Here is a 115,343-nt window from a genome sequence, read left to right on the forward strand (position 1 = left end):
AAACAGGTGTTGGCGGCTTCTACAATCTTCTGCTGCGTTCTGATTTTCTGTTCCTGACGGCTTGTCATTTTTTCCATAGCTGTGCCTCATTCTCTATCTTATTATAATGAAACGCAGAAGAGGTGTCAAACAACAAGACATCCTCAGCCTTCTGCTTGAAAGCTTGGGCCAGCGGATACGTCTAGTTTCAACGGCCTTTCCCGAATAGAAGAAAACCTCCCGCAGTTTTCTTAAGAAGCTGCGAGAGGCTTGTACGTCCTCTATTCTATGTCGTGATGATTGCTGGATTTATTTCTGAGCTGCTGCGTTGGCGCCTGCGATTTTACCGAAAACCAAGGCATCCGGTACAGCGTTGCCGCCGACACGGTTGGTTCCGTGAATTCCGCCGGTTACCTCACCCGCTGCATAGAAGCCAGGAATCGCTTCTCCAGCCGCATTCAGAACCTGAGCTTCCGTATTGATTTTTAAACCGCCCATCGTATGATGCACAGCCGGGGTATAGGAAGCGGCATAATACGGCGGATTATCCAGCCGTGCGCCCCAGGTAGAACGTCCGAATTCATCCTTCTGAGCATCAACGGCTTTCCCGTAATCTTCGATCGTCTTCTTCAGATTTTCGGCCGGAACGCCCATATTTTCAGCGAGTTCTTCGACGGTTTCACCCTTGAACAACATGCCCTGTTCAACCATGTAATCCAGTTTGTCCTGCGGAATCTGAACGCTGTCAATTTCAGTCTGATCGTTGATCACAAAGAACAGTTTATCCGTCTGATTCAAAGCACCCTGAGCCAGAACGTCACGGCGGTTATCCTCGTTGACATACCGCTGACCTTCTTTGTTGACATAGATCGCATTGTTAACATAGCCGGAGATTCCGCCTCCGCTGACCGGGAACAGCGGCATCAGCTGAATCCACTGCATATCGACTAAGTCTGCCCCTACGGCTTTACCCATTACAATGCCGTCGCCAGTTGCACCTGGATGATTGTTGGTAGCGATGGATTCGCCAAGATCTGCCCATTCCGTATTGTATTCAACCCGCATGTCGACATTGGCCGCAAAGCCGCCGGTCGCCATGACGACGGATTTCGCATTGACCGTTACGGTTTCGCCGTCCGCGTTGGTGATCGTCGCACCCGTAACTTTTCCGCTATCCTGCAATAAGCTTTCAGCTTTGGTATCCAGATAAATCTGAGCGCCGTTTTTCTCAGCCTGCGTGCTTAATGCCTGAATGAAGTCCGCTCCGGATCCATTAGTTGTCTGTGCTGAACGATTCCACAGTGCGCCGATGACGGTGCGGATCGTCGGATCCCAGACTGTCCCGTTGGTTGTCAGCCACTGTTTTGTGTCCAAGGTATTGCGGGTCAGCGTCAGAATCAGATCAATGTTGCCGATATAATCGCCGGCATCCAAGGTCTGCAGAGCATGCCATTCCGGAGAATCGAATAATGAATCCGAACCGGAAGCTAAATATTCATCATACTGCTTCTGAACATCTTCGATCAGCTGCTTATGCGCATCATTGATCGGTTCAACGGCGAGCAGCTTCTCAACTGTCGCTTTTAATGAATCATCCATTTTGGTACTGGCCTGACCCTCCGGATCATAGCTGTTGAAAGCTCCGCCGCTGCGCAGCGTATTGCCGCCCATGATCGACATTTTTTCAACAACGATAACGCTGGCACCGTTTTCCGAAGCCGATACCGCGGCGCTTAAGCCCGCTCCTCCTGCGCCGATGACCAAAACGTCAACATCGCTGTCCTGCAGGGCCGTGGATGTAGTCTGCGGATCCCCCGAAGGTTCTGCAGAAGGTGTCGGTGTGTTCTGAGTGCTGCAGCCGGTCATTCCCATCAGAACCAGACTGAGCGTCAGACAGAGTAATTTCTTTGTTCCTTTCATTTCTTTCTCTTCCTTTCTGAAATTTCATCGAGTTCATTTCATTGAATTATATTCGATGAATATTCTTCGATAGAATGATAACAAATTATTCATGCCTTGACAACAGACATTCTTGCTTTTTTGTAAATATTTTAACAAAATCACTTTCTGAGTTCCTGGAAGCCGTCTGAACCGAATATCTCCCGTCATACCGAAAGCTTTATTCGGCTGCAATTCGCCGCTGCTTTTCCAAAAAAAAGACGCCCGCAAGCGTCCGAAATCCCTTTATATCCTGTTCTGAGAGGTATATTTTGTTTAAATTGTTATAAGCCGAATCGTTTGGCCAGCTGCGCTTTATCCAGCGCCTTGACTAACGGCAGCCCCAAAACGAAGCAGGCGGCCAGTTCACCGAAGCCGACTTCCAGCGCATTGATCACAAAACCGGTGAGCAGCGCAGTCGGATAAAGCACATAAGCCAGTTCCGCGCCGATGATCATAGCATTAAACAGCACCGGCATCAGCGCTGATACCAACGGCACGCCTTTCACGCAGAGCTTACGGCACCGCCATGTCAGCATCGCCGCCAAGAAAGTTGCCAGCGTACCGGCAAACACATCAAAAAAGCCAAGTATATTCACGCCCAGTATCGCGCCGATCAGATTGGTCAGAAAGCAGCCCAGCGTTACGCCGGCAATCGCTTCCGGAAACAAAATCGGCAGCAGCGTCATCGCTTCGGCAATCCGAATTTGAATTGGACCGAAAGAGAGCGGCGCCAGCGCCAGGGAAACCGCGGCATACAACGCCGCAATCACCGCGCTGATGCAGAAACGGACTAAAGTCTTATTTTTCATTATGAATCAATTCCTTTCGTGTTTTGTTTATTGTCAGGGGATTGCGACTGACAGTTCTTCTCTCAAAACAGAAACTATTATACCGCAAACTCGCTGAAATAGAAGCATTTCTTGTCTAATTCCTGTTCTTTGAGTTCCTGTCGGTTTTATTCCGTTGACAACATACAATGTGTATGTTATATTCCCATTATACAAACACTATGTATGTATAGAAAGGAGAAAATCCATGCCGCGTAATAAATATCCGGAAGAAACCGTCCAGAAAATCCTTGATGTTTCCTTAAAGCTCTTTATGGAAAAAGGATATGAGGAAACCACAATCCTGGATATCGTGGATCATCTCGGCGGTCTTTCCCGCGGAGCTTTTTATCATCATTTTAAATCCAAAGATGAAGTTCTGAATGCTTTGAGTGATAAACTGTTTTTTGACAATAATCCCTTTGAACAGGTGCGTCAGGAAAAGGGTTTAACAGGTTTGGAAAAACTGCGGAAGGTTATCAAAACACCATTTCTCAATGAAGAATTACAGGAAATCAACGCGATGTCTGTTCCCCTGGCCAAAAATCCCCGAATTCTGGCTGAGTATATCGCAAGCAATCAAAGAGTTCTTGCGCCGCTGCTGGAAGAGCTGGTTGAGGAAGCGATTCAAGATGGTTCAATTCCGGATCTGAAATATCCCAAAGCCTTTTCCAGCTTATTCGCGATGATTGTTGACATCTGGTTTATGCCGACGATCTTTCCTTGCACGAAAGAGGAACTGCTTGAAAGACTTGAGCTGATTAAGGACCTGCTGGACAAAGCCGGAATTCCCATTATGGATGAAGAAATTCTGCAGCTGGCGAAGCAAAAAATTACTCAGTTCATGGAAAGCATGGATCAAAAATAAGATTGCCTGGCAATTTTATTTTTTAAACATTTATATACATTCTGTATGTATATATAGAAAGCGAGAAAACTTTAATGACTACTCAACGCATTGCCATTCAGGCTGATCACTTAAGTAAAAGTTATCAGAAAGCCTCAGTCCTAAACGACATCCATTTCAGCGTGGAATCGGGTACGATCTTTTCCCTGCTGGGGTCCAATGGAGCCGGAAAAACAACGACCGTTAAAATCCTGACAACTTTGATTCAGCCTGAAGGCGGTCAGTTTTATATCCACGGTTATGACGGAATCCAGCAGCCTGGTAAAATTCATGAAATGATCAGTCTGACAGGTCAATTTTCAGCGGTGGATGAAGCATTAACCGGTTTTGAAAATCTTGTACTCATAGGAAAGCTGCATCATCTGCCCAACCCTGCGGAAAAAGCAAACGAGCTTTTGGCATATTTCAATTTGACGCCCGCTTCCAACCGTTGTGTTTCAACTTATTCCGGCGGAATGAGAAGAAAGCTGGATATCGCGATGAGCCTGATCAACAAACCCGCCGTTTTATTTTTGGACGAACCGACAACCGGACTGGATCCGCAAAGCCGGCATGCCATGTGGGAAATTATCCGTAATTTGAAGAAAGCTGGAACAACGATCTTCCTAACCACGCAGTATTTGGAAGAAGCCGAGCAGCTTGCGGACAACCTTGCCATTTTAGATAAAGGCAAGATCATCGTTGAGGGAACCCTGGACGACCTGAAGAAATTACTGCCGCAGGAAAAAGTCGAATTGACGTTTGCGGACGAAGCTGAGTATGAAAAAGCCCGGACGTTCCTCTCTGCCGATCATGTCGTTTCTGATCGTGAAAACCTTCGTATAACTATCTATACCCAAGATGCCCCCGGCATACTGACACAGCTCTTTCAGCAGATTGCTTCACACCATCTTGAAATCAAAGACTTTTCACGAAAATCCCCCTCACTGGAAGATGTGTTTTTAACTCTCGTTGGAGAAAAGGAGACTGCCGCACATGAATAGAACATCCAAAATGAACCATGACACTTTAACGATGACCGGAAGGTGCCTGAAATTGTCAGCGCGAAATATCGACACGTTCTTAACCTGTCTTATCCTGCCTGTGCTGATGATGATTTTATTTGTCTATGTGTTGGGCGGAGCGATGAATGTCGGAAATGCATCGTATGTGAATTACATTGTTCCCGGCATTATCCTGCAATGCATTGGACAGTGTGCTTCGACGACCGCGATCACGGTCAACCATGATCTTCGCAGCGGGATCATCGACCGTTTCTGTACGCTGCCGATCCGGCACGCCTCGGTTTTAAGCGGACATGTCTGCAGCGCTGTGCTGCGTAATTTATTAACCACAGGCATTGTCATCCTCGCTGCGCTGGCCGTAGGCTTTCGTCCGTCAGCTCAGATATGGGACTGGCTGATCGTCTTTATGATTGTCCTGCTTTACATTTTGGCCATCTCCTGGATTTCAGTTTATCTGGGACTGCGTGCCAGCAGCGCTGAAGGGGCAGGCGCTTATGCTGTATTCGCGGTTGTCCTTCCGTATTTAAGCTCCGGATTTGCCCCAACAGAAACGATGCCGAAGTTAATGAGAATGTTTGCGGAACATCAGCCCATGACGCCGATGATTGAGTCCATGCGGGCTTTACTGTTAGGCGAAACTGTGAACACTGCGACCTTGTTCCTGGCCTTCGCCTGGTGCTTAGGACTGAGTCTGTTTTTCTACGTTTTATCCCGGCGTGCGTTCAGAAAAAGGATCAAATAAACACAGCTTTTTCCTTTGTTCAGCAGATCAGACCACATTGAAAAAGCGCAAAAAAATCTGGTGTTCTTCCAGATTTTTTATTGTCTATATAGTCATTTTATTCGTCATAAGATGACACTAATCACCCTTAAAACATGTCATTTATTGTTCATATTTTTCAAAGTATCCCTTATCTTTGAACGCATATGCCTTGCTTTTAATTTGAATTGAAACGGCAAACGGCAATAAAATCAAAAAGACGGCAATCCCCGCAAAAATGCCAATACCGCCAACTACCTGCAATACGTCAGCAGAGTGTTCTATCAGCCATTTAGTTCCTAAAGCACTCAGTGGAATCATGATACACCATGATGTGATTAGTCCGGGCCCATAAATTGTCTTTTTTCCATTCCCTCTGTATTTAAAATACATTTTAATTCCGCTTCTTGTATGATTAACTGTTTCGCCGATTCCAAAAAACACAACTAAAGCCACTGCGCTTACTGCAAGTTTAGATACGTTTAGAGTCAATAAAATCAAAATAATTTCTGCTCCTAAATTAGTAATCATATTCGTACAACGATTCTGCGGATACACCATAGGTTCTTTGGAACCAAATCCGATATTGTTCATGAAGTAAAACCCGGCTGGAAATGTATTTTCTTCAAATATATGCAACGGTACGGCAATTGCCAATATGCAGACCAATTTCTGCTCCATTTCCCATAAATTCCAATTCCACAGCAGTACACAAGCCATCACTACTGCCATACGGTACACCAAATATAACCATGCCTGGTCGCACCATTGATTAAAAAGTGATTCTTTCATTAAATAACCTCCGCAAATTTTTCTGTACGTCTTCTCCGCCAAATCCGGCTCAACCTAACTTAACTTTTTCCATTCTGTTCTTGATGTGCGGAAATGCCAGACAACTTATTTTAGATTATAACTTCGTGTTGCTGTCCATGGCTCTTATTGTTTGTTTTGATATCATTCTGGTACTATTTTGCCATTTTATAGATTGATTCATTTAATAAAAAGTCAGTAATTCTATTCTTTTCAGCTTATCGCAGACGCTGCAATCCGTTGGAGAAACAACTATTTTTTTATTCTTCTATCGGAAGCAGCGAATCACTTTCCGAGTACAGCATGACGCAGGCCATTAACATACCATAAACAAACCGAATAATCAGCTGAACAATCTGGGACGCCCAGGCAGCGCCGATAAACCAGCAGGCTGCTTCAGCGACCGCGCAGCAGGTAAACGCAAGCATGTAGATTTTCATCCGAAGATCTGTTTCCTTGGCCTTTTCCCGCAGCCGCCTGCGCCGGAATTGACGCCAGCATCCTTCAAACATCTTAGCGAAACCAAACAGCTCAAAGATCCGGCAGACCAGCATCAGGATTCCGCTGTATCGTAACGGCAGACTGGCAGCCAGAGAAAGCAGGCAGCAGATCATCGCCCCTAACAGACCGAGGCCGGAAATCAGAAAAGCCCGGATCTCACTGCTGCGAAAGTTCATCATCATGCCAATCGCACACAAACCGTAGCCGATCATATTGAAAACCCAGATCAGCCCGTCCCAAGGCAGTTTCACAATCGTCAGAGTCAGAAACATCAAACCCCAGAAAATCAAAAGCATTCCTTTTTTCATTTGCTGTCCCCCTTTCGTGTGGTTGACAACAGATTAAAGACGTTGAAGCCTTCCTGCCGTTTGCGCTGAGTGGAGAACTGCAGATCAAAGGGGTTACCTTTTTCATCCTCCAGCGTCATCGTCGGACTCAGGCGCATTGACTGCAGCGGATCGACCGTTTTTTCCTTAAAGCTGCCCTGAATGACAATTTCACCCTGCGGCACCAGCAAGCCTTTCCATTCCTCTACCGGCTTGTCGTTGATAATCAGCTCCAATACATCCAGTACATTTTCTGCCGTTGTGCTGGAAATACTGGCAAAGTGCAGCATCTTTGTTGCATTGAGGCGAATCGTAAAGCTGCCGTCATCCTTGGATGTCATTTCGGTAATTTCAAACGGACCTTCGTTCTTTTCTTTCGGCACCAGCTTCAGCTTTCCTAACCGAATCTGTTCTTCACTGCCGTCCGTAAACGTTAAAATGGCATCGGACAAATCCAGTCCGCCGCTTTCCGGCCATTCGGTTTCCATCGGAGCAATGACTGCCTGCACGGTCGTCACTTCAAACGGGCCGAAGCTCTGGGTTGTCCGCCCGATCACATATACGGGAAAATCCTTGGCGACAAAACGCATGGAATCCACGGTTTTCGGTTCATCCTGAGCGCTCAGATAACTAAATTCAAAGCCCATCATTTCTGAGGAACGGCTTTGATAGATCAATTCTGTATTCTGCTCGATCAGGGTCAGGCTTTCAACCCGGAATACACTGACTAAAAGCAGCAGCACGGCGGCACACAGCCCCAGCAAGCACATCATGATCAGTAATAAACGATTTCCTTTTCGCATTGTCGGCTCCTTTCCGTTGTTGATATAAAATGCTTTTCAGTTTCATCAGCAAGTAATGATCGATCAGAAATCACGGCCTTTCCATTTAGACAGGAACCGTCAATTTCCGATTGGTTTTATTATCTCATTGAATGGCTGCAGATTCAATGAAGGAGACGTGAACAGTTTGGGACTTTTTGTCTAAATTCAGGAATTTCCATTCAATCCACGTTGCCAGAGCTGTCAAAGCACTGATTCATTCTTTATTCAGACCTATTTTATAAAGGAATAATCAAAATCAATAAGCTGTTTCATTCCTGTTTTCCTCATCATAGTCAATCAATCCGGTCAATTCCAACCTTAGTCTTTTGCCGCCTGTTTGGTGACACAGTCCTATTTCTTTCGGAAGTTCTTTTCAGCAAAGAAGATCAGGGTATACCTTCACACTCTCTCTAGCTCTATCTCAGGTGAATGATGACGGATAAATACTCCATACAGCGATCTCCTTCAATGAATTTGATATTAAATATTCGTGCATTGCATTGCTTTCTTCGTGCATATAGCATATACTAAAAGTACAGCAGAAAGGGGTTGATGATATGGCAAAAAATACCACAAACATCAGTATCCGCATGGACTCGGATTTGAAGGCACAGGCCGACTCCCTGTTTGCGGAACTTGGCATGAATTTATCCACAGCGTTCAACATCTTCGTGCGCCAGTCGCTTCGGGAAGGGGGTATTCCCTTTGAAGTGAAGCTGGAACAGCCTAACAAGGAAACGATTGCTGCCCTGCTGGAAGCGGAAGGGATTGCAAAAGACCCTGCTATAAAGGGCTACAATGATCTTGATGAGTTGTTCACAGACCTGAAAAAATGAGGAAAACAAAGTATACCGTCAAGTACACGACCACTTTCAAAAAGGATTACAAGCGGGCTATCAAGCGCGGTCTGAAAATTGAATTGTTGGAACAGGTTGTGGAGCTTCTGTCGCTGGGTGATCCGCTTCCAGAAAAGAACCGCGATCACGATCTGTCCAGCGATTGGGTAGGTTATCGGGAATGCCACATCCTCCCAGACTGGCTGCTCATTTACCGTATTGAGAATGATATACTGGTGCTGACGCTGGCCCGCACTGGGTCGCACAGCGACTTGTTCAGCAAATAAACCATCTGCCGCCGTATGGGGAAACCTGTCGGCGGTTTTTCTGTGTACAAAAAAGAGGGGGGGATAAACGTGCCCCCTGACAGGGGCATTCAAACGTCGTTCCTTTACCGTTGCGGCTCCTAGTCATAGATCTTATCTTTTTCCTGGCGAGTTAGTGGGTCGGCTGCCTTGCGAAATCGTTCAACAGCCCTAAGTTCCTCAAACATGGCCTTTGTCGATGCTGTCCACCTGCTTTTTAGACAGGAACCGTCAATTTCCGATTGGTTTTATTATCTCATTGAATGGCTGCAGATTCAATGAAGGAGACGTGAACAGTTTGGGACTTTTTGTCTATTCAGGAATTTCCATTTTAATCCACGTTGCCAGAGCTGTCAAAGCACTGATTCATTATTTATTCAGACCTACTTTATAAAGGAATAGTCAAAATCAATAAGCTGTTTCAGAACATTCCTGTTTTCCTCACAATAGTCAATCAGTCCAGTCAATTCCAATATTAATAGACGGTTGTTCTTTTGTATAAACAATGTGTTTTCTCTGGTTTCCTCAACCAGATTATATTGTGAATAAGCAAGATCTGAATTCCATTCCTTTGGATCTAATTGAACGAAATATAAATCAACAGTTTCCCAGCTAATTTTTCCCGATTTATGATTCTTTGCATAAGCAGCATTCAATTCTTCTAAAAGGCTGTCCAACGCGGAGGACTCATCAGAAAACTCATAAAACATGATTTCCAGATGAAGGCTCTGTAACGTTTTCGGTTCAACGCCTGTTAAGTTTAACCTATAAATATTGGTTCCTAACGAATTTTTGTAGCTAATTCGCTCAATCACTTCTTCATTTTCATACCCAAGCTCATCCATCTTTAAAGCTTGAGGAACTTTGCTCTCTATGCGATTATAATATAGATATCCTGCAAGTAAAAGAATGATAAAAAATATCCCTCTTCGATTTAAAAATCTCAGATAAGAATCCCAACGATGATCAAAAGGAAACATTTCTTTAAGCGGTTCCGTTACTGACCTTATGATATAAGATATTTTTTTCGCTATAAAGGTTATAAATTTTTTCATTTCTTCCCCCTGAGATGTCGCCGCAGTTACATCAGTTCATGTTCTTGCTTACAAAAACCTAGTCGTTCCCTATTAAAATTATATCTTGTTTTTCATGAAAGCCCAGTAATTCACGTCTTCTAAATTGAATCCTTAAACGTATAAAAGGACTTTTAAAATAAATTTTTATGAGTATTTAATTAATTCTCTTTTATAATCTTATGCTTTTTCATGGTAAAATAAGAAAAACCTCAGGAGGGATTACCATGAAATGTCAGGAAGCCGCCGCTTTATTGAAGAAAAATATTGAACAGATTCTGGTCAGCAGTGAACAGAGCTGCGATTTGATGATGATGAGCTTGTTAGCAGGGGGCCACATTCTGTTGGAAGATGTGCCCGGCACAGGCAAAACAACCTTAGCCAAGGCTGTTGCGCAGTCACTGAACCTCTCGTTTAAGCGGGTTCAGTTTACTCCGGATCTGATGCCTTCGGATCTGATCGGCATTCAGTTTTACAATCAGGCCAAAGGGGAATTTGAGTTCCGCCCCGGGCCTTTATTCACACAGCTGGTGCTGGCGGATGAGATCAACCGTGCAGCTCCGCGGACTCAATCCAGCTTGTTAGAGGCGATGGAAGAACATCAGATCAGCGTGGAAGGAACAACCTACGCGCTGCCAGAGCCGTTTTTCGTCATCGCTACGCAGAATCCGATTGAAAATCAAGGAACTTTCCCACTTCCGGAAGCACAGATTGACCGCTTCATGATTCGAATTCATCCGGGTTATCCTTCGCCGCAGGAAGAAGTGCGGATGCTGAAAAACCTCAGTGCGCAGGCTTCCATGCCAAAACTGGACGCGGTTCTGGATGGAACACAGTTATTAGCGATGCGCAGAGAAGTTGATGCCGTCCGCATCCATGACGTCTTATTGGACTATGCTTTACAAGTTATCAGCAAGACCCGTGCCCATGAGCGAATTCAGCTGGGCGTCAGTCCCCGCGGCGCTTTAGCCTGGATCCGCTGTGCCAAGGCCAAAGCGGCTATGAATGGACGAGATTATGTGCTGCCGGATGATTTAAAGGCCTGTGCTCAACCCGTGCTGGCTCACCGATTGATTTTAGGGGGATTGAGCCTAGGCTCAGACCGGCAGGCAGAAGCGGTCTTAGCCCAGATTCTTGAAGAAATTCCGGTGCCGGTTGAAAAGTTTCAGGGTTGATTCCCTATGACGCTGTTGTTAATCTTTATTCTCGGGCTGGTTGTAGTTCAGTTGGGTCGACTTTACTTTGAACGCTGGGGAGCCCGAGAGCTGAACATCACGCTGCTCAGTGATGTCAGCCGGCTGGAGCCGGGGCAGACCCTGACGCTGACGGTGATTCTGGAAAATAAGAAACGCATGAGTGTTCCGCATGTTTCTGCCCGAATTTCGTTCCCTGCCATTCTGGACTGCTTAGAACCGGATCTTATTCCGAGCGGTGAAAGCGCAACTTCGGCGCTTGTCCTGCATACCACACTGGCTGGACGGCAAAAGAAAACCCGGACGCTGAAATTTGCTGCCCGGCAGCGGGGTGCCGGAGAGTTCCAGGTAACCACGGTCCTTGCCGATTATTTAAATCTGACTCAGTTGGATGGACCGCAGGCGCAGCCACGGTTGTGCGTCGTTCATCCGCTGCGGCAATTTCCTTCCGCCCTTGCTGCTCATCCCTGCGGACTGCAGGGTCAGCGCTCAGTTCGGCGCTGGCTCTATCCCGATCCGATTTTTTATACCGGCGTCCGACCCTATCAGCCGCAGGACAGCTTCCGTGATATCGACTGGCGGGCAACGGCACGTTATCAGTCTTTCTATGTCAAAGAATATGATCACACCTCGGATCCTGCTTTTTCAATTTTTTTAATTCTGCAGTCGATTCAGAATCTGTTTGCGGATGATGCGGAATTTATGGAAAGTGCTGTGCAGTTCGCCGCTGCCATTCTGGATCAAAGTCAGCGCCAACAGCTGCCAACAGCATTGGTAACCAACGCCGTTGTCCGGTTTACCGTCGCGGACACCTCCGTCTGTGATCACAGCTTAAATCACACGGTCAGCTGTCTGGATCTGTTAGCCTGTGCCGCGCCTTATCCGCTGAGTGAGCCTGCCCGGCTGTTTCAGCGCTATCCGCAGCTGCTGGATGCCACGCATCATTGCCTGTTGATTCTGAATACACTGACTGAGCCTTTGCGGGAATGGGTCATGAAGATCTGTGCCCAGGGTACGGCAGTGACGCTGGTATGCTGGACGCTGCCGGATCTTAAACGCTTGCCGGAGGGCTGCGACGTTCTGCCTTTAAGAAAGGAGGAAACCAAATGAAACGTTTCTTTCCTTATTTAATCTCCCTGCAGCAATGCCTTTGCGGCTTATGGATCATGATTGTTCTCGTTCAGGCCTTTGTCCCACAAACCCTTTCGCTGCTTGGATGCGGACTGTTTTTCTTTGTTCAGTGGGGACTGTCGCATTTGTCCAGTGAGAAAAGGCCGGCACTGCGAACCAGTTTGTACTTCATCTGCATTCTTCTCTTTGCGGTGCTGATTCCTAAGCATCGGGATGTTCTGACAATCGGGCTGACCGCTGTCGGCTTGATGTTGGAAACGGGATTGATTTTTTCGTTGAAAGAGCTGCGCGACTGTTCGTGGGGTCGGTTGGGGATCGGCGGACTGGTTCTGGTTCTGTTGAATCTGGTGAGTCCTTCCCCAGCCTTGATCCGCAGTTCACTGCTGTTAGCCTTAGCCGCCTTATGCCTGCGGGTTCAGTCGCAATTTATCAATCCAGTCAATCCAGCTTCGTTGATGAATTTAGATCAGGATCAGGAAAAGCTGTTGTTAAAATTGGCGGGCCTGCAGTTGTTTGTGACGGTGCTCATTGGGCCGATAAGCTCGGTGATTCTCTTTCTGGCGCAGCTGCTCAGCCAGGGGCTGACGTGGATTTTAAGTCTTTTGATCGAGGCGTTTGCCTTTGTCTTTTCGGCGATCATCTTGTCGCTGCAAAGCTTGATCCGCTGGATCCTTGCCCATCAGAAAGGGGCGGAATCGACTCCGTCACTCACACCGCAGCCGGAGGCTACGATGACGCCCACTCCCGAATCAGCAACGTCAGCTTCTTCCTTCTTCAATGGGTTTCTGGCGTTAATTCTGCTGATTATCGCGATCTTTCTGCTTGTTTCTCTGCTTCGTTGGCTGATCCGGCTGATCCGCAAATCCCGTCCGGTTTCATTGGAAGGGGGTTTTGCGAGTGAAAAAATCAACAGCTCAGAGATTTCTGCCCGGCCAACTTTGCGCCAGCGCCTGCATGCCTGGCTGCATCCGGAAACGCTTTCTCCATTGCGGAAGCAATACAAGGAAGCTGTCGATCTGCGGATCCAACAAGGTCATCCATTTGCGCCCCATGCGACGCCTTGGGAATACTGGAATGAAGTGAAAGCGGAAGAAGCCGATGATACGTTTAGGAAGCTGACCGAGGCTTATAATGAAGAACGGTATCGGCCAGCCGCAAACGCCGAAATGAAGACGGGAACTGAAAGATAAAGCTTCCTGTCTGTCGAACAACGATCATCGCAGGAAATGATCCTACTGTAATTCGTCACTCAAAAACCGCAAAAAAACTGGATCGCCGGATCCAGTTTTTTAGTCTTTACTTTTCGTTGTCTTGGGACGCCGAGGTTTGGGCTTGGGCAGTGCTTCACAGGTCATCCTGACAATCTCCGCCAGTTGTTTCCGATTATCCAGATCTTCGATCAAAAAGCTTTCCTTCGCTCCCGCATAAGGCGGTGCTTTCGGACAATCCGGCATCCTTTCTGCGACCGGCGGTGTGATTTTGATAAACAGCTGATCATCGCAGATCACGCCGAAAAACACCTGATCGCAATACAGACCATATTCTCCGAACATGCGTTTCCACGTAATGGTACCGGCTAAAGCCAGCTGATCCGTCACATATGTGACAAATTCCAGTGTCGATGCCATCGTTAATAACAGGCGATGTTGCTGTCGGTCCGGGATTCCGTTCCGCCAATCAACGTGCCGTTCTCCATTCTGAGAATCATTTGTCCGCGGCCGAAAACACCCGGATCTAAGCAGACTTCAATCCGATGTCCGCGCTGCTGCAGGGCCTTTGCCAGGGCTGTCGGGAAATGCGGTTCCACAAAAATACGATTGTCCCGCTCCCACAGCCAGCGTGGTGCATCCAGCGCCATCTGCGGGTTGAGATGAAAATCAATCAGATTCATCGCCACCTGAACATGGCCCTGCGGCTGCATATATCCACCCATCACGCCGAAAGGACCAACAGCCTTGCCCTGGTGCATGATAAAGCCCGGGATGATGGTATGGTAGGTTCGCTTGCGTGGTTCCAGGCAATTCGCATGTTGTTCATCCAATGAGAAATCATGACCGCGGTTCTGCAGGGAAATGCCTGTGCCTTCCACAACGATCCCGCTGCCAAAGCCCATATAATTACTTTGAATGTATGACACCATGTTGCCTTCTTCATCCGCGGTGCATAAATAGACGGTTCCGCTCTGCGGCAGTTCGCTGACCTGCGGATCCTGCGCCTGCTCACTGATCTGAGCAGCCCGCAGCCGTCCCAGCTGAGGATCCAACAGCTGCTCTGTTTTCACCTTCATCGCTTTCGGATCTGTAATATAGAACAAGCCGTCCTTAAAAGCCATTTTCATCGCTTCCAGCTGACGGTGCACCGTTTCAACATGCAGCTTCTCCGCAAACTGGAACTCTTTTAAAATATTCAGGGCCATCAGCGCGACAATCCCCTGACCATTCGGCGGAATTTCACAGATTTCATAGCCGCGGTAATTCAAACGGATTGGATTCACCCATTCGTTTTCAAAAGCTTCCAGATCCGCTTTGCGCAGATATCCGCCGAATTTGCGGCTGCAGGCGTCAATCTGATCGGCAAGCGGTCCCTTGTAAAAACTGTCAGCCTGCGTCCTGCCAATTTCCTTTAATGTTTCCGCGTGATTTTTTAATGTGATGACTTCACCCGGCTGCGGAGCCTTTCCGTGAGGGGCAAACGTTTTGAACCATTCGTCGAATTCTGGCTTGCCCGCAAATTCTTTTTGATATTTCCGAAAAGCGGCCTGCCAGTAATGCGCCAGCGTCGGTGGGCAGGGATAGCCTTCCTCAGCATAGCGAATAGCCGGCGCTAAGCATTGAGCTAAAGTCAGCCTTCCGAAACGCTCGTTCAGACTTTTCCATGCTTTCACCGCGCCGGGAACGGTAACCGGCGTCCAGCCGAATGTCGGCATATTCGTCATTCCCTGAGCTTTGAGTTTTTCCGCGGAAATCGCCTGCGGGGCAAAGCCGGAAGAATTCAGGCCTACTAATTCATTTTTATGCCAGACAATCGCAAAGGCATCGCTGCCTAAACCATTGGCCGTGGGTTCCACCACCGTCAGCGCCGCCGCTGTGGCCACCGCGGCATCGATCGCATTCCCACCTTGTCTTAATATTTCCAGACCGGCTGCACTGGCTAGAGATGATCCTGTGCAGACCATGCCTTTGCGGGCCATGACCGGATAACGATTCGATGGAAACGGTTGGTGATAACAGTCAAAATTCATCATTGATTTTCCTCCAGTAAAGCTTTGATTTTCAAAGTCATAGCGATTGTCTTGCCATCGATGATTTCGCCCCGCATGACCTGCTCGACTACCTCATCCAGAGGGACCTTGACGCAGTTGAGAAATTCATCTTCATCTAAATGCGTGCCGACAAAGGTTAGTCCTTTGGCCCAATACATTTGGATGGTTTCTTCCAGGTAGGCCCCGGTAGGAACCATCTCCCCAATAAACTGGAAAGTTTCAGCGGTGTAGCCGGTTTCCTCCTGCAGTTCCCGTTTGGCCGTAATTAACGGTTCCTCGCCTGCTTCCCGCTTCCCAGCCGGAACCTCGCGCATGATTCGCTGTTGAGCATAACGAAACTGATCGACAAGCAGCAGTTCATTCTGATCCGTCAGTGCCGCGATCGCCACTCCGCCGGGATGCTCAACCACCTCACGGATTGTTTCTGTTCCGTCCGGCAGTCTGACTTCATCATGCCGGACATGGATTAAGCGGCCCGTAAACACACGCTTCTGTGATTTTGTTTGTTCTATGAGTTCCATCTTCTCCCCCTCGTTTCTTTTTAATTCTGTTGATTCTATTTCATTTTCAGACTCTGATTTAGTTATAGAGAGATTTCGAAGAAAAATCAAGTTCAAAATCAGCTTCCTTTATTTTAATCAAAATCCTAGACTTCTTAAATCCTAATGAAACATTTAGCATAGGAAGTTCCAAGAAAGTCGATTATTCTTCTTCTCATTTGATCAGCTGAACCTAGGGCCAAGGTAACCCTGCGGTGACAAAGTCTCTCAATTCGGGAGTGAATTCGGTTTTTTATGAGCTTAAATCTTTTTCTGTGTTCTTTCTCATTGATGAGCTTGCGCTTGCGGACTTTCTTTCTAGCTGTTGTTCAGCTTGTGAAAGGGAATAAAGCACTGAGCTTCTCCTAGTCTTCTCTTTCTCCGCATTATTTTGCAAGAAGCAATAACGGAAGTCAAAATGATGTGCTGGCTGATCCGTCTTCTCACCGAGTCTTTTTTTGTTTTGTGGTTTCGCTTTTCTGCTTGTCTGGTATAATTAAAACGATCGTAATTTCAATTGAATCTGAAATCATACTGAGGTGAATCCAATGAAAAAAGGAGTAAGAATAGGGTTAATCATCATCGCTGTACTGTCCGCCATTGCCGGCTGTACTTATGCGGCGGCCAACTGGGCAATGGATTCCATGCTGAACCAAATCGAGCATGGTGAAAAAATCGCAAGCGAGGACGCGGCCATCGCACCGGAAGTCAGCGAAGCGGTAAAGGAACAGAACATTGTCAACATTGCGTTGTTTGGAGCAGACAACAGCCAGGGACCGACGGGAACCGATGAAGACCGCAGCGACGCGATGAAAATCATTTCTCTGGATTTTGACAACAAGAAGATCAAAATTACCTCGGTGGAGCGCGACGTGGTTGTGTGGATTCCTGGAGATCATCAGAAATACGGACATTTCAACTGGGCGTATTGGTTCGGCGGTCCTACCCTGGCGGTGCAAACACTGAACTACAATCTGGATCTGGATATTACGCAGTATGTAACCTTCAGCTTCAGCGCTGTGGAAAAGCTTGTCGACCTGATCGGCGGGGTCGATATTGAGCTGACCGCAAAGGAAGTCGGAGCGCTGCGGGGAAACACTAAAAACAGCGTGCATACCGGAAGCAACACCTTGAATGGCTATGATGCTATGTTATACTGCCGGCAGCGTTACATTGACAGCGACTTTGTCCGGATGGACCGGCAGAACAACGTCATCAACGCGATCATCGCCAAACTGAAGCATAAAAATATTCTGGAGCTGATGGAAATTGTCAATACGATGCTGCCTTCAGTGACTACGAACTGCACCAATACGGAAATCAAAGATTATCTGATTTCCCTGCTGAGTTTTGATCTCAGCCACATTGAAACTTATAAGGAACCCAGCGGTGAATATGACGACATCATGCGATGTCCGGGATTGGGCGGTTATCTGGTGCGCAGCTACAGCGATATGGTTCGTCACCTGCACGCCAACATCTATGGCAATGACGAGTATGAGCCAAGTCAGACCGTGATCGACAATGAGAAAAAAACCTATAAAACCTATGGAGAATTTAAGAAATAGGCTGACTGCTGGAAATCATATTCACTGATATTTATAAGGATCTATAAATTGCTTTTTTGATTCTGCTTATTGGAAAAAACTGAAAAAGAAACAGAGAGAAGGAATTTTCATGCCGGGTATCGGAACTTTGATTAATGCGGCAGCGGTGATCGGCGGCGGAGTTTTAGGGCTGATCTTTCGAAAAGGGTTGCCGCAGCGTTTTCAAGATACGCTGATGCAGGCGTTGGGTTTATCCACAATCTTCATCGGCATTGCCGGGACGCTGGAGAAAATGCTGATCCTTCATGGCGAAACGGTCAGCGCTGAAGGGACGATGCTGGCGGTGCTGTCTCTGGCTGCCGGCGCGCTGTTGGGCGAAGGAATCAACCTGGAAAAGCGCTTTGAACAGCTGGGACAGTGGCTGAAAAAGAAGACCGGAAGTGTACAGGATACATGCTTTTTAGAAGGTTTTATAACAGCGTCCTTAACGATCTGTATTGGGGCGATGGCGATTGTCGGAGCGCTGCAGGATGGATTATCCGCAGATCCTTCTTTGTTAATCACCAAGGCGGTGCTGGACTTTTTAATCATTATGATTTTTACATCCGCTTTGGGCAAAGGGGCGATCTTTTCTGTCATTCCGTTGGTTTTGTTTCAGGGATCCATTACGCTGCTGGCTCAGTTCATTGCCCCGCTGCTGAGCGAGCCCATGATCGCCAATATTGCCATGATCGGTTCAATGCTGATCTTTTGTGTCGGTGTCAATCTGATGTTCAACACCAAAATCAACGTCGCCAATTTGCTTCCCGCTTTGATCATCGCGGCAATTCTGACGCCGTGGTTTTAAGTTTTCTGACAAATTTCAGGAAGAAAGGAGCAGTTGTTTATGCTTTTCCCCATTTGCCAATCCGTTCAGGTATCGGACTTCGAATTGGATCTGAGCGGTATGCCTTCTTTGCGAAGTGCTAAACTGATCAGCGTCACCGGCAGCGGCAAACTGACAAAATAAATTATGCCAATAAAGGATACGGTCTATGCTTATCATTCTCTGGTTCAAGTAACGTTCAATCAAGTTCCGATCATTCAGATGATCATGTCTGGCTGTCCAATCTGTATTCAGAAAGCACTTTATTAACCCTATAAGAATTTCCTAACGATCCCAAGTAAAACAACTTTTTATTTATTGGCTTCTCAACTATTCAGTCTTCATGATGATATTTTATAGAAAATCCTTTGCCTATCATTATAAATCACGATAATATTTCTTTTTATGACGATTATCGCGATATTATCGCGATTGTTTTTTTTATACAATTGCGATAAAATACAGTTGATTACAACGGAGGGATCGTTATGGATTTTATTGAAAGTAGTAAATTAGAACTTAAAGAGTTGATCAACAGTGATTTTAAAAAAGAGATTATTGCATTTGCCAACACGGATGGAGGAGAAATTTATGTTGGTGTTAATAAACTAGGAAAGATCGTGGGCGTTGAAAACGCAGAGAAAGAAATGGAACGAATCAGCTGTATGATCCACGATGGTATCCATCCAGATCTGATTCCTTATACAACTATTGATACGCTTCGAATTGACGGAAAAGACTTGATTCATGTCCAAATTTCTCGTGGTGGAAAACCACCCTATCATTTGACAGAAAAAGGATTAAAACCTAGCGGCGTTTATGTCCGCCATGGTGTAACTTCTATTCCAGCCAGTGAAGAAATGATTCGTGACTTAATCCGTCAAAGTGATGGATTAACCTTTGACAAAATGAGATCTTTAAATCAAGATTTAACCTTTCATTATGCCGAAGCTTATTTTATCAAGCGAAGTGTTGCCTTTAAATCAGAGAATCAAAGATCATTAGGTCTTATTGATGCAGACGGTTATTACACAAATACCGCCTTGCTCCTATCCGACCAGTGCGAGCATACAGTTAAATGTGCAGTATTTGAAGGAACGGGAAAAACATTATTTAAAACTCGGAAAGAGTTTAATGGATCACTATTAAAGCAACTGGAAGAAGCTTATGAGTATATTACTGTCTTTAATAATGTTCATGCTGACTTTGTTGGATTAGAGAGAATAGAATCATTTGATTATCCTGAGTATGCTTTGCGTGAAGCTTTACTGAATACATTGATCCATCGTGATTATAATTATTCAGGCAGTACCATCATCAATATTTTTACAGATCGTATTGAATTTGTTTCCTTGGGCGGTTTAGTTAAGGGGCTTTCAACTACTGATATTCTGCGCGGTGTCTCACAGTCCCGGAATATGCTTTTGGCTCAAGTATTTTATCGTTTGAGATTAGTTGAGAGCTTCGGCACAGGAATTCAAAGAATTTTGGAAAGCTATCAGGAGACATCACTTCATCCAGAATTTATACCCGGACCTTCCTCATTTATCACAGTCCTTCCTAATATGAATTACGCCGATATACTCCCAGATACTGATTTATCTGCTTCAGAAAGCAAAGTATTAAATTTATTAGCACAGAAAAGAGAAATCTCTCGCTCTGATGTAGAAAAACTATTAAATTGCTCAGCTTTCCCTGCTCGAAAACTTTTAAATTCATTAATTGCTAAAAATAAAATTCGTGTGCTAGGAAATGCCAGATCGACTAAATATGTTTTAGAAAACAATTCAAAAAAGTGATCTATTTATCGAATGCTGGCATGCAATAACAAGGATAAAAACAACTCCCATCAGAAAATATCGGCTCTTTCTAAGTTTTGGGTAGCCGATAATTTTAGCACTCCATAACAGAGGTGCTTTCAGTCTGTATTTTCGCAGATTTAAAGTACCTATTTTTCAAATAAAAAATTACAAAAAAAGTACCCTTTTGAATTGATTCTTGATGGAGGCTGCAGTAAAACACGAATTCTAGAATACAGCCGGCTAAAGATAAACAGTTACGTTTTAGGCACTTCCGCCTTATTTGGCCAAGAAAAAAACTACGCACAATTGTTGCAGCAGCTGAACATTTAAGTCTCTAACTACTAACTACTAAAAAAGCTACAACACATTCTCAGGAACAAAAGTGTTATAGCTTTTTTTTCGGTGATAAAGCTTTCTTACCGCAAGGGCTTCTGGTAATAACTTTCCGTCTTATAGGCAATCTTTTGCTTAAAGCGGGCAAAAAGCGGATGTTTGTTCCACCGCTGTAAATCTTCGGCAACTTGCCAGGCAATCCATTGAAATAAAGGCAGGAAGACCAACGGTGTTAAAGCTTCCTCAAGCTGCCGGTTTAATGAAAAAGTAGTTGGCAGTGAATCGGAAGCCGTCACAGTTACAAGAACTGTCCGTTCTGTAACCTGGCGCGTCGCTTCGGCAATGGCGTTAATCCGATCTGCAGTTTCATCGCCGGGATTGAGGACAAACACAGTGTATTCCGGGGTTAACTGCAGGTTAGGGCCATGCAGATATTCCTCACTTTCGTAGGCGCAGGTTGGAATGCCGACGGTTTCCCCAATCTTCAGCGCGCCTTCCAGCGCCGCACCATAACAAGCTCCGGCGCCTATCACATAAACCTGACGCATCGACGTGATCATCGCATAATTACGTTTTACCCAGACTTCGCTCTGTTTTACTGCTTCTCCATGGATCTGAATCGCTTCCTCTAACGCCTTCTCCGCTTCCTTCAATTGCTGCATTGAAATGCGCTGCTTTTCCTGGGCAATCCGCAAAGCAAACAACCATAAAAATAAAATCAACGTCACAACGCCTTGAGTAACATAGCCCACTTTTTCTTCGCCAACGCCCCAGTCGATCACGACATCGGCTTCCTGTTTAAAATCACTGTTGAGATTGCCCGTGATTCCAATAGCAAGCCGGCCTGCGGCTTTGATCGTTCGTAACGATTCAATCGCATTGGTGCTGCATCCGCTCTGCGACAAAACAGCGCAGAACCCAATACCGTCGAGCGAGTTTTCATAATGAACAAAGGTAAAGGGCGTGATCACACGGACGCTTTGCCCTGATATCTTTTCCATCCAGCGCCGGGCACAGACGCAGCCGTTATAGGAAGATCCGGAGGCAATCAATAAGATCTCCCCCTGCGGCGCTTTGTTGTATGCCTGAATTATGACTTCGGTCAGAGTTCTTCGATTTCTAAAATTCTGAACCAGAACGGCATTGCTGGAAAGAATATAAGTCTGCATTGTGGGTTTCATCAGATTCTCCTCCTGAATAGAATTGAACTTTGTTTTTTGTTTGCGATTCAGGGCTGAATATAGAAAGTGAAACAGCGAAAGAAATCAAATATGGATTTCCTTCGCTTTCATCACATCCAATATTTCGCACAATCGCTGGATTGACTGCTGGGCCTGACTCTGATCAAATCCGAATCGGCGATCCTGTTTTGCCAGAACGTACATGCCGGCTGCAGCGGCAGCGGCAATGCCCACCGTGGAATCTTCAACAGCCAGACATCGGCTGCAGGGAAGTCCTAACTGAATTGCCGTATAGCGATAAATTTCCGGATCAGGTTTGCTTTTAACGAATTGTTCTCCGGAAACAATGACATCGAAATAAGCCGTGAGGCCGCACTGACTCAGCATCTGATCTATCGCAGAACGCGGGGAAGAAGAAGCCAGCGCTGTCCTGACCCCTTCCCTTCTCAACTGGTTCAGCACGGGGAGGGCGTCCTGATCCAGCACTTCATCATAGCGAACCGGCCGCTCTTTCCAATATGCCCGGTAAAGCTCCTGCAGCTGGGTCATCGAGATGGCTTCCGGCCAGTAAGAAAGCGCCCACTGCCAGGTCATGCGGGATGACCATCCGACCGTCTTTCGATAACTTTCATCCTCCAGCGCAATTTGATGCGCCTGCATAAACTGCAGGAAACGCCTCATATAGACCGGTTCACTGTCAACCAGCACACCGTCCATATCAAAGATCACAGCTGACATTTGCTTAATAATCAAACTGCCTGTAGTAACGGCGGAAAGCCAAGGAATGACCTGTATGATGTTCCCAATGGGCAGCTAAACGGCCGGTTGTGATCGTTTCAAAAACCATTGGGCTGCAAATATCCGCAAACTTTTCATCAACACCCGGAATCAGATAGTCCGCTAAATCAATGACAACCTTCTTTTCCGCATATTGATTCAAGAACTTTTCAACCCGATCATCCAGTGGGCGGCAGGCGTCAACGCCTTTGACTAAGATTACTAACGTATCTTCATCCACTAATTCCAGGGAACCATGGAAGAATTCCGGTGAGGAAACGGCTTTGGTCCGTTTCCACTGCATCTCTTCCAGGATGCACATCGTAAACATGTAGACATCACCCCAAATTGTTCCTGAACCAACCCACATCTGATAGTCCTCTTTGTGGTACTGCTTGGCAATTTTGGCAGCCTCCGGTTCAAATTTTTCCTTAACCTGAATTAAGCCCTCATGGACATGTTCCATTTCCTGAACGAATTGTGGATAATCCGGAAACTCTCCGCGCAGCTCCGCCAACTTTAACAAAATATAATAGAAGCTCAGATACGTGTTTTCAACTCCGCTGGAATCAATCAGACAGACATGATCAGCACATTCTGCCAGCGGTGTTTCCGCCTTAGTGATCGCTACGGTTTCAATTCCGCGTTCTTTGCACCACTTGACTACAGCGACAGTTTCCTTCGTATCTCCTGATTTACTTCCGGTAATAACAATCGAATTGCTCGTCAGCTGCTTATGACCTTCCAGCATCAGCTCTGCGGCATTCACGCAATATACTGGAATTGAAGAATGATTTTCAACAACTTTCTTCATCGAAGTGAATTCCGCAGTCGTGCCCCCGACACCTGTCAAAAATAAATTTGTATAGCCCCGCTGGTGCAGCTCAGCGGCGATCGCTTCCAGTTCTTCACGCTTGGAAACGACCATCGCCCCCATCTTGAGATATTCATCCTTTTCAAATTTTAACATGTTCATCTTTTTGCTTTCTCCTTCCATGTTTTTTCACGATCTTGATCATCATCGGTCTTTCCCGTCTTTTAGGCCTTTCCGATTTTTTATTGAAGTTGGATCTGCTTTCCCGTCTTTCTGCTTACGCCAAGAATCCAAAGAAGGCGCCGACAATTCCCACACCCATTAAAAGGAACGTCATCGGCAGCGGCTTCACGCCCTTTTTCAATAGCCAGTAAACGATGCCAAACAAGCACATCGGTACTAAGCCCGGTACGATTCCGTCTAAGATACCCTGCAATGCGGTTGCGGTTTCCCCCACGCCGACTGTGATGTTCAGGGTTACATACACCATTTCTGCCGTCATAGCTCCGGCAACGATCAAACCGACAATCGAAGCTCCGTAAGTCAGAAGCTGCATCGCTCCGGATTTTTCTACTTTCTGCAGGAAATCAGTTCCCAGGTTATAACCCCAGAACGTGCAGAGATAACGCAGAACAAAGTGCGGAACATTGAAGATCAGTAAATACAGGATCGGACCGAGAATATTCCCCTGCAAAGCAAGTGAAGTTCCCACGCCGGTTGCCAGAATCCGCAGCGTTCCCCAGAAGAAGCTGTCGCCGATTCCAGCCAGCGGTCCCATTAATGCGGTCTTCACGGTAGAAACCGAAGTTTTGTCGAACGTTTCCGGATTCTTTGCGTTCAGTTCTTCCATCGCCGCGCTGATCCCTAACGGAAGCGTGATGATGAACGGAGTTGTATTGTAGAATTCCATGTGCCGAACCATGGCGTCGGACAGGTCTTCTTCTTTGTATAATTTTTTCAATACCGGAAGCAGGGCATAACAGTAGCCTAAATGCATCTGACGTTCATAGTTCCAGGTGAATTCCATCGGAATTGAACGCCAGAAGACCTTCATCAAGTCTTTCTTCGTTATTTTGGTTTCCTGAGTTACCAACGGTTTAGAAGTCATCGAGTTCCACCTCCTGCTGAACCTGTTTTTTTTCAGTTTTCGCTTCAATTTGAACAAGAACGATTGCTAAGATCACGGCGAAGATTGCACAGCCTGTCGTTGAAATTCCAAAATACTGGACAACGAAGAATCCCATGAAGAAGAAGACGGCAACGCGCTGATTCATAATCATCTGAGCCAGCATCGCAAAGCCTAACGCTGGAATCAGGCCGCCGGAAATATTGATGCCGGTCTGAACAAATTCCGGAATGTGATTGAGCGCCGCGGTTACGGCATCGGAGCCGAAGTAGAAGGCCAGCGGTACAATGGGAAGGAATAAAATCTTCGATGCAAAACCGGTAATCCAATACATTCTTTCAAACTTCTTGGAATCGCCTTTCTCTGCATATTTATCACATTTATGCATCAGATACAGGCCGATTGGCGTTCCTAATGAATTGATAGCCAGCATCAGCGTCGCTATCGGATAACCTAAGGCCAAAGCGGTTTCCGCGCCAGCCCCGGCTTTAATCGCAAAAGCGGTGCCCAAAATTGTTCCGGAAATCATATCCGGCGGAATATACGCGCCGATGGAAACTGCACCGACAAACGCTAGTTCCAAAGCGCCGCCGATGATGATTCCTTGTGTCAGATCGCCCATGATCCAGCCTGTCAGCATTCCCAAGACAATCGGACGGTTGATCAGGCTGGTGCCAAACATAGTGTGGCAGCGGGCCAGCAGAGTGATCAGTGTGATCAGTAAAGTCTGTGTTATCAGCATACATTCTCCCTTCTTACAGAATGGTCTGTGCGTTTATTTTCTTTTCAGATGGAATCATCTGAATCCGCAGTTCAATATTTTTCTGAAGACACTGGCGCAGCAGCGCTTCTTCCTGTTCCGTGACATAAATTGCTTTTGATAGTTTTTTCTTCTCCGGCGCTGATTTCGTTCCGCCCAGATTGATCAGCTTAAGATCTGCAGCTTCCGCAATTTTAACCGCGTCCGCAATCGTATCCGTGACGATGAACAGTTTATATTTGTCTGTCACCCCGGATTGGATTGCCCGAATGGAATCAGCAATATTCTTCACCACCAGCTTGACTCCCGGAGGACGGGCAATTTTGACCGAAGTCAGCCGCAGTTCATCCTGGAGCAAGGAATCGCTGGCTAATAAAATACAGTCCGCGGACAAATGCGACGTCCAGGAAAACGCAACCTGACCATGAAGCAAACGGTGATCAACACGCAGTAACTTGATCATTTCATCCTCTCCTTCTTAAAATTCATCGGTATCCTGAGCTTCGGGTAATGGATCGTTGCAGTAAAGAATTCCCTGACGAGCTTCCTCAACGCACCGCCGTATCAAATCTTCTGTCGATTCTTCGGCTGAGCCCAAAATCAGACTGAGCGCCAAGAGTAAATTCATGCCGGTCACCAGATGGGTACGCGGCCGTTTCGTCAGTTCCAGCAATTCATTGTTTACGCTTCCGCCAAACAAATCCGTTACAAGAATGACCTCATCCTCCGGGTCCATCTTGTTTAAGTCCTGCAGCATCTGATCTTTAAAATGAACATCCGCAGCCTCAGTATAAGCGCTGTACACTTTGAGGTTCTGCTGAGTTCCTGCGATCAGCTCGACCGCACTCAGTATCCCCTTTGCCAGTTCGGCATGAGAAGCTAATAAAATCTGTCTCACAATCACCCTCCTTTTTTTGATTTCATCCGCGCGTTTAAGTGGTTCTTTTTATAATCCACTTTATGAATTTATTATACCAATTAGAATGTTCTTTGCAAGCGTTTTCTTTAGTATTTTTTATGTGATCTGTTTCTTGGTTGTTATTAAACGGCAAAAAAACCGCCTTCTATAAAGCGGTTTTTGAATATTTCACGATTCAATAAACTTGTTTATTCTGAACGATACGAACTAAATCGGAAGTTGGTCTTATCCGTTCGGATATAGGTTCTGGTAAATTCAACGATCCTTCCGCTGCGGTCACGGCCGGTGTATTCAAAACAGAAAACAGCCGTTCCTGGGTCAATTTCCAGCTGTCCTGCCTCCCGCTGCGGACACCCCACCACCATCAGTTTCTGACCGAATTCGACCGGCAAATGGTTTTTATTGTTCATGTAGTCATACAGCGAAACCTGCGCATAATCATTGAGATCAGCATCCTCAAAGAGCGCTCCCGGAATATAGGTATATTCAATAGCCAACGGCTGCTCATCCCCATACCGCACGCGGTGCAGGGCAAAGATCTGATCGGCAACATCCAGCCGCAGACGCTGACTCATCGTGGGATAGCCCTGGACGAAGCCATGAAAAATAACTTTGCTGGAAGCCTTCATTCCGACTTTTTTTGCACGGGCGCTGATCCCATAATTCGCCTCGCTGCCGGCGGTTCCTAACAACAGTTTATTCTTCTCGCCACGGACGAACGTCCCTTTGCCCTGGATTCGATAAAGATAGCCGTCTCTGACCAGCACCTCAATGGCATTTTTCACCGTCATTCGATTGATGTCGTACAGCTGGGCCATTTCCCGCTCAGAAGGAATCATTTCATTCGGCAGATATTCACCGTCTTCAATTTTTTTAATAATGCTGTCGCGCAGCTGCATGTAGATCGGCGGTCTGTAATTCATCGTCCTTCCCCCCTACTTAATGAAAACAAAGCGATTCATCAGCATCATATTCTCGCTGTATTCCAGTTTGCGATTCTGCGTATCATAAACGATTCCATGCTCTTTGATCAAGGAAGCTCCTAGATCAACTTTCAGCAGCTCGCTTTCCATTTCGTTCGCATGAATAACGCTGATTTCCTGTTCAGCCCGATCCATGACAATGTGATACTCTTTCTCCAAAATGGCATACAGCGAACGGGAAGTGAAATCGAATTTTTCCAATCCCGGAACATATTCGGCAAAGGTATAGCTGATTTCGATTGAAATCGGTTCTTCTTCCAGTTTGCGCAGCCGGCTCAGCTTATACAGCGGAGTGGCGATTGGGATGTCCAGCCGTGCCGCCAATTTCTTATCCGCCTCAATCTTATCGAACTGCAGCAGCGTGATGCTGGAAGGCTTGCCCATCAATTCCAAAATATGCGTTGTCGAACGGAATTCCTTGAGATTTTTAGTAATCCGCCGTTTGGCCACATAATAACCGCTGCGGTTCTTAGAATAAATATACCCTTCATATTTTAAAATCTGCAGACTTGAACGTACCGTCAACCGCTGGACTGAAAACTCGTCGCAAAGTTCTCTTTCCGAGGGGAGCCGGCTGTCTTCCGGATATTGTCCGTTTTCAATCTGGGATCGGATCTCATCCGCAATCAAAACATCTAAGGTTATGCCTTTCATACACTTCACCCGCGCTTTCAATGCTCACTACCATTTTTTAAGTTTATTATACCAGACTTTGATCAAATTTCTACAAATGCGTGATCAGTCCCAAAAATATTCCTGCTTTGCCGATCTTCTGCCTCTCGTTTCTTTCTATTGTACGGCTTCTGCTTTGCCTTCTGTCAGGTTTTTCAGCCAGTTTCCTTTTCTTAAAAACCAGGTAGCCAGACAAACCTTGATCAGACCCGCACCTTCGACCAGACAATACGCCGGGAATAAGGAAACCCTGAACACCCGCGCTACCAGAAAGCTCAGCAGCACCGGGCCAAACCAGGTAAATAGGCCGTCGATAATCAAAACGGACTTGGTATCGCCTCCCGCCCGCAGAATATAATACACCGTATTGGCATATCCCTGCGTCCAGGCCAGAAAGGCCTTAGCTAAAATCAAAGCCGCAGCCATCGAAACATTCGACGGACTCAACGAGAACCAGACCGGCGCCCAGCGATGAATCGCTACCAGAATCACACCGCCGGCCAGATAAACCGTCAGCGCAAACCCGATCATTTTTTTAGCGTCCTGCTTCGCCTGTTCCAGCTTTCCGGATCCCAGCGCCTGACCGATAATCACACCGACCGCGACCGAACAGCCGCTGAAGGCAACATAAACAAGATTGCTGATATTATCGACAACGGTGATCGCCGGAATGTATTGTTCGGCAATAAAGCTGTAATTGATAAAGATCATATTCAATCCCAGCGACCAGATCAACTCGTTGCCCATTAACGGCAGCGCCTTGCGGATGACTGTCCAGCGCATCGAACCGCTCAGTTTATTTTTCAGTCTGAGCTTTAACGCCGGCAGGTAACGGCGGGAAGCATAGAACAGATAAGCGGCTTCCAAAAGCCGGGCGATCATCGTTGCCACGGCCGCGCCGATCACTCCCCATTTAGGAAATCCGAACAGGCCGTAGATCAGGACGGCATTCAGCACGATATTGACACAGCAGGAAATCACACCGGACACCATCGGGATCGCCGGCCTTCCCATTACCCGGCAGGCAACGCTGATCATTGAGGTGCAGGCAAAAGGCAGCAACGTCCAAAGCAATACCCCCAGATAAGCCTCCGCATCCGCCAGTACAACCGGATTTTGAACGAACAAGCCGAGGATCGGCTGCGGGAAAACGACGAGGATGACCGTGACAAGAATTCCCATCAAACAGCACAGGATCAAACCAAAATTATACAAGTCTGTGATCTGATCCTCCTGCTGCGCTCCCATGTATTGAGAAATAAAGATCCCAATTCCATTGCTTAAGCCAAACAAAATCAACTGATAAACAAAAAAGACCTTGTTAACGATGGCGACCGCACTGATCGCATTTTCACCAATCCCGCCGATCATCATCGTATCGCATAGGTTCAGCATATTGGTCAGCAGCTGCTGGATCATTACCGGCAGCGAAAGCAAAATCACCCGTTTTAGAAATGCCCAGTTTTCCCGTTTCATCCTGAATTCCCCCTTATCCAAGCTGGTTATGAGAGTTATTGTAAGGCGAAACGGCGGCGAATGCAAGCTGCCGGTCATGCCCAATGGTTCGATAAAATGAAAGTGGATGCGATAATCCTGATGCACTATCCGCTTATGTCCCTTCAGTCTTGAAAGACGGCCTACGCACTGCCCCATTCATTTCCGCAATAAAATTTCTGAATTTCAACCCTTATTTTTCACAAATCAATTCGTGTTAAAATTCTCGAAAATATAAAATAAACACAACTTTCGGACTCGCTTTTTCAGGCTGATCGAAAACTCCAAAACTTGGGTTCAATTTTGAAAAAGCAGGCTCAAGTTCCCTCTTTTCTGAGCAGGAGGGATGCTGCAACGGATCTTAAAATGTGGGAATTTTTAGTGAAATAGTCCTGTATTCTTGATCTTTTGCTTTAACTCGTTTAAAATAAGCCAATATGTTCAAATTGTGAAAATACATAAGGAAGGGGTTGATGACCTTGAAACAATCCTTGGACTTTATAAAAAAGCATAGGGCTCTGATCCTGCGGCTGTTCTTGATGGTGGCTTCGCCATTTTCAGCTGTTTTTCTGATGCAGTATGTATACTGCGGCGATCCCTGGCTGATTTCCGGTTCGGCTTTTGTTGCCAATGCCCTCTGTGTGGGGGCGGTCTATTATCTGCTTTGCGCGCTGATCCGCAAACCAGCGGCCTGCAGTCTGATTGTTCATACTTGCTGCGCACTTTTCGGCGCGCTTAATTATTTTGTGTCCGTGTTCCGCGGCACGCCTGTTTTGCCATGGGATCTGACCGCCCTGAATACGGCGCTGGCAGTTTCTTCCACCTATGATTTTACGCCGACTTTACCCATGATCCTAGCTGTCCTGCTGTTGGTGGGGATGCTGATCGTGGTCATTTTTCGGCACCGCCGCGATACACTGCCGTTTGCGCTCACGCCGCGGTTTCTGCTGCCTGTTCGGCTGGCCTGCCTTGCCCTGGCTTTGCTTTGTGCCGGACTGATCTCACCGCACAATTTGTCCCGCTTCAACGTCCGCACTGATGTTTGGGATCAGCGCGGTGCTTACCAGAAAAGTGGGATTCTCGCAACCTTTTTAAGAAATACTGAATTTATGAATGTTGATGTCCCTGCCGATACTTCTGTGGAAAAGCTTGATCAGATCCTGAGCGAAGTCACGGTTGAAACACCCGTCCTATCGCTGCCGCAAAATCCCCATGTTATCGCAATTATGAACGAGTCGTGGGCTGACTTTGAAGAATTCGGCAATCTGAAACTCACGCAAAGCGTCATCAGCCGTTTTTCCGACCTCGACAACGCCCTTTTCTCCCATGCCTATGCCTCGGTTTTCGGTGCCGGAACCAGTGCCAGTGAGTTTGAATTCTTAACCGGCAATTCGATGGCATTTCTTCCTTCCGGCAGCATTCCTTATCAACAATACATTCTGAAAGATTCGTTTTCCCTGGCAGCCCATCTCAAACAGCTCGGCTATCAAACAGCCGCGTTTCACCCAGGTGAGCGAAGCTCCTGGCAGCGGGATCAGGCTTATCCGCGGTTAGGCTTTGATACCTTCAAAAGTGCGGAGGAACTGGATGTTCCGATGACTCTGGAACATGGCTATATCAGCGATGAAACCGATTTTGATCAGATTATCTGGGAATATGAGCATCGCGATCCGGAGAAACCGTTGTTTTTGTTTAATGTCACGATACAGAATCACGGCGCTTACACGGTGAAGGACTATCCGGCGGCGGTCGATCTGCTGGACGAACCGGAAAAATACCCGATGGCGCAGCAATATCTGACGTTGATCAACAAAACAGAAGAACAATTTTTGCGGCTGACCGATTACTTCAGCCAACAAGAAGAACCTGTCCTGATCCTGATGTTCGGCGATCATCAGCCATCAGTGGAGCCGGAGTTTCTGGAGAAAGCCTATGGCGTTGGAACCGAGGCCATGAGCATGGAAGAGTATATGAATAAATATCGCGTTCCGTTTGTCCTCTGGGCCAATTATCCGCTCCCGGAATTAGATAAAACGGAAACCAGCTTGAATTTCCTGTCTCAGCTGCTGCTCAATTGTGCCGGTCTGCCAGCGGATTCATATGGCCAATATCTGCAATCTTTGCAGCAGGACCTTCCAGTCCTGACCTTTGCGGGATATATGGACACGCAGGGGAAGGCGTACAGCCATTGGGAATCGACGGATTTTACCGCTATGATTCAGGATTATCAGACACTGCAGTATGAGCGTTTGTTCGGCACCTATTTTAACGATCAAGCCGAAATGGATCCGGAAGCAGCAGCTCAGCCTTGATCCTAAGCCTGAAAAGCTCCTCACCCTGAGGAGTTTTCTTTTTATAACCGTTAAGGGTAAAATGATCCGATGATTCTTTGGATAAGAACGAAAGGAGCGAATTCTGTCCGCTCCTTTTTGTGTTTTCTTATTTTTTCTTCTCTGTTTGAAGCGCTTCACGAAAGCAGAATCTTTGCGGACACTGCCTTCTAATGCGCAGAGCCTAGGAAGATAAAGCTTATTTTACCGCAGCCAATCGTTCATTCAGCGCGGTTTTCGCGGCTTCATCCGTCAGCTTTTCAACTAAGCGTTCAGCCTGGCTCTTCACCGCAGTCGAACCGGTCTTTTCCGCACGGCTGACTAACAGATCCATCAAGGCCTGCAGCGATTGTTCATCCGCTGCGTTCTGATAGCCTTCATCCGTTTCCATCAGCGTCAGCTTGTTCGCAACCATCTGAGCCAACAGAGAATCTGTACTCTCCATGGATGTCGCATTCAGCGCATCGTAGGCTAAAGTTGCCACACCGCCTAAAGTACCGCCGATAAAGTGGTTGCCATAGAAATAATTCGGATTGACTTCTGGATCAACAACCGGACTGTTAATCTTATTCGACAGCCAGATCACGATCAGATCATTTTCCGGGTCGATCAAGCTCAGCGTTCCCGTCCAACCGGTATGACCATAGGTTGAAGCTCCGGCCTGCGGACCAAAGTACCAGCTGTAACCATGATCGCCCATGCGCCGCCAGCCTAAGCCATATGTTTGGCTTGTGAACTTCGGTTTCGTGAACTGATCAATCGTCTGCTTCGAGAACAGCTTGACATCGCCATATCCGCCCTGGTTCAGCATCACCTGAGCCAGCCGGGCCAGATCCTGGGCATCCGCAAACAATCCGGCATGACCGGATACGCCGTTCATGGAATAGAATGCCTTTTCATCGTGAACTTCACCCTGAATGGTTTCGGTCCGATTCACTGTGAAGGTAATCGCACCGTCACGGGAATTGCCGTTCAGCTCGGTCGCAGCACACTGGTCTTTGTCAAAACCCTTCTGCAGCGGATTGAAGACAATGTGATCAAGACCCAGCGGTTTGTAGATATTTTCCTCAACATAGACGTCAAGATCCATTCCGCTGACCTGCTCGACAATCAGTCCCAAAAGCATGTAGTCGACATCGGAATACACCGTTTTGCTTCCTGGCTCATACTGCAGCGGTGTTTTCAGAATCATGTCTTGGGTCGTCTGTTTTTCTACAGAATACAGATCATTGACACCATTTTCAATCCCGTCATCTTTATCATAAGTATCATTGTGATACTGCGGATCGGCAGGGAAACCGGCCTGATGTTCCAGAATATTCTGAATCGTCATCGTATTTTTTCCCTGAATCGCTGCCCCTGGCTGATCTTTGAATTCCGGGAAATAGCTCTGGATCGTATCGGTGATATTGACTTTGCCTTCGCTGACCAACATCTGCAGCGCATAATTGGTGGCATACATCTTCGTATTGGAAGCTAAGTCATACAGCGTTTCTGTTGTCGACGGCACCGGATTGTCCATCCGCGTTCCATCCTGATTGTAGGAATTGGCAAAGCCATACGCTGTATTCTTAATCATTTTCCCGTCTTTAATGATGACCAACTGGCCGCCGGGGAACCCATATTCGACTTCTTTGTTTAACAGATCATCGATAAAGCCCAATTTTTCACTGCTGAAACCGACTTCTTCCGGTGTTCCTTCCAGCACGGTCGGATAGTCAACCTTGATATTCACGCTGGCAGTTTCCGGTAGAATGTTGGTGACCTGAATCGTGTTGATTTCATTGCTTGCCAACGCGGCAAAATCGACCGTGAAGGCCTTCCCGGCAAATTCACTGTGATCAATGGCCGTCCCATTGATAAACAGGTCGAAGCTCTCCGCACCTTCCGGCGTAACGGAAACCTTTCCCTGTCCCGCATAGGTTTTTACGGTTGTCAGGTTGTTCATCGCTAGGGTGTCATCCAAACCTTCCAGCGGATAGGTAACATCTGCCTGAACTCCCTTAACACTAACACCCTCGCTCAGTGTCACGCTGCGCGAATCCGTTGTCGGCGCCGATGGCTGGTCGGCAGTCTGCGGATTGTTTGCGCTGCAGCCCGCCGCAGTGGTGGCTAACACCGCGGCCAAGGCTAACAAAATCAGTTTTTTCATCCTTTTTCCTCTCCTTCGTCGAACTCTTTTTCCATTGTCTTCCTTTCGACTTCACCATCATAACAAAATCTGGTCTGACCAGTCAAGAAGAAAATTGAAGCGCTTTCAAAAATGTTTCTTCACAAAATAAAAATCTGTTCCGCTTCCGCTTATCAGAACAGATCCTTTCTTCTGTTTTGGATTTCATTTTACGAATGAATTCTTCCTTCATTGCGATCTTTACAGAAATCCGGCATCATTCACTTATGCCAGCTGCGCTACAATAGCCGGAACTTCCGTTAATTGTTTTACAAAATAATGGGCGCGGGACTGATCCATCGGGAATCGTTCATCCTTTCGGGCAATCACGGTCATGCCTGCCGAAACACCAGCCTGAATTCCATACGGGGAGTCCTCCACAACCACGCATTGATGCGGGTCCAGCTTCAGCTTCTCGGCAGTAAACAAATAAATTTCCGGATTCGGCTTGGATTCCTTGAACATGCCGCCGGAAGTCACCAATTCAAAATAGGCATAAAGACCGGTATCCGACAACATTTTTTCAATCGAGGCAAACGAACTGGAGGAAGCCAGTGCCAGCTTTTTACCGCTGGCTTTGAGCGTTTTCAGCGTATCTTCCACGCCGGGAAACAACAAGGGCCGATAATCCGCAATGCCTTGGGCATGACGATATTCCCGCAGACCGATCATGAATTCATCATACGGCTGCGGCAGCTCAATTCCTTCCAGAATCTTAGGCCACAAATTCATCTTCCCATTGGCTCCGACTAATAAATTCAATCGCTGAGGCGGAAGATCCACCTTCATCGCTCTGAAGTATTTCATTAACATATCCTGATAATACTGTTCTGAATCGATCAGAACCCCATCCATATCAAACACCACAGCCTGTATCTGCGTCACATCATCACCCTCTCAATCGCTTCTAGTTTAGCGGATTTCGCAGCGGTAGTAAAGCCTTATTCCCCCTCATCGGCAGACTTGTTATGAATTTCATCGATCAATTCAAAATAATCAGCCCAGCGTTCCTCCCGAATCGGCATCGGCGGCTCGTTGTCAAAATACAGAACCAGTGCCGGAGCAATCTGGTTCCATCGCTCAACGAGTTCAAAATGCGTGCAGTGACCTTCGCGAATCAGCCGCCTCGCTTTGGCATGATAGTTAAAATACATCCCTCAAGCCTCCCTTCCCTGCTAGCTTACCCGCTTAATTACCGCTTATCCGGCAGACTGCAGCGCCTTGTGGGTCCACACGCCTTGTCCGAATTCATTTTCTGTGATAAAATTCCCGATGAACCTCTGCCCTGCAAACAAAGCCGGCAGAGAAGAAAGGAAAAGGTAACGGCTGACATAATCAAAAGCAGCAGTTATCAGTCTTCATCATGTTAGAAAATCGCTATTTTACAGCTGGCAAAGCGCTGAAACTCATCTTCATCGGTCAGGTCATCGCCCTGTTTGTTTCCATTCCGAATCTCGGCAATCTGATCAGTATGGTTGCTGGCATCACCATTCTAGTTGGCATCGTTAAAGCCCGGAAAGCTGACGTTTTGTATAACCGAGCCTTCATCATGGTCCTCTGCAGTCTGGGCTGCAGCTTGATTTTGTCCATGGCTTCGGTTTATTTCGCCAATCAGTATGCGGCGGGCGACGCGAATGCCGCAAATATCTTTATGATCGTTGCGTTAGCACTGTCCACGATAGCCTCCGTTTTCGGTTTCCTCCAGAACTTCTTCATTATCAAGGGAACGACCAACCTATTAACGGATCTGCAGGAAACGGCCTTGATCAAGCATGGAGATTTAACCTGGAAATTGATGATTCTCAGCTATGGCGTGAATATCTTATTCTCATTTTTAGTGCTTTCCCTGTCCAACATGGTCAATGTGTTCTCTATGATCAGCAGCGTGCTTAACCTGGTGATCACTGCCGTCTTCATCCTGTTCTTATATCGAAGCGAAATCCGGCTGCTTGCGGAAAACGCCGCTTAATTCTTCAGGAAAATAAATGAAAAACGCGCTGGCTCTTCTCGGATGTAACTTGAGAAGTCAACGCGTTTTTTTATTTATACAGATCTTCCAGCTTCACTCAAGCTTCGAGGGGAAATCGTCTTTCATTCTTCTGAAGCTGTTTCAACATTTTCAGATTTCAGCTGCTTCCACAAAACTGGAAGCTGAGCTTGGTTCTTCCAGTACCAGACGCCGATCATCAACAGGATAACCGCTGTAACAATCAATCCGCCCTCCGGGCCAAAAGCTCCGCCGTTAAGCAGGGAATTCCCTTTAATATACGTGCTCAGCAGGCCGCTTTCCATTCCGCCGCTGACTGAGAAGCCATAGACTGGACCCTGAAAGAAATTCCAGAAGATGTGATAGCCAATTGCCGGATACAGTGAACCGCTGCTCAGCGTGATCAGCGAGAGATACAGACCGATCAAGAACAGATTCAAGTACGGAATCAGACCCATCCCGGAATTGGCTGAGTGCATCAGCGAGAACAGGATGGATGGAACCAGTAAGATCAGGATCGGATTGTGAGTTTGCTTCATGACGCCCTGAATATAGCCGCGGCAGACGATTTCTTCAGAATATCCGACAAGAATATACAACGCCAGCATCACCAGAAAGGAAGAGCTCCACTGCGGCGTCCAGGTTAAAACCTGCGCGCTGTCCGTAAACAGAAGCAGCAGGAAAACCAACGTCATGGAACCAGCGCCGATCGCCAATCCCAGCCCCATGGAACGCCAGTGCTTCGTCAAAGCCGGCAGTCCCAATGAACGCAGATCTTTTTTCAGTCCCTTCCGCCAGAGCAGGATGGGAATTCCAATCATCACTAGAGTTTGGATAAACATCATGGATGCATTGATGACTGCGGCAATCTGATACGCCAACGGCGTTCCGATCCCGGTTGATGCATTCAGATTCCCCGTCGCAATCATAATAAAAGAAAAACCAAATTGTATCGCAAAAATCAAAAGAAACAAGCTGCCGAAAACTGCTCCCAGCATCCCTGCAATTTTCCAGCCAGCCCGGAGTTCTCCATTTTTATTTCTAAACATAATACCCCTTCTTTCCCAGGTTTATGATAGGAGTATATCATGAAAGAACTCGTTCAACTCTTAAATCTTATTAAACTTTCTATGAAAAGTTAAATCTGCAGCTGGCTTACAATGATACGACGATCAGCGTGGTCATGCCAAACAAGGAAATTCAAAAGCATCTGGAAATGAGCGAAAAACGGGATGTGGTCCTAAGCACGCATATTTCTTATCTTACGGACAACACACCGTTTGAATATACTGAAACTTATTACCATGCGGATCAGTATTCTTTCCGTTATCAATGTTACCGTCAGGGAAAATAAAAATCGGATTTTCGTCCGATTTTTATTTTACTCTTTTATAAATGCGGAATATCATTATCATCCCCGCCAAATTTCTCAAAGTAGAGGGAACGGATCCATTCTTTTACAGGAAGTTTCCACATCTGTGCGGGGGTTGGAATATTCTTTATCAGACTTTTGGGTGTCATCCCCAGCTGTTTTGCCATTTGAATCTCTCTTTCGCTGAGCCTGCATTGACGTTTAGCCTGCGCCCAGGCTTCTGCCTTCTTTTTTTCTTTCGTCCCCATTAGTTCTTATAAACCTGTTTTGCATCATAGAGCTGTTGATTAAACAAATAGTAAATATGCCATGTTCCTTCCAATCCCTCAGCACTGATTGTCTGAATCAGTGTGGAAACATCTGGTGACTTCGGCTGATTGAAGACCGCAACGCACATTCCCGGCTGGGTATCCGTCTGGACTGGATAAATCCGCAGTTCTTCTTCATTGACCAGAATAAGATCGAGATTATCATGCTTGTTTAAGGTTGCCGTAACCATCAGCCGATCTTGTTCCTGGGTTAAGATCAGTTTCTGTGCCAGTTCCTCACCAATTGTCTGAGCCTCACTGAACTTCAATTTCGATGATAAATCCGCTTCCGTTTTAAATGTCGTCATGCCCAGCGTTCCCAACAAGCTGCCGGACGTTAACGGTGTCATCGTCGTCTTTGAAACATCGATCATTTCTGCCCGATAAATATTCGCTGGAATCTTCAGCTCAAATATTTCCTGATCCCTCTCGATCAGCGTCACATAGGCTTCCATCTTATCATAGGTGGTCAGGGAACCCGGCATGTTGTTAATCTTGCCGTCAAGCCAGGAAATACCGCCGGATGTGATCAGCCACTGGTCATTTCCCAGGAAATCAACATCACTGATATACGGTGAATAATAAGCATAACCCCGTTCTTTGCCATATTCCTTGACCTGCTTGATCGTTTTGTTTTCCAGATCCACTTCATAAACGACCAGCCGCGAATAATTATCTTCTGCCGCAACCGCCTTGTCTTCTGTTTTTGAACGATACATTCCGTTATCAAATAACATCAGGTGCTTATCGTCAAGCCAGGTTGCCGCATGCTGCGCCCACTGCCATTCAAAGTCATCCCCCTGCGGTGTCAGGAAATAAGACTGCATTGATTCAGACCAACCTTCTGGAGAACCGATAATCGCGATCAGTTCCTGTGTATCATAATCAATCACCGCGACGGCATCCTGATGCCTTCCCGAAACGGTCAGCGTGTTCTGGATCGGATTGTAATCAACGCTGTTGTTATGGAACCAATCCTTGGCCGTCCAGTTTAGACTCTTGCCCTCATCCTGCGGCAGGATCTTTTTCAGATCAAACGACTTGACAATCGCTCCGGTTTCCCGATCGACTTCTACAATCACATCTTCTACTGTACCGCCGCTGAAATCATCCGAAGCAATTAAATAATTTCCGTTAGGCAGCTGATCCAGATCATGATGATAACCTCCTGGCACACTGTATTCCGTGTCAATATGTCCCAGCAGATCCATCGTTAAAAAACCGGTGGTGTAATACGGACTGTCCAGCAGCCGATTGGTACTCAGCGTGATCCGTCCATTGTCCAGCAAATTCAAATCCCACAACATCATGACGTTCAATATCCAGCGGATATCACCTTCGCAGTCATAACCTGTCGCATAGCCTGTACTGGAAGGCGTCGTGAAAATCAGCTGATTGGGCTGCGGATTTTGATAAGCTGTCGTTACTTCCGCAGTGAATGCCCCTTCCGGTAACGGTTGTCCCTGAATCTTGAGTTCTTTGACGATATCACCGACAATCAACTGCACCGTTGTGTCTTCCTCAGGATACAAGCCGATAATCGGCACCCGATGCTCTGTTGCCGGAGCATAAGTCCAGCTTAGATCAGCCTGCGCCTTTCGGCCCTTTACCGTAACGGTCAGCGCTTCTTCCGTTTCCGTGTCCAGGGCAATCAGGGCGCTGAGCGGGCTGAGTCCATACGGATTGACCAGTACAATCGGATTATCCAGCGTTCCGCCCTGCAGCTGAGCTGTGATCTCCGCAGTCTGACGATTCTGGGTTTCCAACAAAGTTTCCTGGACTGCGACTTCCGTTTTTCCTTCCTCCGTGAAGGTCCGTTTTTCATTTGCTGACGAACAGCCAGCGCTGAGCAGCAGGCCAAAAGCCAAGATGGTTAAAAGTCCTTTTCGCATAATTCTCCTCCTTTAAGATCAATGTTGCAGGAAATGGGAATTCGATTTCTTTTTATGAATTGAAAAGAAAACCTCTGAGCTTATGATACCACAACTCAGAGGCAATATTTGTTTTTGTCTGAACTTTTATTTCTTGGCCAGCATGCTTTCGTTCCAGCCTTCCGGAACTTCCAGCCCCATCAGTTCAACAGCCGTAGCTGCCACATTGCTTAAACCAAAATCGCCGTCCTTTAATTCTACATCCGCACCGCGAATGATGAACGGTACCGGATTAAGCGTATGGGAAGTTTTCGGTTTCGCCTTATCTTCCGGATTCTTTTTCTTTTCTTCCATTTCATCGGCATTGCCGTGGTCGGCAGTCACAATCATGATCGCACCGGCTTTGTCACAGGCATCCATTAACCGCTTCAGGCACAGATCCACCGTTTCCATGCCGATGATCGTCGCCTCATAGTTGCCGGTATGACCGACCATATCGCCGTTTGGATAGTTAACACGATAGAAATCGTAATCACCGGATTCAATTGCCTTGATCAGTTCATCACTGATCTCCGCGCCTTTCATCCAAGGACGCTGTTCAAATGGAACAACATCCGATGGAATCTCAACCCAGGTTTCCAGCTTTTCATCAAACTTCTCTGAACGGTTGCCGTTCCAGAAGTAAGTAACATGACCGAACTTCTGCGTTTCTGAAATCGCATAGGAACGAATGCCTTTTTTCACCAGATATTCCGACATCGTGTTGGTGATGTGCGGCGGCGTGACTAAGAACTTTTCCGGAATGTGCAGATCGCCGTCATACTGCAGCATGCCCGCATAGATGACCTTCGGGAACCGCACGCGGTCAAAGGCATCAAAGTTCACCATTTCAAAGGCTTTGGAAATTTCAATAGCGCGGTCGCCGCGGAAGTTGAACAGAATAACGCTGTCGCCGTCTTCAATCGTTCCGACTGGCTGGCTGTTTTCCGCAATGACAAAGCCCGGCAGATCCTGATCTGAGCAATGCAGCTCCTCGCGGTACGTTTCCACTGCTTCTTTGGCTGAAGCAAACTGACGGCCTTCGCCTAAAACATGAATGTGCCAGCCCTTTTCAACCATATTCCAGTTAGCTTCGTAACGGTCCATCGTGATGACCATTCGTCCGCCGCCGCTGGCAATCTTCGCATCAAAGGTGCTGTCGTTCAGCTCGGTCATCAGGTTTTCAATTTCTTCCACATAGATCAGCGCTGAGGTTTCCGGAACATCGCGGCCATCCAGCAGAACGTGCAGACGTACACGCTCAACGCCTTCCTTCTTTGCTTCGCGAATCATCGCTTCCAGATGATGAATATGCGAATGGACGTTGCCGTCTGACAACAGACCTAAAAAGTGCAGCGTATGACCTTTCGCATTCGCAATCAGTTCTTTCCAGGTATCCGATGTATAAATCGCACCGGTTTCAATGGATTCGTTGACCAGCTTTGCGCCCTGGCTGTAAATCTGACCGCAGCCTAACGCATTATGGCCGACCTCGGAATTTCCCATATCGGCATCACTCGGCAAACCCACCGCGGTGCCGTGGGCTTTGATTTTTGTATTCGGGCAGGTTGCCATCAGCGCGTCCAGATTCGGAGTGTAGGCATGCTTGACCGCATTGCCGTTATCCTTCTCGGTTAATCCGACGCCATCCATGACAACAAGAACTAAAGGTTTTTTATTCATGTGTTATCCTCCTGTTTTCACACCAATAATATACCACGAAGCGGCCGCAAAAGCATTAAAATGTCTTGTGATTTTCTGGATTATTTCACAGGTTTCAGGTGAGCTTCTGGATATGAAAAGACATCCAAGTCTGTTTCACACCTTTCTTCGTCGGTTTCTTTCCCCTTCTTTTTTCCGTCTGCTTCATTGTTTTCCGCCTTGCTTTTTATGGCAGTTCTTTAATCATTTCGTTTGAATCGTTTCAGCACGAAACAGAAAAAAAGGGCAGATCAAATCTCTGTCCCTCAAGATTGAAGATTCAGCGCAGCAGCGGCAGATCGCCAGTCAGCTTATTTACCCGTTTCTTCGGACCGTATAACCCGATCCCAAAGTATGTAATCTGTGCTTCTGATGCCTGAGCTGCCTTCTCAATATATTCCGGGTAGTTCTTGCAGCTCTGGGCAATATCCGAGAAATCAACGACAATCAGATCGGAAAACTCCGGCTGATACAGCTGTTCGCGAATCTTTTTCAGCTTTTCTGTAGATACGCTCAAGATCGGCACGGGAATGGCAACGACGCCTAAATGGGTATTTCCACTTTGATCAACGACGTCCTCACCGACGATCTGCGGGGCAAGCTTACCTAGAGTTACACCTAAGATTCCTGCCGTGTTGGCGATCAGTCCCAGCGGCAATTCTGAATTGATCACCATGACACATTTTTCATTCAAGTATTCCATTTTGTTCTTTCTGCTCCTTTTCCTGATTTATTTTCTGGGACAGCAGCAAGCCGCCCAGGGTTAAGCCCAATCCCAAAATCACCCGGGGTGTCAGCGGCTCATGCAGAACCCAGGCTGAAGCCACTGCGGTAATCACCGGTACGATATAAATGGTCACGCTCGTTTTCACCGAGCCTAAAATTCCAACTGCATAATTCCAGGTCACAAAGCACAGCGCGGATGCGCCTAACCCCAAAAACACCAAATTTAACAGAACGGAGGGTTCAGACAGGATCTGAAAATCTGCGGAAAACTGCGTCATAACCAGCGGCAGCATCAGCAGCAGACCGTAGAAAAAAGTCCTTCGTGTCGTTAAAAGAACATTGTAGCCCAGCTCGGAAATCTTCCGGCTTATCAGACAATACATCGCCCAGATCATCGCGGCAATCACTGCCAAGCCATCACCCAGCGGATGAATTTCAACAGCCTGTTGGTTAAAACTGATCAGCATAATGCCCGCCATCGCCATCAAAAAGCCGAGAAAAAATCGCAGCCCCGGACGTTTTTGTTTCAGGAAAACCGCACTGAACAAAACTGTAAAGAACGGAGCTATGGAAATGATCACACCAACATTGGACGCCTGCGTCATACTTAATGCCAGGTTCTCAAATCCATAATACAGGGCCACACCGCACAGTCCGGCTGCCGCAAACCAGCCTTCCTGCTTACGATCAGTCAGAACCAGCCGCCGCGGCGCTGCCAGCCACAAGGCCAGATAGCCGATCACAAAACGCAGAAACAGAATCTCAATTGGTGAGAGTGCCGTCAGCAATACCTTAGTTGAGATAAAGGTCGTTCCCCAGATCAGGATCGTGATCAAAGCTGCCGCCTGACCTAACCGAAGTTTACTGTGCATCTTCAATCTCCGTTTTTTTTATCGGTCTGGGTAAAGATCCGCTGATACTGCTTCGGCGTCAGTCCGATAAATTCCTTGAAATAATTGGTGAAATGACTCTGATCCGCAAAACCGGTCATCGCCGCCGCTTCCATCGGCGGAACCCCCTGTTCCAGCAGCTTTTTAGCCCGATCAATCCGAATCGTCTGCAGGTAGCGGTACGGCGATACGCCGACCTGTTGAGTAAAACAGCGCAGCAAATAAGACTGACCAAAGCCGGCCATCGCCGCTAAATTTTCCAATGTGATATTTTCTTCGCAGTGAGTTTCAATGTATTCACACAGCGACTGAATCTGCGGATTGGGCTGCGGCACTGGACTTTGATCCACGTCTACGGCATAGTCCTGCAGCACCTGTTCGATCAAAAAATAAAATGCCTCGGCCTTTTTCAGCTTGGGGGCTCCGCTTAGAATCGCATCATAGACATCCCCGATTAGCACGGCAATTTCACTTTGCGGCACTACGTTCTGCGTAAACCTTGGCAGCGAATCGCGGCCGGTTATTTCTTTAACGGCTTTCCGCATAATATCCGGATTGATATTCACTGCCCGATAATCCAGAATTTCACCGTTAATCGGCGCGCAGTAATGATTATCCCGCGGATTGAACAGAATCAAATCGCCCGCGCTAACGTCATATTCCTTTCCCCGGCACCACAGATGCCGTTTTCCGCCTTCAATAAAACCCAGGACATAAAATTCATGAAAATGATTGGGAAACTTCTGAACAATCCCACCCAGATTGTACGCTTCAATTTCCAAATCGCGGTCATAATAAACATGCCGCTGTTCCTGTGTTGATGGCATTCCCTTCCCCCCTTTTTCATTTAAATCTATTGTACGCTGTTTCCGGATTTTTTTCTTGAAGGATCTGACACTGAAAAACAGGAAAGGTTTTACTTTTGGCGCTGACTTTTTCAGCACAGCTAAAAAAGTCACCTCTATCCTTAGACGAGATGACTAACTTCTTTTTTAGTTTTTCCGCTTTTCCCTGCAGTCCTTTTAAAAGCTTGTTACTTGGTTTCTGCCGTGACTGTCGGTGCGCTTGTAGCATCCGGCGAAGTTGCGCCGGTCGTTGAATCCGCAGTCGGTGAAATGACTGCTTTCTCTCCAGGATGACCGTCATAAAATGAATAATTGGATGGCCGCATATGTTTGGAAGCCGCTGTCATTGCATCTTCACCTTCCGCAACTTTTCCGATAACGACAGCCGCAACCAGTTTCATATTGCCATCTACCGGAATATCTTTAATATCTTCCCCATAGCTGTGGACAAATCCCCAACCTCGTTTTAAACCTTTGCCATCGATATACCGCGTTGGATCCGTTTTCGCGGCTTCTCCATACAGACCGCCGAAAATATGGGTATTATAGCCTAATGCATGAGCGGCAAATTGCAGCCATCCCATCGCAATCCCTGTATCCAAATAGGCGTTAGTAACACTTTGACTGTAGAAATTACCGACTTCGCTTTCAAGTCCGGTGGTACTGTCAACGTAACTGCCGTAAGGCGTCGCATGTTCTTCCTGAGGCAGAATCTTATCCGCATAGAACAGAATTGTTGCCGTTCCCTCCGTAACACTTCTTCCTTTTGCGTTAAACAGCTGATCCCAATAATCCCCGATTACATCAAACTGATCCTGAACATCCTGCAGAACGACACAGAAAACCTCACTGAATTGAACCGCAAGCTGTGCCATCATTGCGACGTCGCACATCGTTGTCAATTCCTCGGTTGTGGGCTTATCTTCCGGTTTCTCTGACCAATATCCATTATCTACCGGCATCCAGCTTGTCGGATTGTCTTTCATATACTGGATCAAACCTTTCGGATCATAGGCTTGTTCCGTGGTGGTTTTAGGCTGTGGATCAGAACTGCATCCGCTCAGCATTTCAAGGATGGCAGTGGAAAAAGCGGCAGCGGATCCTGCTTTTAAAAATTGTCTGCGTGAAATCTGATTCATTTTGTTTCCTCCTCTATCTGTTGTTTTAATCATACACAACCCTCGATTCCTTTGTGTTTTAAAAATTAAAACAAACTTTTAAATATTCACATCTAGTCTTATTGCTTGTTTGTGATTTTACTGATAAGATGGAAATTAACGTTCTTCTTCCACTTCTTATCAGAAAGGAGAGTCTTATGAACACACGGCAAATTCTATGCTTTTTACAATTAGCAGAAACAAAAAGTTTTTCGGCTGTCGCTGAAAAAATGTTTCTTTCAATTTCCACTGTTTCTTATCAGCTTCGGCATTTTGAAGAAGAATTAGGCTTTCCCTTATTCTTTCGGGATCAACATTCCGTTACGCTGACGCCTGCCGGTGCGGCCTATGCTGAAGAACTGCGAAAAATCTATGATATGCACCAGGACGCCATTGAGCGGGCAGCTCAAATTTATCGTGAAAGCCAGACATTGACTGTCGGCTTTACACCCGAAGTGATATTAAACTGTTATCCTGCCTTGCTTCTGAATTTTCAAAAATGCTGCCCGCAGATACACTTGGATTCCGTTCCCGTCAACATCAGCAGCGGCTGCGATCCATTGCGTTTTAAAACCGTAGATATGATGTTTACCTATGACTGCTGGGTCAAAAATAATCCTGATTATGAGTTTATTTCGCTGAAACAATCCCAATTTTACTGTGTCGTCAACCATGAAGATCCGCTTGCGGTTAAGCCTGAAATTGAACCCCAAGATCTCTCTGGAAAAACGATTATTATTACTACACATAATGATCAATGGATACGGGATATCGTTCAGGAAATTGATCAATGCACAGAAAATGTCAATTATTTAGAAATTGAATACTGCAACTTCGCGATTGGCTTTGTCAAGGCTAATGCCGGAGTTTCTATTTTCCCGTATAAGACCATTCCCGGTGAAAAGAATGACGTATTGTTTATCCCATTTAACCGTAAACGAAAAATCACCTTGGTTTTAGCTTGGCGAAAAGGGGAATTAAATGAAGTAGGCAAAGCTTTCATTCAGCTATGTCAAACAAAAATGAAGACAATTCAATTTTAAGCTGAGTCTTTCTTCTTCGATAAATTTATTCCGCCAACAAATTATTTTATAGAATTCAGATATTCATTCTTTAAATAAAGATCCCCACCTTGAAAGTCATTGAAATATGCAAATGATCATGAGTTCATTGAACGCTGTTTCCTGACTCTTTTCATGTAGGATCTAACACTGAAAAACAGGAAAGGTTTTACTTTAATCTTATTTAAATTAAAAATACTCTTGGCTTTTTGAATAGTAAATGTCTATGATAGATTTGGAAAGGATGAATTTATTATGGAAGAAAGATTGAGTTATTACTTTGGCGGAGAATTAAGAAAACTTAGAGAAAAAGCTGGGTTTTCACTAAAACAATTATCAAAAATATCTTCTGTTGATAAAGGCTACCTTAGCCGAATCGAAAATCAATTACGGAGTCCTTCTGATTCTCTTCTAGCCCATCTTTATCAATCCTTAAATTATAATTTGATTATTGAGGACTTTGTTTTATCTGATTTAGAAAAAAAATTAAATTATTTATATCGGGATCTTGTCTATGATAATCCAATAGAAGAAAAAGCTACTGACGATCTTTTTGAATATCATTTTGATTCCTATATCTATTCACCCTTAATTATAAAATTTTATTTAATTTACTATGTTTGGCTGGTTACGAAGAAGCATGATATTCCGCTTATTTTAAAAATAGAAGATCGACTCAATGAGTTAAATCAAAAAATTAAATTCTATCCGCAAGAGTTGCAAATATTTCTAGACTATCAAGGAGTACGCTACAAAAATGAAAACAACTTCAAGAAAGCCATAACTTTTTTTGAAAGAGCAAAAGATTTAGGTAAATATCCCTATTCATTTGGAATGGTATGTTATCACTTGGGTATCGCTTATGATCGATCCAGCAGGATTGTTGAAGCTATTGATATCCAAAAAACAGCTTTAGCTTGTTTCATTGAAGAAGGTAATCATAAACGACAGCTATATACCAAAACACATATTGCAAATACTTATTCCCAATATGGCAATTACGAACAAGCAGATCTATGGTATAAGCAACTATTAAATAATTGTAATAACAATGAGATCTATGAAAGAATCAAAAGAAACTTAATATGGAACAATATTAAAAGAAAAGTTTACAGCGAAGCCTTAGAATTACTGCTTAATACACAGGAATCCAATTTTACCTCTTTATCCTATTATTTACTTATACTCTGTTTCTACAAACTTCATGACTATAAAAGCGCGATGTCATGGATACATAAAGGGAAAGAAGAAAGCATCCATGATCTTATTACATACAGTAAGATAGATACGATTGAGAAATTAATTATTTATGATGATAATCCAAACTTAATCATTCAGCATTTAGAAGAAACATATCGACAACTAAATCCATGTTTGGATATCGAAGGCAAACAATTTTATCTACAATTACTTATAGATATTTATGAAAAACAAAATCGTTTAGATAAAGCTTTTTATTATCAAAAACAGCTTTAATAGCGTTGCCTAGATTATCCCAAAACAGGCGTTTTTCGCTAGAAACAAGGCAACCCCCTCCCTCTTGTAAAAGAATTTTTCACCCTCTATAATTTTTATATAAAGAGGTGGTCAAGTTGTCATCCCTGGAATTAAATCACGTTTCTTTTACATATAAGAAAACAGAAGTACTCCATGATTTTTCTTATCGTTTTGAAAGAGGAAAAATATATGCTCTCCTTGGTCACAATGGCGCTGGTAAAACAACACTGCTTCGATTGATATTAAATGTTCTGAAATTAAAGCAAGGAACAATCTCATTTGAAGGAGATCCACTCTTATCCTACGCACCTGATTCCGGAGGGTTGTTTGATTTCCTAACCGTAGAAGAAAATATAAAAATTTTTCTATTACTAAATTCTAGCAAGAAAAGCAACAACCTTGAATTTATCTCTTATGAAATACGAAAGTGGAGATTGTTTGAGAAACAGAAAACACAGGTGCGCTACCTTTCTCAAGGTCAAAAGCAACGATTAAGCTTAATGATTTCTGTTTTGAATAATCCTGATTTTCTCTTGATGGATGAGCCAACCAATGGAATTGATATTGTTTCTCAAGAGTTATTAAGCAACTCTTTGACTTATTATAAGAGCTTAGGGAAATGTATAATCCTGGCTTCTCATGATATCAATATGATCGAAAAGATCAGTGATGAGATAATTATCTTAAAAGATGGCAGGCTCGTTTATTCAAAAGCAACTGATAGCATTGATAATATTATGTCAATTTACAAGCAATACACTGGAGGACCAATCTCAGATGATGGTTATTAAAGCGCTGATTTTAAAAGACTTTTACGAATATCGTAATAACCCTGTTAAAGTAGGAAGTACCTTTTTACTGATGACGATTATCCCAATCTTGTTATTTAATTTTTTTGGTCTCTCTGAATTCTACTTAAAGGACATGAGAAAATTTGAAGAATTGATCATTATCATCTATATAGCATTAATTTATACGGAAACCACTCTGTTTCAAACCAGAAGAGCAATTAACTGCGGTATTTTTGAAAAATTCTTTATTCATTCCCAAATTAAAAGAATTGACATTTTAATAAGCAAATATTTAACTAATCTAATAATTTCGATCCTAGCATTGATTTTCATCCTATTTTCCAATGCAATTATAAGTATTTTTATAGAGGAAGCAATTTATTTCTCTATCCGTGTCAGCTTCATCTTCCAATTAATTCTAGGATGTGGCATTGGCACATGCTTAGCCTTTATCTGTTCCATAGTTATTCATGATGAGAAAAACATCGCAATATATCTATTTGTGCTCGTATCCTTTTATTTTGGATATTACAAACTCTTAGAGTTTTTGAAAATTCCTAATGGCATCATTGAATATATCGGTTTAGGTTGTATCACTTGTTTATTATGTTTTTGTGTACTGGTTTTGTTTCGGCAAAATCAATTCATACGAAAATAAGATGCTAAACTAGCAACTGTATGCTAAGCCTTTTTCACCGATCTATTTATTTCGTCAACAAATTATTCTCTACAAACTCAGATAATAAATCTTTAAATAACGCTTCTTTTCCTTGAAAATCACTAATACAAAATTCCAGCAAATCATCGTCCAGATAATCAATAAAATTTTAGATAAAACATATACAGTTTTTCCTGTAATTCATCCCATCGCCTATAGAGATGGGGGATGAATTACTCACGATGTATTAAACACTGATTTTATAAAACAAAAACCGATCTGCTGACCGGTTTCTGTTTTATTCTATTTTTTGACGAACTTCATTGCCATTGGGTTTTCAGCCGGACAGTGCGGGATCTGTATCGAAAGGGAGGATCGCTGCAAATCCCTTAACTGGCCGCTTACGGGTTCATTAAGAACCGGAGGTTAATAATTTTCGGGTTTTCCACTTTCCGCTGAAATAATATGCCATGCAGATCAAACAAGGAATGATTCGGGAACAAGCAACACCCCACCACAGACCTTGATAACCCATCTGAAAGAGATTGACGAAGATCAGGCTTAGACCGATTTTACAAACGACACCGTCCAGGATGCCGATCGCAAAGCCGAGTTCAACAAAACCGCATCCGGTAACCATCGCCTGAAAAGCTCCGATAACCGCAGAAACGATGAAGTGAAGAATGAAGATTCGTAAGAAGGTAACGCCCAGATCCAAAACCTGCGGATCGTTGGTAAAGATACCGAAGATTAGTTTCGGGCAGAACAGACAAAGCAAGCTCGTCACCGCTGCGCAGACCAACGTACAGCCTAACGTATAGATTGTTGTTTTCCCGGCACGTTCCACTTTTCGGGCGCCCAGATTCTGTCCCACCATGGAGGCGGAAGCGGTATCGACTCCCTGAACAAAGACTTCCAGGAATTTCTGCAGCTTGTTGCCGATACTGTTTGTGCTGGAAACAACCACGCCGTAAGAATTGGCCGTCGAATTGACCCACAGCATCGAGAACCGTACCAATAAACTGCGGACTACCTGCGGAATGCCCAACTTAATAATCACGCGCATGACCTCGCCATCCAGCTTAAAATAAGATAGCTTCGGTTCAAAATCAAATTTTTCCCGATTCCGGATCATGAAGATCAGCGCTGCACCGAAGGAGCCTACCTGCGCCAATACTGTCGCAATCGCGGTCCCGGCCGCTTCCATATGGAATCCAGCAACCAGCACCACATCCAGGAAGATATTAATCACGGCCGCGACAAGAATAAAGATCAATGGCCGCTTGGATTCCCCCATTCCCCGCAGAATACCGCAAACGGCATAATATCCGAAAATAAAAGGAAAACCGATCGCCGTTATGACCATGTAGGCGCTTGCCTGATCCATGGCTTCCTGAGGACAGTTGATCATATTTAAAATAGACGTGTGGAAGAAAATCGCGACGACAGCCAATACGACTGAAATCAAAATCATAAAACTCAGCAGCGTGCCGACGGTTTTCTTGATCTTCCCCTCATCGCCTGCGCCAAACAGCTGTGAAATATAAATCTGGCCGGCTGTGGAAAATCCCATCGCAACCGGTGCCACCAGATCGGCAATTTCGCCGCCGGTGTTGACACCGATTGTACCTAAAGTCCCGACATATTGCCCAATGACGGCCAGATCCACCATGGAATATAATTGCTGAACAAGATTGGTCAAAACAATTGGAATCGCAAAAATTAACAGACATCGCAGAATGGATCCTTCCGTCAGATTCATTCCGACTTTCGCTTTTTTTACTGCCTGTGTCACAAATGAAACACCTCCCATAAACATGCCTATTTTATCAAGATTCCACTTTCTTAAAATTTCAATAAGTAATCAATCATTACCACGAAATTAGAAATTTTCAAAATCGACAGGAATGCGGGATTGTTCTGATCTGGACTTGTTTTCCTCATTGTGGTCATTGTCTTGCGATATTTTCCCGCTTTTTTCTTCCGTGTTTGTTCGCCGGAAAAGTCCCTGAAAACTTCAAGATCATCACTCCAGGTCCATAAGCTTCCGGAAGTATTGTGTATTTCATCCTCTTTGGAAAGTGATTATAATGAAAATAACAAACAGAACACCGTCTCGGAAAATGCCGCTGATTGATCTTCAATCCATGGGATGAAACGAGGATTATCGGAAGGATCGGCATGCTGTTTCCGTGCTCTTCCAAATCAGGAAACGGATGAAACAGGTTCCTATTTTTCAGTTTGGATCTTGACGCATCCCCCGTTGGATTCAGGATTAAACGGCTCGACCGTTATTATAGAAGGAGGATTCTTACCATGCTTGAAGTCGCAAAAAGTTCCCGTATTATCACCCCCGCCGGTTCCGTGCCTATCGCAGGTCATGCGATGCGGACAGAAAGTTCAACTGGCGTCCATGACGAACTGGAAGTTCATGTTCTGCTTTTAAATTTAGAGGGGACACGCTGCTGTTTTATCAATGCCGACGTCATCGGCGCTGATTTCAATTTTGTCAGTCGTGTTAAAAACACCGTCCATGAGCTTCTGGATATTGATCCGATGCTGACAGTGTTCAGTGTTACGCACACGCACACCGGACCTTATTTTGGTATGTCGGCCTTCACCGGATCTAAATCCGAAACAGATACGCAGTATGAAAACGAAGTGCTGGACAAAACGATGGAAGCCGTTCTGGAAGCTTCAAAGCAGTTTGTTCCATTTACCGACGTCATCGTTCGGCAGGGTGAAGTCAAAGGCTTCTATGGCAACCGAAATGGACTGGATAAGCCCGGCGATGAAGTCATCACCGATCTGGAATTCCGCGATGAAACTGGAAAAACTGTCGCAGCCTTCGTCAATATGTCCTGTCATTCTACGATTATGAATCCTCTGGAAACTCAACTCAGCGCGGATATGCTGGGCAATGTCCGGCGTGAGCTGACACCGTATTTAGGCATTGTTCCGCTTATGAGCAACGGCAATGCCGGGGACATGTCCAACCGCCTGTACCGTCACGGCAATGATTTTAATGAGCTCAAGCGCGTCACCTCCGGCATCGCGGCTCACATCGCCGGCTTCAAAGACGGTCAGAACCTCTGTTTAACTCCGGTTCAGGCCCGGTCGGTTGCTTTTGAAGTGGATTATGACAATGATAAAGCGGCCTTGAGCGAAGCGTTAGCAAAACTGGAAGAACAGCTCAATACCGTTACCGAATTTGATGCCCGCAAATGGCTGCTTTCTGAAATTTCCGGCTATCACCGCAAACTGGCTCAGGATCATGTTCATGTTTGCCTCAACAGTACAGTGCTGCGCTTAGGTGATCTGGAACTGGTCATCATCCCCTGTGAATTAGCCAGTGCCTTCGGCAAACAGATCAAGCGCAGTTCTAATGCCAAGGTCTGTCTGGTCTGGGGTTATGCGAACGGCTGCAGCACCTATGTTGTTGAAGCCAGCGAGTTCAACGGCGGACATGACGGAATCTCAACTCAGCTCAAGCGCGGACAGGCTGAGGAATATGTCGCCAAACTGATTCAGAATCTGTTTTAAATCCAAGAACACACATCGTTCGGAAGGGTAATCCTTTCCGAACTTTTTTATATGCTTGCCTTAAAACCGTCGAATTCCATCCTTGAGTACCTGATCTATAGGGAACCAACGGGTCTTTTCGGATCACGAAAGGAAAAGAAAATCCAGACAGAAAAGCCTTTTTTATAATACAGTCCGTTCAAAGACGCTAACGGTGTGGAAACTTTTTGACCTTCTGAGGATAATTTCCATTATTTGGCGCTATTCTCTGTCAAAAAAGAATAGAAAAGGCAAAATTCTAGTGGAAATAGATATCCTATAATAACAAAATGTAAGCGTTTATAATTAACCTATCAGATAAATATGCATATTTGATTGATACGAAAGGAGATTATTTTATGAACGAATATCTACAGAGCAGTGGTCTGGTTGACGTTCGGGTTGATGACCGAATGGTTCACGGCATCGTTGCTACCATGTGGATTCCAGAGAATCACTGCACCCGGGTTATGGTTGTCAATGAAGACGCTTCTAACAATCAGGTGATTCGCAGCACGTTGAAAATGTCCGTCCCGGCAGGGGTCAGCTTATCTGTGCTGGCGCCGGAAAAAGCTGCGGCCAACATCAAAAATGGGAATTATACCGACCAGCGGGTCTTTATTGTAGGTCGTGAAATTCAGGATGTTTATGCTTTATACAAAGCCGGCGTTCAGTTTGCCCGCGTCAATCTCGGCAATGTAACACAGAATACCGGCGAAACGCTGATCCTGGACAAAACCGTCCGGGTGAACAATGAGGAAAAAGCCATGCTTCGCGAAATGCGGGATGCTGGGATTCAGATCACCTGCCAGTTCAGAACTGATGATCCGGTGAAAGTCTGCCGGGATATTCTGGATTGATCCGCTCCTTCAATCAATAAGAAAAGGAAGAAAGGAAGAGAAAAATGTTTACTCCAATTCAAATCATTCTGGTTTGCGCGTGGATGTGGGGATTCACCGTCATCGGAATGAGCGTTCAGCTTTTCAGCTATGGTGTAGCGGTACTGCATGGTTTTGTTACCGGCTTAATCATGGGCGATGTTGCTACAGGTTTGACCGTCGGAGGCACGCTGTGCCTGATGGGTTTGGGCGTCGGCGGCTACGGCGGATCCTCCGTTCCTGATTATGCCATGGGTACGGTTGTCGGCACCGTCTTCGCGATTGCGACCGGCGGCGGTGTGGAAGCCGGACTGGCGACGGGGATTCCGGTTGCCACACTGGGCACCCAGTTTGATATTCTTGCGAAAATGTGCGGTTCCTTCTTCATCCATAAACAGATGGACTGCGTTGAAAAGCATCAGTTCGATAAAATGGGCATCTGGGCTCACGGCTGGAATATTTTCCGGGCTACTTTGTATACCCTGCCGATTCTGTTAGTTATGACGGTCGGTTCCGGGATCATCACGACGCTGCTTGCGAACATGCCGGTCTGGCTGACCAAAGGCCTCAATACCGCGGCCGGAATGCTGCCGGCGGTCGGCTTTGCGATCTTAATGAAATACCTGCCAATCCGGGAATACGGCGTCTTCATGATCTTCGGCTTCGCGGCGGCTTCCTATCTGGGCCTGTCGATGGTGGCCATCTCAATGTTTGCCTTTGTCGCTGCCTATATGGTTTATAAGGGCTTAGAGAAGGGTAATACCTCTGCGGCCGCGGCGAATGGAGGGAACTACGATGAGTAATGTACTGACTAAAAAAGATCTGCGGCGCTGCCTGAACCGTTATATTTTCACCCGTCAGTCACCGTTTAACTATGAAACGATGCAGTCCGGCGGCTGGGTTTACTCCATTCATCCGGCGATGGAAAAAATCTATGACGGTGATGCGGATCTGTTGGCTGAAAAATACAAAGATCATTTCAAGTTCTACAATACACACCCGTGGATGGGCAACATCATCCTCGGTGCCTGCATCGCCATCGAATCCACCAAAGATTCGGATGCGACCAAGCAGGCTGTTGAAATGCGGACAGCGCTGATGGGCCCGCTGGCGGGGATCGGGGATGCGATCATCTGGATCATGTTCATGACGATCCTCGGCGCAATTGCTGCTTACATGGCTTTGGAAGGCAGCATTGTCGGCTGGGTAATCGCCGAAGTCATTCAGCTGGTCATCTGGTTTGCTTTCTACAAATTATTCTTTGTCGCTTATGAACAAGGCGTCACTTTCGTAACCACCCGCAGCGCTCAGCTGCAGCACATCACTGAAGCCGCTTCTGTTCTGGGTTTGTCGGTTGTCGGCGCACTGGTGGCTTCGACTGTCAACGTTAAGTTCGGAATCACGATGAGCTATGGCGAAGTCGTTCAGCCGGTCAACGATCTGCTGGATTCCATCATTCCGCATTTCGGCAACGTCGTGACCGTCGCTCTGATCTATTGGGGATTAGGCCGGAAGAACATGACTTCCGGTAAGATGATTGTGCTCGTCTTAGTCGCAGCGATCCTGCTCTCCGCGATCGGCGTTCTGGCTTAAACTGAAAATTGAGGATGCCTACGAAGCACGCATGTTTCTTGCGTGCTTCCTTTCACATAGGAGGCCGATATGATTCAATTTCATAACAATGTTGAAAACTTCATGGCCGAATTCAGCCAACAGCACTCCAAGCTGGAAAAACTGATTGAACAAAATCAATTCGAACAGGCCAGTCAGATCCTGTTAAAACTGATGGATCCCGTCCTTCCCAGTTTTGCGTTTCGGCTGGTTCGCTTACCTGAAAAGCCCCAGTACATGCTGGAGCTGACGACCACGCTGGATCCACTGCGACGTATTCTGGCATTTTACTTCTGTTCTCAGCTGCCGGAACCTTTGAAAAAGACATGGCGCTTTGAATACAGCCATCCCGCCTTAAACGGCAGCTTTACCCATGAAGGCGTGACCTGGAATTCGGCGGAGATCCAGGTTCTGCCTTTCTTTGATAACAAGCGGCACCGCCTGAATCTCAAGGTGGAAAAGAATCCCAAATTTAAAGGACTCCGTGAGGAAGATTGCTTCATGATATTATATATCATGCTTTCGGATGCGATCGGCGAAACAGCCGTGGAAGCCTATCTGGGATCACTGCAGTTTTTGGACGGCATCGAACGCTGGAAAACACGCGGCAAGGTTCGGGTCAGTCTGGATCAGCTGGCAGCCCTGCTTCATCAGGAATGTCATAATCGCGGCTGGATCGATCCGGATGATATTGTTTTCATCGCCAAAAATTATACCTACCGTACCCGCAAGCTTACGCTGCGGCAGGATATCACCGAGGGCGTCAGCTTCTGTCTTCCGCTGCTCAACGAAGAAGGCCGATCCGCCTCCCACAAACCTTCGGCAGCCCTTGTCAACGCAGTTCAGGCAGCGTATTGCAGCGTTGTCGTCAGTTATCCGCCGGCGTTATCCAAAGCGGAAAAAACGGTACAGCGCGAAAAGGCAGAGAAGGAAGTGAACCGCATTCTCAGTCAGCGGAAAAGCGGCATCCTGATCAACGCTGCCCTGGGCAACGCTCATGGATACGTCGATTTTCTGGTCTTTGATGAATCCACTTTGGAAGCGATCCGAACTTGGGTAAAAACGGATCCGCATCTGGAGGTTCTTGAACTGCAGTAACAGACAACAGGAGGTGATCGGTTATGGAAAAACTGCTTCCCATTCAAATCCAGCTGCTCGATCGGCTGAGCCGTATCAAAGAACCGGTCAGCTCTCAATTCCTTGCGAACAGTTTGGGCGTTTCCAGCAAAACAATCCGGAAGAATCTCAATCAGCTGAATGAGGTTTTAAGCGAAAACGGCGCGGTGATCGAGTCGAAAACCGGAAGCGGGTACTGGCTGACTGTCTGCGACCGCCAGCAGTTTGAACGCTTTTCTCAGGGAACAGCCACGCGCAGCAGCCAGCAGATTCTTAATCCGGTTCAAGTTGACCGAACTCACCTGGTCATCCGCACGCTGCTTTGCCGGGACAGCTATACCCGCATTGAAGAACTGGAAGATCTGCTTTTTATGAACTTGACCAGCGTCAAACAGATTCTGAACCGGGCGCGGGAAATTCTCAGACAGTTTGATTTAAAAATTGTATCCAAAAGCCGGCACGGCATGAAAATTGTCGGAAGGGAACATGATATCCGGCTGTGCCTGAATTATGAATACAGCAATTATGCAACGACCTCTGTGCGCACGGCACAGCCTGAGGAATATGGCCGGCTTTATCCGTTCGATCCGCAGATTCAGCAGCAGATTGAGCTGATCATTCGATCCCTGCAGGAAATGTTTATCAGTTACAATTTATCCAGCTCCTCACTGGCCTCCCTCAGCCGCCTGATCATCCTCTCCGCCTTTCGCAGCAAGCAGGGACATCCGCTTGAATATCCCGAATCCACAATCATCCGCTTCACCAACCGCAATTCCTACTACGTCGCTAAACTGGTGCTGAATCAATGCACCGATTTGCTCCAATGCCGCTTTATCCGCGAAGATATCATTCTTCTGGCGATTGGCTTTGTCGGCTTTCGGATTGCGCTAAGTCCGGATGAAATGTTCCGCGACGGCTTTCTGGAAAGCAAAGACATCGCTTTCGATCTGGTTCAGCATCTGGCCCAGACTAATCTGTTCAGCTCCATCAACAAAGACATTAAGCTGGTCGATGATATCGCGCTGCATCTTGACGGCCTGTTCACTCGTTCCCGCTATCATCTGCGGACTACGCAGTTTGCCAGTGAGGTTCAGGTACAGTGCTCCCTGATGTCCAAAAAGATGGCGATGCAGGCGATGGTTTATCTGCATGAGAAATATGAGATTGAAATCAGTGAAGAAGAAATCACTCGGCTGGCACTGGTGATTCATCCGGTTTTCGGCCGGTTTCCCTGGAAATTCAGAAAAATCCGGGCCTGCTGCGTATCCAACATTGATAAAAGCGTTGGGCGGGGTATGGCTGAGCGGCTGATGCGCAATTTCGGCCGGTTTCTGGAACAGATCGATGTGCTGGAGCTTTATGAATTAAAGGAAACGGATTTGAGTGTTTATGAGATCCTCTTTACTTCTTATCCTGCGGAAACATTGAATTTTGTTCCAAAGACCTTAACTGTCTTCCATCTTGATTTATTTTTTGATGAAAACACCAAGCGGACGATCCGCAGTTTATTTGTCAACGGTACGCATCACAGCAATTTCAAGATTCGCTCTGATCTGCGTCCGCAGCAGATTTTCACGGGGATTGAGGCAAGCAATGAAGAAGCGTGTTTTAAGATGATCGGCGAAGCGCTCTCGCCCCTGACTGACAGTCCTCAGCTGCTGCAGGAGGATCTGCTTGCCTGCGAACAAATCATGGCTTCCCAGCCGCAGGACAATGTTGTCATCCTGAGCGGCCTGCACTCGCATACGCAGGGCGTGACGATCGCCGTGTTTGTCCTGAAACGTCCCATTCCCTGGAACCGCAGCCTGCAGAAAGCTCAGGTTGTCGTGTATTGGGATCGCGGCAACATTGCCAAGGATGCAGAACGCTTTGAAAATGAATATGTTCCCCATCTTTTGGAAATTGTTTTCCATGACCGGCTGGTGATCGACGAGCTGGTCAAAAATCCGGATTATGAGCATCTGATGGATGTCATTCTGGAAAATCATCTTGCGGTACTGACACTGGGCAGCAGTTTCCGCTGATTCACAAAGAAGTCCCAAAAAAGGAAGGAAACTCAATTATGCGTAAAATTGTAATTATGACTCATGGCCAAATGGCGCACGGCATTCTGAATACCCTCAGCATCTTCACAGCTGATTTACAATCAGTCACGGCGATCAGCGCTTATGTGGACGACTGTGATCCGAAAGCTGAACTGGAGCGTTTTTTCGCAGAAGTCAGCGAAACCGATCAGGTAATTCTGTGTACGGATATTTTAGGCGGCAGCGTCAACCAGCTGGCCGTGCCTTATCTCAGCCGTCCTAACACCTATTTGTTTACCGGCATCAATTTTCCACTGCTGCTGCAGCTCATGTGTCTGGATGAAGAAGCTTCCGAAGCCCAGATCAAAGCCCTGGCAGAAGTCGGAAAAGAAGCGGTTGTCTGCATGAACGATTATCAGTTCCCACAGTTTGACGAAGAAGACGAATAAATCCAAGACTCTGCAAGCGGAAAGGAAAGCGGTCTTAACGGCAAATCTTTCTGTCATTTCCTTGAATTGTTGAGTTAAAATAAAAAAAAGGTAGGATCGGTTATGATTAAATGGATTGTCAGTGATTTGGATGGAACGCTTTTTGATGGGCATGGCGAAACGGTACTGGATCTCAGCGCTGAGAATGAGGCGGCACTGCGGGAAATTCAGCAGGCTGGAATTGAGTTCAGCGCGGCCAGCGGACGGATGATCGGTTACAGCATTCACCTGATGAAAAAATATGGATTTTCCAAGATCCGCGCAGCTGGGTTTAATGGGGCTGTCGGATATGATCAGGGAAAATGGGTGGCTGTGCGGGCTTTGAAGCGGGAAACCCTCGGTCAGATCATTCAGCTTTTACGGTCGGAATGCCCGCAGTTGGAAACGCTTCAGATTCAAGGAATGAATTCCGAACGGATTTTTACGTCTCTGGATCATCCCGCAGCCCTGCGCTATCGCCAGGAATGCGCCAAAACAGGAATTGGTCAGGTCATGGATTTCACGGTGGATCAATATCTCGAACGGGATCGGGGTCTTCTTACCGGCAAATTATCCGCTCAGTTCAATTCCCCAGCCGCCTGTCAAGCCGTTTATCATCGGCTGAGTCATCAATTCCATGATCAATGTCTGATTCATCGAAGCGGCGACCGGCTGCTAGAAATCGGAAATTGTTTAGCTCACAAAGGACTCTTTCTTGCCTATCTCAAAGAAACCTATCAGCTGCAGCCGCAGGAAATGGCCGTGATCGGTGATTCGCTCAACGATGCTGAAATGTTTTCGGAAGCGCAGCATACCTTTGCGATGAAAAGCGGCAGCGAAGAACTGCAGCGTCTGGCGGCGCATACCGTCGATTCCGCAGCCCAGGCCATGCGCTGGTGCATCGCTTACAATCAGAATGAACAACGGGAAAGAGAAAATTTGTTTTCAGCCAAGGCTTAAGCTTTGGCTAGGATCGACGTCAGTGTGAAATGCATGGCGTCTTTTTCTTTGCAAGGGAAGCTGAATCCGCTTAAGATTAAACCAAATTTTGAAATGCTGGACTCCTGGATTTCTTCTATACTGATAAAGAATTCCATCAGGAGGATACAATCATGAAAATTTCTGAAGTTTTAACTCAGCTTATGGCCTGGCATGAACCTTTTGAACCTTCCGCACACGACAGCCGCGATCAAATATTAGTTGGCGATCCGGATCAGGAATGCACTGGAATCGGCGTGACGGTCTGCGCGACTTATGAAGTGCTGGAAGCGGCCGTCCAGCAGCATCTCAACCTGATCATCAGTCATGAATCGATCTTTTTCGGCAGCAGCAATACCGAAGACATGCTTCAGTCCAACGAAGTCGCCAGAAAGAAGAAACAATTTGCCGAACAGCACGGCCTTGTGGTTTGGCGTGATCATGACCGGCTGCATGGCAACGGACAGCCCTTTCATCCAAAGCGCGTCAATCCCGATTACATTTTTACTGGGATCATGAAGGAACTGGGGTGGGAAAATCAGGTGGCGGATGATCCGCTGAAGCCGCTGCTTTATCAAATTGCCCCCATCTCCGCCCGTCAGCTGGCTGACTTTCTGATGGATCGTTTTCAGCTCAACGGACTGCGGGTTGTCGGCAATCTCGATTGTCAGGTATCCACGGTCTTATTCTGTGAACATGTGATGGGATCCGCTAAAGACAAAGAAATCATCCAGCGGGCTCAGCAGGCCGACGCCCTCATCCCCTTTGAAATCTGCGATTATACCTTAACCCAATATGTCAAGGACGCCGCAGCCCAGGGTGAATCCAAAGTTTTGTTGGAAATGGGACATTTTAACTGTGAAGAGCTGGGAATGAAAGCCATGGCCCGATGGCTGCCGGAAGTTATTCAACAGCCGCTGCCGATTACTTTTCTGCCGGCTCAGGACTTGTTCCACTATCTTCTTTCCGCTAAAGCTTGATTTTTTGTTCCGCTGCCTCTGAATTTTCCTGGATTCGTCTGCCAAATCGAACGGGAAAAGCTTATAATAAGAGGCAGAGGGATAACAATCATGCTTACTGCAATCGAAAGAAAAATTTTACAGCACATCTCTTACAGCGAGGGTTATGTCAGCGGGGAAGAATTAAGCAAACTGTGCAATGTTTCGATCAATACGATCCGCAAGGAAATCGAATTGATCAATCAGGAACTCACTCACAGAGGATGTACGATTGAAACGAAAGTCGCAGTTGGCTATTCTTTGATCGTTCAGGATCCGGAAATCGCCGCGAGTTTTCTGACGCAGTCGCTGAAAGAATTCCGGCGTTTTGACTATTTGAACTATGCTGAGTATTCCACGGCTTATCTAATTACCTTGAAACTTCTGACCGCCTCCGCCTATACCTCGATTGAATCGCTGGTCGACGCGTTATTCTGTTCCCGCAGTACGATTTTGCGAACTTTGGAGCAAGTCCAGACGATCCTCTCGCCGTTTGAGCTGGAAGTCAAAGTCCGGCGCAACTACGGCTTAATCCTGCAGGGCAGCGAATGGTCAAAGCGGCTTTGTTTGATTTTCATGCATAAAGTTTTCGTCCATGAAAACAAGCCGAAGATTTATTCAGGAACCTTCGGCGCTTTGTTTTTAAATCAGACGGATTATCCGCAGACGCTGATGGATCAGGTTCAGACTTATTTCGGCAATCATTCCGACATCACCATTCCCAATATCCATCTGATCAAGATTGTTCAGTACATTCTTCTAGCCCGGACTCGCTCTTATCATGCGGATGAAATCGATTATTCCCCGGATCAGCGTCAGAAAATCCAAAGCTTGCCGGCCTATCAGGCTGCCAATCAGCTATATAGCTTGCTTCCGGCGTATTTCCAGGAAAATCTGCAGGAAACTGACCGGTTGTCCCTGGCTGTGATGATCGCCTGCTGCATGACATTAAGAAGCACCGCTTTCATACCGGAGCCGCAGCGCCAGGCAATAATGACAGAAGTGCAGGAAATCTTGGCTTTCCTATCTCATTATTATGAATTAGACGGTTGTTTTGACGATCCTTTTTATGATGCCTTTGCCTGTTACCTCTATTGTCTGCATCTGAAAAAGGAGTTTCACTTCTCAACGGATTCGGAAGAGTTGACAACCTCCACGAAAGTCGGCTTATGGACAGCCGAGCTGTGCTCCTTATTTGCTTTATTCTATAAACAGAAATATGCGGTTCAGCTGGACGAAACAGACCTCACTGAGGCTTATTACATTCTAAACGCCGCAATCTATAAGCAGAATTATACCTTTGACAAGATGAAGGTCGCGGTTGTTTCCCGACAGGGTCGTTACTACAGTGAAAGCTTCGCGGTCCGGCTGATGATGCAGGCCAGCCGTTATCTGCGGCAGATCGAGATTTTGGAAGTAACAGAATTGTTTGATCCTTCCAAAACGGATTATGATGCGATCCTGACCGATCTGTATCCCGGTTCGCTGCCAGCTTGCGCCAAAACGGTGATTGAACTAAACCATCATCCCAACGATGCGGTTTTTGAAGATTTAGCTCAGTTCCTTGTCTGCGATCTGAACCGCAAAGCACTCCCATTGTTTCCAAAACAGAACTTCCACAAGACACATTTTTCTGATAAGCAGGCTGTCTATCATGCGATTTATAAACAAGTTCAGAATCAATTCAGCGATCAAGAGGAGTTCTTCCGTGATTTAGAGCTGCGTGACAGTTTTATCAGCAATGAGAAGAAACATGATCTGGTCTTGATTACCACGCTTGCCCTACGTACTCAGCAGCCCTGCTTTGAGGTGTTTGTCAACCGCAAGCCGATTTCTTGGAATCAAAACAAGGCACGCGTCTTTATTTTCTATCAATATGGCAACGGATGCCGAGAGAATGTCCAGAAGATAAGTCATCTGTTAAAGCAGTTCATCCATCAGAATCCCTTGTTTCTCAATACGCTCTATGATCAAAGCTATGAAGATATCGTATCCAATTTTAATATTCTTTAGCCTTGAGTAATGCAGAAATTATGCGAAAAACAGAAGATTGAAAGTCTCTTCGCAGACTTCTTCTGCTTTTTTTTGCAGTTTTACGCCCTCAGTTTTAAGGGAAGCCATCGCCTTCTGCAGCCTTATTTCATCGGCTGTGTATTAGAACCGCTCAGGACTGTCATTGTCTGAGGGTTTTATATGTTTCTTATTAACCATACCTATAAAGAGCACTCTTCACTTATTTATAAGGGATTATCAAAGGAAAGATCTGTCACTCAAGCAAAGCAATTCTACCAATTAAAAATAAATATACTTTAGAGTATAATACTTATAAGTATATTAATGCTTGAGAGGCTGTTATGACCTTGGATTCAAGAAGAAACCACAAAAAGATCTTCAATGCAGGAAGTTCCCTGAATCGAAGATCTTTTTTATGGATTTTCAAAAAATGAATTCTATTCTTCAGTAAACTGATGCTTATAAACCCGATCCGGGCTGTATCGCAGTGCTGTCCATTGATGAATGTTTTTGGTGCGGGAAACATGCCGCTGTCCATCCCGCTCAAATACCCGCTCACCATCGGAATTTTCCGGATTCTTTAATACCTGTTCAACCGTATTCAATAAATACTGCAGGATTAATGGGGATTGATCCCAAGCGCCATGCCCTGGGAAAACACCGTTGATTTCCGCAAACCGCGGCTGCAGCTTCCGCAAAGCCTCGCCCAGCGCTTCAACAGTGCAGAACTCACCGTAAGCCGTACCCTTCGGACGGCTGCCGATTCCCGTTGTATCGCCGCTGAACAAAATGTGATGATGATGATCATAGAAACCACATTGTCCCGGTGTGTGTCCCGGAAGCAGGACAGCTTCAACAAGATATCCATCGCCTAAATCAAACAAATGTCCATCTTCAATGCCGATAATCTCATACGGAACATAGTTCTCCTTGTGGTGTCGGTCAATGATGATATCTTCCTTATCAAAATGGGTATATACCGGCTCACCCGGCTGAATCCACTCATCCCAGACCTGAATCGGCTGATCGGTATTGTTAAACAGATAATCCCAGATATCCGGATTGTTCTTTGTCTGCAGATCCAAAACTTCGTTTCGGTGGCAGTACACCCGCTCAAACTGTGCGTTGCCGTAGCAATGATCATAATGCGCATGCGTATTGACAACGATCAGTTCTTTATCTCCGATCAAATGCCGGATCAAACCTTTCAGATCGCCCACACCAAATGACGTATCCACCAACAGCGCCTTTTCAGGGCCATCGACCAAGTACATCCAAACATCACCGGCCCCATCGAAGCTGTCGTTATACAACGCATACACACCTTCGCGGACTTGATAAACTTCGGTATACGGGTTGATCTCTGGATAAAACTGTTTCAATGAGCTCGTTTCCCGCAGAATCTTCATAAAGGACCAGCGGACTGGATGTTCCGTTTCCCAAACGATTCGTTTAGACTTTAAATCGGAATGGATCGGACGCGGAACGGCGCCCAAGGCTGTATTTTTCTTAAAACTTCCCGGCATACATTTTCCTCCTGTCTTTCTTGTTTGATTTCCAATTCTATTCTGTTAATAGCTTCCTGGTTTTCCATTTGCCGCTGAGATAATAAGCGATGCAGATCACACCGTTGACGATGCGGGAACAAGCCACGCCATACCACAGACCTTCATACCCCATGTGAAAGACGTTGATGAAGATCAAACTCAGGCCGATCTTACAGATAACGCCATCCAAAAGGCCAAGCAGGAAGCCCATCTCCACAAATCCGCAGCCAGTCACCATCGCCTGGAAGGATCCGGTGATCGCTGAGGCAAAGAAATGAATAGTAAAGATCCGTAAAAAGGTCGTTCCCATTTCAATAACAGCTGCATCCTGGGTAAAGATGCCAAAGATGACATGCGGAATCAAAACGCACAGCAGCGATGAGAGACCTGCCAGCACGACACAGCAGCCGGCTGTGACCCAGGTTGTTTTCCCGGCCCGCTCCGGCTTGTGTGCTCCCAGATTCTGACCGATCATACTGGCTGCCGCTGTATCGACGCCGGAGATGAAAACCTCCAGGAACTTCTGCAGCTTGTTGCCCACACCATTGGTTGTGGAAACCACAACGCCGTAAGAATTGGCCGACGCATTAACCCAAAGCATGCCCGTCCGCACCATGAGGGAACGGAAAACCTGCGGAATGCCCAGGCGAACCAGCACCTTCAAAATCGGCATATCAATCTGGAAATAACGCAGTTTAAGTTCAAAATCAAAGTGTTCACGCTGAATCCACAGATAGAGGAATGCCGCCAAAAACGAACAAAGCTGGGAAACAACCGTAGCGATGGCCGTTCCGGCAGCCCCCATGTGGAAAACGGCGACCAGCAGAATATCCAGAAAAATGTTGGCAGCCGCCGCTACCAGAATAAACAGCAGCGGCTTTTTGGATTCGCCCATGCCCCGCAGCACACCGCAAACCGCGTTATAGCCGAAGATAAACGGATACCCCAAAGCCGTGATGATCATGTACTGCGACGCCTGCGACAGCGCCACCTGCGGACAATTCAACAGCTGCAGAATCGGCTGACAGAACAAAATACCCAATCCCATTAACACTAGGGAACAGACAATCGTAAATGTCAGAAGCGTTCCGACCGTTTTTTTCATCTTATCTTCCATGCCGGATCCCGCCAGCTGAGCGATATAGATCTGTCCTGCTCCGGCAAAGCCCATCGCGACCGGACTGACCAGATCCGCCATCTCGCCGCCGGTATTGACAGCGATGCTTCCAACATTGCCGACAAACTGACCGATGACCGATAAGTCGACCATCGAATACAGCTGTTGGACAATATTCGTCAGAACAATCGGAATCGCAAAGATCAGCAGTGTGGTCAGGATTGGTCCCTCAGTCAGGTTCGTGCCGACCTGCCTGCGTTTTCCCGCGGCTTCCATTTACCGGCTGCCCCCTTTTTTCAGGCCTTGAGAATCCAACTTAGTCATCATCATCCGGTGAGGACTCCGATCCGGCTAACAACAGTGCTCCGGCATCCTGAATCGCCTGACGGCCATTTTCCACAATCGTCGCCGCATCCACATCTGTACTTTCCCGCATTCCCAACAGTTCCAAAATCATCGGCAGATTCATTCCGACGATCAAGCGGATTTTTTCACTGACGATTGTCAGAGCCTGATTGCAAGGTGTTCCGCCAAGCATATCGGCAAAGATCAGAACGCCGTCACCACGGTCGACTTCCGCAACTTTCTGCAGCAGCTGATCATGAAATTCCTGCGGTGAATGATTCTCACGCAGCGCACAGATTTCCAGCTGCGGTATCCGGGAACCAAATAACATCGACAAAGAGTCCACGATGCCCTCTGCCATTTTACCATGACTGATTAAAACCAGACCTACCATTTTATTGCCTCCTCCTCTTGTGATGAGATTCCTTGTATAAAGGAAATCGTCATTCAACGATTTCCTGTTTCCCTTCTTGTTTTTTTGTTTGTTTCCGATTGACGGCAAGGGTCAGACGAAGCAGCCACTGCTTCATTCGCTCCTCATTTTCACCGAAAGCCTTCTCCGGGATCACCAGCTGGGTCTGATCTTCAAAAGCAACGATCAGAAAATCTTTCAGGATGAAATAATCCGCGAGCTTTTTTTCCGTGCCGTTGACTCTGAAGCAGCCTTCGTTTTCTTCAATTTGCAGCGCCTCCCAGTTCAGCTGGGAAGAAGCCAGTTTTCGTTTCGCTGCACTTCTGCATAAATTGCGGAAGAATCGCGGCGCCAGATAAAACAGCCAGAGTAAGGAAAAGGAAACGGCAATCACCCAGGCCCCTATCGAATGTGTCCATTGAAAACCAATCATCAACGCGGCGCACAGCGCCGGGCCCCAAAGCAGGGCAATTCCCCGCGGCAGGCGTGTCTGATGCGAGGAGCTCAGCAAAGTTTCATAGTAGCGCAGTGCATCCTCAGGACTGAATTGATATTGCAGCTGAAGCATAACCGTTCCCTCCTCTTTCTTAAGCCAGAATCGTTGTCATGTAACCGATAATCGCAACTGGGATCATCCACAACATGATCTTCGTTGCCGACCATTTCTTTTCTTTTACCAAATAGTACACGATGAAGCAGATGACCAGGGTCAAAATCTTCGGAAAGAAGGCGTCCAGAACATCGGTTTGGATGTTGATGCTGGTCTGACCGAAGGAAGCGACCAGTCCGGTCTTGACATTCATGATGCCTGCCAGAACACCGCCGATCACCGTGATGCCCAAGGCTTCAAAGGCCGGAATAACCCGTTCCTTCATATTCGAGCTGACTAACGTTTCCGCACCGATGATTCCGTATTTATAACCCGTCTTGAATAAGGTTAAGCACAGAATCGCATTGATGACCGTATAGGCGGCAAATAAGAACAGCGCACCTAAGATGGAACCTTCCGTACTTAAGCCGATCGCAATGGAAATCAGGATCGGCGTGATCAGAGCCTGAATCAGCGAATCGCCCAAACCTGCCAGCGGTCCGGCCAGCGCCTGCTTAATCGACTGGATCAGTTCGTTGGTGATCGTGTCGTCATGGGCTCGTTCAACTTCCATACCCAGAACAATTCCATAAATGACCGCGCCCAGACCCTGCTGCGTGTTGAAGAAAACTTCATGGTTGCGGCACAGTTCCTTCTGCTTTTCCACATCTTCCGGATAAATTTCATCCGCGACGCGTGCCAGCATACAAACCATCGAGCAGCCTAACATCCGTTCCCGCGTAAAGTTCATCGGGATTGACCAGTTGTAAGCCCAGAAGGCTTTGTTGACAAATTTCTTATCGCTCTTTAACGCCTGAAGGCGTTCTGTGTTCTGTGTCATCAGTCGTCATCCTCCTCAACGCCGGCCGCAGCCATCTTTTTATCCGGAGTGAACTGGAAAATCAGATAAGCAATAACGCAGCCCACAACCGTAATTGAAATTGTATCCCAGCCCAAAGCCGCGGCCAGGACAAAGCCGAACAGGAAATAAATCCACTGGAACGGTGAATGAATCAAGGTAACCATCAGGATCATAAAGCCGATTGCCGGAAGCAGACCTGTAAAGGTTGAAGTGATCGCATTGATCTGCGGCGGCAGTGCACTGACAATACTGCTGATGACGGCCGATCCGGCTAAACAGAATACTGGAACAATGACCAGACAGGAAACCAATGTCCAGATGTGTCCCGCAGCCGGGAACCACCAGGCTTGTTTAATTTTCCCCTTTTCAATCAAGGCGTCCTGACGGTGCAGGAAGCCGACTTTCACCAGGTTGCCCACGGTATCCAGAATGTTCTGAACAGCCGCAAAAGCCAAAGCAATCGTCAGACATTCTGCCGCATCGCCGCCCGAAACCAAGGTCAGCGGCAAAGCAAACCAGAGCGCAATATTGATTTTGGGCAAGGTTGCGACCCCGCCGATCGACATCTGACCGATATAGGCCGCCTGAATGACGCAGCCGATGATCATCGCGTTTTTCATGTCCCCCATGATCATGCCGATGATCAGACAGTGGATCAGCGGCTTGCTCATGATATTCATGCTCAGCCAGCCCAGCGGGAACATCCCGGTTGAAACCAGGAAGCAGAAGAGTCCAAGCAGAATCGCTTGAAGAATGGTGATTTGCATCGTATTTTCTCCCCTTTCTCTTATATTGAAATAAAATACTTAATGCTGATCTTTAATGTCCTTGAAATACAGCTCCGGCTGGCCGTCGCCCGGGAACTGCTGAAACTGAATCGAAATCCCCAATTGATCCAGTTCTTTTAATGCGGCAAGCTCTTCTTCATTAATCCAAATATCCCGGCGTACCCAGAAGCCATCCTTTTCCTTAGGAATGTTGGCGACATTGACAGTTTTCATCAGATCCGGAATCGCCTGGTAGATTTTTAACAAGGTTGATGGCCGGCGGGTGATGATCAGCGTGCGTTTTTCATTGATCATGCATTTGCGAATTGGCGTTAAGGCATCGTCAAACGTATGAACAGTTACTTTCACGCCCTGCGGCGCAGCCATTTCAAAAATACGTTTTAACATCGGATTGGTCGCTGTGGCATCATCCACACCGATCACCCGCGTGATTTTGTTGAGCGGAATAATTTTAGTTTGACATTGACCGTGAATCAGACGGTCATCGCAGCGAATAAAAACAATCATACAGTACACCTCTTTCTGACGAACTTGGCTGAAGCCAGGCATTCAAGCTTTCCCCTGAATCTATGTTTATTGTAAAGGAATTGGAAGCGGTTTCTTATTCAGGTTTTAATCTTTAATCAGCTATTTTTTGATCTGTCAAAGGCAGCATAAAGATGTATTCCGCAAATAGGGAATACGAGTTTTTGTTTTTAAAAGCAATCAGAAATCGTTTTAAAATTCAATGACTATGGCACTTTAGGCTGGCGCTTCTCAATCTGCTTTCCCATTCTCCGTTATTCGAAAAGCGGAATCATTCCATCGCTTCCTTTTCATTTGACAACAGACTGAGATCCTTCAACGCCGCTTCCACGGCATAAACCAGCGGCGTTCCCTGAAGCAGACGGCGCGCTTGAGTTAACGTCTGAATCGCCTTCTGCGGCTGATCATCCAAATAATAGGCTTTCGCTAACGACATCATCTGCTTTCCGCGGGCTGTCCCTTCTGACTGAGAAACCTTGTCCTCCAGAAGGGAAACCACCGAACGGTCAAACTGACAGATCAGTTTTTGATTAATCGCATTTTCCTCATGCAGTGCCTGAACTAAATCCCGAACTGATTCTTCTTCAATGGCTTCCAGTTCCCGCTGGACAACTGTGAACAATCGGGCGTCGCGATCCTGTGCAGCAATCTGACTGCACAGCTGCAGATAGGCTATTTTCTGCGGAAGGTTCAAGTGATCCGGTCGGATAGCCGGCAATATTTTTCTTACCTTTTCCAGATCATCGGCACTCATTTGATCTGTAGCCCGCAGCAAAAGCACCAGATTGGGATTCAAAAAGATCAATGCGGTCCGCCTATAAATCAGTTTTCGATAGGCTTGATAATCTTTGCCGATCAAAGCCTGTTCCAGTTGGGCATTCCAACTTTTCTTTATTTTAGCCGATCCCCAAATACCACTTAGGATCAAAAAAGCGGACAATACGAGCGAGACTGTCATCAATTACCCTCCCTTAATCATGCAAGATTCCTGAAAATCCTTTATAATGGAGTTCAGGAGAAAGAAAATATGCTTAACGAACTGGGAAAAACGCTTTTGCAGCAAATTGCTGCCTGTCACGATTACATCAGCAGCGAAGAATTGAGCAAGATCTGCAATGTTTCCATCAATACCATTCGCAAAGAAATCGATCTGATTAACGACTACCTTGAGGATCATGGCTGTTTCATCGACACCAAAATCGCTTCCGGTTATTTTTTAACCCTGGACAAGCCGGAACAGGCCAAACCGTTTCTGACGCAGATTCTCAAAGAATTCCGTCAATTCCGATATCTGAACTATTCCGAGTTTTCAACGGCGTACACCATTGCAATGAAGCTTTTGACAGCCGCTTCCTACACCTCGATCGATTCCCTGGTCAACAGTCTGTATTGTTCCAAGAGTACCGTTCTGCGTACCCTCGATCAGACTCAGCTGATTTTTGACCAGTTTCATCTGGAATTGAAAAACAAACGAAATTACGGTCTGTATCTGGAAGGCGATGAATGGTCAAAGCGAATCTGTCTGATTTTCATGCATAAAGTCTTTGTTCACGAAAATCCGCAGCGGGTGCGTTCCGGAATTTTCAACGCGCTGTTTCTCAATCATACCGACTATCCAAATCTTGTCCGCGACTGTGTGCTGAAAGTCTTCCGATCTCAAACTGAGGTTGCGGTGCCGAACATTCATTTCATTAAAATCGCGCAGTACATTCTCTTGGCAAAAACCCGTTCCGCCTATGCTGAACAGCTGCAGCTGAGCGAAGCTCAGAAGAAGCTGCTGCCTTTGCCGGTCTATGCGATTGCCCGACGGATTTACGCCAGCCTGCCAGCTTACTTTCAGGAAGGGGCCACTGAAACCGATATTCTGTCCCTGGCTTCCCTGATCGCCTGCTGCATGACGCTGAAGCATCCCTCACAAATTCCGGCAGAAGCACTGGAACAAATTAAGGGGGAAGTCAGCGAAGTCGTGGCCTTTATCGGAAAATATTATGACCTTCAACATATTTTTGACGAACGTTTCTATCAGGATTTTGCCTGTTATCTCTATGGACTGAATCTGAAAAAAGAATTCAATTTCGCTTCCGATGCGGAGAAGCTGCCGGAATCGACCCGTATTGGTTTGATCTCCGCAGATATCAGCTCGCTGTTTGCCCTTTATTACAAGGTAAAGCATGGTCTGTACCTGCGGGAAGTCGATCTGGTTGACGCTTACTATATCTTCAATTCAGCCTTGTTTAAGAATAATACTTATTATAATAAGATGAAGTTTGCGGTCGTATCCCGACATGGCCGATATTACAGTGAAAATCTGGCGGATCGGATGCGGGTTCAGTACAGCCGTTATATTCAGTCAATTGAGGTGCTGGAATATACCGAGATTTTTGAGCAGGATCTCAATCAATACGATGCGGTCATTACGGATATCAACCGGAAGATTCTGCCGAAGACGTACACCGGAGCTTATATTGACAGCCGACTGCGTTCTCTGCCTGCTGCCTCCAATTCGATGTCTGCCTTCCTGATTCAACGTTTTAATGCCAAAGCCAAGCGAATCTTCCGGGAAAAGAATTTCCACAAAGGCAATTTCACAACGCCAATGCAGGTCTATGACGCAATTTACCAATTGTATGAAAATGAAATTGGCGATCACGAACATTTCATCCATGATTTAAAGATGCGCAACAGCTTCATCAGCTATGAAAAGCAAAAGAATATCGTTTTGATTACACCCCTGGCCTTGCGTTTATCTCATCCGGTGTTTGAGGTCTTTATCAATCGGAAGCCGATGCTGTGGGAACATGCCAAAGCCAGCGTCTTCATTTTTTACCAACAGGGCGACGGCAGTCAGGAAAATGTCCAGATCATCTCGTATTTGCTGAAACAATTTATTCATCAGAACGAACTGTTTATCAATACGCTGGCAGATCGATCCTACAAAGATATCATTTCCATTTTCCAAGTGCTTTAAGAAAAAGGGCTGTTACGCAGGAATGCGCAGCAGCCTTGAGTTTAGAGAATTCCGAAGAAAGCCAGGACAATACAGCCGCCCATGATCAAGAAGATCAGCTTGGTCGGTGACCAGCCCTTCTGAACCCGCGAGAAGCTCCAGCCCCACAATAACAGTGACAACAGACCCGGCATGATCGAATCGAGCATGCCCTGGAAATCAATCGCTGCTCCGCCGATCACCGGCTGCAACGCAATCTTAATCGAAACGTTCTGGGCAATCAGCGCACCGACCATAATCGCGCCGAGGATACCCGCGGCTTCGGTAATCAGCGGAACGATGCCGCGTTCAAATGCTTCGGTGATCAGGCTGGTACCATAGCGGTAACCGGCTGTTAAGAAAATATATTTATAGACCAGAAGCAGTCCGCCATACAACAGCACGAACAGAATGACGCCCAGCAGACTGCCGTTGGCTGACAAACCAATGCACAAACCGGCGATGATGACGCGGTAGCAGTTGAAGAAGAAGCTGTCGCCGATTCCGGCTGTCGGCCCCATCAAAGAAGCTTTCAGTGTGGAAATCGTTTCTGTGATATCCTCTTCGGGATGTTCTGCCTGTTGTTTTTCCATGGCCAGAGCAATGCCGACCAATAAGCCTAAGAAAACCTGATGAGTATTAAAGAATTCTCCGGCATGGCGGTAGAAGGCTTTTTTGCGGTCTTCCGGATCGTCATAGAACATTTCCAGTCCTGGATACATGGCCATCGCAAAGCATTTGGACTGCTGGGAAACCTTACTGCTGGCCATGTTGGTGCCTAGGGAGAAGTAGAACGATTTATTCAGCATTTTTCTTTCTTCCGGAGTCAGCTTCGGTGCCTTATTCATAGAAATCATCCCCTTCCTGAGCCTGCGTGCCGATGGCGGATGCCGATCGGCTCTGCGCTAACTTATAACTGTTCTGGAAATGCGCGAAAGCAATAACAATGCCGATCAGAGCCAATGGCAAAGTCCCCAATGCCAGGTATTTAACCGCAACAAAGCCAAGAATGACATACATTACAGTTGTTGCGCCATTCCAGATCGCCTGCGTTGTTAAGCATAAGCCGACAACGACCAGCATGTTGGCGGAAGCATTCAAACCGTTGATGATGAAAGCCGGACAAATTGAGATGAAACCCTGAAGTCCTGCTTCGCCGCCCAAAGCGACTAAGAAGACGACAATCGTATTCAGCAGCTGGGAAACAAAGATGACCTGCAGCCACATTGCGATACGGAATTTTCTAACATTGCCGGTTTCCGCAATTTTCATAAACCACGGATGCAGTGCCAGAGCGATGGCCTGTGTAAATGGCTTGACCGCATTGATCAGCGTCCCGACGGTTACCGCTAAGGCTAAGCCGACGCCCTGGTCAGCACCAGAAAGAACAACGAAGCCGACAGCCAGGACGGAAGCGGCCTGATAATTGGACGGCGCTTCACCGCCAATCGCGGAAACTCCCATATAAACAGCTTCCAGTTCGGCGCCGATGATGACGCCGGTCGTGATATCCCCGCACATTAAACCGGTTAATGTACATAAAACTAACGGACGGGTAAACGTCTGCCATCCCAGCCAGTTGTCCGCAACCTGCCACAACAGATAAGCAAACGCAATCAATAATGCGTTGGTCATGAGAAACCCCCTCTTTCTTTAAAGTTTGGAAACGATCTCAGCGAAATTTTCACTTGGATTGGATGGAATCAGCTGAGAAAATACATGTCCCCCAATCTGAGCCAGTTCTTTGAAATAAACCAGATCTTCCGGATCGGAATTGACTCCCCGTGTCAGATTGACCTTATTCGCAGATTTCTTTTTGACGTAGTTGGCCACGTTCACTTCACTGATCGGCAGCGCTTTGACTAAAGCGACCGCATCCTTCGGATTGTCGACGATGATCAGAACCCTGACCGTATCGACACGCGGATCCGACAGCAGCTTAATCGCATCGGGAATCGTTTTGACTGCGACTTTCTTCCCAGCCGGCGCTGACATCAGCAGCGTCTGCGTGGTCAGCGGATCTTTTGCCAGTTTGTCGCTGGCAACCACAATCCGGCTGACATCCAGAAAGCGGGACCAAGCCGTGGTGATTTGTCCATGGATCAGGCGCTCGTCAATTCTTAGTTGAACAATCATAATGTCTTCCTTTCCTCCTCATTTTTCATCAGCGGGCATTCCCGCTGATTTCAACATCCTCATTATACTTAAAGCGCTTTCATCAAAAATTTCAAAAAGTAATAATTTATGGTTGCTTTTTGTGATTTTTTTAAGTGGAAATCAGGTCATCGCTCTGTCGATCATCCCATTAAAAAAACCGGTGAATCACCGGCCATGTGAATAATTTGAATCCTAAGAATGAAATTTAAAAGAATTCCTCATCCGTTTGTGGCTGAATCACTTCCCACAGACGAATCCCATCTTTCCCGGTCTGCATCAAAGCCTTCAAATCAAGATCTCCGCTTTCCCGCAGGCCCAATAGTTCCAGAAATAACGGTAAGTTCACGCCGCAGATGACATCTACCTGTCCCGGCTTCAGATACCGTGTGGTTTTATGGGCTGGTGTCCCCGCAAACAAATCCGTTAAGATCAAAACACCCTCGCCGCTGTCCAGCTTTGCAACAGCCTGACCGATCTGTTCTTCAAAGGCTTCGCTGTCATCGGTCATCTGATACCCCAACGCCTGCACCTGGGGCAGATTCTCGCCAAAAAAGATCGAAGAAGCCTGAAGCATGCCCTGCGCCATGTCGCCATGACTCAGCAATAATATTCCTTTCATAAAATCCTTCCTCTCTTTGTTTTATCCTTTTTTATTATACCGTCTCCCACTTTCTTAATTTTTCAAAATTTGAAAGGAAAACCCGGCAGAAAAAGAAAAAGAATGGAACTTCGGCTGTCCCATTCTCATTATTTTGTTTTCGTAAAGCGGATTAGCCTAAAATCAGTTTCGTCAGATCGGTCGGTTCTACGATTTCACCGTCTTTATAAACGCGCATATTGCCTGATGCGATTTCATCAATCAGGATGACTTCGCCCTGGTAATAACCGAACTCAAACTTGATATCATAAAGATCCAGACCTTTTTCTGCCAGCGTTTCTTTAACAATCCCTGAAATTTTCTGCGTCATGGCTTTCATTTCCGCATACTGATCCAGAGTCATCACGCCGATGGCTTCCAGACCATCCGGTGTGATCAGCGGATCGCCCAGGTCGTCATCCTTCAATGTGGTTTCAACATATGCGTTTAACGGTGTACCGCTTTCCATGTAAGCACCGTAGCGACGGATAAAGCTTCCGACCGCACGATAGCGGCAGATCACTTCCAAGCCCTTGCCGAAAACTTCCGCCGGCAGGACTTCCATCGTTGCATTCTCAATATCTGCGCTGACATAGTGCGTTTTAACACCTGCCTTCTTCAGAATTTCGAAGAAATAAACTGAAACTTTCAGATTCTCACGACCAATGCCTTCGATCTGAAGTCCAACTGTGTTCGCTCCCGGATCGAATACGCCGTCAGTTCCGGTGCAGTCATCCTTGAACTTCAGCTGATAGTTGCCGTTGTCTAATGCATAAACATCTTTTGTCTTACCTGTGTAAACTTTATTCATGCCTTTTCCTCCATATAATGCAGAACTAGTTTAGCACAGTTACTGCCATTCGGCACAAAAATTTACGGTAATTTCAAGGTTTTTCTTGTTTTTCTCCGCTGGTTGGTTATGGAAGCGATTTCGTGACTTCCTGAAAGCTTCCTGAAGATCCGTCATACTGTTTAACAAAGGGATCTCGATGCTTTGCGATAAACTAGCGATCCTGTTTATCCCTTACGATTTCCGCAATTTCCGGAATCGAATGTCCGGCTAACCGCAGCTGCCGGATCTCTTCAATCCGTTGGATGGCTTCCGTGCGGCGGTAGCGGCGCGTCAGATTTTCCTCCGCCTGTTCAAACGGAATCATGCCTTCTTCGGTATAAAATTTCAGCGTGCTGTAACGAACATTCGTCAGCCGCACCAATTCCCCGATCGTCACCCATTCCGCCTGCTGGATTACTTCCAGGCTTCTTTGCCGGCCCATGGTCAGCCGCTCCTTACGCCGTAGCGGCAATCACGGCAATCAACGTATCCACCGAGTCGATCATTTCGTTGATCAGCTTGTTCTCCGGGGCTTTCCGCAATTCTTTCAGCCGCTGCTTCAACATTTTCGCCTCGTAGGCAGAGAAATATTTTTTCAGAAGCGAGGTCTTATCCAAAAGACAGCCCAGCAGCACTGTTTCCTCACTGATCTGACCTTCTTCTAAAAACTCAGCACGAATTTTCTGAATGACGCGATCTTTTTCTTCAGCTTTGACCGTGCGGTATTCCTTTGTTCCCAGCAAGCCTTTTTTCACTGTCGTTTCCAGCAGATTTGCTTCTTCCATGACTTCCAGACAGGCTTCCAGCATCTCCCTACGCGGTTTTCCGGTCAGGGTAAAGGTCAGATTTCCTGCAAAATCAGCCACTTTCTTCCCTTTGGACTTCTTTACAATCTCAAACATCGGCTCCAGATAAACTGGAGGTTCACTTCCTTTATCCGTCAGTTGAAGTTTTTTTCCTTCCAGAACAACCCAGCCCAGATCGATCAGCTCAATCAGCTGCGCTGCATAGAAACAAATTTCCTTTTCTGTACTGAAAGTGGGAAGCTTTCCTTCCTCATCCAAGACACATAACAAATATTCCATCGTCAACGCTTCTTTATTCATCGTTTCCTCCTTGGCCTAACGGCACTGTCTACTTATTACTTACTACTTACGATTTAATAATAACAGAGTCTGATCTTTTCGTCAAATCTTTTCCTGACTTTCATTCCGAAAAAAAAAAGAAAAACCCAACTGGAATCCAATTGGGCCTCATCGTTTTTTCCCAAGAATAAAACGCGGGTCACGATAAAATGCGGCTAACAGGAACACCGCCATTAAAATCCAGGCAATCGGCTCAGTATAACACACGCCCAGATAACCCAGACTTGGCGTCAAAAGCAGTGTTGCCAAAATCTTAACGATCATTTCAATGCAGCTGGAGAAAATCGGCGCCTGACTTTTCCCCAGTCCCTGCAAGGCATTGCGGTAAATGAATAAGACTGATAAAGCATAAAAGAAGAAGACATTGATCTTAAAATACTGCCGAGCCGTGGCAATGACCTGCACCTCTTTAGCATCCACGACCAGCGCCAGAATGAAGTCAATTCCCCAAAAGGAAATCAGAATGCAGAATGTTGACCAGACAAAGCTGATGGTGGTGCAGCAGTACAGACCTTTGCGAATACGCTCGAGCTTGTTTGCGCCCAGGTTCTGCGATACGTAGGTCGTAGCGGTGACGCCGATGCTGATCAGCGGCTGCATGAACATTTCGATTACCTTTCGCGAAGCGGTATGTCCAGCAATGATCACCGCTCCCAGCTTGTTGACAGCGCTTTGTAAAATCACGGAGCCGATCGATACGATCGAATTCATCAGTCCCATTGAAATGCCTAACGACAGCTGAGCTTTCAGCATTTCTCTGTCCCATTGGAAATCTTCCTTCTCTGGAATCAGAAAACGGGTCTTTTCCTTGATATACAAAACACAGAGGACGACCGACAACCCTTGGGATATCAGCGTTGCGATCGCCGCTCCGCCGACGCCCATGCGCAAGGTCTTTAAAAAAACATAATCCAGAACAATATTTGTCAATGAAGCCAAAATCAGAAAATACAGCGGAGTCCGGCTGTCGCCATAGGAACGCAGAATGCTGGCAGCCATGTTATACATCATCGTAATGATCAAGCCGCCGTAAATAATAAAGATATACTCGATTGACATGCCCATGATTTCTTCCGGTGTTCCTAACAGCTTCAGTACCGGAATCCCGGTCACTAACGCGATCACCGTAATTCCAATCACGAAGATCAGCCCCAGCATCAGCGTGCCGGCCACCGCTTTTCTGACCTTATCCATTTCCCCAGCCCCGACATACTGGGCAATCGGGATCGCAAACCCCTGTGCCAATCCGATGTTCAGACCCAGCACCAATCCGGAAACAGAAGCCGTCGCTCCCATCGCAGCCAAGGCGTCGACCCCTAATATCCGGCCAACCATCATCGTATCCGCCATATTATAAAATTGCTGAAAGACATTTCCCAATAAAACCGGCATTGCAAACATCAAAATTAGTTTCAGCGGACTGCCTTCCGTCATTCGGTTATGCATTCGTTTCCCCCTCTCCAAAAACAAAATCCAGAACATTATAGCCTACTTGATTCACTCTCACAAGCCTTTTCTCTTCCATCAGAAAAAGAGCTGAATGAACTCGGTAAAACAAAAACTGCCGAAATCCGGCAGTTCCTGATTTGAAGCCTAAACGCTTCCTTTTCCTTTATCAGGCTGTTCAGTCAAAACTCCCTCGCTTTTCACTGAACACTCTGTGACTTTAATGCAGAATCCAATACAGGAACGCAACCAGGATCATCGCTAATTTAAACATTCATCATCACCTTTCTATTAGTCTGTGCTTATTTTTACTTAAGAATACGGAAAAAGAAGTCGGACAGTCTGGCTTCTCATTAGTCTATTCCATTGATTAGAATTTGGTTCCTGAACTCTTCCATCATGGAGGGGCTGGATCAATCCGAAACATTGAAGCTGAAAATCCAGCTTCCTATCTACATTCATAAAATACCAAAAAAATCGCAGGGCTGTCAATGGTTATGCCTGCGATTTGTGATTTTTATGTCAATTAGTTGACCAGCTTCAGCCGCTGCGTTTATCGATCCAGTTCAAATTGTGCTTCAGAGGGATATTTCTGTTGATTCAATTTCTCCTTGATCGGAATCCACGTTTCAACATCAATATCATAACAATTCGCGACTGCCAGAGCATAATACAGGATATCCCAGATTTCCTCTTCAATCGTCCCTTTGATCTGATCTGGCGAAGCGGGTATGCGTTCTTTGCGCATAGCTCTGGCCAATTCCCCGGTTTCTTCCACGAGCTTTAAAAGATAATCTTTTGCCCGTTCGGGATGATGATCCTTCGCTTTGATGTACGCCTGCAAATACTGAATCGTAATTCTTCCGTCCACGTTGCCGCTCTCCTTATCCTTCGTTATGGATTTCTTCAAGTGAAACTTGTTTTTCGTTAATATCCGCCAGCACCAACCGCGGATTCTTTGTCTTTAAGTATTGTGCCGCTTTAACTGCGTTATCCTTATCTTTGAGATTTACGCTCAGACTGCGCTGATCCTTTAATCCCAGGATCAGCATGCCATCGTCAGCACTTCCGCTTGCGTATGGAGTTTCCGAAACAGGTGCGATACTGCAGGAAACCAGTTCCTCATAGAGAATCGTATATCCACGACGACGGAACCAATAATAGGCTTTCTCTTCCCCCAGCCACAGATAATTTAACTGACACAATAACCCCAGGGATTCAGGCAAAGTCTTTGCCATTCGATCAATGCCGCGAAATTCCATCGCTAATAAAAGCAGAATTCCAATCAGGACAAGTCCCACTAAACCTGCCAGCCCCATTACGATAATCTGTCCAGGCCTACGCATCACAGCCAGTACAGCGATCAGCACGGCAATGCCCACCGCAATTAGATAAAATCGAAAACGTCCAAAAACATTCTTTCGGCATGCCTGCTTCCATTCTTCCCGTGTCATTTTTTCGCCTTCTTCTTTATCTTTATTATCGCATACTTTCCTAAGATTGTACTCAACTACTCATAATTTAATAAAATTCGATGAAATCTTCAAATTTTATATCAATTATTATAAGTATACTTATAATAATTGATGACAAATATGGATATTTGAGCTAAAATTATACAAAAGAGAGGTGTTTTGAATGGCAATTATAAGCAAAGAAGCCTTACTGCGGGTATTATCCTCTTATAATCCATGGTGGAAAATGGATACAGTCAATCCGAAATTAATGAAATCTTATAAACGTTTTGCTTTTTATGAAGCTATGAAATGGTTGAATCAATCAACTTTGAGACGCACTGTTCTCTTAACAGGAACACGCAGGGTTGGAAAAACCACAATTCAATATCAGATGATTGATACACTCTTGAAGAATGGAGTTTTACCACAGAAAATTATTTTTATTTCCATGGATCACCCGATGCTGAAATTAAGCGAAATGAATGAAATTTTGGATTGTTATCACGAAAATATATATCCTGATCAGGATGTCTATTATTTTTTTGATGAAATTCAATATGCTCAAAATTGGGATAAATGGTTAAAAACGATCTATGATATGCAGCCAGACACACAAATTGTTGCAACAGGCTCAGCCAGTCCGGCGCTAATAAAAGGAAATCAGGAAAGTGGAGCAGGTCGTTGGACAATTATTCAAGTTCCCACGCTGTCTTTTTACGAATATTGTGAATTATTAAATGTCGATCGGCCTGAGTTACCTGCAAATCTCAAAATTACCCCGCTATTAAATCAATCGCAGCAAGAACGTACTCAAATTATGCTTCAGCTATCTAAAGTTCAGAATCATTTTATTCGTTATCTACAAGTGGGTGGATTTCCGGAATTGGCCTTAGCTGACAATGATGTCCTTGCTCAACAAATTATGCGGGATGATGTTGTCGATAAAGTTTTAAAACGCGATTTACCCTCGATTTATAAAATTCGGAATGCGACAGAATTAGAAAGAATCTTCATTTATCTTTGCAACGTTTCTTCAGAAATCGTTTCGATTGATGCCATTTCGAGAGAATTAAATGGAGTTAGCCGACCCACGGTAGAAAACTATATTCAATATCTTGAAAGCGCACATTTGATATATCAAAGCTGGCCTGTCAATATCGCTGGCAAAAAAGTTTTAAAGGCGAGTCCTAAAATCTACATTGCAGACGCTGCAATCAGAAATGCAGTCTTAATGGATGATACCATTCTAAGCAATCCCATCGAAATGGGAAAAATCGTTGAGACAGCCGTGTATAAGCATGTTGCTGCATTCTATTATCAACAGGCAGCCTCCGTCGGGTACTACCGAGGTGGAAAACGGGGAAACGAGATTGATATTGTAGTTGAATGCTCCAATCAAAAAAACATTCATATTGAAGTTAAATATCGGGAGGGAGCTCCCATCCCAGACAATGACGCCATTGTGGAATTAAGCAAAGAAGCAGCTGCTTCAATCATCGTCACTAAAAATAGTGATGATTATGGTGTTCATCATACGAAAAATGGTAAAGACTTAATTCGTATCCCTGCCTTTGCTTTCCTTTATCTGCTTGGTCATGCCGAAAAACAGGGTTATCGTAGCATGAGTTAGTCACAACAATAATGCACATTTTATCTTTAAGATCTCACTTTCGATTTAAACGTAATAAAACAGCTGAGGCAGCAGGATTGGTTATCCGCTTGTCGCAGCTGTTTCTTTTTATCTTGAATTAACTTTCAAACTGACTGTTAAACAGTTTAGCATAGAACCCACGAGCTTGAAGCAGTTCGTCATGAGTTCCGGACTCAATGATATTGCCTTCCTTCAGAACCAAAATCACATCCGCATTTTTAATCGTGGAAAGACGATGGGCAATAACGAAACACGTTCGGCCTTTCATCAGTTCCAGCATTGCGTCCTGAATCGCCATTTCTGTCCGAGAATCAACATTTGAGGTAGCTTCATCCAAGATCAGCATTCTAGCATTCGACAACATCGCCCGCGCAATCGTCAGCAGCTGCTTCTGACCTTTGGAAATGTTGACGCCGTCATCGGTCAGCACAGTCTGATAGCCCTGCGGCAGAGTTTCTACGAAATCATGGATATGTGCCTTCTTGCAAACATCGATGACCTCTTCCAAAGTGGCATCGTCACGGGCATACGCGACATTTTCCTGAATAGTCCCCTGGAACAGCCAGGTATCCTGCAGAACCATCGTAAACGCCTTGCGCAGACTGTCGCGGGTCAGATTACGGATTGGATAACCGTCAACCGAAATCACGCCTTCATTGACATCATAGAACCGCATCAGCAAATTAATGATCGTCGTCTTGCCTGCCCCGGTCGGACCGACAATGGCCACCAGCTGGCCAGGATCAGCATGCAGCCGCAGATCATGGATGATCTCTTTTTCCGGCGTATACCCGAATTTGACATGATCAATATCAACCATCCCTCGCGTATCTATCAAGACCTTGGCATCCGCTTCATCCGGAAGCTCTGCCGGCTCATCCAGCAGTCGGAAGATCCGCTCCGCCGCAGCCGCAGCTGTTTGCAGCTCAGTGATGATATTCGCTGTTTCATTGATGGGTCCCGAGAACTTCCGGGAGTACATAACAAAGGAGGAAATATTGCCGATTGTAATTTTGCCCATCAGAAACAGAATCGCTCCGAACATACTGATCAGAGAAAGCGACAGATTGTTGACAAAGTTGACGGAAGGCCCCATGATGCTGCCTTCATAATCCGCCGTATAATACGCCTGACTGGCGTCCTCATTACGGCCGTCATATTTAGTGATAATTGTATCTTCCTGACCATAGGCCTTAATCGTTTTGTTTCCCGACAACATCTCTTCGGTAAATCCATTCAGTTCCCCCAGCTTTCGTGAACGCCGGCGAAACAAAGGCTTTACTTTGATCATTCGGTAGCGGGCAAAGACCAGGGTAATCGGAACGGTGATGACAAAGACCAGAACCAGGATCGGCGCGATCGACAACATCATCAATAATGAGCCCACGACAGTGATGACGCCGGTCACCAGCTGAAGAATATCACTGGACAGTGAAGTATTGATCGTGTCGATATCATAAGAAATCTTCGATACGATATCCCCGGTCTGATTGCGGTCAAAATAACTAACCGGCAGTTCCAGCAGATGTTCAAAAACCTGCTTGCGCATCCGATGTGTGATCTTTTTGGATACCTGCAGCAGAATGATCTGCAGGATGTAAGTTAAAACGCTGGAAACCACATAGAAGATGACCATCAATATACAGTAATAGAGAACCCGGTCAAAATTGACCTGACTTGGCCCCCCGATCGCATCAATCGCCATGCCGGTCAGTTTAGGACCATACAGAGCCAGCACGTTGGCAACGATCGTCGTAATACAGGCCAGAAGAAGCAAAAACTTCGATTCCTTTAAATATCCGATCAACCGCCGGATTGTCGCTTTTCTATTCAAGCAGCGCACCTCCCATCTGACTGTCGCTGATCGACGCATAAATTTCACTGGTCTGCATCAGCTCATCATGCGTTCCGCGTGCCACGATTTTCCCTTGATCCAAAACTAGAATCTCATCTGCATGCATGATGCTGGAAACTCGCTGCGCCACGATGACCTTTGCCGTTTCGGCAAAGTGTGTGTTGATCGCTTTGCGCAGCCGTGCATCGGTTTCATAATCCAGCGCCGAACTGGAATCGTCGAGCAGCAGAATCTTCGGATTATTGACAAAGGCCCGCGATAGGAAAATCCGCTGCCGTTGCCCGCCGGAAAGGTTAGTGCCTTTGGAATTCAGCTTATAATCAAATTCATCGGTTAAACTCTTAATGAACGGACGGGCCTGAGCAATCTGGGTTGCTTCATCCAACAGTTCATCGTCAATCGGACGGCCGAAAGCAATATTCTCCCGAACTGAATCCTGGAAGATAAAGTCATTTTGCATGACAATGCCGTATTCCTGACGCAGATCTTTCGGATCATAGCTGCGGATATCCCGGCCATGAATCCGAATCACGCCGGTATCTGCATCATAGAAGCGCATCAACAGCTGTAAAATTGTTGATTTTCCAGATCCGGTAGCCCCGATAATGCCCAATGTCTGTCCCTTTTTCAGGCTGAAGGTGATGTCTTCCACATTATCCTTAATTCCCAAATAGGAAAAACTGACATGATCAAATTCCACAATCTTATCATTCAGCGGAGAATCATCGGTGATGATTTCCATCTCATCCTGAGCTTTAAGCACTTCCTCAATTCGATCCGCACTCGCAATGCCCTTGGAAGTCATCACGAAAATTCGGCTGATCGACATCATCGCATTGGTGATAATCGTAAAGTAGTTGGTAAACGCGATAATTTTCCCGGTTTCACTCAAGCCGCCGTTGACCCGCCAGGCGCCGACGAGAATTACCCCGACCAAACCTAAATTCATAAACAGATTCATCAGCGGATTGATTGCCGCCATTCGGGTATTCGCTTTGAGTTCCTCATTGGCCAATCCCATATTCACGCTTTCATAGCGCTTTTTTTCATGATCCGCTTTGGACAGGGCCTTGATCACGCGAATGCCCTGAGCATTTTCACGAACAACGGAAATCATCCGATCCTGGGCCTGCTGCACCTTGGTGAACATTGGAATCCCTTTTGTCGCTTTGGAGTAAACCAGATAGGTGATAAAAGGCAGCGTTGCCAGCATGACCATGGCCAACACCGGCTCCATGATCAGGGTAATGATCATGCCGCCGATCAGCAGGATCGGAGCGCGGACGCCCATCCGTTGAATCATGCCGATCATCCGGTGGACATTGTACGTATCGCTGGTCAGCCGGCTTTCCAGCGAAGGGATGGTAAATTCATCACCCTTGCGGCAGGACAGCCGAATTGTTTTTTCAAAGAGATCATGCCGGATATGAATTGTTGCATCACGGGCTACCCGTGACGCCAGCCGGTTCGCCATGATATCAAAAATCCAACCGGCCACAGAAACCACGATCATGATCACACCATAGATTACAATTAATTGAACATCTTTCATGGGTACAATCGAATCGATGACATAGGCCAGCAGATACGGCAGCAGCAGCACCGCCAACGCTCCCAGCGCCTTCATCAGGAAGCTGATCGACATATCTTTCAGCAGCGGTTTTAAATATTTCTTCAAAAGTTCCATAACTGACTCTCATTCCCCCTTTATTCTCACTTAGTTTCCTTTACCAACTGTTAGCAAGCTAAGCTTTTCTCTATCATTATACCAGTCTCTGGCTAACTTTCCAGTTCAAAAATTACATTCATTATAAGAAAGTAATTGAAATCTTTTAGAAATCTGAATTCACTCCCTGTTACTCTCTTGATTTTTACCTACACTTTGAACTCGTTATTTCATATGAAAGAGAACCTTGGACTTCCTTTTTAAAGGATCCGTCAAAACCAGCTTTAAGAAAATAGGAAAACGATAGAAAGCATTTTTTGGCGCTTCCTATCGTTTTTCCTATTTATTTTTTAGAATGATTCTTGCATATCTTTTTTATTGGTATGCCTTCCTGCTTCTATTTTAATTTCTTAAAGATGAAGAAACCACCACCGATTACTGCAATACCAAGGACAGTTACCCAAAGAATCCAAGAAGATGACTGATTTGTCGATTTCTGAGGTTGGATGGTTGCTTCCGGTACAGAACTCGCCTTTGGAGTTTCAGTTGGTAAACTTGTTGGTTCGCTCTTCATATTGGTTTCCGGAGTTGTTTCCGGCGTTGTCTGCGGCAGCCGACTTGGCTCTGATGTCGGTTTCGGTTTTGCTTTCGCAGGGATAGACGCGGTTGGAGTCGGTATGACTTCATTCTCTGTTTTTGATTCTTCTTCGTGAGGTTTCTGTTGTTCTCTTCGTGTTCCCGTCACAACAAATGGTGAGAAATCAGGACTTGTAATCTTTGTAATTCCACCCTCCATTGTAATCTGACGCTCAGTTGGTACTCCGTTGGCAATGTGATAAACCTTAATCTCAGTAAAGGTCTCTAAATCAATCACCTTCTCAACAGCGATTGTAATTGATGAACCTGAATTCCATAAGGTATCGTTATTCACTCTATCCACAAATTGAATCTGCAGACCAAACAAAACTTCCTGCTTTCCTAATACAGACTGAACGTAACCCTTAGCTACTTCTTTGGATAGTTCTTCTACTTCTAAAGCAATATGCCAAGGAATATTTTCAACACTGGCTCCCGTTGGCTGATGATTAACTTTTTCAGCAACTGATTTCAAAGCATTCAGCTTTTCTTGATATTCCTGAGTGAAGAACACTTTTTGATCTTCAGGCAAAGCATTCAATGCCTGATGCAGCTGCACAAAATCATGCATACTACCTTCATTTACTTTATCGGTACTGATCAGTTTTTCTAATAATAATTGTGTATCTGCATTCGGCTTTGCGGCGCTCTTACGTGTAACATTAATTGTATACGTCATACTGGTCGAGTTATCTTCCGCAACAACTGTAATTACAATCTTATTTTGACCTTCATGAAGGTTCTCATGTCCGCTGATTTGGACCGAAGCATGATCGCTGACCGTTACATTCAGCGTCAAGGACGTAATATCTGCTTCAACTTCGGCGTTATAACTGTAAACATAAGAATTAAATTCAGGATCTACGTTCAATCCTTCCAGGCTTAACAATAGTGCATCATGGGACAGCTCTAATTCTTCCTTAGTGATTGTAACGAAATATTCCTTTACACTTCCATCAGCTGCTGTTACATGAATCGTCCAAAGAACGCCTTCATCATCCAGACTGGAAGCCTGAGCATTCACAGAAGCTTGATCATCCTGAGTAATACCCAGAATTTGAATCATGCTTGGATTCACTGCTTTTGCGGTATATTCCAAGACTTCTGGATCAAAGGTTTCATTTAATACTATTCCTTGAATGGCTTTTAAATTTGCATTGGAAGAGCGGATTGGTTCCTTGCGAATAACCGTAATTATGGTTTCTTTTTTCGTTCCGTCTTCCGCGGTTACCGTTACTGTTATCTGATTCTCACCTACTTGCAAATCAGAGAAGCCCGTTGCCATTACCGTCGCATTTGCATGCTTAGCAACCGCATGAACCTGCAAAGAAGTAATTTCATTTTCGACAACTACTGAATAAGCAAAGATTTCAGGATTAAATTGAGGATCGAGACTTCCCGCAGATAAAGTAAGTTCCTCTAAAGAAGCATCACTCGATTTTAAAGCTTCACGGGTAATTGTAATAGTATATGTTTTAACAGTTCCATCTTCTGCGGTCACTTGAATTGAGATTTTATTTTCTCCTTCAGCTAAAGATGTACTTCCGATTACCTCTGCCGTTGCTTTCGCATGATTCGTTGCAACATTAACAGTAATTTCTTTAACGCTGTTAGCGACTATTACGCTGTAGTTTTCAGTATCAGGTGAAAATATAGGAGTTAACGTTCCATTACTGAGAATTAATGATTTCAATGTTGCGTCTGAAGATTTCGCTTCCTGGCGTGTAATTACAATGGTATACGTCTTCTTCGTTGTTCCATCTTCAGCTGTAACCCCAATTTCGATCGTATTCGTTCCGACGGTTAAGTTCTGAATTCCCGTTCCCGTAACAGTAGCTTTCGTGTCTGTTGGCTCTGCACTGACTGTTAACTGAGAAACACTGTTATCCACGGTTGCGGTATAACTCATCGTATCCTTACTGAATACTGGGGAAAGTGTTCCTTCATTGAGGCTCAGTGATTTCAATGTCGCATCGGTCGATTTCGCTTCCTGGCGTGTAATTACAATGGTATACGTCTTCTTCGTTGTTCCATCTTCAGCTGTAACCCCAACTTCGATCGTATTCGTTCCAACGATTAAGTTCTTGACTCCGCTTCCCGTAACAGTAGCTTTCGTGTCTGTTGACTCTGCACTGACCGTTAACTGAGAAACACTGTTATCCACGGTTGCAGTATAGCTCATTGTATCTTGACTGAATTCTGGGGAAAGTGTTCCTTCACTGATGTTCAGTGATTTCAATGTCGCATCGGTCGATTTTGGAGCCTGTCGTGTAACTACAATGGTATACGTCTTCTTCGTTGTCCCATCTTCAGCTGTAACCCCAATTTCAATCGTATTCGTTCCGTCGGCTAAATTCTTGACTCCGCTTCCCGTAACAGTGGCTTTTGTGTCTGTTGACTCTGCACTGACTGTTAGCTGTGAAACACTATTATCCACGGTTGCAGTATAGCTCATCGTATCTTTACTGAATTCTGGGAAAAGTGTTCCTTCACTGATGTTCAGTGATTTCAATGTTGCGTCTGAAGATTTCGCTTCCTGTCGAGTAACTACAATGGTATACGTCTTCTTCGTTGTCCCATCTTCAGCTGTAACCCCAACTTCGATCGTATTCGTTCCAACGGTTAAGTTATGAACTCTGCTTCCAGTAACAGTAGCTTTCGTGTCTGTTGACTCTGCACTGACTGTTAACTGTGAAACACGGTTATCCACGGTTGCGGTATAGCTCATCGTATCTTTACTGAATTCTGGGGAAAGTGTTCCTTCACTGATGCTCAGTGATTTCAATGTCGCATCGGTCGATTTTGGAGCCTGGCGTGTAACTACAATGGTATACGTCTTCTTCGTTGTTCCATCTTCAGCTGTAACCCCAACTTCGATCGTATTCGTTCCAACGGTTAAGTTATGAACTCCGCTTCCCGTAACAGTGGCTCTTGTGTCTGTTGGCTCTGCACTGATTGTTAACTGAGAGACACTGTTCTCTACCGTTGCAGTATAGCTCATCGTATCTTTACTGAATTCTGGGGAAAGTGTTCCTTCATTGATGCTCAGTGATTTCAATGTCGCATCGGTCGATTTCGCAGCCTGTCGTGTAACTACAATGGTATACGTCTTCTTCGTTGTTCCATCTTCAGCTGTAACCCCAATTTCGATCGTATTCGTTCCAACGATTAAGTTCTGAACTCCCGTTCCCGTAACAGTGGCTTTTGTGTCTGTTGACTCTGCACTGACTGTTAGCTGTGAAACACTATTATCCACGGTTGCGGTATAGCTCATCGTATCTTTACTGAATACTGGGGAAAGTGTTCCTTCGCTGATGCCTAGCGATTTCAAGCTTGCATCCGTCGATTTTTGCGGCGCAGCTTTACGATTGATCGTAATGCGATAATACTTATTTGTAAATCCGTCTTTCGCAACCACTTTAACGACAACTTCATTCTTTCCAACTTTCAGATCCTGATTACCTGTGATCGTTACGGTTGCTCCCTCAGCCTGTGCTGTGGCAGTAACCTTCAGATCAGTTACATTGTTTTCAACATCAGCTGAATACTGGACTATTGAAGAATCAAAGCTGCCTAAATCAACGCCTTCGATTGAAAGTGTTTTAAGTTCCGCATTTCTTAATAATGAATCATCCTCATAGTTAACGATCACAGTATATTTATTGACTGTTGTACCATCCTCAGATGTCAAAACATAAGCATCCTTTTCCAACATCAACACCTGATTCCAAACATTAATTAAAGTCCCTCTTGTCAACTTAAATGCAGGTATTAATTTGTCTGCATACTGCGATCCATCTTGAGCCTTAGGAAGATTCAAAGTTACTGTTTTATTGACAGAATCCACGATTCCAACAATACCGCCGTTTACTAAATTCGCATTAGTACTATCGTAGGGTATCTCAAACGTTTCAAAATCAGCATCTGAATTTTTATTATTCGTGACCTTCACAGTAATCGTTGCAATCACTTCTTCAGAAGTGGTCTCATCCACGACCTTTATTTTTTTAGTATAGGTTCCTAGATTCTCAGCTTTTCCTCTAAGCTCAAGAATATCCCCCGCAAATCCTAAAGCTAAAGTTCCGTCTACCACTACATACGCTGGTGAATAGTTATATTTTCCACTTCCGCCTGTGACTTCTCCAACCTGGATTGGTTGAATCATTTGAGCTTGGCCATTATTAAGATCACTATCACCATAATCAACACCTGCCGCTACTTCAATCGTTTGATCCTTGAAATTAAGCGGTTCAATCACATAAACCAGTCCTATCTTTACACCTACATCTCCTGAAGTTGCATATAAAGTCATTCCATTGATTTCAGGACTTAATTCATTGGTATCAATAACGACAAGTTCTCCATCGTTTTCAATCGCAAATCCGATTCCATACTTCTCAAATTGATTCGATCCAAAAATCTCAGTTTGATTATTATTGGTATAGGTAATTCTTAGCTGCATTCCCGTTGGATCGAAAGCTTCACCTGGACGATAAACCATTTTTTCAGGTTCATTAATGATTTCTATTCGATCTACAATTTTTTCAGATACATTAATCGTCTGTGTTAACGTTGAATCAAAATAGTGGATTTTAATCTCTTTGACAGAAGTATCTAACGGCCCTTCCGGCTCCCAAGTAAATCCAGAGATAATATAAAGATTTACGTTATCTGATGTTTTTGCATAGAGTTTAATCCCTTCCGGATTAAAGTGATCTCCTTCCTGGTAGTTCAGCTTGGTCGGTTTATTAGAAATTTCTATTTCACTTATTGTTGGTTTTCGCACCTGAATCGTATGTGTCTTTCGCTGACCACGATAGTTCACGGTAAAAGTCAATGGTCCTTCTTTCTCTGGATTAAAACCTTCCAGCATATTCTTTGTAATAGAGACTGTCCCTGAATTGACCTGTAGCTGAGCAGAAAATTTTAACCGTGAGTTATAATCTTCCCCTACATAGCATTCAGCTAAACCAAGTATCTCTCCCAGGATCAGCTCAGCTTTGCCTAATTCTGGATACGCATTTCCCATCGTCCAGACTGTTCCAAAATCCCAACTGACAAATGTAGCCTCGGTTTTCATTTCTTCCGCCGATTTGTTCTGAGCCTTTCTGTTATCCTCTCCTGTATGAACCGCAACCGCAGGATAATCAGCCTGACTTAATGCATAGACAGAACTCTGATTTGTCGAATTAGCATAACCCTCAAAGGTACCAACCTTCAAAATATTAGAAGAATCTGTGATATTCAGAGGGGTCACACTATGACAATTCTGAACGCGAAAACCAAATTGTGTGAATGATGTACTGCTTCCAGATTGTCCTAAGAATCCACCTGCATAAGCTGAGGTTATTGCGGATGTAGATCGGCTCACAGTTAAACTTCCCGCCGAATAACTATCTTCAATAATACCCGTATTATATCCGACAAAGTTGCCTATAGCTGAAAGGGATGCTGACAGCTGACCCGTTAATGCCACCGTAGAATAACTTCTTGAGATTATGCCTGGCATCTCATTATATCCAGACATTCCACCAATGGCTTGTGTTAAAAAGCTCATCGAACTTTCCAACATATTGACGCGCATTGTACCGCCAATAGAACAATCTGTAATTATTCCTTGGTTGGCGCAAACCAATCCTCCTACATAATTACTGCTGTCAACATTGATATCCACAGTCACATTCAAATTCTCAATAGTACCCGTATTCTGACTGATCAGCGGCTGATTTAACGAAAAAATTGTATGATTTGCGCCATCCAAAACACCAGAAAAATCTGCGACACTCATCCAGTTTTTCCCGCTATAATCCAAATCCTGCTCCAAACGGAAAAAGGCAGAAGGTGCGACAGACAAATAACGTAAATCTGCCGGCGTCTTAATTAAATAAGGGTCTGTTTCAGTACCTTGTCCGCTAAGACTTATTGATGAATCCAAAGTTACTGGGGTATATGTGATATGTTCCCCATGGTCTGAAGGTACAGTAAATTTTCCATCAATGGTTTTGACAACAAGGGAGGCTGTTGGTTCCAACATGATTTCTGTATTGGTATTTAAATAAGCAACCGGGTAATTGGACACCTGTTTTTTTACAATCGGATCACCATAGAATCCATCTAATCCCGATTCACTTTGTTTAAATGCAGCGATATAAAAATTTTTCAATGCATCCGAAAAAGTTGGCAGTTTTGTTTTTAATCCAGCATTCGCTAATACGGCTTCGATAAATTGAGCCGTATCCCCATTAAATTTTACATTATAAACTGATTTAATGAATTCAATTGGCTGATAGTCTTCTGCTTTTTGACTGATTAGATAACGAACAAACAAATACGGCATGGAATAATCTTGAACCGTTGTATTTCGATAAGTGGAGTACGTTAAAGCACTGCCTTTGCGGATCGTATTATTCCCCGAAATTTTCTCCAGCCAACCTGTTGGGTCATTACCACCCCAGGTATAATCCATAATCGCTACAGATAAGCCTTCATTAAACCACCTCAGCGTGGAATCAGAATTTCCGCTCAGAACTTTCCAAAAGAAAACAGCATGTTGACCTTCATGCGTCAACAGACCACTTGTTCCATTGAAATAACCCTTTTTATATGTTTCAGGCGCGTTGATATGAATTGCTGTAATATCCGGATCCTGAGAAAAATATCCAGAAGAGCCATTGCTTGTGACTTCCAACATGATGGATAGTTTTCCTGATCCGTCCTGATAAGGAAAGTCATGATTACTGATTTCGTTAAGAATCTCATAAGGACGACCTTCATAGACTTGAATCATCTCTTCAGCAGCTAAAATCGCATTGTCACCATATTTTGCTTTTAAATCTTTATCCATCCAAATCACGCTGTGTTCACTGACCGCAAGTACCTCATACTGTCCACGCACTTCGCCAATCTGATAAGTTTTCACTCTCGCAGAACGGTTGGCATAATTGATTCGAGATTCAGGAATTTCCTTTTCGATGAAATTATCATTGGTTTCGTAAACTGAACGATTACTTTCATTCGCTGCCGCGCCCCCTGCGTCAACAACTAAGGCTCCGGTTGATTCAGCATCACCGAATATTTTTGAATTGGTGTTGGTAATGACAATATAATCACCTTCTAAGATTTGCGGTGTATTCGCCTTTATTGTCATGGGTGCAGAGGGCAAAGCAAACAAGACTGCACTGATCAAGGCAGTCCATCGTCGAACAGAATTACGCATAATAAATATACTCCTCATTCCTTAAACATGAACGCTGACAAAATACCGAACTTTCTCCCTATTATTTTGTTAGCGTTTACATCTTTAATGGTACTCGAAGATCTTGTTGAAAACAACGGTTATATAAGTAAAGTTCATAAAACTTTTATATTTGTTCTTGAATTTCTAAAGAAATCCATTATATTTTTCCAAAGTCTTTCCATTTTTAATTGAAATGAAAAAAAACTCATGTTCAGAGCTTGTTCTAAGCCCTTAAACATGAGTTCTATTGAGTTTGAAATTGATTACTTATTCAGCGTAAGCTGCTGCCTGCTGACCTGCAATTCGGCCAAAGACGATGATATCCGCAACCGCATTGCCGCCTAAACGGTTAGCGCCGTGAACACCGCCGGTAACTTCGCCTGCTGCATACAGACCCGCGATAGCATTGCCTGAAGCATCCAGAACTTCTGTGTTCGGGTTGATCTTCAGACCGCCCATGGTGTGATGAACACCCGGAGCCACTTTGATTGCATAGTAAGGACCTTCATCCAGCTTGTTCGCAAAGCTGGTACGGCCGAATTCTTCATCTTTGCCCGCTTCTACACAAGCATTCCACTTATCCATCGTTTCAACTAAAGCTGTACCATCAACACCCATGGCAGCAGCCAGAGCTTCAACATCCGCACCTTCAACCGTCAGACCCTGCTTGATGTAACCCGCAATAACGCTGGAAGCTTCAACCATCTTGTTATCGACGATCAGCCATGCAAATCCGCCCGGCTGAGCAACTTCAGCAGCGGATACAGCATCCCGCGTACCGACTTCATCAAAGAAACGCTTGCCTTCGCTGTTGACCAGAATCGCACCATCGCCGCGCAGCCCTTCAGTGATCAGAGCGCTGGTTTCCTGAGAAACTGTCGGATGGATCTGAATCTGTTCCATATCTACAGTATCCGCACCGATCGCCTGAGCCATAACGATGCCGTCGCCTGTCATACCCGGAGCATTGGTGCAGACAAAGCCTTCATAATCCGGCTTGTACTGTAAAACCATTTCGGTATTGGCTGCGAAACCGCCGGTTGCCAAAACAACCGCTTTGCCGGTATAGGTTGTTTCTCCCGCTTTAACGCCGGTAACCTTTCCGTCGGTTACGACTAATTCTGTCGCCGCCGTTTCCATGACAAACTGAATGCCTTTGCCTTCTGCGGCTTTGGTCAGCTTTGGTACTAAATAAGAACCAACAGCTACCGTCTTGCCTTCATCATTGACCGGCTTATGAATCCGCTTTACACTGGCACCGCCGAAGCTGCCAACCTGGGACAGATCCGCATCCACGGTCTTCAACCATTCAATGCCGTTCTTCGCTTCATTCGCCAGAACTTCTACCAATGCATGATCGTTCAGGTTCTTGCCGCCGACCAGCGTATCCAACATAAACAGTTCTTCTGTATCGAAGTAACCTGTCGGATTGGCCTGGTATTCTTCCCACTGCGTTTCCACAGTGGCAACCAGATCCGCTAAATCCGGATAGCTTTCCTTAGCGCTGGCCAGCATTTTTTCAACACCAGCACCTTCCGTGAATTCATTCTCATCTTGTTCTGGTGTATTTGCAGCATTCATCCCGCCAGTAGAACGCGTTGTGTTGCCGCCTGTCATCGCTGCTTTTTCAATAACGATAACCGACTTGCCTGCGTTTGCCGCTTCGATCGCTGCTGTCATGCCCGCTCCGCCGGCGCCTACGACGATAACGTCAGCTTCTGTTGCTGCCGCTTCCGGAGTCGGTGTTGTCTCGTTGCCCTCGGTCTTCGGCGCGCTGGAACAGCCCGTCAGAAGCATCAAGCTGGCAAGAGTAAGAGCAATTAATTTCTTCATTTCATTCTCTCCTTTGCAAATGCTTTTGCGTTCTTAGTATATCAATTTGCACAGGATAATCAAGAAAATTTTCACAAATCTTACACAATTTACTAAATCCTTTTAACATTGCGCTTTTTTTCATAACGAAAAGAAATTAATCATAGATAATTTGGTTATTAATCTTCAATTTATGAAAGCGGTTAAAATAGCAATTTAGCCCAGGCTTCGCAATGGATATCTGAAACTGGGACCCACCCCAGCTTTTTATAAAAGCTACGGATTTTTTCTACATCATCGCTAAGCAATATTTTCTGGCGGACCTGAGGATAGCGGTCACACAGCGTTTTAAGCAGCAAGGTTCCCCAGCCTTGATTTTGATAGTCCGGATCCACAATTAGATCCTGCACATAGAGAATTGTCTCTCCATCTCCCACAGCTCTTACAAAACCCAGCAGCTGATCCTCATGACTCAGCTCCAAAACGCAGAGCGAACGATCAAAAGCCGAGCGAATCCGCTGGGGCTGGCGCGTGTATTCAGTCCAGCCGACAGCTTCATATAAGCGTAAAATTTGTTCTTCACGACCGGGCTGCATTGTTTGAATAATCATCGCTGATCCTCCTTGATGACGCTCTGTTCCATTTTATGAAATCGATGTAAGTTTCAGAATATTTTTGATTTATTGCCTGCTTTTCTATTCTTGATCTTAATTCCAACAAAATCACAACGCTGATTGATCTTCATGCCCTGTTTCATCTGATTTCCTTCATTACCATGAACTCGAATCCGCTATGAAACAAAGACAATGCCTAAGCTTCATTGGCGTCTTTTAACCGGATGCTTTCCAAAGCCGATTTCAGCTCCGGATAATCAGAAAAAGACAAAGACCAGTCCAGCCAGCGGAAAACTTCCTGCCACGTTCCCAAATGATACAATCCCAGCGGACATTCGGTCAGAATTTCCAACAGGCGTTCTCGATAAACCGGCTTTCGCAGATCCGTCAGCGTTTCCGCCTGCACTTCATTTTTAAGAAAGATTAAGATCTGTTCAATCGCACTGTTGATCCCAAACACACACATGTTTCCCACCTGTCTTTCTTTGCTTGTATCATAAAGTAGACTTTACCTGACGATTGAAATATAATAAGAATTACTGGAAAAAGCCTGGTTTTTGGGCATATTTTGGCCTGGTGCAAAAAGTCTACTTTTTCAACCAAATCCTGGAAATCGCAACTGATCTTTCCGCTATGATCAAAAGAAAAGATCCGCCAGAATCCGGATCTTTCTACAACAGTTCATTATGAAGTTTTTCAGCCTTGGATAATGATTATTTAACTTCCTGAATATTTCCGCTTTTATCCGCTAAGATAACACTGACATTCAGTTTATTCTTCAGAACTTTCGGTATCTCGCTCCACTGTTTGCGATAGACCGACGAATCATTGAAAGCTACGCTGTAACGAACGGAGCTGGCTGTATCCTCACTGATTTCTTTAAGAATGGAATTGATCTTTACCGGCAACGGCTGACGTCGTCCGCGATGGGTTCCCTGAACTTCGATGATCCAGGTAATGCCATCTTTTTCAGCTTGGATCTTATTGGGGAATTCTGTTGTCTGCCAGCCGCGTTCATTCAGCCAGGCTGCCAGAATCCGCCGCAGATCTTCCGTATTCCGGCTGCTTTTCATCATTCGGTCACGCCGCTTCTGTTCCTCACTCTTAGCCGGACGGCCGCGCTTTTTCGGCGGGAACATCACTTCCCGATCCGTCAGGTTATCGACATAATACCGAACCCGCAGGTGAGAGCCAAAACCAGTTTGTCCCTTCGGACGCTGCAGGATTTCATCACCTTGATATAACAGCTTGTAGATTGCCTGACAACAGGTCGGCATTGTCGCATGTTCCGGCGAAACCTCCTGATGTAGTTCTTTGGAACTAATTTCTATCCATTTCTCCCCTCGATCATGAGCCTCCTGCTTCTTCTGCTGAAGTATTCTTAAATAATCGTTGATTCCCGGACCCTTCATCCTTATTCACTCACTTTCTTTACCTTGACGACGTCATTATAGGGGTTGGGGTTTGTCGAAATCCCGCGTAACGTGTCGTTGTATGAAAAATAGTTGATTTATCCGAATTTATCCCCGGAAAATCGCTTATTTTTCCTTTGTTTTTCAGGTAATCCTACATCATTCTTTCAGGTTGTCCGGGATTCTAAAGCTCAAAAAACAAAAAAACCGGGTCTTAAAGACCCGGCTTTCATTGCGTATTCCTTGGCTATTTCTTGTCGTCAGACGGCAGATAGAATATCTGTTCACCTTCCTTGGAAAGCATAAAGCTTCCCCGTGCATAGCTTTGTACGTAAGCAGGATCTTCAAGTTTATCCCGCTGCAGTGTCAGATATTTATTTTCTTCCTGAAGGGTTTTCAGCTCTTCTTCCACACGGGAGATCTGCTGCTTCAATTCCATCGTCGTTAAGACTTCCTTCACTACGCCGTAAAGCATAAACAAGGAAAAACAAATGACGACCAAGCTGATGAACTTTGCAAGCATGCTCCGTTTTTTCCGTCCTTTGGGTTTGACGGTTTTCGGCTCATTTCGATTTTCAGCTGTCAAGTTCGATTCCTCCTTCGCCTGCTTTCTTGCGAAAATGATAAAAATTTAGGTGCACTTTTATTATACTTAAAATTCATTTAAACGCAAGTGAAACTCCGGTGAAGTGAAAGGAAGGAGCCTTATTCATTCACTGCCCGCGCTCCCCATCGGGACACAATTTATAAAACAGCGGACGAAGCGTCTTCCGGTTCAGGGTGTTTTCGTTTTCGCTTCGCCTGCCGTTTTTGTTTTTTTAGCTGCTTTTTTGCCTGCTTTGCCTGATGTTTTTTCTGATGTTTCGCTTTCTGAAGCTGCTGCTTTTCCGCTTTCTTTTTCCGGCGAAGCTCCGAATGCTGTTTCAGGACTGCCTGATTTTTAGCCTTTTGTGTTTTCAGACAGGTCAGCTGCTTGGCACCCCAGCGAACGATTCCTTCAAACACAGGGGAAAAGGTCATAGCATAAAATTTCAGATAAATCGCCACGCCCAGCACAAACACCAGAATCAGATACATCTGCGTCTGACCGCCGGTAATCGGCAGCAGTCCGGCATACATGAGCGTGACAAAAACAAAGAAGTAGAGGGTTTCTATAACCCATCTCACAACATGTCGGCGAAAGTGCCAGGTCAGCCGATTCATTCCGCTCCAGGTCAAAGCGAACACCCAGCCGCTGAAAAAATGATAAACCAGCGCCTGAAATTGCTGGGGAAGCAGGATCATTTCAACAATTTACCCAGAAATGATTCCTTGCCCGGCCCTTTTTTATTCACAATATATTCCAGACGGTCGATCACTCCGCGGATGCTGACCTCTCCCCGCTCTGTGTCCAGCTTGCCCAGCGTCAGATCCTTGCCCTGCACCAGCATCCAGCCCTGGCTGGTTTCTAAGAGGAATTCATTGCTGTCAAAACTGTCGATCTGCTTGACCCCCGTCAGATCCAGGCTTTTCCTATCTTTCATCACCACGTTATGATACGGATTCGTTTCAAATTTTAAAGGATTGGATAACAGACTTTCACTCATAAGAAAAAACCTCCTGTTCTCTACCACCGTATGAACAGAAGGTTTCGTTTATTCCAGTTCGACGCGTTTTTCCTCAACAACTTCGTACATTGAAGCCGCATCTTCTTTCCGGGTATACTGCGCGGTTTCGGTCACCCTTACCGTCAGCTGCCGCTGGCCGAAAATCACGGTGATCAAATCGCCCACATTGACTTCACTGGCCGGCTTAGCGGTCTTTCCGTTGATCAGCACGCGCTGGTGATCTGCCAGATCTTTTGATACTGTGCGGCGCTTTAAAATCCGGGCCACCTTTAAATACTTGTCCAATCGCATTTCATCACCTCTGGTTTCTATCATACCACAGTTCAACTGTCTTTCAAGCCTGGGACACTTCGCTCATTTCTCATTCTTCCTCATCCAGAAAGAAAATTTCATCCACATGCAGGCCCAGTCTGCGCGCCAATTTCATGGCCAGTTCCAGCGTCGGATTGTATTTGTTGTTTTCAATCGCAATGATGGTCTGCCGTGTCACGCCCATTTCCTGCGCTAAATCTTCCTGGCGCAGCCCAGCCTGCTTTCGCAGCTGTTTAATCCGATTCTGCATCGAATCTACCGCAGCCAGGCTGCACCCGAAGCGAGGATCAGCACGAAGATAACAAAAGCGGTAATACTCATTCCAAGCAGCCTATTCGGTTCATGGTACTCCTCATCGCCCGCAATCATCCGACGCTTGAGCGCAACCTGTGAAAATCCCTGAACGCATACCGCAAGTCCCAGCAGAATTGACGGCCAGGGCTGATAAGTCCCTGAATTAAACCAAGCTTGACCGCTGTTCCATAACGTCCAGGCACACAAGGCAAGCAGAACGGCTTTGTAGCCCAAAGACTCAGAGCGCAGCTGAATGTTTCGTTCCATTTCATCCATTTTCTTCATCATCCTGACCTCCTTAAAAAGACGCTTTTTCAGCTAAATGTTAAACTTTTTTTACATTTCAATTATAACTCCATGGATCGAAATGTCAAGACTATTTAACATTATTGCTCATCCATTCCTTATCTTAACAGTTCCATGGCAAAGTCTTTCTTCTACCTTTTTATCTAACCTTGAAGCAGAATCGTATTCTTTCTTCCTTTTTATCGGTGCTCATTCTCGCTCTCTGCCGCTTATTCTGTTAAACAAGCTTAAAATTAAGATTCACCTTTCCTTTGAGTTAAACAGCAATCCTTGTTTTACAGAATGCGGCTGTTCATGAATAGATTTTCGGTTTATACTGGTGAAAAGAGGTTATAACAATGCGAAAACTTACAGATGAAGAAGCTCTCACTTATGGGATCCAGCCCATCCATCATCAAATGGATAATGGTGAACAACGTTTTCGCCTGACGCGGGATACCGGCAGCAGCTACATTCTCACGCTCAGTGCCCATCAGAGCGGCTGGCAGTCCAGTCACATTCACCATCAAAAGCGCGAATTCTACATTGTGGAACAAGGCTGGATTGTCATCGCCTTATGGCAGCAGGAGAAGCTGACGTTTCAGCGCTTGGATCCCGATGACTGTTTTATGCTTCCGCCAGGCCTTCCCCACAACGTTTACTTGGCAGCGGACTCGGTTGTGCATACGGTTAAATATGGCTGTCCTGATACGGATTGGGAAGCCGTCAGCGCGCTGGATGAGCTTCTTCGTACCGAAACCTTTGATGGAAAGACATTTTTAACCCGTTAAATTCATTCTTGGTTTCCACGTTTACGATTCTCTGACGATGATTGGCATTCATTCTGATCGAGCATGATCTTTCCTGTATTCCTATTTCCTAAAGCAAAAACAGATGTTCTGCGCTCGATCCTGAACGCGGCTCATCTGTTTTCTCTTGTTCTTCAATACCCATTTCAAAAATAGCTCTTCTGTCTGACTGGGATGGACCCGTCAGTGTTCGTGATTGCGGATCAGCAGCCGGCTGAAGGCCTGCGCAATATCCAGATGCTGCGGCTGCAGTGGGGAATCCTCTTCCAGTACGACGAAGGCTCCCAGCCAATCTCCATATACCGCAACCGGAAAGATCGTGCCTTTCATCGTATCCGGCTTAGCCGCAAACAACCGTACCTGATCAAACGGACGAACATGGTACGCTTTGACACATTCCTGAAACTCCACGGACAGTGACTGGCTGCGCCAATCATCCAGCTTCGTCTGTCCAACGCATAAAATCTGATCATCCTCTACGAATAAGACCGGATGTTCCGTTACTTCCTGCAGCGTTTGACACATCCGTGTGATCGCTTCCGTTTCATCGCTCAGAACGGAAAACTTTTTCAATACGATCTCAGAATCCTCATTGACGAAAAATTCGATTGAATCGCCTTCCTTGAGCTTATATATTTTACGGATTTCCTTCGGGATGACTAAACGCCCTAAGTCATCCAGTCTTCTAACTATACCTGTTGCTTTCATGCCGACTCTCCTTTACGTACAAATAGTATGGGACAACCGGCTCCGGATTATTCTATGAAACTTCCAGTTTCTTACTTTGATCCAAGACTTCGATGGCTAAGGCTAATTCATTGCCTTTTTTCGGAAGACGAACAATAATTCGTCCCTGAACATAACGCAGCTGGATATCCTTGGATATCGTTGTGAACGTTTCAAATAATTTTACACCGTCGATATGATCGGAAAAGGCTTTGGAGAAAACGATTTCCATCTGATTTTTCACATCCCGGAAGGAATCCACCCGCGGTTCGTTCAACAGAATGTCCAATCGTTTTTTCTCGAACAACAGACCAACGGATTTCGGCATTTTTCCAAAATAATCCTGAGTCTCCTCTTTGAGTGCGATTAACTGATCTTCATCCTGGGCGGCGTCAATCCTTTGATACAGTGATATTTTCTCAAAATCCAACGGAGCAAACTGCTTTGGAATATAGCCGTCAACCTGAACCTGAGAGCGGACAGGTTCTTTGACTTCGGGTTTGACTTCGCCCTTTTTCTCAGCGATCGCTTCCTGCAGCATCTCGATATACATATCGATGCCGACGGTATCAATAAACCCAGACTGGCTGGGGCCTAACAGATCCCCTGCGCCGCGGATCGTTAAATCGCGCATCGCAATCTTATAGCCGCTGCCGAGTTCAGTAAATTCTTTGATCGCCTGCAGGCGCTTCTGGGCAATCTCATTGACCTGCTTGCGCGGACGGACCATCAGGTAAGCATACGCAACTCGATCGCTGCGGCCGACCCGGCCTTTGATCTGATACAGCTGCGCCAAACCGAAGGTATCCGCATTTTCAATCAGGATCGTATTGGCGTTGGGAATATCAATGCCCGTTTCAATAATCGTCGTACAGATCAGCACATTCACTTCGTTGTCAGTAAACTGCATCATGACTTCTTCAATTTCATCACGGCTCATCTTCCCATGCGCCACGGCAATTTCTGCTTCTGGAACATCCTGTTTGATCTGGCGGGCAACATTATAAATCTCCTGAATGTTATTGAAAAGATAGAAAACCTGTCCCTGACGGGCCAGCTCCCGTTCGATCACTTCCTTGACCAGCGCGCGGTTTTTCTCAATCACGTACGTCTGCACCGGCATACGATTGCTCGGCGGCGTTTCCAGCTGAGATAAAGAACGAATGCCGATCAAGGACATCTGCAGCGTGCGTGGAATCGGCGTGGCGGAGAGTGAAAGGACATCCACAGATTCCTTCATTTCCTTGATTTTTTCTTTGTGTTCAACTCCGAAGCGTTGTTCTTCGTCGATGACCAGCAGGCCGAGATCATGAAACTGCACGTCTTTGGACAAGATACGATGGGTGCCGATGATCATGTCAACCTTGCCTTCCTTCAGCTCGCGCAGGATTTCCTTTTGTTTGGATTCCACGACGAAGCGGTTCAGCACTTCCACACGGATCGGGAAGTTCTCGAAGCGCTTCATCGCCGTAGCGGTATGCTGCAGGGAGAGGATCGTAGTCGGGCACAGGAAAGCGACTTGCTTGCCTTCGGTAATCGCCTTGAACGCTGCTCTTAATGCAACTTCAGTCTTGCCGAACCCCACATCGCCGCACAACAGCCGATCCATCGGTTTCGGCTGCATCATATCCTTTTTGACTTCCTGTACCGCCAAGGCCTGATCGGGAGTCAGTTCATATTCAAAGTCATCTTCGAATTCCTGCTGCAGCACCGAGTCCGGACCGTAGGCATAACCGATGTTCTCTTCGCGCTGGGAATACAGCTTCACCAGGCGGTCAGCAATCTCGTTAACATTCTCTTTCAAACGCTGCTTGGTCTTTTCCCAATCGTGACTGCCCAGCTTATTCAGCTTCGGCACCACGCCTTCACGGGAAACGAATTTGCGGACCAGGCGGAATTGTTCCAGCGGCACCAACAATTCGTCATTGCCCTTGTAGACAACGCGCAGGAAATCCTTATGCACGCCGTTGAACTCCCGCGTCACAATCCCCAGATACTGGCCGACGCCATGTTGGGAATGCACGATGAAATCGCCGGGCTGCAGATCTTGATAACTGTTCAGCGCCTCGGCTTCCTTAAACTTGGAAGCATATCGTCCCAGCTTTGTTTTTTTCTTAAATAGTTCGTGCGAGGTATAGACGATCAGATTTTCTTTTAATGCTTCAAAGCCTTCATCCAGCGCTTGCGGGATCAGCACCAGGCCTTCCTCATGCGGCTGGGTGTCATTGATCAGAAACGGAATTTCCTTTCCCTTGAGGATCGGAACAATTTCTTTCAGCTCATGGTCCTGCAGGAAAAAATACATCTGCCGGCCGCGGCCTTCTTTCAAAGCAATTTCCAGCTTCATCGGCAGCGTTTCATTCGGCAGGGCGACTTCCCGGATCATCGCATGCGGAACTTTGCGCAGCGAATCGAAAGTATCGATTTCCGTAACTTTCCGGCCAGCCAGCACGGTATTGAGCTCATGCTGAACGCTGAAACGCGGCAGCATTTTCAACTCCTGCGCCATTTCCTGAATGTAGGCCGTGGTTTCTTCTGTCAGCTGATGCAGATGGGTTTTGATCTGATCCGGATGGGACAGAAAGACCTGGGCCTGCGGGCAATAGTCGATTAAGGAGCAATTGTCATCGAGATAGCTTAAATACGGATACAGCCGGCTTTCCCTTAAGTGCGCCCGCATGGTTTCCATATCCAGATCCACAATCCCCTCGATCTGTTCATATTCGCCGTGGGTATAACGGCTTTTCAGCGATTCCAGATGATGGTGTACGCGCTGATCGATCAAAGCGATCTGATCATCGTCCAAAAGCAGATCGGAAGCCGGAACAATTTCCGCTTCGCTCAGCACCTGTACTGTGCGCTGCGTCGCAATATCAAAGGTACGGATACTGTCGATTTCCGTATCAAAAAACTCAATTCGTACCGGAGCGTCGCTGTTGATCGAATAGATGTCGATAATTCCGCCGCGGCTGGCAAAGCACAGCGGCTGATCCACCCGTGCGGTCTGTTGGTAGCCCGCCGCGATCAGGGTGCGCTTCAGCTCATTCATCGAGACTTCCATGCCGGTTTTTAACAGGATCGTGCACAGCTTAAACTGGGCAGGAGAGGGCAGATAGCGAACCAGGGCTGAAGCATGAGTCACACAGATCAGCTGATCCTCGTTCAACAAACGATTCAGAGTTTCTACCTTTTCCGCCGTAGCTTCCGGAGACGCGGCAATGGCCTCTACCCGCAGTGATTCCTCCACGCTGAAAAGCGCGCAGACCTGTGGGGAAAGCAGGGATTTCAGCTTTTCCGCCAGACGCTGAGCGGTATAGAGATTATTTTTTATGATCAGCATCGGCCTTGGATTCTGCGCATAGCTGGCTGCCAGAATCAGCGCTTCCTCGGTTAAGGAAGAAGCGGAAAGAAAGGCTTCCTGCCGCGTGCAGGCTGCAACGGCTGGGTTGTGGGCCAGCCGCCCTAACAGGAAGTTCATCGACTGCGGTTGAAGCGGTTCATGACTTCGCTGATCGGCATCGTCATGCTTGCCTTGGCCGCTTCCGCCGCGTGGTTGATTGCCGCCTGATAGTCCTCCCGCTGCTCCGCCGGAACTTTGCCCAGCACATAATCGACAATCGGAATCAGCGGATTTTTATCAATTCCTACCCGAATCCGGGCAATTTCTTGGGTATGCAGATGATCGATGATATTTTTCATGCCCTTCTGACCGCCCGCACTGCCGGAAGTCCGGATGCGGATCTTGCCGACAGGCAGATCCAGGTCATCATGAATGACGAGAATTTGATCAACCGGGATTTTATAAAACTGGACAGCCTGAATGACCGCTTCCCCGGAATTGTTCATATAGGTCTGCGGTTTCATTAACAGAATTGTTTCCTGTCCGCAGCGTACAGTTGTGATCAGAGCGTTGAATTTGGATTGACTGATTCCTGTGTTTAACAGATCCGCCAGCCGATCCAGCACATCAAAGCCCGCGTTGTGACGGGTATGTTCATATTCTCTACCGGGATTGCCTAATCCGACAATTAATTTCATAAAGTCTTCCTCCTGTCTTTATGGATGACCTGCAGCCTTTTTGTAAACCAGCGAAGAAAACCTGCTTCGGTTTCTTCTGGGGCTGCAAGACGCAAAATGACCGGATTTCCTTCAATCCCGGCCTTTTCATGCCTGATCATTATAACAGAATTCTTCCCGCTTGTCTTATCTGGGAGTCGGATTTTTCCGACTTTCTTTTTCCTTTTCTGACATGTAGAAAAACACTCAGGACTGTTGGCTTTCACTTTTTTTCTGCATTCTCAAGCGTTTGTTCACGCCGGATCTGGGTCGCGGTTTTTCCGGTTTGTTGCTTCAGCATCTTGCAAAAATAAGAAGCGGAACAGAAATTTGTTTCTTCAGCAATTTCCGTAATCGTTTTGCGTGTTGTTCTCAACAGCGTCACAGCCCGGTTGATCGTTGCTTTTTGTTTTAATTCAGTAAATGTTGCTTGGAATTCATCTTTGAGAATTCGTTCTGTCTGACGCACGCTCAGCTGCAGACGATCGGCCAGCGCAGACAGTGTCAGATTCTCACTGTCAAAGAAAAAGCATTCTCGATGTTGATTTTTCGATAATCATCCGGAACTGAATTCCGACTCTCACTCTGCTGCCAATCCGGGCCTTATATCCGGCTGCGTGATACCCCTGTCTTCAATCGGGATCTAATCCGTATTGAAGATCCGTTTATCTGGAAAGAGCAGGACTTGTACCCCATGATTGCCAAGGATATGCGCGGCGATGTATGCGGCCAAAAACAGGGTGGTATGCATGCAATTTCTCCCGATGGGATCCATTGGGAAGCAATTCCTGATGAATTAGCCTATACCCGAAGGCTTCATTGGGATGATGGAAAAACGAAACTGATGGGTTCGCTGGAAAGACCGTTCCTCTTGTTTGAAAATGGAAAGCCGGCGCATGCTTTCTTCGATACCAGCAATGGCACGCAGGGCTTTACCGATGCCACAAATACCTGGACCGTCTGCATTCCCTTAAAGCAGGAGTAAGACTAATCAACCGTACCATTATACCTGCCTTTGTCTGTTGAAAAGAAGCAATTCTGGAAAAAGACAAAGGCCGGTATTTTTTTCCCTTCCGCTTTTTCAAAGAAGATCATTCTGATTTTTTGACCTTATCTGTCCAACTCAATGCATTCGATGGCTTTCCCTTCTGACGATTCAATATCAGACTGATCTTCATATCAAAAGTACTGAAAATCAATTAAAATATAAGTAGTAAGAGAAAACTTATCTTTTAGAAGATGACTTTAATAAGAAGAAAAGGAGGAACGCCGAGCTTATGGTGAAGATTTCGGAAGAAACAAAAAATAATATTTTCAGCTTATTCACTTATTTAAACCAGCTTCAAAGAAAAGAAGAACTGGAACAGTCCTTGTTGTTAGCTGAACATAAAAACAGTTTGATTGTGATTCCTAAAAACAAAATTATTTCCTGGCAGAAAAAAGTCAATTTGGATTATGCAGCGCTTAAAAGTGAATTGGATATTCTCAACGAAAAGATCTGTCCGATAAGTGTTGATCAGCAGAAGGTTATTGTTAAAAGTTTTGTTGAAGAAATGATCAAGCTGAAGGACAGAGAGTTTATCCAGAAAACATTCTTGCTTTATTTATGTTACGAATTCAAAGAAAGCCTGACTGCGTATGAACAGACCTTATCTAAAAGTTATGATACACGGGCTGTCGAGTCACAAATTCAACTGTCCAACCGGTTAACGGGATCTTATCATTATACGGCCAGCGTAGAAATCGCTTATGATTTAGATCAATTAAAAGACCTATCCATCTCAGCGCAAAAGCTGCATAGTCAAGTTAGAACCTACATTGAAAAATGGAGTAATTTAAAAAATTGGTATACCGACAATTTGTTGAACAAAGAATTGAAAGGTTTTGCGAACTTAAAGATTCAATCCGCTAATTTTGATTTTCGTGTAGACCATGAGATCTCTGTTTCCAACACACTCTTAAACAGCTTGGATGCTTTCATTCCCGCCTATCTGGAAACATTGATCCGCGGCATAGAAAAGACTGGAACACAATGGTGATTTCCACCTGCTTCCAGTCTTTTTTCAATCTTGGTTTTAAGCTTCATCCTTTGTTTCTGGTTCATCCTCCGCTTTGGACCAGACCTGTGACTGGCTGATTTCATGGATTCCCAGATCTCTTAGAATATTAGCGCCCATTTCTGTTGACGCCCAATTGCTCACCGGTTTTTCCACACGCTGAGCCAGCTCTTCATCCTTGCGTGCCTGCGCGATTCCAGCTAAGAAGGCCGCCGCGATATTGCGATAAATATCCAGCATCTGCCGTGAACACTTCATCTTTTTGATCAGACCCTGCGCCAAATCCATGAACACCGCTTCACCGCAGTCTCCTTGTTTTGTATACCAGGCCCAACTCGCCGTATACAATTGATAAAACAGCTGATCCTGGAAGTAATCTTCTTTTTCCAGCACTTTCTCATGCAGCCGATTCAGCAATTCCTCATTGTTCTGACTGTACGCCTTAAAGCTGCAGGCAAAACACAGGTAATAAAAACTGTCTTCATTCAGACCAATCTTATTGCGGCGCCGATTCTTGGGATCGATAATGATTTTACTCAGATCAATCCGTTCAAGACAAGCTTCAATTTCAGGCAGATCATGCTGATATTTAATCAGTCCCCACAATTTCAGAATTTCACCTTTGGCTGCAAATTCCGGATCCTGAATCGAATCGATAAACTGATCAATGGCAGGGAAAAACAGCGATTCATCACTGATTTGATCCACACAGGCAATCAGTTTTTTCATTTTTTTAGAACGCTTCAGCAACGTCAGCAGGGAAATCAACATGCCCGCTGAGATCGCAAAGCAGACAATCGTAATTAACAGACTCATAAAAAAGTCACCTCTTCGGTGACATTATACCTGATTTAGCTCAGGAAAAAAAGCATTGCTCGTATTCGTTTATTCGCCAAGCTTGCCGAAGAAGGTCAGCGCGATCAATCCGCTGATCCCCACCAGACAGTAAATAATCCGGCTGAACAAGGTGCCTGCACCAAACAGGAACGATACCAGGTTAAATTCAAACGCGCCGACCAAACCCCAGTTAACAGCGCCGATGACAACCAGAAGCAAAGCGATTCCGTTGATTATTTTCATATCATCGATCCTCCTGCTCGTTAGTATGTCCAGTCTGATTATTTTTATAACTAGGAATGAAACCAGGAAAAACTATTTTCCGATTTCGTTTTTCAGCCTTCTCCGTATCCGGCCATCCAATCATCATCCAGCACTTGTATTCTCAATCCAATAAGAAAAAAAGATTCCCACCTTTGAAAGGTGAGAATCCATGTTGATTTATTCCACTTCTAACTTTTTTTCAAGAACAAAGTAGATCACGCCGTAGAACAGGGCACATGTTAATAACGTAAACACGATCTCCAGCGCAATGACACCATTCCCTGAAAAACCTCGCATCAGCTGGCGCATCGGACTTGAGAAGCTGTCGCGAATTAAGCCCATGGCAATTGAGATCACAAAGAACAAGGTCACTGAAATCGCTGTTTTATGCCGCGGTGTAAATCTTGTCTGCGGCAGTGTGATGACCATATAAACATACAGAATCATTTCGGCCATCCCCGATAAAACTAAAGCTAATGAGAGAAAGAGGGTAACCAAGTCGGAAAGATCAATATGAATCGTAGCGAATAAACGCATCCATTCTGACCAGCTTGGCAGATCCATGCCTACCAGAATCCCAGCTACCAAAACCATCAAGGTATAGCCCAGCATCAAGACAAAACCGGCTATGATGATCCACAGGATATCGGCCAGAACCTTGCTCAGGATCAGCTGATGGGTTGTAACTGGCAGCGTCAGGGTCAGATAACCCGGACGTTTAAACATCGAATTGCGGTAATTCAGCGCGATATTGATCGCCGTACTGATGACAATCGCCATCGTCATAATCGTAACCGCCAAGATGGCAATAATCCCGAAAACGCTCATATTCGATTCAACACCCATGCTCGCCTGACTTACTAAAAGTTGATCTTTAAACAAAATCGGTGACAGGACGCAGGCAGCGATGAAAATAAGATAGATAATCCCATAACTGCGCCATTCATGAATCAGTTCATATTTTAAAAGCTTTAACATTTGAAGACCTCCCGGAAAACCTCATCCACCGATTTTCCTGTTTCCGCGCGCAGCTGTTCCGCATTCTTATGCATTGCCAGCTCGCCATATTTTAAGAAGATAACGTCATCAAAGATTTTTTCAATATCGCTGATCAAATGGGTCGAGATCAGGACGATGGCATCTTCCGCATAGTTGTTCAGAATGATGTCCAGAATCAATTCCCGAGCTGCAGGATCGACACCGCCGATCGGTTCGTCGAGAATATAAATTCTTGCTTTCCGGCTCATGACCAGACATAACTGAAATTTTTCCTTCATGCCTTTGGACATGGACTTAATCCGCATATTCGGATTCAGGTCAAGCCGCTTCATCAGCAGCAGAGCTTTGGCGATATCGAAATCCGCATACAAATCTTCAAAAATCTTAAGCGCGTCGTTGGCTTTCATCCAATCGCTGAAATAGTTGTCATCCGGAAGGTAAGAAATAATACTTTTGGTATACGCGTCCGGTTTATGTCCGTCAATCAAGATTTCCCCGCTGTAATCACGAAGCAAGCCGTTCATAATTTTAATCAAGGTCGTCTTGCCGCTGCCATTCGGTCCTAAAAGACCGATGATCTGACCTGGAACCATATCCAGATCGACATTTTTCAGCGCCGTTGTTTGACTGTATGATTTCGTCAAACCCCGAATCTGAATTAAAGGTTTAGTGCTCTCCGTTGTCATTGTCCCTCTCCTTTACATAATAAGCTGTCTGAGCAAGAATTTCTTCCCCCTCAAACCCCAGATTTTCCATTTCTTTCACATAGCGGCTGATGCATGAAGTCGCCATCTGCTCGCGAACCAAGCCGATCAGTTCCTCATTTTCACTGATGAAACGACCTGCCGTCCGTTCACTTTTCAATAAACCTTCTCGTTCCAGCTCCGATAACGAACGCTGAACTGTATTCGGATTAACACCGAAATGCAGGGCTAAATCTCGAACGGAATCGACCCGATCTCCAGGTTTTAACCGTCCGGATACGATCTCTTTTTTGATATAGTCCATAACCTGAATATAAATCGGAAGGTTAGAATCAAAATCGATTGCCATAGGTTTCTCCTCTCTGTATTAGTACACTAATACATTAACACTAGGATGGATTTCTGTCAATCCTCTTTTTCTAAAATCTTGAAAATTAAAAAAACAAAGCTTCCACGCCTTGTTTTCGTTTTAATCCGTTTGCTGCCAACCGGCTGATTTCTTTCTATTGATTCTGGTTATCCTGGTTTTCTTCGGGAACTTGACTTAATCTTCTTTTTCCTTCTTCAAACTGGGCATCCCATCGAGCAATCAGTGCTGCTTCCTCTGGATTTAACTGTTCCCGCCAATCTTCATCAGGATCTTGAATGAATAGTGTTTCCAATTCCTGTCTTCGCTCTTTTTTCATCACATATTTCCCTCCGTCATAAAAAGTAGACTATTTGCTTTCGCCCTAATTTTGAGAAAAAAACTTTAAAATTTGTGGGTTTTTCTGGTTATTTTCATTATAAATCAGTCGTCATAAAAAGACTACTTTTTCTTCCATTTTTTTCTATTCTATGACATCCATACAAACCATATAACGTTTATTCAAATCTCTAAAGAAAGATAAAATTACGCTCAAGAAAACAGTTGAAAATATCACTGGTAATGATTTGCTATAAAGAACCTTGATCACATCTGACTGTGTAAGAAAAAACAGATAGGTTTCATTTTATACTCAGCTTACTTTTATTCTAAGTTAATCCGGAGCTTGATTTTTTTATCAAAGGTCAGACAAAAAGTGTGAAATTCTTAACGTTTCACACTTTATCAATTGATAGACCTTTAGATGCTTGCAAGCTGACGGATATAAACTTGAATGAAGAAAATGGCTAAGCACTTAAATTATCTCGTATTGGATTAACTGGGATTATGGAGAATAATTCTCTTCAAAACACTTAGAACTTCCAAGATTTTATCTTTTCACCTTGATCAAGATAAATCAGCGATAAAGCAAACGAGCTGCTCCTCGCCGCAGCTTTCTGCGCCAACGCTGCAGCTGAAGTGCTTTCTGGTATTGTTTTGGATCACCAATCCAGTCAAACTCTCCCAGAAATTCAATAAAATCACCGCCGAAACTCTTTTTAAAATCATGGATGCCATAATAGGGATCATCCGGATTCAGAGCTCCCGATACGCCCTCAAAATCATAAGTTTTCGCCCCTCTTTGCCAACAATCTTCAATAACTGCACTGTGTAGAGCGAAGGCCGCGCGGAAGTTTGGCAGAATCTTTTTTGTATACATATTCACGTTATACACATGCTCACCTTGCTGAATAATCAGTTTCGCTCCCAGTTTTATTTCTCCCTGCCCTTGATAATCATGGATTAATTCCAATATTTCCTGATCCAGAGCTGTTATTTGTTTCTGATTTTCTTCCAGGCGCTGCAGATTCACCAACATTTCACGCTGCTTAATAAGCTCGCTGCGCAGCTTTTTCAGATTCGTTAATGCCTGATCCACATCAGCGCTGACCACGTACAGTCTTGCCTGATTGGGAAAGCACTCCATCAGCTGACGGAAATCCTTCGCTTTTTTCGGCAAAAAATGCAGCTTATGTGCTAATTCACGCTCCGCTTCTACAAGAATTGAAAGATCCTGTTCATCGCTTAATTGTACTTTAACCGCACGCTGAACATTCTTCTTCTGATAAGATGCATAATGCTTTATTTGTTTGCGGATTTTTTCCAACGGCTGATCCAGATTCAGACAGTAAGTGAACCGCGACATGCGGTTGCCGCTGTAGCCATAGGTATATCCAAGATGTTTATAGCCACAGGTTTCCATCCATGCCGCAACATTTTCATTATTGAATCCGCCGATCTTCACCCGACCATCTTTTTCATGCTCTAACCGCGGAACATTCAATTCCATGCGCAGATAAGCAGCACCCCGCTGTCTGGCGATGCGAGTTAATTCTTTAGCAAAAAAACACAACGTTTCAGAATTTGTATAATCTAAATTAAAACCATAACAAATATAACCATATTCAATACCACAAATTTTTTCCCATTGGATCAAAGCCGTGGCGACAATTCGATCCTGTTCATCCCGTGCGGATACTCGCTGGACTTCAATTCCCTGTTTCATACAGAGATCTCCGTAAAAATGGGTTTTTGAATAATGCGGAATTTTTCCTGCTGAAGCAAAGTGATCAAAAGGTTCAGGCTTTTCCTGTTCTATCAGCTTTAACATTTTTTCACCTTCCATCGCCGCACAGCTTTCAACCATGTAATCCCCTGATTGGTCAGAAGGGATAGAACCGGCATGACCGCAATTTCAAATTCTCCGATCATCTCTTCAATCTGAACCGGGAAATTACCTTTGAAAACACTGAGTCCATCATCCAAAGTGCCTTCAACTCCACCCAAATTACAACGGCGAATTCCCATCTTTTGAGCTTTTTCAAACAGTTTCCAATGCGTTAAATATGGGGCGCGGTAGGTCAGATATTCACTGTGTGTTCCAGCATACAGCACTTCCATCTGATCATCCTGAATCAAAGCCAGAAGACCACACAGCGTCACTTCTGAAGCGCCTTCCTGCATTTTTTCTTCCAGGAACTCCTGTTCGCGATTTAAATTAACAATTTGCTCCTTTTCGTTCTTATTTAATTCATGGGATTTTTCCTGAAGTTCTCTTAACAGTTCAGTGATTTCCCTATGCCGTTGTTTCAAATTCAGACTTGCGGTCATCAGAACGGCTCTTTCTCCATATAAAGACATCAATCGTTTGAAGTATTCCGCACTGCGCAAATGAATTTTTTTACGGTGTTCTGTCAGCTTCATGACTTCCGCAAAATGATTCAGCTGATCTTCGCCTTCATGAATCATAACTCCACATTTCTCCGCATGCCGAATACTTCGGCGCGTCTTGGCATTCAATGCCTCCCAACTCATATTTTCCTGCAGCATTACGGCCTGAAAGCGCGGCTGTGTCGCTTCCTTTAAGTATAAAGTATAACCCTTATGTTTGCACTTCAATGTACTCAGCAGCTGAATTACTTTTCCCTGCTGATGATCCCCACGCTCTTCATTACGTTTGGCATACGGATAAGTTCGATCAATCAGATTTGGATCAAAGCGAATTGTAACCGCATGGCTGCGGCGAGCCAGTTTTTTGAGTTTGGTAAAGAAAAACCGAATCAAAGCTTCATCCTGATAATTCACGATCGGTCCATGCGGGATATAGAATAACTTCAATCCCAACGGCAGCGGCCGAATTAAAATCATGGCATAGGCCCGGATTGTGCCGCCGCGTCGGACGACAACCTGCTTCATTGCCCAGTTTTCTTTTACCTGACTCCAGCAAGTATGCTGAAGCAGATTGTTTTGCGGATGTCCTTCCAGAAAGATTTCGATCTCCTGCGGTTTGGGATGTTCATCAAAAACAAATTCATCTGCAATCATAATCATTCTCTCTTTCTTTCCCTGAACTTCGATCAGTTTGTCAAAATGATCGGATAAGCTTAGAGTCTACATATGTAGTTCTAATATAAGTCTACAGTTGTAGTGTTTGTTTGTCAAATCCAATTTTGCTTATCCTCCGCTTTTTGTAATGACTTTTATATAAAATCCTGTTTTCAGGTTTTCAAAAAAGAACAGTTGCCCATTCTTTTTTGATTCTATCGTTTCTAATGATTTTATCATTCCTTATCAATGAAGTTTCTCAAATGTTAAATGCTTCAGCAGCGGCATAGACAGATCATCCTCAGCCGGCCAGAATCCTACAGACTGCATATATTCTACTTTGTCTGATGTTATATCCAGAGTCAAATCATCTGTAAGACATAAGATTTCATTATCGCTGAAGCGTTGAATTTCAGTGGCTAATAAGGCTCCGTCGCCAAAGTAACCGCCATCCACAGGAGATTCCCTGAAAATTGAGAATTGATAATAGCCGTCATAAGAGCCATGACTATAATCATAGCTGAGCCAATCATCAATCGGCCATTCATAGTAACAAAAGCCCACGCTATTCTTACTGATCTGATCAAAAATCATAAAGACATCCGGTGGAACTTCCTGATCCATCGAAATTCGCAAATTCATCTGCGGGATATCATAAACGGAAATTCCATCAGTGACCCTGGGTTCAATGACTGTCACATAAGGGAACTTCTGCCGCAGCTGATCTTTCTTCCGCTCCGCTTCCTCTTCAAGACTATTGAAATGAGAGCCGGTCTGACTCAAATGGATTAAAAGGTCATGGATTTGTTCTGTATAATCCGTGTCCAGCTGAACCAGCCAGCCGTTGAGAAAGGCCAAATCTCCTTGAATAAAAGAGACTGTCATTGGTTCTGCGAAAGGATAATCTAACTCTCCATTATCTGGGTGAACAGTGATCGTTATCAAACGATTTTGATCAAGATCCGGATTTTGATGAATCCATGTACTTGTTCCCATTTCTACATATTCACCTTGCAGATCAGAGAAAACATTAAAATAATCATATTGATTGGGCTGGATCCATCCCCAGTTCACTTCATTTTCTGGCTGCAGGCTGGGATGAATATCCGTTATTGTAATTTTAGCAGGGGAATCCTGCATTAAATTGAAAGATATCTCGCCTCGTTGGATTTGAGGTTGTTCATAGTCAATTAAAGCATAGAAGTCATAAAGTACGTAAGGGTCGTCCACATACCCAATTTCTTCTTCCTGATTTCGTAAGTAAATCCAACGGGGATTTGTCCAAGCTAAATAATCTTGTCCGTTAAAATGAATTTTCAAATCAAAATAATCAGGATTTCTGTTATCCTCAGGACGTTGAAGACTCACTAGTCTGTGCATAATGTCAAGAATTGAAGGATCTTCACTCTCAAACATCATTTCCGCTGCTTCTTCATTTCTGCGGATCTGAAGTAATTGTTCTTCTGGCTCTGGAGTCTGGGCCTGAGTCTGACAGGCAACCAGCATGGAACCCATACCCGTACTGAGTAAAATCAAGACTAAGATTATGCTGCCCTTTTTCTTCCGTGAGGAATCGAATAGAGCCTGAATGCGTTTTTTCAGCGGCTTTCCCGATGAAAAACGGGTTGAAAAAGTGGTCATCGGCAAGCGTGTCTGCCGAATCACATCGACAAGCATCCGGCCATAGACTGCCCGGACTTCTTTTGGCTGACCTTTTAACAATCGTTGATCACAAGCCATTTCCATATCATTCTCAGCCTGATAGTTCATCAGCCAGACGAAAGGATTAAACCAATGAATTGCCTGTGCCATACTCAATATGACTTTCTTCCATAAATCCTTTTGTTTGAGATGAATCAGCTCATGGGTTAAGATCAGATCCAGATTCTCATGATTGATCAGTTCAGGAGCAATAACGATAGAAGGTTTAATCAAGCCAATGGCCATCGGTGTAGGCGCGGAGCGGCTTGTAATTAAGGCTGGTACTCTTCGGATGCTTAATTTTCGGCACAGACTTTTCAAAAGCTGACCTTGCGGACTTTGCGGCAATATAACCTGTCCGTGAACAAACAGAAGTTTTTTTACGCGATGATAATCTGAAATTAAACGGAAGACAAAGATAAAAATGCCCGCGAACCAAATCCCGGCCAGGATCTGAATCAGTGAAATTGTCAATCCGGAAGAATCAACAACAGGTTCCCGATTTGATGAAGGCTGTTCATCAACAGGTCTTGGGTTTGACAAGGGAGCGGGTGCTTTTGATTCAGAAGGCTGTTCAGAGTTTTCAACAATCGTTGAAATAAAGGTGTGGGGCTGGACAACCGCCTGGGGTACAGGGATCGTAATGGCCGGTACAGGCAGTGAAATATTCCAAGGCAGAATCAGTCGCAGTGCA

General features: G+C 45.5%; 109 protein-coding genes and 1 pseudogene (2 of these 110 cut by a window edge). 34 read left to right on the forward strand and 76 right to left on the reverse strand.

The window, feature by feature from the left end; translation table 11 throughout:
* The 3 genes from MCG46_RS18750 to MCG46_RS18760 form a co-directional block, all read right to left on the reverse strand.
* Positions 1-77, reverse strand: partial view of a TetR/AcrR family transcriptional regulator gene (locus MCG46_RS18750; RefSeq protein WP_240281330.1) — the 5' end (the start) only. It extends 640 nt beyond the left edge of the window; 77 of the gene's 717 nt are visible here — the first part of the coding sequence; the start codon lies at positions 75-77; the stop codon falls past the left edge of the window.
* Positions 78-288: 211 nt separating this feature from the next.
* On the reverse strand, positions 289-1,899 hold the full coding sequence (locus MCG46_RS18755) for an FAD-dependent oxidoreductase (protein ID WP_240281331.1): 1,611 nt from the start codon (positions 1,897-1,899) through the stop codon (positions 289-291).
* A 302-nt stretch (positions 1,900-2,201) separates the two neighbouring features.
* Positions 2,202-2,729: a QueT transporter family protein gene (locus MCG46_RS18760; protein ID WP_240281332.1), complete on the reverse strand. Its 528-nt coding sequence runs from the start codon at positions 2,727-2,729 to the stop codon at positions 2,202-2,204.
* A 226-nt stretch (positions 2,730-2,955) separates the two neighbouring features.
* On the opposite strand from MCG46_RS18760, the gene MCG46_RS18765 reads away from it, so the two are divergent.
* From MCG46_RS18765 to MCG46_RS18775, 3 genes are all read left to right on the forward strand, one after another.
* Positions 2,956-3,615, forward strand: coding sequence for a TetR/AcrR family transcriptional regulator (locus MCG46_RS18765; protein ID WP_240281333.1), 660 nt, complete (start codon positions 2,956-2,958; stop codon positions 3,613-3,615).
* Between the two features lie 74 nt (positions 3,616-3,689).
* A complete protein-coding gene (locus MCG46_RS18770) occupies positions 3,690-4,637 on the forward strand; it encodes an ATP-binding cassette domain-containing protein (protein ID WP_240281334.1) in 948 nt (315 codons plus the stop codon).
* On the forward strand, positions 4,630-5,400 hold the full coding sequence (locus MCG46_RS18775) for an ABC transporter permease (RefSeq protein ID WP_240281335.1): 771 nt from the start codon (positions 4,630-4,632) through the stop codon (positions 5,398-5,400). Before MCG46_RS18770 ends, MCG46_RS18775 begins: the two co-directional genes overlap by 8 nt.
* A gap of 141 nt (positions 5,401-5,541) precedes the next feature.
* Here the strand turns inward: MCG46_RS18775 and MCG46_RS18780 are convergent, their stop codons facing one another.
* The 3 genes from MCG46_RS18780 to MCG46_RS18790 all read right to left on the reverse strand — a co-directional run bounded on the left by MCG46_RS18780 (position 5,542) and on the right by MCG46_RS18790 (position 7,858).
* Entirely contained in the window at positions 5,542-6,210 is a 669-nt protein-coding gene (locus tag MCG46_RS18780) for an HXXEE domain-containing protein (protein ID WP_240281336.1), read from the reverse strand.
* A gap of 278 nt (positions 6,211-6,488) precedes the next feature.
* Positions 6,489-7,037, reverse strand: a complete 549-nt coding sequence (locus tag MCG46_RS18785) for a hypothetical protein (protein WP_240281337.1) — start codon at positions 7,035-7,037, stop codon at positions 6,489-6,491.
* The gene (locus tag MCG46_RS18790) at positions 7,034-7,858 is read right to left on the reverse strand and encodes a hypothetical protein (RefSeq protein ID WP_240281338.1); all 825 of its coding nucleotides are present in this window, start codon (positions 7,856-7,858) and stop codon (positions 7,034-7,036) included. The genes MCG46_RS18785 and MCG46_RS18790 overlap by 4 nt, the downstream gene beginning before the upstream one ends.
* A 578-nt stretch (positions 7,859-8,436) precedes the next feature.
* Between MCG46_RS18790 and MCG46_RS18795 the strand changes: the two genes are divergently transcribed.
* Both MCG46_RS18795 and MCG46_RS18800 read left to right on the forward strand, forming a co-directional pair.
* Positions 8,437-8,715 carry a type II toxin-antitoxin system RelB/DinJ family antitoxin gene (locus MCG46_RS18795; RefSeq protein ID WP_240281339.1) on the forward strand — a complete coding sequence of 93 codons (279 nt, stop codon included), beginning with the start codon at positions 8,437-8,439 and terminating at the stop codon, positions 8,713-8,715.
* Complete coding sequence (locus MCG46_RS18800) at positions 8,712-9,002, forward strand: type II toxin-antitoxin system YafQ family toxin (protein ID WP_240281340.1); 291 nt, start codon at positions 8,712-8,714, stop codon at positions 9,000-9,002. Before MCG46_RS18795 ends, MCG46_RS18800 begins: the two co-directional genes overlap by 4 nt.
* 401 nt (positions 9,003-9,403) lie before the next feature.
* Here MCG46_RS18800 and MCG46_RS18805 read toward each other — a convergent pair whose 3' ends face one another.
* The gene (locus tag MCG46_RS18805) at positions 9,404-10,075 is read right to left on the reverse strand and encodes a hypothetical protein (protein WP_240281341.1); all 672 of its coding nucleotides are present in this window, start codon (positions 10,073-10,075) and stop codon (positions 9,404-9,406) included.
* A gap of 245 nt (positions 10,076-10,320) precedes the next feature.
* On the opposite strand from MCG46_RS18805, the gene MCG46_RS18810 reads away from it, so the two are divergent.
* From MCG46_RS18810 to MCG46_RS18820, 3 genes are read left to right on the forward strand one after another with little or no spacing between them, the layout of a single operon-like run.
* Positions 10,321-11,268, forward strand: a complete 948-nt coding sequence (locus tag MCG46_RS18810) for an AAA family ATPase (protein WP_240281342.1) — start codon at positions 10,321-10,323, stop codon at positions 11,266-11,268.
* Positions 11,269-11,274: 6 nt separating this feature from the next.
* Positions 11,275-12,396 carry a DUF58 domain-containing protein gene (locus tag MCG46_RS18815; protein ID WP_240281343.1) on the forward strand — a complete coding sequence of 374 codons (1,122 nt, stop codon included), beginning with the start codon at positions 11,275-11,277 and terminating at the stop codon, positions 12,394-12,396.
* On the forward strand, positions 12,393-13,607 hold the full coding sequence (locus MCG46_RS18820; protein ID WP_240281344.1) for a DUF4129 domain-containing protein: 1,215 nt from the start codon (positions 12,393-12,395) through the stop codon (positions 13,605-13,607). The genes MCG46_RS18815 and MCG46_RS18820 overlap by 4 nt, the downstream gene beginning before the upstream one ends.
* 99 nt (positions 13,608-13,706) lie before the next feature.
* On the opposite strand, the gene MCG46_RS18825 is transcribed toward MCG46_RS18820, so the two are convergent.
* Genes MCG46_RS18825 through MCG46_RS18835 form a run of 3 tightly spaced genes read right to left on the reverse strand, consistent with a single transcriptional unit; the run spans position 13,707 to position 16,200 of the window.
* Positions 13,707-14,045, reverse strand: a complete 339-nt coding sequence (locus tag MCG46_RS18825) for a TfoX/Sxy family protein (RefSeq protein WP_240281345.1) — start codon at positions 14,043-14,045, stop codon at positions 13,707-13,709.
* 2 nt (positions 14,046-14,047) lie between these two features.
* Positions 14,048-15,661, reverse strand: a complete 1,614-nt coding sequence (locus MCG46_RS18830) for a gamma-glutamyltransferase family protein (RefSeq protein WP_240281346.1) — start codon at positions 15,659-15,661, stop codon at positions 14,048-14,050.
* Entirely contained in the window at positions 15,658-16,200 is a 543-nt protein-coding gene (locus MCG46_RS18835; protein ID WP_240281347.1) for an NUDIX domain-containing protein, read from the reverse strand. Before MCG46_RS18835 ends, MCG46_RS18830 begins: the two co-directional genes overlap by 4 nt.
* A gap of 566 nt (positions 16,201-16,766) precedes the next feature.
* Between MCG46_RS18835 and MCG46_RS18840 the strand changes: the two genes are divergently transcribed.
* From MCG46_RS18840 to MCG46_RS18850, 4 genes are all read left to right on the forward strand, one after another.
* Complete coding sequence (locus tag MCG46_RS18840) at positions 16,767-17,786, forward strand: LCP family protein (RefSeq protein ID WP_240281348.1); 1,020 nt, start codon at positions 16,767-16,769, stop codon at positions 17,784-17,786.
* A gap of 109 nt (positions 17,787-17,895) precedes the next feature.
* Complete coding sequence (locus tag MCG46_RS18845; protein WP_240281349.1) at positions 17,896-18,612, forward strand: DUF554 domain-containing protein; 717 nt, start codon at positions 17,896-17,898, stop codon at positions 18,610-18,612.
* 39 nt (positions 18,613-18,651) lie between these two features.
* Complete coding sequence (locus MCG46_RS19530; RefSeq protein WP_275890989.1) at positions 18,652-18,774, forward strand: hypothetical protein; 123 nt, start codon at positions 18,652-18,654, stop codon at positions 18,772-18,774.
* Between the two features lie 344 nt (positions 18,775-19,118).
* Positions 19,119-20,429 carry an RNA-binding domain-containing protein gene (locus MCG46_RS18850; RefSeq protein WP_240281350.1) on the forward strand — a complete coding sequence of 437 codons (1,311 nt, stop codon included), beginning with the start codon at positions 19,119-19,121 and terminating at the stop codon, positions 20,427-20,429.
* Positions 20,430-20,848: 419 nt separating this feature from the next.
* Here MCG46_RS18850 and MCG46_RS18855 read toward each other — a convergent pair whose 3' ends face one another.
* The 10 genes from MCG46_RS18855 to MCG46_RS18900 form a co-directional block, all read right to left on the reverse strand.
* A complete protein-coding gene (locus MCG46_RS18855; protein ID WP_240281351.1) occupies positions 20,849-21,946 on the reverse strand; it encodes an SIS domain-containing protein in 1,098 nt (365 codons plus the stop codon).
* A gap of 84 nt (positions 21,947-22,030) precedes the next feature.
* The gene (locus tag MCG46_RS18860) at positions 22,031-22,699 is read right to left on the reverse strand and encodes an HAD family hydrolase (RefSeq protein WP_240281352.1); all 669 of its coding nucleotides are present in this window, start codon (positions 22,697-22,699) and stop codon (positions 22,031-22,033) included.
* Positions 22,689-23,699: an SIS domain-containing protein gene (locus tag MCG46_RS18865; RefSeq protein WP_240281353.1), complete on the reverse strand. Its 1,011-nt coding sequence runs from the start codon at positions 23,697-23,699 to the stop codon at positions 22,689-22,691. The genes MCG46_RS18860 and MCG46_RS18865 overlap by 11 nt, the downstream gene beginning before the upstream one ends.
* Positions 23,700-23,814: 115 nt before the next feature.
* Positions 23,815-24,645, reverse strand: a complete 831-nt coding sequence (locus MCG46_RS18870) for a PTS system mannose/fructose/sorbose family transporter subunit IID (RefSeq protein ID WP_020225844.1) — start codon at positions 24,643-24,645, stop codon at positions 23,815-23,817.
* Complete coding sequence (locus MCG46_RS18875; RefSeq protein ID WP_020225843.1) at positions 24,635-25,405, reverse strand: PTS mannose/fructose/sorbose/N-acetylgalactosamine transporter subunit IIC; 771 nt, start codon at positions 25,403-25,405, stop codon at positions 24,635-24,637. Before MCG46_RS18875 ends, MCG46_RS18870 begins: the two co-directional genes overlap by 11 nt.
* 13 nt (positions 25,406-25,418) lie before the next feature.
* Entirely contained in the window at positions 25,419-25,886 is a 468-nt protein-coding gene (locus MCG46_RS18880; RefSeq protein WP_240281354.1) for a PTS sugar transporter subunit IIB, read from the reverse strand.
* A 15-nt stretch (positions 25,887-25,901) separates the two neighbouring features.
* On the reverse strand, positions 25,902-26,321 hold the full coding sequence (locus tag MCG46_RS18885) for a PTS sugar transporter subunit IIA (RefSeq protein WP_240281355.1): 420 nt from the start codon (positions 26,319-26,321) through the stop codon (positions 25,902-25,904).
* Positions 26,322-26,530: 209 nt separating this feature from the next.
* Complete coding sequence (locus tag MCG46_RS18890; RefSeq protein ID WP_020225840.1) at positions 26,531-27,265, reverse strand: GntR family transcriptional regulator; 735 nt, start codon at positions 27,263-27,265, stop codon at positions 26,531-26,533.
* 12 nt (positions 27,266-27,277) lie between these two features.
* Entirely contained in the window at positions 27,278-27,979 is a 702-nt protein-coding gene (locus MCG46_RS18895; RefSeq protein ID WP_020225839.1) for a GntR family transcriptional regulator, read from the reverse strand.
* Positions 27,980-28,114: 135 nt separating this feature from the next.
* Positions 28,115-29,473: an MATE family efflux transporter gene (locus MCG46_RS18900; RefSeq protein WP_240281356.1), complete on the reverse strand. Its 1,359-nt coding sequence runs from the start codon at positions 29,471-29,473 to the stop codon at positions 28,115-28,117.
* A gap of 491 nt (positions 29,474-29,964) precedes the next feature.
* Between MCG46_RS18900 and MCG46_RS18905 the strand changes: the two genes are divergently transcribed.
* Positions 29,965-31,803: an LTA synthase family protein gene (locus MCG46_RS18905; protein ID WP_240281357.1), complete on the forward strand. Its 1,839-nt coding sequence runs from the start codon at positions 29,965-29,967 to the stop codon at positions 31,801-31,803.
* 217 nt (positions 31,804-32,020) lie between these two features.
* Here the strand turns inward: MCG46_RS18905 and pbp4b are convergent, their stop codons facing one another.
* The 3 genes from pbp4b to MCG46_RS18920 form a co-directional block, all read right to left on the reverse strand.
* The gene (pbp4b, locus tag MCG46_RS18910; protein ID WP_240281358.1) at positions 32,021-33,973 is read right to left on the reverse strand and encodes a penicillin binding protein PBP4B; all 1,953 of its coding nucleotides are present in this window, start codon (positions 33,971-33,973) and stop codon (positions 32,021-32,023) included.
* A gap of 243 nt (positions 33,974-34,216) precedes the next feature.
* Entirely contained in the window at positions 34,217-34,876 is a 660-nt protein-coding gene (locus MCG46_RS18915; protein WP_240281359.1) for an HAD family hydrolase, read from the reverse strand.
* Between the two features lie 56 nt (positions 34,877-34,932).
* Positions 34,933-35,145 carry a thermostable hemolysin delta-VPH gene (locus tag MCG46_RS18920; protein WP_240281360.1) on the reverse strand — a complete coding sequence of 71 codons (213 nt, stop codon included), beginning with the start codon at positions 35,143-35,145 and terminating at the stop codon, positions 34,933-34,935.
* Positions 35,146-35,354: 209 nt separating this feature from the next.
* Here MCG46_RS18920 and MCG46_RS18925 point away from each other — a divergent pair, with 209 nt between their 5' ends.
* Positions 35,355-35,960 (forward strand): hypothetical protein, encoded by a 606-nt coding sequence (locus MCG46_RS18925; RefSeq protein WP_240281361.1) that lies wholly within the window; start codon positions 35,355-35,357, stop codon positions 35,958-35,960.
* A 122-nt stretch (positions 35,961-36,082) separates the two neighbouring features.
* On the opposite strand, the gene MCG46_RS18930 is transcribed toward MCG46_RS18925, so the two are convergent.
* A complete protein-coding gene (locus MCG46_RS18930) occupies positions 36,083-37,027 on the reverse strand; it encodes a CPBP family intramembrane glutamic endopeptidase (protein ID WP_240281362.1) in 945 nt (314 codons plus the stop codon).
* A gap of 92 nt (positions 37,028-37,119) precedes the next feature.
* Here MCG46_RS18930 and MCG46_RS18935 point away from each other — a divergent pair.
* Positions 37,120-37,332: pseudogene (locus MCG46_RS18935) on the forward strand (UTRA domain-containing protein); the annotation flags it as partial.
* A 35-nt stretch (positions 37,333-37,367) separates the two neighbouring features.
* Here MCG46_RS18935 and MCG46_RS18940 read toward each other — a convergent pair.
* The 7 genes from MCG46_RS18940 to MCG46_RS18970 all read right to left on the reverse strand — a co-directional run bounded on the left by MCG46_RS18940 (position 37,368) and on the right by MCG46_RS18970 (position 44,869).
* Entirely contained in the window at positions 37,368-37,517 is a 150-nt protein-coding gene (locus tag MCG46_RS18940; RefSeq protein WP_240281364.1) for a hypothetical protein, read from the reverse strand.
* Positions 37,518-37,597: 80 nt separating this feature from the next.
* Positions 37,598-39,550, reverse strand: a complete 1,953-nt coding sequence (locus MCG46_RS18945) for an aryl-sulfate sulfotransferase (protein ID WP_240281365.1) — start codon at positions 39,548-39,550, stop codon at positions 37,598-37,600.
* A 126-nt stretch (positions 39,551-39,676) separates the two neighbouring features.
* Positions 39,677-41,251: a 2,3-bisphosphoglycerate-independent phosphoglycerate mutase gene (gpmI, locus tag MCG46_RS18950; RefSeq protein ID WP_240281366.1), complete on the reverse strand. Its 1,575-nt coding sequence runs from the start codon at positions 41,249-41,251 to the stop codon at positions 39,677-39,679.
* 298 nt (positions 41,252-41,549) lie between these two features.
* A complete protein-coding gene (locus tag MCG46_RS18955) occupies positions 41,550-41,972 on the reverse strand; it encodes a DUF2000 domain-containing protein (protein ID WP_240281367.1) in 423 nt (140 codons plus the stop codon).
* On the reverse strand, positions 41,956-42,867 hold the full coding sequence (locus tag MCG46_RS18960; RefSeq protein ID WP_240281368.1) for a DMT family transporter: 912 nt from the start codon (positions 42,865-42,867) through the stop codon (positions 41,956-41,958). The genes MCG46_RS18955 and MCG46_RS18960 overlap by 17 nt, the downstream gene beginning before the upstream one ends.
* Before the next feature lie 2 nt (positions 42,868-42,869).
* The gene (locus MCG46_RS18965; protein WP_240281369.1) at positions 42,870-43,712 is read right to left on the reverse strand and encodes a helix-turn-helix domain-containing protein; all 843 of its coding nucleotides are present in this window, start codon (positions 43,710-43,712) and stop codon (positions 42,870-42,872) included.
* Positions 43,713-43,918: 206 nt separating this feature from the next.
* Positions 43,919-44,869, reverse strand: a complete 951-nt coding sequence (locus MCG46_RS18970) for a twin-arginine translocation signal domain-containing protein (RefSeq protein WP_240281370.1) — start codon at positions 44,867-44,869, stop codon at positions 43,919-43,921.
* A 176-nt stretch (positions 44,870-45,045) separates the two neighbouring features.
* Here MCG46_RS18970 and MCG46_RS18975 point away from each other — a divergent pair, with 176 nt between their 5' ends.
* The 4 genes from MCG46_RS18975 (at position 45,046) to MCG46_RS18990 (ending at position 48,894) form a co-directional block, all read left to right on the forward strand.
* Positions 45,046-45,930 (forward strand): LysR family transcriptional regulator, encoded by an 885-nt coding sequence (locus MCG46_RS18975; protein ID WP_240281371.1) that lies wholly within the window; start codon positions 45,046-45,048, stop codon positions 45,928-45,930.
* Between the two features lie 273 nt (positions 45,931-46,203).
* Complete coding sequence (locus tag MCG46_RS18980) at positions 46,204-47,424, forward strand: helix-turn-helix domain-containing protein (protein WP_240281372.1); 1,221 nt, start codon at positions 46,204-46,206, stop codon at positions 47,422-47,424.
* Between the two features lie 116 nt (positions 47,425-47,540).
* Positions 47,541-48,236, forward strand: a complete 696-nt coding sequence (locus MCG46_RS18985) for an ATP-binding cassette domain-containing protein (protein ID WP_240281373.1) — start codon at positions 47,541-47,543, stop codon at positions 48,234-48,236.
* The gene (locus tag MCG46_RS18990; protein ID WP_240281374.1) at positions 48,223-48,894 is read left to right on the forward strand and encodes a hypothetical protein; all 672 of its coding nucleotides are present in this window, start codon (positions 48,223-48,225) and stop codon (positions 48,892-48,894) included. The genes MCG46_RS18985 and MCG46_RS18990 overlap by 14 nt, the downstream gene beginning before the upstream one ends.
* A gap of 412 nt (positions 48,895-49,306) precedes the next feature.
* Here the strand turns inward: MCG46_RS18990 and MCG46_RS18995 are convergent, their stop codons facing one another.
* Positions 49,307-50,689, reverse strand: a complete 1,383-nt coding sequence (locus tag MCG46_RS18995; protein ID WP_240281375.1) for an MATE family efflux transporter — start codon at positions 50,687-50,689, stop codon at positions 49,307-49,309.
* Between the two features lie 521 nt (positions 50,690-51,210).
* Here MCG46_RS18995 and MCG46_RS19000 point away from each other — a divergent pair.
* The 10 genes from MCG46_RS19000 (at position 51,211) to MCG46_RS19045 (ending at position 62,540) form a co-directional block, all read left to right on the forward strand.
* A complete protein-coding gene (locus tag MCG46_RS19000; RefSeq protein WP_240281376.1) occupies positions 51,211-52,437 on the forward strand; it encodes a hypothetical protein in 1,227 nt (408 codons plus the stop codon).
* A 377-nt stretch (positions 52,438-52,814) separates the two neighbouring features.
* Entirely contained in the window at positions 52,815-53,315 is a 501-nt protein-coding gene (locus tag MCG46_RS19005) for a PTS sugar transporter subunit IIB (protein WP_240281377.1), read from the forward strand.
* 44 nt (positions 53,316-53,359) lie between these two features.
* The gene (locus MCG46_RS19010) at positions 53,360-54,136 is read left to right on the forward strand and encodes a PTS mannose/fructose/sorbose/N-acetylgalactosamine transporter subunit IIC (RefSeq protein ID WP_020225818.1); all 777 of its coding nucleotides are present in this window, start codon (positions 53,360-53,362) and stop codon (positions 54,134-54,136) included.
* Complete coding sequence (locus MCG46_RS19015) at positions 54,129-54,926, forward strand: PTS system mannose/fructose/sorbose family transporter subunit IID (RefSeq protein WP_240281378.1); 798 nt, start codon at positions 54,129-54,131, stop codon at positions 54,924-54,926. The genes MCG46_RS19010 and MCG46_RS19015 overlap by 8 nt, the downstream gene beginning before the upstream one ends.
* 69 nt (positions 54,927-54,995) lie before the next feature.
* On the forward strand, positions 54,996-56,042 hold the full coding sequence (locus MCG46_RS19020) for a hypothetical protein (RefSeq protein WP_240281379.1): 1,047 nt from the start codon (positions 54,996-54,998) through the stop codon (positions 56,040-56,042).
* Positions 56,043-56,065: 23 nt separating this feature from the next.
* Positions 56,066-58,084 (forward strand): BglG family transcription antiterminator, encoded by a 2,019-nt coding sequence (locus MCG46_RS19025; protein WP_240281380.1) that lies wholly within the window; start codon positions 56,066-56,068, stop codon positions 58,082-58,084.
* Positions 58,085-58,122: 38 nt separating this feature from the next.
* The gene (locus MCG46_RS19030) at positions 58,123-58,533 is read left to right on the forward strand and encodes a PTS sugar transporter subunit IIA (RefSeq protein ID WP_240281381.1); all 411 of its coding nucleotides are present in this window, start codon (positions 58,123-58,125) and stop codon (positions 58,531-58,533) included.
* A gap of 102 nt (positions 58,534-58,635) precedes the next feature.
* Complete coding sequence (locus tag MCG46_RS19035; RefSeq protein ID WP_240281382.1) at positions 58,636-59,511, forward strand: HAD family hydrolase; 876 nt, start codon at positions 58,636-58,638, stop codon at positions 59,509-59,511.
* A 152-nt stretch (positions 59,512-59,663) separates the two neighbouring features.
* On the forward strand, positions 59,664-60,509 hold the full coding sequence (locus tag MCG46_RS19040) for a Nif3-like dinuclear metal center hexameric protein (RefSeq protein ID WP_240281383.1): 846 nt from the start codon (positions 59,664-59,666) through the stop codon (positions 60,507-60,509).
* A gap of 90 nt (positions 60,510-60,599) precedes the next feature.
* A complete protein-coding gene (locus MCG46_RS19045; RefSeq protein WP_240281384.1) occupies positions 60,600-62,540 on the forward strand; it encodes a BglG family transcription antiterminator in 1,941 nt (646 codons plus the stop codon).
* A 437-nt stretch (positions 62,541-62,977) separates the two neighbouring features.
* On the opposite strand, the gene MCG46_RS19050 is transcribed toward MCG46_RS19045, so the two are convergent.
* The 8 genes from MCG46_RS19050 to MCG46_RS19085 form a co-directional block, all read right to left on the reverse strand.
* Positions 62,978-64,066 (reverse strand): MBL fold metallo-hydrolase, encoded by a 1,089-nt coding sequence (locus MCG46_RS19050; RefSeq protein WP_240281385.1) that lies wholly within the window; start codon positions 64,064-64,066, stop codon positions 62,978-62,980.
* Positions 64,067-64,103: 37 nt separating this feature from the next.
* Positions 64,104-65,480: an MATE family efflux transporter gene (locus tag MCG46_RS19055; protein ID WP_020225809.1), complete on the reverse strand. Its 1,377-nt coding sequence runs from the start codon at positions 65,478-65,480 to the stop codon at positions 64,104-64,106.
* Positions 65,481-65,520: 40 nt separating this feature from the next.
* Positions 65,521-65,943 carry a PTS sugar transporter subunit IIA gene (locus tag MCG46_RS19060; protein WP_240281386.1) on the reverse strand — a complete coding sequence of 141 codons (423 nt, stop codon included), beginning with the start codon at positions 65,941-65,943 and terminating at the stop codon, positions 65,521-65,523.
* Positions 65,944-65,992: 49 nt separating this feature from the next.
* Positions 65,993-66,529: a hypothetical protein gene (locus MCG46_RS19065; RefSeq protein WP_240281387.1), complete on the reverse strand. Its 537-nt coding sequence runs from the start codon at positions 66,527-66,529 to the stop codon at positions 65,993-65,995.
* Between the two features lie 19 nt (positions 66,530-66,548).
* Positions 66,549-67,391: a PTS system mannose/fructose/sorbose family transporter subunit IID gene (locus tag MCG46_RS19070; protein ID WP_240281388.1), complete on the reverse strand. Its 843-nt coding sequence runs from the start codon at positions 67,389-67,391 to the stop codon at positions 66,549-66,551.
* Positions 67,391-68,179: a PTS sugar transporter subunit IIC gene (locus MCG46_RS19075; protein ID WP_240281389.1), complete on the reverse strand. Its 789-nt coding sequence runs from the start codon at positions 68,177-68,179 to the stop codon at positions 67,391-67,393. The genes MCG46_RS19070 and MCG46_RS19075 overlap by 1 nt, the downstream gene beginning before the upstream one ends.
* Positions 68,180-68,218: 39 nt before the next feature.
* A complete protein-coding gene (locus tag MCG46_RS19080) occupies positions 68,219-68,707 on the reverse strand; it encodes a PTS system mannose/fructose/N-acetylgalactosamine-transporter subunit IIB (protein ID WP_240281390.1) in 489 nt (162 codons plus the stop codon).
* 289 nt (positions 68,708-68,996) lie between these two features.
* Positions 68,997-69,683, reverse strand: coding sequence for a hypothetical protein (locus tag MCG46_RS19085; RefSeq protein WP_240281391.1), 687 nt, complete (start codon positions 69,681-69,683; stop codon positions 68,997-68,999).
* Between the two features lie 69 nt (positions 69,684-69,752).
* Here MCG46_RS19085 and MCG46_RS19090 point away from each other — a divergent pair, with 69 nt between their 5' ends.
* Positions 69,753-71,693, forward strand: a complete 1,941-nt coding sequence (locus MCG46_RS19090) for a BglG family transcription antiterminator (protein ID WP_020225802.1) — start codon at positions 69,753-69,755, stop codon at positions 71,691-71,693.
* A 41-nt stretch (positions 71,694-71,734) separates the two neighbouring features.
* On the opposite strand, the gene MCG46_RS19095 is transcribed toward MCG46_RS19090, so the two are convergent.
* The 10 genes from MCG46_RS19095 to MCG46_RS19140 form a co-directional block, all read right to left on the reverse strand.
* Positions 71,735-72,559 (reverse strand): PTS system mannose/fructose/sorbose family transporter subunit IID, encoded by an 825-nt coding sequence (locus MCG46_RS19095; RefSeq protein ID WP_020225801.1) that lies wholly within the window; start codon positions 72,557-72,559, stop codon positions 71,735-71,737.
* Positions 72,552-73,346 (reverse strand): PTS mannose/fructose/sorbose/N-acetylgalactosamine transporter subunit IIC, encoded by a 795-nt coding sequence (locus MCG46_RS19100; RefSeq protein WP_240281392.1) that lies wholly within the window; start codon positions 73,344-73,346, stop codon positions 72,552-72,554. Before MCG46_RS19100 ends, MCG46_RS19095 begins: the two co-directional genes overlap by 8 nt.
* 18 nt (positions 73,347-73,364) lie before the next feature.
* Positions 73,365-73,847 carry a PTS system mannose/fructose/N-acetylgalactosamine-transporter subunit IIB gene (locus tag MCG46_RS19105; protein ID WP_020225799.1) on the reverse strand — a complete coding sequence of 161 codons (483 nt, stop codon included), beginning with the start codon at positions 73,845-73,847 and terminating at the stop codon, positions 73,365-73,367.
* Positions 73,848-74,073: 226 nt separating this feature from the next.
* Positions 74,074-74,487: a PTS sugar transporter subunit IIA gene (locus MCG46_RS19110; protein ID WP_020225798.1), complete on the reverse strand. Its 414-nt coding sequence runs from the start codon at positions 74,485-74,487 to the stop codon at positions 74,074-74,076.
* A 151-nt stretch (positions 74,488-74,638) separates the two neighbouring features.
* Positions 74,639-75,316, reverse strand: coding sequence for a phosphoribosylaminoimidazolesuccinocarboxamide synthase (locus MCG46_RS19115; protein ID WP_020225797.1), 678 nt, complete (start codon positions 75,314-75,316; stop codon positions 74,639-74,641).
* Between the two features lie 193 nt (positions 75,317-75,509).
* Positions 75,510-75,779 carry a helix-turn-helix domain-containing protein gene (locus MCG46_RS19120; protein WP_240281393.1) on the reverse strand — a complete coding sequence of 90 codons (270 nt, stop codon included), beginning with the start codon at positions 75,777-75,779 and terminating at the stop codon, positions 75,510-75,512.
* A gap of 13 nt (positions 75,780-75,792) precedes the next feature.
* The gene (locus MCG46_RS19125; protein WP_240281394.1) at positions 75,793-76,443 is read right to left on the reverse strand and encodes a GOLPH3/VPS74 family protein; all 651 of its coding nucleotides are present in this window, start codon (positions 76,441-76,443) and stop codon (positions 75,793-75,795) included.
* Between the two features lie 147 nt (positions 76,444-76,590).
* A complete protein-coding gene (locus tag MCG46_RS19130; protein WP_240281395.1) occupies positions 76,591-77,928 on the reverse strand; it encodes an MATE family efflux transporter in 1,338 nt (445 codons plus the stop codon).
* 553 nt (positions 77,929-78,481) lie between these two features.
* Positions 78,482-78,799: a MazG nucleotide pyrophosphohydrolase domain-containing protein gene (locus MCG46_RS19135; protein ID WP_020225792.1), complete on the reverse strand. Its 318-nt coding sequence runs from the start codon at positions 78,797-78,799 to the stop codon at positions 78,482-78,484.
* Positions 78,800-78,812: 13 nt separating this feature from the next.
* On the reverse strand, positions 78,813-79,382 hold the full coding sequence (locus tag MCG46_RS19140; protein WP_240281396.1) for a hypothetical protein: 570 nt from the start codon (positions 79,380-79,382) through the stop codon (positions 78,813-78,815).
* Positions 79,383-79,566: 184 nt separating this feature from the next.
* Here MCG46_RS19140 and MCG46_RS19145 point away from each other — a divergent pair, with 184 nt between their 5' ends.
* The gene (locus tag MCG46_RS19145) at positions 79,567-81,015 is read left to right on the forward strand and encodes an ATP-binding protein (RefSeq protein ID WP_240281397.1); all 1,449 of its coding nucleotides are present in this window, start codon (positions 79,567-79,569) and stop codon (positions 81,013-81,015) included.
* Between the two features lie 118 nt (positions 81,016-81,133).
* Here MCG46_RS19145 and MCG46_RS19150 read toward each other — a convergent pair whose 3' ends face one another.
* The 13 genes from MCG46_RS19150 to MCG46_RS19210 form a co-directional block, all read right to left on the reverse strand.
* On the reverse strand, positions 81,134-82,870 hold the full coding sequence (locus MCG46_RS19150; RefSeq protein WP_240281398.1) for an ABC transporter ATP-binding protein: 1,737 nt from the start codon (positions 82,868-82,870) through the stop codon (positions 81,134-81,136).
* A complete protein-coding gene (locus MCG46_RS19155) occupies positions 82,863-84,578 on the reverse strand; it encodes an ABC transporter ATP-binding protein (protein ID WP_240281399.1) in 1,716 nt (571 codons plus the stop codon). Before MCG46_RS19155 ends, MCG46_RS19150 begins: the two co-directional genes overlap by 8 nt.
* A 376-nt stretch (positions 84,579-84,954) precedes the next feature.
* Positions 84,955-92,409: a cadherin-like beta sandwich domain-containing protein gene (locus MCG46_RS19160; RefSeq protein WP_240281400.1), complete on the reverse strand. Its 7,455-nt coding sequence runs from the start codon at positions 92,407-92,409 to the stop codon at positions 84,955-84,957.
* 288 nt (positions 92,410-92,697) lie between these two features.
* Positions 92,698-94,263 carry a flavocytochrome c gene (locus MCG46_RS19165; protein WP_240281401.1) on the reverse strand — a complete coding sequence of 522 codons (1,566 nt, stop codon included), beginning with the start codon at positions 94,261-94,263 and terminating at the stop codon, positions 92,698-92,700.
* 182 nt (positions 94,264-94,445) lie between these two features.
* Positions 94,446-94,853 (reverse strand): GNAT family N-acetyltransferase, encoded by a 408-nt coding sequence (locus tag MCG46_RS19170; protein ID WP_240281402.1) that lies wholly within the window; start codon positions 94,851-94,853, stop codon positions 94,446-94,448.
* 199 nt (positions 94,854-95,052) lie between these two features.
* Complete coding sequence (locus MCG46_RS19175) at positions 95,053-95,322, reverse strand: hypothetical protein (RefSeq protein WP_240281403.1); 270 nt, start codon at positions 95,320-95,322, stop codon at positions 95,053-95,055.
* A gap of 247 nt (positions 95,323-95,569) precedes the next feature.
* Positions 95,570-96,268 carry an AT hook domain-containing protein gene (locus tag MCG46_RS19180; RefSeq protein ID WP_154240501.1) on the reverse strand — a complete coding sequence of 233 codons (699 nt, stop codon included), beginning with the start codon at positions 96,266-96,268 and terminating at the stop codon, positions 95,570-95,572.
* A gap of 247 nt (positions 96,269-96,515) precedes the next feature.
* A complete protein-coding gene (locus MCG46_RS19185; RefSeq protein ID WP_020226240.1) occupies positions 96,516-96,854 on the reverse strand; it encodes an FtsB family cell division protein in 339 nt (112 codons plus the stop codon).
* Positions 96,855-97,012: 158 nt separating this feature from the next.
* Positions 97,013-97,552 carry a spore cortex biosynthesis protein YabQ gene (yabQ, locus tag MCG46_RS19190; protein ID WP_240281404.1) on the reverse strand — a complete coding sequence of 180 codons (540 nt, stop codon included), beginning with the start codon at positions 97,550-97,552 and terminating at the stop codon, positions 97,013-97,015.
* Positions 97,549-97,854: a sporulation protein YabP gene (gene yabP / locus MCG46_RS19195; protein WP_020226238.1), complete on the reverse strand. Its 306-nt coding sequence runs from the start codon at positions 97,852-97,854 to the stop codon at positions 97,549-97,551. Before yabP ends, yabQ begins: the two co-directional genes overlap by 4 nt.
* 48 nt (positions 97,855-97,902) lie before the next feature.
* The gene (locus MCG46_RS19200) at positions 97,903-98,166 is read right to left on the reverse strand and encodes an RNA-binding S4 domain-containing protein (RefSeq protein ID WP_020226237.1); all 264 of its coding nucleotides are present in this window, start codon (positions 98,164-98,166) and stop codon (positions 97,903-97,905) included.
* 70 nt (positions 98,167-98,236) lie between these two features.
* Positions 98,237-98,437: a helix-turn-helix transcriptional regulator gene (locus MCG46_RS19205; protein ID WP_240281405.1), complete on the reverse strand. Its 201-nt coding sequence runs from the start codon at positions 98,435-98,437 to the stop codon at positions 98,237-98,239.
* Positions 98,438-98,442: 5 nt separating this feature from the next.
* The gene (locus MCG46_RS19210) at positions 98,443-98,769 is read right to left on the reverse strand and encodes a hypothetical protein (protein WP_240281406.1); all 327 of its coding nucleotides are present in this window, start codon (positions 98,767-98,769) and stop codon (positions 98,443-98,445) included.
* A gap of 356 nt (positions 98,770-99,125) precedes the next feature.
* Between MCG46_RS19210 and MCG46_RS19215 the strand changes: the two genes are divergently transcribed.
* Positions 99,126-99,557: a cupin domain-containing protein gene (locus MCG46_RS19215; RefSeq protein WP_240281407.1), complete on the forward strand. Its 432-nt coding sequence runs from the start codon at positions 99,126-99,128 to the stop codon at positions 99,555-99,557.
* Between the two features lie 201 nt (positions 99,558-99,758).
* Here the strand turns inward: MCG46_RS19215 and MCG46_RS19220 are convergent, their stop codons facing one another.
* From MCG46_RS19220 to MCG46_RS19235, 4 genes are all read right to left on the reverse strand, one after another.
* The gene (locus MCG46_RS19220; RefSeq protein WP_020226233.1) at positions 99,759-100,283 is read right to left on the reverse strand and encodes an AbrB/MazE/SpoVT family DNA-binding domain-containing protein; all 525 of its coding nucleotides are present in this window, start codon (positions 100,281-100,283) and stop codon (positions 99,759-99,761) included.
* Between the two features lie 52 nt (positions 100,284-100,335).
* A complete protein-coding gene (gene mfd, locus MCG46_RS19225) occupies positions 100,336-103,779 on the reverse strand; it encodes a transcription-repair coupling factor (RefSeq protein ID WP_240281408.1) in 3,444 nt (1,147 codons plus the stop codon).
* Complete coding sequence (gene pth, locus MCG46_RS19230) at positions 103,776-104,339, reverse strand: aminoacyl-tRNA hydrolase (RefSeq protein ID WP_240281409.1); 564 nt, start codon at positions 104,337-104,339, stop codon at positions 103,776-103,778. The genes mfd and pth overlap by 4 nt, the downstream gene beginning before the upstream one ends.
* Before the next feature lie 241 nt (positions 104,340-104,580).
* Positions 104,581-104,865: a helix-turn-helix domain-containing protein gene (locus MCG46_RS19235; RefSeq protein ID WP_345893102.1), complete on the reverse strand. Its 285-nt coding sequence runs from the start codon at positions 104,863-104,865 to the stop codon at positions 104,581-104,583.
* A gap of 186 nt (positions 104,866-105,051) precedes the next feature.
* Here MCG46_RS19235 and MCG46_RS19240 point away from each other — a divergent pair, with 186 nt between their 5' ends.
* A complete protein-coding gene (locus MCG46_RS19240) occupies positions 105,052-105,342 on the forward strand; it encodes a hypothetical protein (RefSeq protein WP_240281411.1) in 291 nt (96 codons plus the stop codon).
* 292 nt (positions 105,343-105,634) lie between these two features.
* Entirely contained in the window at positions 105,635-106,396 is a 762-nt protein-coding gene (locus MCG46_RS19245; RefSeq protein WP_240281412.1) for a hypothetical protein, read from the forward strand.
* Positions 106,397-106,432: 36 nt separating this feature from the next.
* Here MCG46_RS19245 and MCG46_RS19250 read toward each other — a convergent pair whose 3' ends face one another.
* The 9 genes from MCG46_RS19250 to MCG46_RS19290 form a co-directional block, all read right to left on the reverse strand.
* Positions 106,433-107,230, reverse strand: a complete 798-nt coding sequence (locus MCG46_RS19250) for a hypothetical protein (protein WP_020226226.1) — start codon at positions 107,228-107,230, stop codon at positions 106,433-106,435.
* A 69-nt stretch (positions 107,231-107,299) separates the two neighbouring features.
* Positions 107,300-107,494, reverse strand: coding sequence for a DUF378 domain-containing protein (locus MCG46_RS19255; RefSeq protein ID WP_020226225.1), 195 nt, complete (start codon positions 107,492-107,494; stop codon positions 107,300-107,302).
* Positions 107,495-107,692: 198 nt separating this feature from the next.
* On the reverse strand, positions 107,693-108,493 hold the full coding sequence (locus MCG46_RS19260) for a hypothetical protein (RefSeq protein ID WP_240281413.1): 801 nt from the start codon (positions 108,491-108,493) through the stop codon (positions 107,693-107,695).
* Positions 108,487-109,200 carry an ABC transporter ATP-binding protein gene (locus MCG46_RS19265; protein ID WP_154240493.1) on the reverse strand — a complete coding sequence of 238 codons (714 nt, stop codon included), beginning with the start codon at positions 109,198-109,200 and terminating at the stop codon, positions 108,487-108,489. The genes MCG46_RS19260 and MCG46_RS19265 overlap by 7 nt, the downstream gene beginning before the upstream one ends.
* Positions 109,181-109,567, reverse strand: coding sequence for a GntR family transcriptional regulator (locus MCG46_RS19270; protein WP_240281414.1), 387 nt, complete (start codon positions 109,565-109,567; stop codon positions 109,181-109,183). The genes MCG46_RS19265 and MCG46_RS19270 overlap by 20 nt, the downstream gene beginning before the upstream one ends.
* Before the next feature lie 154 nt (positions 109,568-109,721).
* Positions 109,722-109,907: a hypothetical protein gene (locus MCG46_RS19275; RefSeq protein WP_240281415.1), complete on the reverse strand. Its 186-nt coding sequence runs from the start codon at positions 109,905-109,907 to the stop codon at positions 109,722-109,724.
* A 573-nt stretch (positions 109,908-110,480) separates the two neighbouring features.
* Positions 110,481-111,770 (reverse strand): lipid II:glycine glycyltransferase FemX, encoded by a 1,290-nt coding sequence (locus MCG46_RS19280; protein WP_345893090.1) that lies wholly within the window; start codon positions 111,768-111,770, stop codon positions 110,481-110,483.
* Positions 111,728-112,948, reverse strand: a complete 1,221-nt coding sequence (locus tag MCG46_RS19285) for a peptidoglycan bridge formation glycyltransferase FemA/FemB family protein (protein WP_240281417.1) — start codon at positions 112,946-112,948, stop codon at positions 111,728-111,730. Before MCG46_RS19285 ends, MCG46_RS19280 begins: the two co-directional genes overlap by 43 nt.
* A 246-nt stretch (positions 112,949-113,194) precedes the next feature.
* Positions 113,195-115,343, reverse strand: partial view of a M56 family metallopeptidase gene (locus MCG46_RS19290; RefSeq protein ID WP_240281418.1) — the 3' portion only. It continues 134 nt past the right edge of the window; only the last 2,149 of its 2,283 coding nucleotides appear in the window; its start codon lies beyond the right edge, outside the window — the gene reads right to left on this strand; it ends in the stop codon at positions 113,195-113,197.

Origin of the sequence: Holdemania massiliensis (genome assembly GCF_022440805.1) — a bacterium.
Taxonomy (GTDB): Bacteria; Bacillota_I; Bacilli_A; order Erysipelotrichales; family Erysipelotrichaceae; genus Holdemania; species Holdemania massiliensis_A.

Excerpts from the sequence above, each read along its gene's own strand:
- MCG46_RS18755 (WP_240281331.1), bottom strand. The coding sequence starts at position 1,899 with ATGAAAGGAACAAAGAAATTACTCTGTCTGACGCTCAGTCTGGTTCTG.
- MCG46_RS18760 (WP_240281332.1), bottom strand. The coding sequence starts at position 2,729 with ATGAAAAATAAGACTTTAGTCCGTTTCTGCATCAGCGCGGTGATTGCG.
- MCG46_RS18765 (WP_240281333.1), top strand. The coding sequence starts at position 2,956 with ATGCCGCGTAATAAATATCCGGAAGAAACCGTCCAGAAAATCCTTGAT.
- MCG46_RS18770 (WP_240281334.1), top strand. The coding sequence starts at position 3,690 with ATGACTACTCAACGCATTGCCATTCAGGCTGATCACTTAAGTAAAAGT.
- MCG46_RS18775 (WP_240281335.1), top strand. The coding sequence starts at position 4,630 with ATGAATAGAACATCCAAAATGAACCATGACACTTTAACGATGACCGGA.
- MCG46_RS18780 (WP_240281336.1), bottom strand. The coding sequence starts at position 6,210 with ATGAAAGAATCACTTTTTAATCAATGGTGCGACCAGGCATGGTTATAT.
- MCG46_RS18785 (WP_240281337.1), bottom strand. The coding sequence starts at position 7,037 with ATGAAAAAAGGAATGCTTTTGATTTTCTGGGGTTTGATGTTTCTGACT.
- MCG46_RS18790 (WP_240281338.1), bottom strand. The coding sequence starts at position 7,858 with ATGCGAAAAGGAAATCGTTTATTACTGATCATGATGTGCTTGCTGGGG.
- MCG46_RS18795 (WP_240281339.1), top strand. The coding sequence starts at position 8,437 with ATGGCAAAAAATACCACAAACATCAGTATCCGCATGGACTCGGATTTG.
- MCG46_RS18800 (WP_240281340.1), top strand. The coding sequence starts at position 8,712 with ATGAGGAAAACAAAGTATACCGTCAAGTACACGACCACTTTCAAAAAG.
- MCG46_RS18805 (WP_240281341.1), bottom strand. The coding sequence starts at position 10,075 with ATGAAAAAATTTATAACCTTTATAGCGAAAAAAATATCTTATATCATA.
- MCG46_RS18810 (WP_240281342.1), top strand. The coding sequence starts at position 10,321 with ATGAAATGTCAGGAAGCCGCCGCTTTATTGAAGAAAAATATTGAACAG.
- MCG46_RS18815 (WP_240281343.1), top strand. The coding sequence starts at position 11,275 with ATGACGCTGTTGTTAATCTTTATTCTCGGGCTGGTTGTAGTTCAGTTG.
- MCG46_RS18820 (WP_240281344.1), top strand. The coding sequence starts at position 12,393 with ATGAAACGTTTCTTTCCTTATTTAATCTCCCTGCAGCAATGCCTTTGC.
- MCG46_RS18825 (WP_240281345.1), bottom strand. The coding sequence starts at position 14,045 with ATGGCATCGACACTGGAATTTGTCACATATGTGACGGATCAGCTGGCT.
- MCG46_RS18830 (WP_240281346.1), bottom strand. The coding sequence starts at position 15,661 with ATGATGAATTTTGACTGTTATCACCAACCGTTTCCATCGAATCGTTAT.
- MCG46_RS18835 (WP_240281347.1), bottom strand. The coding sequence starts at position 16,200 with ATGGAACTCATAGAACAAACAAAATCACAGAAGCGTGTGTTTACGGGC.
- MCG46_RS18840 (WP_240281348.1), top strand. The coding sequence starts at position 16,767 with ATGAAAAAAGGAGTAAGAATAGGGTTAATCATCATCGCTGTACTGTCC.
- MCG46_RS18845 (WP_240281349.1), top strand. The coding sequence starts at position 17,896 with ATGCCGGGTATCGGAACTTTGATTAATGCGGCAGCGGTGATCGGCGGC.
- MCG46_RS19530 (WP_275890989.1), top strand. The coding sequence starts at position 18,652 with ATGCTTTTCCCCATTTGCCAATCCGTTCAGGTATCGGACTTCGAATTG.
- MCG46_RS18850 (WP_240281350.1), top strand. The coding sequence starts at position 19,119 with ATGGATTTTATTGAAAGTAGTAAATTAGAACTTAAAGAGTTGATCAAC.
- MCG46_RS18855 (WP_240281351.1), bottom strand. The coding sequence starts at position 21,946 with ATGAAACCCACAATGCAGACTTATATTCTTTCCAGCAATGCCGTTCTG.
- MCG46_RS18865 (WP_240281353.1), bottom strand. The coding sequence starts at position 23,699 with ATGAACATGTTAAAATTTGAAAAGGATGAATATCTCAAGATGGGGGCG.
- MCG46_RS18870 (WP_020225844.1), bottom strand. The coding sequence starts at position 24,645 with ATGACTTCTAAACCGTTGGTAACTCAGGAAACCAAAATAACGAAGAAA.
- MCG46_RS18875 (WP_020225843.1), bottom strand. The coding sequence starts at position 25,405 with ATGCTGATAACACAGACTTTACTGATCACACTGATCACTCTGCTGGCC.
- MCG46_RS18880 (WP_240281354.1), bottom strand. The coding sequence starts at position 25,886 with ATGATCAAGTTACTGCGTGTTGATCACCGTTTGCTTCATGGTCAGGTT.
- MCG46_RS18890 (WP_020225840.1), bottom strand. The coding sequence starts at position 27,265 with ATGAATTACAGACCGCCGATCTACATGCAGCTGCGCGACAGCATTATT.
- MCG46_RS18895 (WP_020225839.1), bottom strand. The coding sequence starts at position 27,979 with ATGAAAGGCATAACCTTAGATGTTTTGATTGCGGATGAGATCCGATCC.
- MCG46_RS18900 (WP_240281356.1), bottom strand. The coding sequence starts at position 29,473 with ATGAAACGGGAAAACTGGGCATTTCTAAAACGGGTGATTTTGCTTTCG.
- MCG46_RS18905 (WP_240281357.1), top strand. The coding sequence starts at position 29,965 with ATGACCTTGAAACAATCCTTGGACTTTATAAAAAAGCATAGGGCTCTG.
- pbp4b (WP_240281358.1), bottom strand. The coding sequence starts at position 33,973 with ATGAAAAAACTGATTTTGTTAGCCTTGGCCGCGGTGTTAGCCACCACT.
- MCG46_RS18920 (WP_240281360.1), bottom strand. The coding sequence starts at position 35,145 with ATGTATTTTAACTATCATGCCAAAGCGAGGCGGCTGATTCGCGAAGGT.
- MCG46_RS18925 (WP_240281361.1), top strand. The coding sequence starts at position 35,355 with ATGTTAGAAAATCGCTATTTTACAGCTGGCAAAGCGCTGAAACTCATC.
- MCG46_RS18930 (WP_240281362.1), bottom strand. The coding sequence starts at position 37,027 with ATGTTTAGAAATAAAAATGGAGAACTCCGGGCTGGCTGGAAAATTGCA.
- MCG46_RS18940 (WP_240281364.1), bottom strand. The coding sequence starts at position 37,517 with ATGGCAAAACAGCTGGGGATGACACCCAAAAGTCTGATAAAGAATATT.
- MCG46_RS18945 (WP_240281365.1), bottom strand. The coding sequence starts at position 39,550 with ATGCGAAAAGGACTTTTAACCATCTTGGCTTTTGGCCTGCTGCTCAGC.
- gpmI (WP_240281366.1), bottom strand. The coding sequence starts at position 41,251 with ATGAATAAAAAACCTTTAGTTCTTGTTGTCATGGATGGCGTCGGATTA.
- MCG46_RS18955 (WP_240281367.1), bottom strand. The coding sequence starts at position 41,972 with ATGGAATACTTGAATGAAAAATGTGTCATGGTGATCAATTCAGAATTG.
- MCG46_RS18960 (WP_240281368.1), bottom strand. The coding sequence starts at position 42,867 with ATGCACAGTAAACTTCGGTTAGGTCAGGCGGCAGCTTTGATCACGATC.
- MCG46_RS18965 (WP_240281369.1), bottom strand. The coding sequence starts at position 43,712 with ATGCCATCAACACAGGAACAGCGGCATGTTTATTATGACCGCGATTTG.
- MCG46_RS18970 (WP_240281370.1), bottom strand. The coding sequence starts at position 44,869 with ATGAATCAGATTTCACGCAGACAATTTTTAAAAGCAGGATCCGCTGCC.
- MCG46_RS18975 (WP_240281371.1), top strand. The coding sequence starts at position 45,046 with ATGAACACACGGCAAATTCTATGCTTTTTACAATTAGCAGAAACAAAA.
- MCG46_RS18980 (WP_240281372.1), top strand. The coding sequence starts at position 46,204 with ATGGAAGAAAGATTGAGTTATTACTTTGGCGGAGAATTAAGAAAACTT.
- MCG46_RS18990 (WP_240281374.1), top strand. The coding sequence starts at position 48,223 with ATGATGGTTATTAAAGCGCTGATTTTAAAAGACTTTTACGAATATCGT.
- MCG46_RS19000 (WP_240281376.1), top strand. The coding sequence starts at position 51,211 with ATGCTTGAAGTCGCAAAAAGTTCCCGTATTATCACCCCCGCCGGTTCC.
- MCG46_RS19005 (WP_240281377.1), top strand. The coding sequence starts at position 52,815 with ATGAACGAATATCTACAGAGCAGTGGTCTGGTTGACGTTCGGGTTGAT.
- MCG46_RS19010 (WP_020225818.1), top strand. The coding sequence starts at position 53,360 with ATGTTTACTCCAATTCAAATCATTCTGGTTTGCGCGTGGATGTGGGGA.
- MCG46_RS19015 (WP_240281378.1), top strand. The coding sequence starts at position 54,129 with ATGAGTAATGTACTGACTAAAAAAGATCTGCGGCGCTGCCTGAACCGT.
- MCG46_RS19020 (WP_240281379.1), top strand. The coding sequence starts at position 54,996 with ATGATTCAATTTCATAACAATGTTGAAAACTTCATGGCCGAATTCAGC.
- MCG46_RS19025 (WP_240281380.1), top strand. The coding sequence starts at position 56,066 with ATGGAAAAACTGCTTCCCATTCAAATCCAGCTGCTCGATCGGCTGAGC.
- MCG46_RS19030 (WP_240281381.1), top strand. The coding sequence starts at position 58,123 with ATGCGTAAAATTGTAATTATGACTCATGGCCAAATGGCGCACGGCATT.
- MCG46_RS19035 (WP_240281382.1), top strand. The coding sequence starts at position 58,636 with ATGATTAAATGGATTGTCAGTGATTTGGATGGAACGCTTTTTGATGGG.
- MCG46_RS19040 (WP_240281383.1), top strand. The coding sequence starts at position 59,664 with ATGAAAATTTCTGAAGTTTTAACTCAGCTTATGGCCTGGCATGAACCT.
- MCG46_RS19045 (WP_240281384.1), top strand. The coding sequence starts at position 60,600 with ATGCTTACTGCAATCGAAAGAAAAATTTTACAGCACATCTCTTACAGC.
- MCG46_RS19050 (WP_240281385.1), bottom strand. The coding sequence starts at position 64,066 with ATGCCGGGAAGTTTTAAGAAAAATACAGCCTTGGGCGCCGTTCCGCGT.
- MCG46_RS19055 (WP_020225809.1), bottom strand. The coding sequence starts at position 65,480 with ATGGAAGCCGCGGGAAAACGCAGGCAGGTCGGCACGAACCTGACTGAG.
- MCG46_RS19060 (WP_240281386.1), bottom strand. The coding sequence starts at position 65,943 with ATGGTAGGTCTGGTTTTAATCAGTCATGGTAAAATGGCAGAGGGCATC.
- MCG46_RS19065 (WP_240281387.1), bottom strand. The coding sequence starts at position 66,529 with ATGCTTCAGCTGCAATATCAATTCAGTCCTGAGGATGCACTGCGCTAC.
- MCG46_RS19070 (WP_240281388.1), bottom strand. The coding sequence starts at position 67,391 with ATGACACAGAACACAGAACGCCTTCAGGCGTTAAAGAGCGATAAGAAA.
- MCG46_RS19075 (WP_240281389.1), bottom strand. The coding sequence starts at position 68,179 with ATGCAAATCACCATTCTTCAAGCGATTCTGCTTGGACTCTTCTGCTTC.
- MCG46_RS19080 (WP_240281390.1), bottom strand. The coding sequence starts at position 68,707 with ATGATTGTTTTTATTCGCTGCGATGACCGTCTGATTCACGGTCAATGT.
- MCG46_RS19085 (WP_240281391.1), bottom strand. The coding sequence starts at position 69,683 with ATGACAGTCTCGCTCGTATTGTCCGCTTTTTTGATCCTAAGTGGTATT.
- MCG46_RS19090 (WP_020225802.1), top strand. The coding sequence starts at position 69,753 with ATGCTTAACGAACTGGGAAAAACGCTTTTGCAGCAAATTGCTGCCTGT.
- MCG46_RS19095 (WP_020225801.1), bottom strand. The coding sequence starts at position 72,559 with ATGAATAAGGCACCGAAGCTGACTCCGGAAGAAAGAAAAATGCTGAAT.
- MCG46_RS19100 (WP_240281392.1), bottom strand. The coding sequence starts at position 73,346 with ATGACCAACGCATTATTGATTGCGTTTGCTTATCTGTTGTGGCAGGTT.
- MCG46_RS19105 (WP_020225799.1), bottom strand. The coding sequence starts at position 73,847 with ATGATTGTTCAACTAAGAATTGACGAGCGCCTGATCCATGGACAAATC.
- MCG46_RS19110 (WP_020225798.1), bottom strand. The coding sequence starts at position 74,487 with ATGAAAGGAATATTATTGCTGAGTCATGGCGACATGGCGCAGGGCATG.
- MCG46_RS19115 (WP_020225797.1), bottom strand. The coding sequence starts at position 75,316 with ATGAATAAAGTTTACACAGGTAAGACAAAAGATGTTTATGCATTAGAC.
- MCG46_RS19120 (WP_240281393.1), bottom strand. The coding sequence starts at position 75,779 with ATGGGCCGGCAAAGAAGCCTGGAAGTAATCCAGCAGGCGGAATGGGTG.
- MCG46_RS19125 (WP_240281394.1), bottom strand. The coding sequence starts at position 76,443 with ATGAATAAAGAAGCGTTGACGATGGAATATTTGTTATGTGTCTTGGAT.
- MCG46_RS19130 (WP_240281395.1), bottom strand. The coding sequence starts at position 77,928 with ATGCATAACCGAATGACGGAAGGCAGTCCGCTGAAACTAATTTTGATG.
- MCG46_RS19140 (WP_240281396.1), bottom strand. The coding sequence starts at position 79,382 with ATGACACGGGAAGAATGGAAGCAGGCATGCCGAAAGAATGTTTTTGGA.
- MCG46_RS19145 (WP_240281397.1), top strand. The coding sequence starts at position 79,567 with ATGGCAATTATAAGCAAAGAAGCCTTACTGCGGGTATTATCCTCTTAT.
- MCG46_RS19155 (WP_240281399.1), bottom strand. The coding sequence starts at position 84,578 with ATGGAACTTTTGAAGAAATATTTAAAACCGCTGCTGAAAGATATGTCG.
- MCG46_RS19160 (WP_240281400.1), bottom strand. The coding sequence starts at position 92,409 with ATGCGTAATTCTGTTCGACGATGGACTGCCTTGATCAGTGCAGTCTTG.
- MCG46_RS19165 (WP_240281401.1), bottom strand. The coding sequence starts at position 94,263 with ATGAAGAAATTAATTGCTCTTACTCTTGCCAGCTTGATGCTTCTGACG.
- MCG46_RS19170 (WP_240281402.1), bottom strand. The coding sequence starts at position 94,853 with ATGATTATTCAAACAATGCAGCCCGGTCGTGAAGAACAAATTTTACGC.
- MCG46_RS19175 (WP_240281403.1), bottom strand. The coding sequence starts at position 95,322 with ATGTGTGTGTTTGGGATCAACAGTGCGATTGAACAGATCTTAATCTTT.
- MCG46_RS19180 (WP_154240501.1), bottom strand. The coding sequence starts at position 96,268 with ATGAAGGGTCCGGGAATCAACGATTATTTAAGAATACTTCAGCAGAAG.
- yabQ (WP_240281404.1), bottom strand. The coding sequence starts at position 97,552 with ATGATCCTGCTTCCCCAGCAATTTCAGGCGCTGGTTTATCATTTTTTC.
- yabP (WP_020226238.1), bottom strand. The coding sequence starts at position 97,854 with ATGAGTGAAAGTCTGTTATCCAATCCTTTAAAATTTGAAACGAATCCG.
- MCG46_RS19200 (WP_020226237.1), bottom strand. The coding sequence starts at position 98,166 with ATGCGATTGGACAAGTATTTAAAGGTGGCCCGGATTTTAAAGCGCCGC.
- MCG46_RS19205 (WP_240281405.1), bottom strand. The coding sequence starts at position 98,437 with ATGCAGAATCGGATTAAACAGCTGCGAAAGCAGGCTGGGCTGCGCCAG.
- MCG46_RS19210 (WP_240281406.1), bottom strand. The coding sequence starts at position 98,769 with ATGATGAAGAAAATGGATGAAATGGAACGAAACATTCAGCTGCGCTCT.
- MCG46_RS19215 (WP_240281407.1), top strand. The coding sequence starts at position 99,126 with ATGCGAAAACTTACAGATGAAGAAGCTCTCACTTATGGGATCCAGCCC.
- MCG46_RS19220 (WP_020226233.1), bottom strand. The coding sequence starts at position 100,283 with ATGAAAGCAACAGGTATAGTTAGAAGACTGGATGACTTAGGGCGTTTA.
- mfd (WP_240281408.1), bottom strand. The coding sequence starts at position 103,779 with ATGAACTTCCTGTTAGGGCGGCTGGCCCACAACCCAGCCGTTGCAGCC.
- pth (WP_240281409.1), bottom strand. The coding sequence starts at position 104,339 with ATGAAATTAATTGTCGGATTAGGCAATCCCGGTAGAGAATATGAACAT.
- MCG46_RS19240 (WP_240281411.1), top strand. The coding sequence starts at position 105,052 with ATGATTGCCAAGGATATGCGCGGCGATGTATGCGGCCAAAAACAGGGT.
- MCG46_RS19245 (WP_240281412.1), top strand. The coding sequence starts at position 105,635 with ATGGTGAAGATTTCGGAAGAAACAAAAAATAATATTTTCAGCTTATTC.
- MCG46_RS19250 (WP_020226226.1), bottom strand. The coding sequence starts at position 107,230 with ATGAGTCTGTTAATTACGATTGTCTGCTTTGCGATCTCAGCGGGCATG.
- MCG46_RS19255 (WP_020226225.1), bottom strand. The coding sequence starts at position 107,494 with ATGAAAATAATCAACGGAATCGCTTTGCTTCTGGTTGTCATCGGCGCT.
- MCG46_RS19260 (WP_240281413.1), bottom strand. The coding sequence starts at position 108,493 with ATGTTAAAGCTTTTAAAATATGAACTGATTCATGAATGGCGCAGTTAT.
- MCG46_RS19265 (WP_154240493.1), bottom strand. The coding sequence starts at position 109,200 with ATGACAACGGAGAGCACTAAACCTTTAATTCAGATTCGGGGTTTGACG.
- MCG46_RS19270 (WP_240281414.1), bottom strand. The coding sequence starts at position 109,567 with ATGGCAATCGATTTTGATTCTAACCTTCCGATTTATATTCAGGTTATG.
- MCG46_RS19280 (WP_345893090.1), bottom strand. The coding sequence starts at position 111,770 with ATGGTTGAAAGCTGTGCGGCGATGGAAGGTGAAAAAATGTTAAAGCTG.
- MCG46_RS19285 (WP_240281417.1), bottom strand. The coding sequence starts at position 112,948 with ATGATTGCAGATGAATTTGTTTTTGATGAACATCCCAAACCGCAGGAG.